Source organism: Gilvimarinus sp. F26214L (assembly GCF_054401055.1).
Window position 1 is genome coordinate 115,343 of sequence record NZ_JBTIYG010000001.1, and the last position, 115,343, is coordinate 230,685.

Annotated in this window: 99 protein-coding genes and 1 pseudogene; 48 read left to right on the plus strand and 52 right to left on the minus strand. The window is 59.5% G+C overall.

The features are described from left to right. Nucleotides 1-492: 492 nt before the first annotated feature. The 15 genes from ACURWW_RS00450 to tagH all read right to left on the minus strand — a co-directional run bounded on the left by ACURWW_RS00450 (nt 493) and on the right by tagH (nt 20,179). Nucleotides 493-2,025, minus strand: a complete 1,533-nt coding sequence (locus ACURWW_RS00450) for a hypothetical protein (protein ID WP_445615037.1) — start codon at nt 2,023-2,025, stop codon at nt 493-495. Nucleotides 2,026-2,240: 215 nt separating this feature from the next. After that, nucleotides 2,241-3,803, minus strand: a complete 1,563-nt coding sequence (locus ACURWW_RS00455; RefSeq protein WP_445615038.1) for a hypothetical protein — start codon at nt 3,801-3,803, stop codon at nt 2,241-2,243. 185 nt (nt 3,804-3,988) lie between these two features. Further along, the gene (locus ACURWW_RS00460; protein WP_445615039.1) at nt 3,989-4,945 is read right to left on the minus strand and encodes a TonB family protein; all 957 of its coding nucleotides are present in this window, start codon (nt 4,943-4,945) and stop codon (nt 3,989-3,991) included. Between the two features lie 103 nt (nt 4,946-5,048). After that, a complete protein-coding gene (locus ACURWW_RS00465; protein WP_445615040.1) occupies nt 5,049-5,552 on the minus strand; it encodes an ExbD/TolR family protein in 504 nt (167 codons plus the stop codon). After that, entirely contained in the window at nt 5,549-6,076 is a 528-nt protein-coding gene (locus tag ACURWW_RS00470) for an ExbD/TolR family protein (RefSeq protein WP_445615041.1), read from the minus strand. The genes ACURWW_RS00465 and ACURWW_RS00470 overlap by 4 nt, the downstream gene beginning before the upstream one ends. Further along, nucleotides 6,073-6,702, minus strand: coding sequence for a MotA/TolQ/ExbB proton channel family protein (locus ACURWW_RS00475; protein WP_445615042.1), 630 nt, complete (start codon nt 6,700-6,702; stop codon nt 6,073-6,075). The genes ACURWW_RS00470 and ACURWW_RS00475 overlap by 4 nt, the downstream gene beginning before the upstream one ends. 210 nt (nt 6,703-6,912) lie before the next feature. Further along, on the minus strand, nt 6,913-7,134 hold the full coding sequence (locus ACURWW_RS00480) for a hypothetical protein (protein ID WP_445615043.1): 222 nt from the start codon (nt 7,132-7,134) through the stop codon (nt 6,913-6,915). Nucleotides 7,135-7,154: 20 nt separating this feature from the next. Further along, nucleotides 7,155-9,764, minus strand: a complete 2,610-nt coding sequence (locus ACURWW_RS00485; RefSeq protein ID WP_445615044.1) for a protein kinase domain-containing protein — start codon at nt 9,762-9,764, stop codon at nt 7,155-7,157. A 15-nt stretch (nt 9,765-9,779) separates the two neighbouring features. Next, entirely contained in the window at nt 9,780-10,556 is a 777-nt protein-coding gene (locus tag ACURWW_RS00490; RefSeq protein WP_445615045.1) for a PP2C family protein-serine/threonine phosphatase, read from the minus strand. Further along, nucleotides 10,549-11,307 (minus strand): type VI secretion system-associated protein TagF, encoded by a 759-nt coding sequence (gene tagF, locus ACURWW_RS00495; protein ID WP_445615046.1) that lies wholly within the window; start codon nt 11,305-11,307, stop codon nt 10,549-10,551. The genes ACURWW_RS00490 and tagF overlap by 8 nt, the downstream gene beginning before the upstream one ends. Next, the gene (tssM, locus tag ACURWW_RS00500) at nt 11,308-14,895 is read right to left on the minus strand and encodes a type VI secretion system membrane subunit TssM (RefSeq protein WP_445615047.1); all 3,588 of its coding nucleotides are present in this window, start codon (nt 14,893-14,895) and stop codon (nt 11,308-11,310) included. It lies immediately after the preceding gene. A gap of 75 nt (nt 14,896-14,970) precedes the next feature. Further along, nucleotides 14,971-15,861, minus strand: coding sequence for a type IVB secretion system protein IcmH/DotU (gene icmH, locus ACURWW_RS00505; protein WP_445615049.1), 891 nt, complete (start codon nt 15,859-15,861; stop codon nt 14,971-14,973). A 720-nt stretch (nt 15,862-16,581) separates the two neighbouring features. Next, nucleotides 16,582-17,916, minus strand: a complete 1,335-nt coding sequence (gene tssK / locus ACURWW_RS00510) for a type VI secretion system baseplate subunit TssK (RefSeq protein ID WP_445615050.1) — start codon at nt 17,914-17,916, stop codon at nt 16,582-16,584. Between the two features lie 98 nt (nt 17,917-18,014). Continuing rightward, nucleotides 18,015-18,518 carry a type VI secretion system lipoprotein TssJ gene (gene tssJ / locus ACURWW_RS00515; RefSeq protein WP_445615051.1) on the minus strand — a complete coding sequence of 168 codons (504 nt, stop codon included), beginning with the start codon at nt 18,516-18,518 and terminating at the stop codon, nt 18,015-18,017. A gap of 2 nt (nt 18,519-18,520) precedes the next feature. Then, nucleotides 18,521-20,179 carry a type VI secretion system-associated FHA domain protein TagH gene (gene tagH / locus ACURWW_RS00520; protein WP_445615052.1) on the minus strand — a complete coding sequence of 553 codons (1,659 nt, stop codon included), beginning with the start codon at nt 20,177-20,179 and terminating at the stop codon, nt 18,521-18,523. Between the two features lie 495 nt (nt 20,180-20,674). Here tagH and tssA point away from each other — a divergent pair, with 495 nt between their 5' ends. The 12 genes from tssA (at nt 20,675) to ACURWW_RS00580 (ending at nt 36,907) form a co-directional block, all read left to right on the plus strand. Next, entirely contained in the window at nt 20,675-21,790 is a 1,116-nt protein-coding gene (gene tssA / locus ACURWW_RS00525) for a type VI secretion system protein TssA (RefSeq protein ID WP_445615053.1), read from the plus strand. 29 nt (nt 21,791-21,819) lie between these two features. Beyond that, nucleotides 21,820-22,347, plus strand: coding sequence for a type VI secretion system contractile sheath small subunit (tssB, locus tag ACURWW_RS00530; RefSeq protein ID WP_445615054.1), 528 nt, complete (start codon nt 21,820-21,822; stop codon nt 22,345-22,347). Further along, on the plus strand, nt 22,337-23,833 hold the full coding sequence (tssC, locus tag ACURWW_RS00535; protein WP_445615055.1) for a type VI secretion system contractile sheath large subunit: 1,497 nt from the start codon (nt 22,337-22,339) through the stop codon (nt 23,831-23,833). Before tssB ends, tssC (ACURWW_RS00535) begins: the two co-directional genes overlap by 11 nt. 214 nt (nt 23,834-24,047) lie before the next feature. Then, nucleotides 24,048-25,562 (plus strand): type VI secretion system contractile sheath large subunit, encoded by a 1,515-nt coding sequence (gene tssC, locus ACURWW_RS00540; protein WP_445615056.1) that lies wholly within the window; start codon nt 24,048-24,050, stop codon nt 25,560-25,562. Nucleotides 25,563-25,594: 32 nt separating this feature from the next. After that, a complete protein-coding gene (gene tssE / locus ACURWW_RS00545; protein ID WP_445615057.1) occupies nt 25,595-26,092 on the plus strand; it encodes a type VI secretion system baseplate subunit TssE in 498 nt (165 codons plus the stop codon). Then, nucleotides 26,085-27,920 (plus strand): type VI secretion system baseplate subunit TssF, encoded by a 1,836-nt coding sequence (gene tssF / locus ACURWW_RS00550; RefSeq protein ID WP_445615058.1) that lies wholly within the window; start codon nt 26,085-26,087, stop codon nt 27,918-27,920. Before tssE ends, tssF begins: the two co-directional genes overlap by 8 nt. After that, the gene (gene tssG / locus ACURWW_RS00555; protein ID WP_445615059.1) at nt 27,884-29,005 is read left to right on the plus strand and encodes a type VI secretion system baseplate subunit TssG; all 1,122 of its coding nucleotides are present in this window, start codon (nt 27,884-27,886) and stop codon (nt 29,003-29,005) included. Before tssF ends, tssG begins: the two co-directional genes overlap by 37 nt. A 61-nt stretch (nt 29,006-29,066) precedes the next feature. Continuing rightward, entirely contained in the window at nt 29,067-31,739 is a 2,673-nt protein-coding gene (gene tssH, locus ACURWW_RS00560; RefSeq protein ID WP_458618424.1) for a type VI secretion system ATPase TssH, read from the plus strand. Between the two features lie 73 nt (nt 31,740-31,812). Then, nucleotides 31,813-33,198 (plus strand): tetratricopeptide repeat protein, encoded by a 1,386-nt coding sequence (locus tag ACURWW_RS00565; RefSeq protein ID WP_445615061.1) that lies wholly within the window; start codon nt 31,813-31,815, stop codon nt 33,196-33,198. Nucleotides 33,199-33,203: 5 nt separating this feature from the next. After that, on the plus strand, nt 33,204-35,984 hold the full coding sequence (locus tag ACURWW_RS00570; RefSeq protein WP_445615062.1) for a tetratricopeptide repeat protein: 2,781 nt from the start codon (nt 33,204-33,206) through the stop codon (nt 35,982-35,984). A 166-nt stretch (nt 35,985-36,150) separates the two neighbouring features. Beyond that, nucleotides 36,151-36,642 carry a tetratricopeptide repeat protein gene (locus tag ACURWW_RS00575; RefSeq protein ID WP_445615063.1) on the plus strand — a complete coding sequence of 164 codons (492 nt, stop codon included), beginning with the start codon at nt 36,151-36,153 and terminating at the stop codon, nt 36,640-36,642. A gap of 1 nt (nt 36,643) precedes the next feature. Continuing rightward, the gene (locus tag ACURWW_RS00580; protein WP_445615064.1) at nt 36,644-36,907 is read left to right on the plus strand and encodes a hypothetical protein; all 264 of its coding nucleotides are present in this window, start codon (nt 36,644-36,646) and stop codon (nt 36,905-36,907) included. A 74-nt stretch (nt 36,908-36,981) separates the two neighbouring features. On the opposite strand, the gene ACURWW_RS00585 is transcribed toward ACURWW_RS00580, so the two are convergent. Next, nucleotides 36,982-37,419: a CBS domain-containing protein gene (locus tag ACURWW_RS00585; protein WP_445615065.1), complete on the minus strand. Its 438-nt coding sequence runs from the start codon at nt 37,417-37,419 to the stop codon at nt 36,982-36,984. A gap of 149 nt (nt 37,420-37,568) precedes the next feature. Here ACURWW_RS00585 and ACURWW_RS00590 point away from each other — a divergent pair, with 149 nt between their 5' ends. Together ACURWW_RS00590 and ACURWW_RS00595 are read left to right on the plus strand one after the other, a co-directional pair. After that, complete coding sequence (locus ACURWW_RS00590; protein ID WP_445615066.1) at nt 37,569-37,805, plus strand: hypothetical protein; 237 nt, start codon at nt 37,569-37,571, stop codon at nt 37,803-37,805. A 96-nt stretch (nt 37,806-37,901) separates the two neighbouring features. Then, a complete protein-coding gene (locus ACURWW_RS00595) occupies nt 37,902-38,801 on the plus strand; it encodes an NAD(P)/FAD-dependent oxidoreductase (RefSeq protein ID WP_445615067.1) in 900 nt (299 codons plus the stop codon). Nucleotides 38,802-38,871: 70 nt separating this feature from the next. Here ACURWW_RS00595 and ACURWW_RS00600 read toward each other — a convergent pair whose 3' ends face one another. Then, entirely contained in the window at nt 38,872-39,654 is a 783-nt protein-coding gene (locus ACURWW_RS00600) for a DUF305 domain-containing protein (protein WP_445615068.1), read from the minus strand. A gap of 325 nt (nt 39,655-39,979) precedes the next feature. Then, complete coding sequence (locus ACURWW_RS00605; protein WP_445615069.1) at nt 39,980-41,266, minus strand: sigma-54 interaction domain-containing protein; 1,287 nt, start codon at nt 41,264-41,266, stop codon at nt 39,980-39,982. A 325-nt stretch (nt 41,267-41,591) separates the two neighbouring features. On the opposite strand from ACURWW_RS00605, the gene ACURWW_RS00610 reads away from it, so the two are divergent. The 3 genes from ACURWW_RS00610 to ACURWW_RS00620 all read left to right on the plus strand — a co-directional run bounded on the left by ACURWW_RS00610 (nt 41,592) and on the right by ACURWW_RS00620 (nt 46,002). Further along, nucleotides 41,592-42,473: an MBL fold metallo-hydrolase gene (locus ACURWW_RS00610; RefSeq protein ID WP_445615070.1), complete on the plus strand. Its 882-nt coding sequence runs from the start codon at nt 41,592-41,594 to the stop codon at nt 42,471-42,473. 22 nt (nt 42,474-42,495) lie between these two features. Next, a complete protein-coding gene (locus ACURWW_RS00615; protein ID WP_445615071.1) occupies nt 42,496-44,073 on the plus strand; it encodes a beta-lactamase hydrolase domain-containing protein in 1,578 nt (525 codons plus the stop codon). Nucleotides 44,074-44,277: 204 nt separating this feature from the next. Then, on the plus strand, nt 44,278-46,002 hold the full coding sequence (locus ACURWW_RS00620; RefSeq protein ID WP_445615072.1) for a SulP family inorganic anion transporter: 1,725 nt from the start codon (nt 44,278-44,280) through the stop codon (nt 46,000-46,002). Between the two features lie 42 nt (nt 46,003-46,044). Here ACURWW_RS00620 and ACURWW_RS00625 read toward each other — a convergent pair whose 3' ends face one another. From ACURWW_RS00625 to ACURWW_RS00685, 13 genes are all read right to left on the minus strand, one after another. Further along, on the minus strand, nt 46,045-46,470 hold the full coding sequence (locus ACURWW_RS00625) for a DUF6691 family protein (protein WP_445615073.1): 426 nt from the start codon (nt 46,468-46,470) through the stop codon (nt 46,045-46,047). Nucleotide 46,471: 1 nt separating this feature from the next. After that, nucleotides 46,472-46,906 (minus strand): YeeE/YedE family protein, encoded by a 435-nt coding sequence (locus ACURWW_RS00630; protein ID WP_445615074.1) that lies wholly within the window; start codon nt 46,904-46,906, stop codon nt 46,472-46,474. Continuing rightward, nucleotides 46,903-47,226, minus strand: a complete 324-nt coding sequence (locus ACURWW_RS00635) for an ArsR/SmtB family transcription factor (RefSeq protein WP_445615075.1) — start codon at nt 47,224-47,226, stop codon at nt 46,903-46,905. Before ACURWW_RS00635 ends, ACURWW_RS00630 begins: the two co-directional genes overlap by 4 nt. Nucleotides 47,227-47,535: 309 nt before the next feature. Next, nucleotides 47,536-50,913, minus strand: a complete 3,378-nt coding sequence (locus tag ACURWW_RS00640; RefSeq protein WP_445615076.1) for a TonB-dependent receptor domain-containing protein — start codon at nt 50,911-50,913, stop codon at nt 47,536-47,538. A gap of 803 nt (nt 50,914-51,716) precedes the next feature. Further along, entirely contained in the window at nt 51,717-53,411 is a 1,695-nt protein-coding gene (locus tag ACURWW_RS00645) for a Na(+)/H(+) antiporter subunit D (protein ID WP_445615077.1), read from the minus strand. Then, entirely contained in the window at nt 53,398-53,664 is a 267-nt protein-coding gene (locus tag ACURWW_RS00650; RefSeq protein WP_445615078.1) for a hypothetical protein, read from the minus strand. The genes ACURWW_RS00645 and ACURWW_RS00650 overlap by 14 nt, the downstream gene beginning before the upstream one ends. Further along, nucleotides 53,664-55,127 carry a monovalent cation/H+ antiporter subunit D family protein gene (locus ACURWW_RS00655; protein WP_445615079.1) on the minus strand — a complete coding sequence of 488 codons (1,464 nt, stop codon included), beginning with the start codon at nt 55,125-55,127 and terminating at the stop codon, nt 53,664-53,666. The genes ACURWW_RS00650 and ACURWW_RS00655 overlap by 1 nt, the downstream gene beginning before the upstream one ends. Beyond that, nucleotides 55,124-56,602, minus strand: a complete 1,479-nt coding sequence (locus tag ACURWW_RS00660; RefSeq protein WP_445615080.1) for a monovalent cation/H+ antiporter subunit D family protein — start codon at nt 56,600-56,602, stop codon at nt 55,124-55,126. The genes ACURWW_RS00655 and ACURWW_RS00660 overlap by 4 nt, the downstream gene beginning before the upstream one ends. After that, nucleotides 56,599-56,949 (minus strand): cation:proton antiporter subunit C, encoded by a 351-nt coding sequence (locus tag ACURWW_RS00665; protein WP_445615081.1) that lies wholly within the window; start codon nt 56,947-56,949, stop codon nt 56,599-56,601. The genes ACURWW_RS00660 and ACURWW_RS00665 overlap by 4 nt, the downstream gene beginning before the upstream one ends. Further along, nucleotides 56,949-57,920, minus strand: coding sequence for a Na(+)/H(+) antiporter subunit B (locus tag ACURWW_RS00670; RefSeq protein WP_445615082.1), 972 nt, complete (start codon nt 57,918-57,920; stop codon nt 56,949-56,951). The genes ACURWW_RS00665 and ACURWW_RS00670 overlap by 1 nt, the downstream gene beginning before the upstream one ends. 127 nt (nt 57,921-58,047) lie before the next feature. Next, a complete protein-coding gene (mnhG, locus tag ACURWW_RS00675; protein ID WP_445615083.1) occupies nt 58,048-58,368 on the minus strand; it encodes a monovalent cation/H(+) antiporter subunit G in 321 nt (106 codons plus the stop codon). Next, nucleotides 58,368-58,640: a monovalent cation/H+ antiporter complex subunit F gene (locus ACURWW_RS00680; protein ID WP_445615084.1), complete on the minus strand. Its 273-nt coding sequence runs from the start codon at nt 58,638-58,640 to the stop codon at nt 58,368-58,370. The genes mnhG and ACURWW_RS00680 overlap by 1 nt, the downstream gene beginning before the upstream one ends. Beyond that, nucleotides 58,641-59,111, minus strand: a complete 471-nt coding sequence (locus ACURWW_RS00685; RefSeq protein ID WP_445615085.1) for a Na+/H+ antiporter subunit E — start codon at nt 59,109-59,111, stop codon at nt 58,641-58,643. It abuts the gene before it with no gap. A gap of 246 nt (nt 59,112-59,357) precedes the next feature. On the opposite strand from ACURWW_RS00685, the gene ACURWW_RS00690 reads away from it, so the two are divergent. Beyond that, complete coding sequence (locus tag ACURWW_RS00690; protein WP_445615086.1) at nt 59,358-59,630, plus strand: hypothetical protein; 273 nt, start codon at nt 59,358-59,360, stop codon at nt 59,628-59,630. A gap of 79 nt (nt 59,631-59,709) precedes the next feature. On the opposite strand, the gene ACURWW_RS00695 is transcribed toward ACURWW_RS00690, so the two are convergent. Together ACURWW_RS00695 and ACURWW_RS00700 are read right to left on the minus strand one after the other, a co-directional pair. After that, a complete protein-coding gene (locus ACURWW_RS00695; RefSeq protein ID WP_445615087.1) occupies nt 59,710-60,675 on the minus strand; it encodes an NADP-dependent phosphogluconate dehydrogenase in 966 nt (321 codons plus the stop codon). A gap of 186 nt (nt 60,676-60,861) precedes the next feature. Further along, nucleotides 60,862-62,151: a c-type cytochrome gene (locus ACURWW_RS00700; RefSeq protein WP_445615088.1), complete on the minus strand. Its 1,290-nt coding sequence runs from the start codon at nt 62,149-62,151 to the stop codon at nt 60,862-60,864. Nucleotides 62,152-62,400: 249 nt separating this feature from the next. Here ACURWW_RS00700 and ACURWW_RS00705 point away from each other — a divergent pair, with 249 nt between their 5' ends. Continuing rightward, nucleotides 62,401-63,717 (plus strand): DUF2254 domain-containing protein, encoded by a 1,317-nt coding sequence (locus ACURWW_RS00705; protein ID WP_445615089.1) that lies wholly within the window; start codon nt 62,401-62,403, stop codon nt 63,715-63,717. A gap of 24 nt (nt 63,718-63,741) precedes the next feature. Here ACURWW_RS00705 and ACURWW_RS00710 read toward each other — a convergent pair whose 3' ends face one another. Further along, the gene (locus ACURWW_RS00710; protein ID WP_445615090.1) at nt 63,742-64,386 is read right to left on the minus strand and encodes an SOS response-associated peptidase; all 645 of its coding nucleotides are present in this window, start codon (nt 64,384-64,386) and stop codon (nt 63,742-63,744) included. A 153-nt stretch (nt 64,387-64,539) separates the two neighbouring features. Here ACURWW_RS00710 and ACURWW_RS00715 point away from each other — a divergent pair, with 153 nt between their 5' ends. After that, entirely contained in the window at nt 64,540-65,016 is a 477-nt protein-coding gene (locus ACURWW_RS00715) for a DUF2243 domain-containing protein (RefSeq protein ID WP_445615091.1), read from the plus strand. Further along, nucleotides 65,013-65,792, plus strand: coding sequence for a cytochrome c oxidase assembly protein (locus ACURWW_RS00720; RefSeq protein WP_445615092.1), 780 nt, complete (start codon nt 65,013-65,015; stop codon nt 65,790-65,792). Before ACURWW_RS00715 ends, ACURWW_RS00720 begins: the two co-directional genes overlap by 4 nt. A gap of 32 nt (nt 65,793-65,824) precedes the next feature. Here ACURWW_RS00720 and ACURWW_RS00725 read toward each other — a convergent pair whose 3' ends face one another. The 6 genes from ACURWW_RS00725 to ACURWW_RS00750 all read right to left on the minus strand — a co-directional run bounded on the left by ACURWW_RS00725 (nt 65,825) and on the right by ACURWW_RS00750 (nt 72,647). Continuing rightward, a complete protein-coding gene (locus ACURWW_RS00725; RefSeq protein WP_445615093.1) occupies nt 65,825-67,186 on the minus strand; it encodes an aspartate kinase in 1,362 nt (453 codons plus the stop codon). A 29-nt stretch (nt 67,187-67,215) separates the two neighbouring features. Then, nucleotides 67,216-68,499, minus strand: coding sequence for a diaminobutyrate--2-oxoglutarate transaminase (gene ectB / locus ACURWW_RS00730; RefSeq protein WP_445615094.1), 1,284 nt, complete (start codon nt 68,497-68,499; stop codon nt 67,216-67,218). Between the two features lie 246 nt (nt 68,500-68,745). Continuing rightward, entirely contained in the window at nt 68,746-69,531 is a 786-nt protein-coding gene (locus tag ACURWW_RS00735; protein WP_445615095.1) for a BPSS1780 family membrane protein, read from the minus strand. 100 nt (nt 69,532-69,631) lie between these two features. Further along, nucleotides 69,632-71,095, minus strand: coding sequence for an amidase (locus ACURWW_RS00740; protein WP_445615096.1), 1,464 nt, complete (start codon nt 71,093-71,095; stop codon nt 69,632-69,634). Between the two features lie 137 nt (nt 71,096-71,232). Beyond that, a complete protein-coding gene (locus ACURWW_RS00745; RefSeq protein ID WP_445615097.1) occupies nt 71,233-71,679 on the minus strand; it encodes a hypothetical protein in 447 nt (148 codons plus the stop codon). 35 nt (nt 71,680-71,714) lie between these two features. Next, a complete protein-coding gene (locus ACURWW_RS00750) occupies nt 71,715-72,647 on the minus strand; it encodes a lipid kinase (RefSeq protein WP_445615098.1) in 933 nt (310 codons plus the stop codon). Between the two features lie 390 nt (nt 72,648-73,037). Between ACURWW_RS00750 and ACURWW_RS00755 the strand changes: the two genes are divergently transcribed. Both ACURWW_RS00755 and ACURWW_RS00760 read left to right on the plus strand, forming a co-directional pair. After that, a complete protein-coding gene (locus tag ACURWW_RS00755) occupies nt 73,038-73,958 on the plus strand; it encodes a PRC-barrel domain-containing protein (protein ID WP_445615099.1) in 921 nt (306 codons plus the stop codon). Between the two features lie 124 nt (nt 73,959-74,082). Next, nucleotides 74,083-75,189, plus strand: coding sequence for a hypothetical protein (locus tag ACURWW_RS00760; RefSeq protein ID WP_458618425.1), 1,107 nt, complete (start codon nt 74,083-74,085; stop codon nt 75,187-75,189). Between the two features lie 6 nt (nt 75,190-75,195). Here ACURWW_RS00760 and ACURWW_RS00765 read toward each other — a convergent pair whose 3' ends face one another. From ACURWW_RS00765 to ACURWW_RS00775, 3 genes are all read right to left on the minus strand, one after another. Continuing rightward, nucleotides 75,196-75,492, minus strand: a complete 297-nt coding sequence (locus ACURWW_RS00765; protein WP_445615101.1) for an SET domain-containing protein — start codon at nt 75,490-75,492, stop codon at nt 75,196-75,198. A 177-nt stretch (nt 75,493-75,669) separates the two neighbouring features. Further along, complete coding sequence (locus ACURWW_RS00770) at nt 75,670-76,239, minus strand: hypothetical protein (RefSeq protein WP_445615102.1); 570 nt, start codon at nt 76,237-76,239, stop codon at nt 75,670-75,672. 185 nt (nt 76,240-76,424) lie between these two features. After that, nucleotides 76,425-77,108 (minus strand): SDR family oxidoreductase, encoded by a 684-nt coding sequence (locus tag ACURWW_RS00775; protein ID WP_445615103.1) that lies wholly within the window; start codon nt 77,106-77,108, stop codon nt 76,425-76,427. Between the two features lie 300 nt (nt 77,109-77,408). On the opposite strand from ACURWW_RS00775, the gene ACURWW_RS00780 reads away from it, so the two are divergent. The 3 genes from ACURWW_RS00780 to ACURWW_RS00790 are packed head-to-tail and all read left to right on the plus strand — an operon-like array spanning nt 77,409 to nt 81,961. Next, nucleotides 77,409-78,761, plus strand: coding sequence for a porin (locus tag ACURWW_RS00780; RefSeq protein WP_445615104.1), 1,353 nt, complete (start codon nt 77,409-77,411; stop codon nt 78,759-78,761). 4 nt (nt 78,762-78,765) lie between these two features. After that, nucleotides 78,766-79,884 carry an ABC transporter substrate-binding protein gene (locus ACURWW_RS00785; protein ID WP_445615105.1) on the plus strand — a complete coding sequence of 373 codons (1,119 nt, stop codon included), beginning with the start codon at nt 78,766-78,768 and terminating at the stop codon, nt 79,882-79,884. Between the two features lie 25 nt (nt 79,885-79,909). Then, a complete protein-coding gene (locus tag ACURWW_RS00790) occupies nt 79,910-81,961 on the plus strand; it encodes a BCCT family transporter (protein WP_445615106.1) in 2,052 nt (683 codons plus the stop codon). A gap of 9 nt (nt 81,962-81,970) precedes the next feature. On the opposite strand, the gene corA is transcribed toward ACURWW_RS00790, so the two are convergent. From corA to ACURWW_RS00805, 3 genes are all read right to left on the minus strand, one after another. Then, entirely contained in the window at nt 81,971-82,924 is a 954-nt protein-coding gene (gene corA, locus ACURWW_RS00795; protein WP_445615107.1) for a magnesium/cobalt transporter CorA, read from the minus strand. Nucleotides 82,925-82,958: 34 nt separating this feature from the next. Continuing rightward, nucleotides 82,959-84,155: a serine hydrolase domain-containing protein gene (locus ACURWW_RS00800; RefSeq protein WP_445615108.1), complete on the minus strand. Its 1,197-nt coding sequence runs from the start codon at nt 84,153-84,155 to the stop codon at nt 82,959-82,961. Nucleotides 84,156-84,299: 144 nt separating this feature from the next. After that, entirely contained in the window at nt 84,300-85,070 is a 771-nt protein-coding gene (locus ACURWW_RS00805; RefSeq protein ID WP_445615109.1) for an SURF1 family protein, read from the minus strand. 165 nt (nt 85,071-85,235) lie between these two features. Here ACURWW_RS00805 and ACURWW_RS00810 point away from each other — a divergent pair, with 165 nt between their 5' ends. From ACURWW_RS00810 to ACURWW_RS00860, 11 genes are all read left to right on the plus strand, one after another. After that, nucleotides 85,236-85,451, plus strand: coding sequence for a hypothetical protein (locus tag ACURWW_RS00810; RefSeq protein ID WP_445615110.1), 216 nt, complete (start codon nt 85,236-85,238; stop codon nt 85,449-85,451). A gap of 376 nt (nt 85,452-85,827) precedes the next feature. Next, nucleotides 85,828-86,379 carry a hypothetical protein gene (locus ACURWW_RS00815; RefSeq protein WP_445615111.1) on the plus strand — a complete coding sequence of 184 codons (552 nt, stop codon included), beginning with the start codon at nt 85,828-85,830 and terminating at the stop codon, nt 86,377-86,379. 348 nt (nt 86,380-86,727) lie between these two features. After that, the gene (locus ACURWW_RS00820; protein ID WP_445615112.1) at nt 86,728-88,128 is read left to right on the plus strand and encodes a c-type cytochrome; all 1,401 of its coding nucleotides are present in this window, start codon (nt 86,728-86,730) and stop codon (nt 88,126-88,128) included. After that, nucleotides 88,125-89,888, plus strand: coding sequence for a cytochrome c oxidase subunit I (locus ACURWW_RS00825; protein WP_445615113.1), 1,764 nt, complete (start codon nt 88,125-88,127; stop codon nt 89,886-89,888). Before ACURWW_RS00820 ends, ACURWW_RS00825 begins: the two co-directional genes overlap by 4 nt. Beyond that, on the plus strand, nt 89,885-90,505 hold the full coding sequence (locus tag ACURWW_RS00830; RefSeq protein WP_445615114.1) for a cytochrome c oxidase subunit 3: 621 nt from the start codon (nt 89,885-89,887) through the stop codon (nt 90,503-90,505). The genes ACURWW_RS00825 and ACURWW_RS00830 overlap by 4 nt, the downstream gene beginning before the upstream one ends. A gap of 9 nt (nt 90,506-90,514) precedes the next feature. Beyond that, entirely contained in the window at nt 90,515-91,180 is a 666-nt protein-coding gene (locus tag ACURWW_RS00835) for a heme-copper oxidase subunit III family protein (RefSeq protein ID WP_445615115.1), read from the plus strand. An 8-nt stretch (nt 91,181-91,188) separates the two neighbouring features. Next, nucleotides 91,189-91,599 (plus strand): cytochrome C oxidase subunit IV family protein, encoded by a 411-nt coding sequence (locus tag ACURWW_RS00840; RefSeq protein WP_445615116.1) that lies wholly within the window; start codon nt 91,189-91,191, stop codon nt 91,597-91,599. 18 nt (nt 91,600-91,617) lie between these two features. Next, complete coding sequence (locus tag ACURWW_RS00845) at nt 91,618-92,205, plus strand: hypothetical protein (protein WP_445615117.1); 588 nt, start codon at nt 91,618-91,620, stop codon at nt 92,203-92,205. Nucleotides 92,206-92,308: 103 nt separating this feature from the next. Beyond that, the gene (locus tag ACURWW_RS00850; protein WP_445615118.1) at nt 92,309-92,602 is read left to right on the plus strand and encodes a FixH family protein; all 294 of its coding nucleotides are present in this window, start codon (nt 92,309-92,311) and stop codon (nt 92,600-92,602) included. Beyond that, nucleotides 92,599-93,954 (plus strand): cytochrome-c peroxidase, encoded by a 1,356-nt coding sequence (locus ACURWW_RS00855; RefSeq protein WP_445615119.1) that lies wholly within the window; start codon nt 92,599-92,601, stop codon nt 93,952-93,954. The genes ACURWW_RS00850 and ACURWW_RS00855 overlap by 4 nt, the downstream gene beginning before the upstream one ends. Before the next feature lie 226 nt (nt 93,955-94,180). Continuing rightward, nucleotides 94,181-95,095 carry a hypothetical protein gene (locus ACURWW_RS00860; RefSeq protein WP_445615120.1) on the plus strand — a complete coding sequence of 305 codons (915 nt, stop codon included), beginning with the start codon at nt 94,181-94,183 and terminating at the stop codon, nt 95,093-95,095. A 64-nt stretch (nt 95,096-95,159) separates the two neighbouring features. Here the strand turns inward: ACURWW_RS00860 and ACURWW_RS00865 are convergent, their stop codons facing one another. The 3 genes from ACURWW_RS00865 to ACURWW_RS00875 all read right to left on the minus strand — a co-directional run bounded on the left by ACURWW_RS00865 (nt 95,160) and on the right by ACURWW_RS00875 (nt 98,691). Beyond that, nucleotides 95,160-95,669 carry a gluconokinase gene (locus tag ACURWW_RS00865; RefSeq protein WP_445615121.1) on the minus strand — a complete coding sequence of 170 codons (510 nt, stop codon included), beginning with the start codon at nt 95,667-95,669 and terminating at the stop codon, nt 95,160-95,162. A 141-nt stretch (nt 95,670-95,810) separates the two neighbouring features. Next, entirely contained in the window at nt 95,811-97,874 is a 2,064-nt protein-coding gene (locus ACURWW_RS00870; protein WP_445615122.1) for an ATP-dependent helicase, read from the minus strand. Nucleotides 97,875-97,971: 97 nt separating this feature from the next. Continuing rightward, nucleotides 97,972-98,691, minus strand: coding sequence for a DUF3618 domain-containing protein (locus ACURWW_RS00875; RefSeq protein ID WP_445615123.1), 720 nt, complete (start codon nt 98,689-98,691; stop codon nt 97,972-97,974). A gap of 279 nt (nt 98,692-98,970) precedes the next feature. Between ACURWW_RS00875 and ACURWW_RS00880 the strand changes: the two genes are divergently transcribed. The 3 genes from ACURWW_RS00880 (at nt 98,971) to ACURWW_RS00890 (ending at nt 100,268) form a co-directional block, all read left to right on the plus strand. Continuing rightward, complete coding sequence (locus tag ACURWW_RS00880; RefSeq protein WP_445615124.1) at nt 98,971-99,204, plus strand: hypothetical protein; 234 nt, start codon at nt 98,971-98,973, stop codon at nt 99,202-99,204. After that, nucleotides 99,191-99,379: a hypothetical protein gene (locus ACURWW_RS00885; RefSeq protein WP_445615125.1), complete on the plus strand. Its 189-nt coding sequence runs from the start codon at nt 99,191-99,193 to the stop codon at nt 99,377-99,379. The genes ACURWW_RS00880 and ACURWW_RS00885 overlap by 14 nt, the downstream gene beginning before the upstream one ends. Before the next feature lie 82 nt (nt 99,380-99,461). Continuing rightward, nucleotides 99,462-100,268 (plus strand): glucose 1-dehydrogenase, encoded by an 807-nt coding sequence (locus tag ACURWW_RS00890; RefSeq protein ID WP_445615126.1) that lies wholly within the window; start codon nt 99,462-99,464, stop codon nt 100,266-100,268. 41 nt (nt 100,269-100,309) lie between these two features. On the opposite strand, the gene ACURWW_RS00895 is transcribed toward ACURWW_RS00890, so the two are convergent. Together ACURWW_RS00895 and ACURWW_RS00900 are read right to left on the minus strand one after the other, a co-directional pair. Continuing rightward, complete coding sequence (locus ACURWW_RS00895) at nt 100,310-103,351, minus strand: hybrid sensor histidine kinase/response regulator (RefSeq protein WP_445615127.1); 3,042 nt, start codon at nt 103,349-103,351, stop codon at nt 100,310-100,312. 229 nt (nt 103,352-103,580) lie between these two features. Continuing rightward, nucleotides 103,581-104,141: a TMEM165/GDT1 family protein gene (locus ACURWW_RS00900; protein WP_445615128.1), complete on the minus strand. Its 561-nt coding sequence runs from the start codon at nt 104,139-104,141 to the stop codon at nt 103,581-103,583. 302 nt (nt 104,142-104,443) lie between these two features. On the opposite strand from ACURWW_RS00900, the gene coxB reads away from it, so the two are divergent. The 8 genes and pseudogenes from coxB to ACURWW_RS00940 all read left to right on the plus strand — a co-directional run bounded on the left by coxB (nt 104,444) and on the right by ACURWW_RS00940 (nt 113,224). Continuing rightward, nucleotides 104,444-105,478, plus strand: coding sequence for a cytochrome c oxidase subunit II (coxB, locus tag ACURWW_RS00905; RefSeq protein WP_445615129.1), 1,035 nt, complete (start codon nt 104,444-104,446; stop codon nt 105,476-105,478). Continuing rightward, nucleotides 105,475-107,991, plus strand: coding sequence for a cytochrome c oxidase subunit I (gene ctaD / locus ACURWW_RS00910; RefSeq protein ID WP_445615130.1), 2,517 nt, complete (start codon nt 105,475-105,477; stop codon nt 107,989-107,991). The genes coxB and ctaD overlap by 4 nt, the downstream gene beginning before the upstream one ends. Beyond that, on the plus strand, nt 107,988-108,395 hold the full coding sequence (locus tag ACURWW_RS00915; protein WP_445615131.1) for a hypothetical protein: 408 nt from the start codon (nt 107,988-107,990) through the stop codon (nt 108,393-108,395). The genes ctaD and ACURWW_RS00915 overlap by 4 nt, the downstream gene beginning before the upstream one ends. A 10-nt stretch (nt 108,396-108,405) precedes the next feature. Beyond that, nucleotides 108,406-109,029: a cytochrome c oxidase assembly protein gene (locus tag ACURWW_RS00920; RefSeq protein ID WP_445615132.1), complete on the plus strand. Its 624-nt coding sequence runs from the start codon at nt 108,406-108,408 to the stop codon at nt 109,027-109,029. Beyond that, the gene (locus tag ACURWW_RS00925; protein ID WP_445615133.1) at nt 109,010-110,194 is read left to right on the plus strand and encodes a c-type cytochrome; all 1,185 of its coding nucleotides are present in this window, start codon (nt 109,010-109,012) and stop codon (nt 110,192-110,194) included. The genes ACURWW_RS00920 and ACURWW_RS00925 overlap by 20 nt, the downstream gene beginning before the upstream one ends. A 118-nt stretch (nt 110,195-110,312) precedes the next feature. Beyond that, the gene (locus tag ACURWW_RS00930; RefSeq protein ID WP_445615134.1) at nt 110,313-111,572 is read left to right on the plus strand and encodes an NAD(P)/FAD-dependent oxidoreductase; all 1,260 of its coding nucleotides are present in this window, start codon (nt 110,313-110,315) and stop codon (nt 111,570-111,572) included. 333 nt (nt 111,573-111,905) lie between these two features. Next, nucleotides 111,906-112,073 (plus strand): annotated as a pseudogene (locus tag ACURWW_RS00935) (cation:proton antiporter); the annotation flags it as partial. Nucleotides 112,074-112,213: 140 nt separating this feature from the next. After that, nucleotides 112,214-113,224 (plus strand): NAD-binding protein, encoded by a 1,011-nt coding sequence (locus tag ACURWW_RS00940; RefSeq protein ID WP_445615135.1) that lies wholly within the window; start codon nt 112,214-112,216, stop codon nt 113,222-113,224. 265 nt (nt 113,225-113,489) lie between these two features. Here the strand turns inward: ACURWW_RS00940 and ACURWW_RS00945 are convergent, their stop codons facing one another. Next, nucleotides 113,490-115,220 carry a potassium/proton antiporter gene (locus ACURWW_RS00945; RefSeq protein WP_445615136.1) on the minus strand — a complete coding sequence of 577 codons (1,731 nt, stop codon included), beginning with the start codon at nt 115,218-115,220 and terminating at the stop codon, nt 113,490-113,492. Nucleotides 115,221-115,343 lie beyond the last annotated feature (123 nt).

The window sequence follows — 115,343 nt, forward strand, 5'->3', positions numbered from 1 at the left end:
TGTGCGGGTTAATCCCGGGTCGTTATTCTCTCTCTTCTTTGCACGTGCGCTGTGCGAGCACCGGCATCCAACTGTCTGCCCGTTGCGGCGCTACAAATGTGAGTAAGGTCACACATTCGCATCCTCCCACACACTACCGAACTGCCGCCCGGATCAGCCGTACCTTAGCCAACCGACAGGTCGCCATCTGTAGGAAATCGACGTGTTCCGAGGTGAGAGAATGCTTCATTTGGCGTGAGGTTGCCTTTGACCGGAACTGATTATGGTGCCAACCGACATGAGATTCATCAGAACAAAGTCTGAGATTCTTCAGAGATCATGAGAAGGTAAATCAGGTGCTGTTATCAATTCCCATCTTCACTGCAATCCGAGAGAACCGTAGGCCATGTGGGCCAGATGTCCACCGCACAGATGGAAGATCGAAGACTCGTGGGAACGAACCTTCGATCATAGTTCGCGCTAACGTGATTTGAAGGTTAGAGCGAAATGCAACTAGCGTGACTCGAAAACGAGTGCTCGATAATTGCGTGAGTCCATTACCACGAGTTTGTCCCTGTGTGCCGTAATGCCCATAGGTTCATAAAGCGTTCGTGCTGATGGTGACTCATCTGCATTTCCCTCCTGGTCGTCGTCGTTGGGTGCCCTTGCAACAAAATCGGACTGCCCTAAGACAATCTCCGCGGGCTGAAAATTCTCCGTCGGAAACTCATTCCAAATCATTATCCTATTATTGCCGTTATCGCTGACAACCAACTGAACGCCGTTGGACCACACTCCCTCAGGCCACATGAAATTCCGCGAACTAGCATCGGGTTCTATTGGATAGTTGGTAAAATCCGATTGCCCCAGCACCAGATCGGCAGGTTGAAAATCGGTGGTCGGGAAAGGTGTCCAAATCAGAACACGGTTGTTCGAGTCAGACACCACGAGTCGCCGCCCATCCGACCAAACACTCGTGGGATAATCAAGTGTTCGAGCGCTAGGACGCCGATCCTGCTTTCCATCCTGATCATCGTCGTTTTTTCCACAACTTACCAACGTACTCTGACCCAGTACGATACCGGGTCCTTCATACGGACTTCTGGTCACGTCCGACCAAATAAGAACGCGGTTATTACTACGATCCGCAACAATCAGCTTACCTTCGGCGATAATCATGCTCCGTGGGTTGTACATTCCGTTCGTGGAACACGAGCTTCCATCACTTTCGAGATCAGGCTGACCGACAACATTGGATGCAATCGCAGGTGGCGAATCGGGGACTGTGTCGAAAACCGAAATTCTGTTATTGTCCTTCTCAAGCACATAATACATCCCTTCGTGCTCGAGGCCTACCATCGGCCTATCAATCTCGAATGCACTGGTTCCAGGTCGATCGCTCTCAAAGTCGTTCTGCCCGATCACCCAAGTAGCACTAGTATCGTTTGTCTCGGGAAAACCGTCGTAACCGAGCAATCTATTCCTATCATCGTCTGGAATCCACAAGCGTCCCTCATTGAAACTGGGAGTGCCGATTGCCTCACCAAAGCGATTCGCGTTTACCGTCCCGGTCTCGACCGTCTCAAAATCAGCCTGCCCGATCACCACTGACGCCGGTTGAAAGGTTTCAAACACCAGCCGAACTTTGAAATCCAGATCCAGATCGGTGGTGTTGCCGGCCTTATCTTCCACGCGGCCGGTCAGGGTCTGGATGCCGCTTTCCCAGGCGCCTTCGAAGGGGCTGAGGGTGAGTTTGGTTGCATCGTCGTTCCACGCGGGCTTGTCGGCCAGATCGGCAAGGAAGCCTTCCAGTTTCAGAGTTTCCGGGGCCATGGCTTCGTCAAAGCTGATCACGATGTCTTCCCGAACGGAAATTTCCGTTTCCGCACTGGCGGTAGCTGCCGTGGAGTCCGAGGGGGTTTGATCGCCGGACGGTGGAACCGCAGCCCCGCTACTACTGCCGCCGCCACCGCCACAGCCCGCCAAAGTGATTGCAACCAGCGCTGCCGCCAGGCGGACCTGGAATGTGAGTGGAGAATTAGACATTGATGTCCTCCTTGATGTGAATTCTATTATCTGCGCGGTTCAGTTAAGGTCCCTCATCGCGCTTAAAGTCCAACCAGCTCTGGCATAGAAAAGGTGTCCTTGGATACAGCAGCATAAATTTTTGGATAACACTGGGTAAGCCCGCTTGCGCGGGCTGCCGGTTGGCGCGTGTCTTTTTGTTCCTAAGTATCGAACTGCACATTGGGGAGGTGCGGCTAGCGTGATTCGAAGACGAGCGCGCGGTAATTAAGGGAATCCAGTACCACCAATTTGTCTCGGTGCACTGTAAGTCCGGAGGGGGAATATAGCGTCCGTGCAGATGGGGGCCACTCATTGCTGTTGTCCTGATCGTCATCGTTGCCTGCCGAATTATAGAAATTCGACTGTCCGATCACGATGTCAGCGGCTTGAAAGTTTTCCGTTGGAAACTCGTTCCAGAGCAAAATCCTGTTGTTCCGCTCGTCGCCAATCAACAACTGTAGACCATTAGACCATATGCCTGATTCGGGCCGAAGGGTCCGTGAACTTGGATTGTCGAGAATCCCGTCCTGATCATCGTCATTTATTTCTGTCATATCGAAGCCAGACTGTCCCAGCACCAGGTCTGCGGGCTGGAAGCTTGTAGTCGGAAAGGTGTTCCAGATCAGTACACGGTTGTTATTCGTGTCAGACACTAGGAGGCGCTCCCCATCGGACCATACTCCAGTGGGCTGATTCATTGTTCGGGCGCTTGCCGTATCGCGATCGCCGACACCATTTTGGTCCTTGTCATTGTATCCACAGTTTTCCATGTTGCTTTGGCCCAGAACGATATCCGGAGTGTCACCTGACGTTTCTGGCGTCTGGGACCATATGAGCACACGATGATTCCCGCTGTCAGCGACAATCATCTTGCCATCGACGAACTGCAAGCTATTTGGGTTATCAAAACCACTTTCGGAACAGTTTCGACTTCGGCTTCGGAAGTCTGGCTGGCCCAAGACGTACGAGGCGACTGCAGGGGGAGAGGAGGGAATGCTATCGAAGACCGCTATTCTGTTATTACGTCGGTCAAGCACATAAAAACGTCCTTGGTGCTCTATTCCCACCCACGGCTCATAGAGTTCAGAAGCGCTGGTCCCTCTCCAGTCACTCTCAAAATCGTTCTGCCCAATCACCCAAGTGGCACTGGCATCATTCGCTTCAGGGATTCCGTCGTAGCCGAGCACTCTATTTCGATCATAATCGGGTAACCATAAGCGTCCCTCATTGAAACTGGGAGTGCCGACTGCCTCACCTAAGCGATTCGCGTTTACGGTTCTGGTCTCCACCGTCTCAAAATCAGCCTGCCCGATCACCACTGACGCCGGTTGGAAGGTTTCAAACACCAACCGAATCTCGAATTCCAGATCCAGATCGGTGGTGTTGCCGGCCTTATCTTCCACGCGGCCGGTCAGGGTCTGGATGCCGCTTTCCCAGGCGCCTTCGAAGGGGCTGAGGGTGAGTTTGGTTGCATCGTCGTTCCACGCGGGCTTGTCGGCCAGATCGGCAAGGAAGCCTTCCAGTTTCAGAGTTTCCGGGGCCATGGCTTCGTCAAAGCTGATCACGATGTCTTCCCGAACGGAAATTTCGGTTTCCGCACTGGCAGTGGCTGCCGTGGAGTCCGAGGGGGTTTGATCGCCGGACGGTGGAACCGCAGCCCCGCTACTGCTGCCGCCGCCACCGCCACAGCCCGCCAAAGTGATTGCAACCAGCACTGCCGCAAGGCGGGCCGGGAGTTTGAATGATAAATTAGACATTGATGTCCTCCTTGATAGATTTTATGTCGGCGCGGATTAGCAGTGAGTCCGTCGCTGCGTTTAACCGCCGGGTTGAATTCGGGGCGCCGCGATTATGGCGACACGGGAGCGCCGTAGCATCAGCATTTGGCATGAGTTTCCCTGTTGTGCGAACCGGGTAGCACTGACCAACAGAGTCCTCGTGACTACGAGGGCAGGAACTCGATTGGATAGGTTACCGTGAGCTCCTCCACCTCCATGGGTTCGAACTTGAACATTTTTATTCGGGCCACGATGCCGGACTCCAGGGAGGGGTTGTTCAACTCGCTGGACAGCACCTCCACATGGCTCACGCGACCGCTCGGGTCGATGGTGATCTCGAGTACGATTTTGCCTTGCAATCCTGGGCTGCGGCGCCGCTCCCGGGCGTAGAGTGAATAGAGGGTGCCCTTGTTGCGATCGAATACGATGGTGACGTCCTCGCGCGAGCGAAGGCCATCCCCCTCGCCGCCTCCGCTGGCAGTACCGCGTTCGGCTGAATCATCCGACTCCGCGAACAGTTCGCTGCGCACCGCCGCCACTTCCCGGGCGCTTAAGGTGGTGGAACTCACCTGCGAGCCGTACTGGCCCGAGTCCACACCGGCACCGCCCCGGGCGGTTCCCTCGGTAATCGCAGCCGGTTCATGGCCTGCGGCGGCCTCGGTTCCCCCCGAGGTGGATGTGAGTCCGCTCGCAACCATGCCGTCGATTTCGGAGGTGTCCATCAGGTCCGACAGTTCATTGTGCAGAGCCAGCAGGCCGCTGCTCTGGGCTTTTTCCCTTGCGGTCTTCTGCGCTTCCGTCAGCGGCTTGCGCTCCGCTTCGCTGGGCCGTTCACGTTTCACGGTCGGTTTGGGTTCGGCCTTGGGGGGCGGCAGCGGCTTGGGTTCCGGTTTTTCCACGGGTTCGGGGGGCTTGGGCGCTTCGGCAATAAACCGGGCCACACGGGGCGGTACGCTGGCCCGTTGCCGGCGTTCCTCGACAGGGAGTTCAATGCTGGACAAGACGGCCGCAATGAGCAGTATCAGGGCCAGGATGCCCACGCTCAGGAATTGGAAAAACCTGTTTCGCTCCCCGGCCGGATGCCAGGCCAGGGCCAGTTGGTTGTAGGTTAACGCTGACATGGTGTTGCTGTGTCCATGAAGACTCTCTCGGTGCATGTATGGGCTGCGGCGAATATCGCGGGCAACCCGTTCCCTGCTCGTTCAGAATGCGGTTGCAATCAGCTCAGCCCTCCGGCTTGAGGATCTGATTGGCCGCGAAGGCAATCTGCGTGTAGCCGGCGTGTCGACAGGTTTGCAGGATTTTCTTGATCACCTGATACGGAATGTCCTCGTGCCCCATGACTGTGACGCTCCGCCCGTCCGCGGGGGCGGCGGAATTGGGGATCGCGTCTCCACCGGCCAGAAAGAGTAATTCCTCCTTCAGCGGTTCAATCACATCCTCCGTCTGTTGGAGCGCCTCAGCGAGGCTGGCAACAAGAACACCCTGCACCAGAATCTGCTCGCGGGTAATGGCGATGGTGAGGGATTCTTCCGGCACGACTTCGGAAATGGACTCCGGAAGCCGTAGCTCCTTATTGTTCGGCAACTGCTGGCTGTTGGACGAGTTCACCAGAAGGAAGAACACCAGAATGGTGAAGATGTCCATCAGGGATACCAGATTCAGCCCCGGCGACCGCGCCATCTGGTGGTGCCGATCCATCCGCCGGGCACGACGTGACATTTTCATTGGCTTGCTCCTGCCTGGGTGGCGGCCCCGGACTGTGGCGGCGCATCGCCGATGGAAATATTCGGAAACAGCTCTACCGACTCCAGGCTTGCCACCTCCACCACCTGCGTGGACCGCACGTGGTCCATGACCGCGATCATGGTCTTATAACTGGTGCCCGGCTCCAGCAGCAGAGTGATGCTCTGTTCCTCGGGAAAGCGCCGTTTGATCTCCAACAGAACCTCGCCGAACAACTGCCAGTTGTCCTCGCCACCGGTGCGCTCGATGCTCCGGATCAGGCCCAGGCTGGCGTCGGCGAGGTCGAAACTATCCTCGCGCACAATCAACTGGAGGGACAGGTCCACAGGTTCCTGGCTCTCCTGATTGTCTGCATCGAGACCGGGAAGATTCAGTTCCAACACGGTCATCCGTGAGAACACGGCAGTGATCAGCAGGAAGGGAACCAGGATCACCATCAGGTTCAAAAAAGCCGTGATGTTGAGCTCAACGGTCTCCTGCAAGTAGCGTCGACGGGCGAATCTCATTGGGCGCTCTGCTCACGATCCATCAGGTTCGCACACTTGACCGCCGCCATCTCGATGGTGTCGATGAGCTTGCTGGTTTTGGTGGCCAGGAAGGAATGAAACAGCAGCAAGGGAATGGCAACCACAAGGCCGAAGGCGGTGGTGTTCATGGCCACCGAAATACTGGCTGACAGCATGTTGGCCTTCTCCGCCGGGTCCGCCTGTGCAACGGCGGTAAATGCCTGGATCAAACCAATAATGGTACCCAGCAGCCCAAGCAGAGTCGCGACGTTGGCAAGGGTTGCCAGATAGTGAGTGCGCTGGGAGAGCTGAGGCATGACCTCCATGACCCCCTCTTCCATGGCCGATTCCAGTTGCTCCCGCTTCACGCTGGGTTTCAAGCGGGCAAAGCCATAAGCCAATACCCGGGCCATTGGGTTATCCCCTTTGGCCACCGCTTGCCTGGCGCGGTCGAAGTCGTTGGCGCGCAGCATGGGGTTAACCTTCTGCCAGGTTTTTTTGGCTGCATTGTCTGCGCGCAGCAGATAGATGAAGCGGTCCACCACGATGGCGAGTCCCAGGGCCATGACCACGAGAATGGGATACATGAAGGTGCCACCGGATTGAAAAAGCTTGACGAGTTCCATACCTGTTCCTGCTTGTGCGTTGGGCGGATCGATGTTGATGAAACCGGCAGGTTCAGGGTGATTGCCTGATACCTGCCGGGGCCGAACCTGCTTGCCCGGCCTGCAAGTCAAACCGGTCACGGTTCGACTTGCGTTGGAGGTTTGCGGCTCCTGCCGCAAACCCGTGTGCTCAGTTTTTATGGGGCTCAGTTGCTATCAGGTTCCATGAGCTCAGTTTCCATGGCGTGCCCAGGTTCCACCCGGGCGCGGCTGGGTGCGCTCGGAGTCGGTGCGGTCCGCGCGGGAAAAGCCGTTGTACCGCCTGTCCATGCGATCAATAAGGGCCCTGCGCCGGGCGCGGTACTCGATGGTGGAAATGCGCCCTTCCAGGTGATCGCGGCACAGGCTTGTGATCGCTTCCGAGTCGTCGCTGGTCAAAGTTCTGTACTCCATCGTTGCATCTGCACGCATTCTCACCCGTCCACTTCCCGCAACACCCTGAACCCGGTCACGGGATCGGGCTCTCCGCTGTGGGGCGTGCTGTGCTGTACGGTGCATTCGTCCATGGCCGTTTCAAAAGAACCGCCCATGGCAAGGTAGCGCCCTCCCCGATCGGAAACCCATTCCCGCGCGTTGCCCAGATGGTTCACCAGGCCCCAGCGATTCTTCTGGCCGATGGAGGCCTTGACCAGGGCGTTGCCCTTGCTGATGCCACGGGAATTGAGGTGGCAGTTGCGATTCGAATCCACTCGGCTGCCCTGCGCGCCCGCCGCATGCTGCCATTCCGCTTTGGTGGGCAAGCGGTAGCGGCGACCCGATTGCTCGCTGAGCCAGTTGAGGTAGCCCCTGGCCGCGGCGAGAGAGATGTTATGCGCAGGCAGGCTCCTGTCCGCCGCTTCGTTGGCCGCGCACTTGCCGGTGGCCGAACAGAATTCATTGAACTCCCTGACCGTCACTTCAAACTGGCCAATGGCAAACGTTTTGATGGCACCAGTGCCCGGGATCACCACCATGGTGGGCGGGTTGCGAACATCGCGCGCCTTGTCGCTGCAGGTGGCGCCGCGCCCGCGCGCTCCGGCTCCCGCCAGGGACGGACCACAGGGGTCGCGGGGCACGATGTTAATGCCAGCAATAGTGGCGTTGCGCGGAAACAGCCGCATGGCGGCGCGCTTGGCATCCTCCGCCCGTTCCGGAAAGGCAGCGCCGATCTTTTCCAGACACAGTGCAAGGCTGCGGGTTATTCTGGGTTCCTCCACCGAGTAGCGTTGACTGCTGATGGTCCGCAGCTGGCCGACTGCAATCCCGAAATCCTTGATGTCGATGGTGGTGTGGCATTGCAACTGGCGATCGACGTTGGCGAGGGCGGAGTCGAACTCATCATTCTTTCTGGCCTGCTCCTTCGCCTGTTCCGCCGCACGGCGCCGCTCTTCGGCGAGGGCTTGCTGTCTCTCGCTCTCCTGAGCTTTTGCTTTTTGCTGGGCGAGCCGGGCCGCCTCGATTTTTGCTTGGAAGGCCTCAAGTGCCACCGGGTCGGAGGTATAGCGAGCGGCGTTGTCCACCAATCTCCCGGCCCGCTGCAAATCCACGGCCTGCAGTTTTTGGTCGATCTCCTGAAGGTACAGCTCGTAGAACGCCGACTCTTTCGCCAGCAGCCACTCATCCTCCCCGAGCAGCGCGCGGAGCTCCTGCACATCGTTCCACAGATCCGCTTCCCAGGCTGCGGAAAACTCCGCGGTCTCGTAGAGGGTTTCCAGAGCTTCCTTTTTTAATTCGATGCGAAGGTTCCGCTCGATTTCGCTGCGGAACTGATCTTCGGAAAACGGGTTCTGCTCCTGGGGCCAGTATTGAAAGGCCGCTCCGCCCGCGACCCCGAGCAGTAGCAGAAACCCCGCGGCGATCTTGCCCGTGTGGCTGGCCTTGCGGGTCAGCTCTCGCCAGAAGGCGTCCACGGATTCGGTGCGGTTGGCGCGCTCGAAGGCCAGTGCCCGCTCGATGGCGCGCCACTGGGATTTTTTGAGACCGGCGATGCGCTTGGGCCGGATACCCTGCCGTTGCGCTTCGTCCGCGTGCATCCGGTTATAGGGGTGCTCGCCGGTGAACAGCTCGTAGGCGATGCAGCCCAGCGCGTAGATATCGTCGCGCACGTCGGGGGTTTTGCCCTCGAGCATTTCCAGGCTCGCGTAGGCGGGGGTCAGCGCGCCCAGCGTGCCCGCGTCGAAAACCGTGCGATCATCCTTGCTCTCCTCCCGGTTCTCGGCCTTTGCCACAGCGCGGGCAATACCGAAATCAAAAACCTTGGCGGTGCCGCTGCTGGTGACAAAAATGTTGCCCGGCTTGAAGTCCGAGTGGATGACGCTCTGTTCGTGGGCGTGAGTCAGTGCCGCGCTGATGCCTTCGAGAATCTGCCAGATGGTTTCCGTGGGCAGCCCAACCCCGCGATACTGGCTGATCAGTTTGTCCAGTGGAGTCCCGTCCATGTACTCCATGGTCATGAAGACCGTGTCCCCGTCCCGGTCGAAGTCGTAGACGCTTACGATGTTCGGGTGGGCCATGCGCTGGGTCTTGCGGGATTCGCGCTGCAGTGCGATGAAGGCTTCCGGGTGTGCCCGGAACTCATCACTCAGGACCTTGATGGCCACGTAGGGGTCCCGGTCCTGAGCTTCGACCTTCAAGAGGTCTTTGGCTTTGTACACGATCCCCATGCCGCCCGCGCCGAGCACTTCCTCGAACACAAAGCGGTTTTTGAGCAGGTCGTAGCCGCTGGCTTTTGCCTGGGCTCGGGCATCGTCGCCGGCCACGGCTCCCGCGTGGCGACTGTCAGCGCCCTCCTCGCCGGCCGTTGCATCCCCCAAGGGCTTCAGGGGCTGGACGCGGGTTCGGTCGTCGGGCGGCGGGGCCGGCCGTTTGAATCGGGTGGTATCCGCCGGCGCCGGTCGCGCCTCGGATTTTATGCGTGTTTTTTCGGGAGCGGTTGCCCTGGGTTTGAAGCGGGTACGGTCAGGCCCGGCGCCGTTGCCTGTATCCGCGTCCGCGCTTTCGGCGGTCGACCGGCCCGGGACTTTTATGACGGTTTTGTCGTCCATCTCGCTCATCGCACCTTAGGCCTGTTCCGACTGCGAGGGGGCAACGCGACCCGGGTTGCCCTGAACCACGATCACCGACACGTTGTCGGGTGCTCCGTTGGCGAGGGTTTTTTCAACCAGATCCGCCGTACTTTTTTCCACGTCCCGCTGCTCCAGTGTGGCGATAATGTCATCCCGGCTCACCGCTCCGTAGAGCCCATCGCTGCACAGCAGAAAGGTGTCGCCCACCTGAGTGGTGAATACATGTACGTCCACAAACAGGGGGCTCTCCACCCCGATCGCGCGCGTAATGATGTTGCGGTCCGGGTGGTTCTCCGCTTCCTCACGGGAGATCAGTCCCAGTTCGATCATCTCCTCGAGCTGGCTGTGATCCCGTGAAAGCTGCACCAGCTCCTGGTTGCGGAAGCGATACAAGCGTGAATCCCCCACCCAGAGACAGGCGCCCACCCGGTCCTTGATGACCAGCGCCACCAGAGTGCTGCCCATGGTGCCGGTTTCGAGTTTTTGCGCCGCCTCTTCAAGCAGTTGCTGATTGACCCCGAGCAGGCTGTCTTCCACCGCGTCCACGTAATCGCTGAGGGATTCGCGCGGTTCTATGGCATCCAGGGCGGTCACGATGGCATTGCTGGCCAGATCACCAAAATGGTGACCGCCCATGCCGTCGGCCACGGCCCACACACCCGCGTCCGGCCGGGCAATCACCGAATCCTCGTTAACCTCCCGTACCAGCCCCACGTCCGTACGGGCGCTGCTTGTCCAGGCGATCGGCCGCCGGAACGTTGAATCATTCATTCGTTACTTCCGTATATTCCCGGGCTTGTCCGGAAAACTTCATTCGGTTGGGTTCCGGCCATCCCCAGTGGGACCAGCGTCCGTCCATCATGGCCGCAAGCCCCTGCAAGCGGGGCAGCGCCCGGCAGTAAAAGAAGCAGGGCTCCACCAGTTCGGAACCGCGGGTCGCCCACACGCTGTAGCTGCTCGCGCTTTCCCGAATGGCAGCGTCCAGCAGGAAGGAGCAGGCGGAACCCAATTGCTGGGCCTCTTCGTCCAGTTCGATCACCGCTCCCCGGGGACCCAGCGCGACCGCCGGGCCCATGTAGGCGTTGCTTCCGTCCAGTGTGGGCAGGTTGATCTCTTCCACCAGTTGATCCACCACCAGCCGTCCGTCCAGGGCATTCAGGGCGGCGGTTTCCACCGCTTCAAACCAGGCCGTTTGGCCAATCAGCTCCAGCGGGTTTGCGGTTTTATCCAGGGGCCTTGCAATGGAAAACGGGAAATACCGCCCGACCCGGTCAACGCTGGGCAACATGATTCCGGCCCAGGCGTTCTGATCGATTACGCCTTCGGACAGGGCGAACCGCCAGATGGGACTGGTGAGATAGGTGTCCAGCCAGTTCGCCCCGATCTGTTCCTGAGTGCTGCCCACAAAACCCTGCAACCAGCCGTCCCATGCGTTGATGAAATTGCTCGCCAGATTGCGGTAGATGAAATCTCCGTGTGCGGGCAGCTTTCCGTACAGCCCAGCCATTGCGCTATTGGCCATTTATATGGACTCCGGGCATCTGAACAGGCCGATCAGGTCGTTCTTGAACGGGTTGTGAATACTGGTGGCCTTGCCTTCGAACACGATCTCGCGAGCGTCATCGCGGGTGCTGAAGGTAATCCAGTACACATTGGACTGGGAGGCCGCCTTGATACTGGCGTCGTCCATGAGCCGGAACCAGGCCCAGGGGCCGGTGTAGGTGGCCTCGGACACTGCGCTGTCCAGATCTTCAAAGACCAGTCGAACCCGCCGCGCATCGCTGTTTCCGGACCAGGTTACGGTTGTCCAGAATTTGGGGCCATGGCTGTAGGTCAGCCGCTGCTCGCCCAGGTCCAGGGTAAAGCGCGCGTCGTTGCGGTCCATGTTGTAGGGGCGCAGTTCCAGTTTGATGCTGGGGGACTCGCGGCTTTCACGGAAGAAGATGTTGCGAATCTCCGCGGCCCGCCGCAGTTGGGCGAGGCTGGACGGGGAAAACCCGATCGAATAGTTGTCAATGGATTTGTTCTCCCACCGGCCGCGGGTTTCAATGAACGGCTCTATGTATTCGCTGAAGAATGTGTGCAAAGTACCCTGAGGTTTGAAGAACGCGCTGAAGTCCGCCGGCGCCAACTCGTCACGGGCTGAACGGTGCAGGGGATATCGGCCGGCCAGAGCACGGCTGTAGCTGCCATATACCCGTGCCTGCCATTCGGCGTTGACGTGTTGATGGGCGCTTTCCAGCACAACCCGCCAACTTTCATCGGCCAGTGAAGTGAGCCAGCGGCGAACTGGATCCGGCGTGGAACGGGCATAGGCTCGCAGGCTGGTGATGGGATTGGATGCCCCACTCTGATAACGCGCCTTGGCAACCTCGAAGGATTTTTGGGCCGGGTCCGGCGCGAGGGTGATTTCCTCCACAAAGCGCTGCAACTCTTCGACCCGGCGCATGGTGGCTTCGATGGGCGCGGGTCCGCGGGGACTCTCCCGCAGCAGGAGGTTGAGGGAACGGAAACGCTTGTCCACGGCGGTTCCCTCCACCTTGTCCGCGAGCAAACCGCCCGCACCCGCCGCAAGCCTGCCACCGCGACTGGCAAGGTAACCGGCTCGCCCGGGAACGTCGCCGGCCTGATCCGCAGCACCGTCCAGTTTATCGCCGAGCACATCCAGCGCCGGGGTGAGTTCCGTGTTGTCTTTGCCCACGCGCAGAATGGACAGTATCGGCGAGTAGACCGGGTCCACAACAACCGTCAATGCTTCGTTCAACTCCCGCAGGCCACCAAACTGGGCGATGTCGAGGGAACGATACACCTCCGACCAGGCTCTGCCGTAGTCCGCCAGATAATGCTCCTTTACCTGCTCGCTGATTTCGTCCAGGTCCTGCTTGAGAAAGTCCACGCCCGCATCTTCTTCGTCACCGAGAATCCAGCGTTCGTTGACCACGTCCGCCACCGCCGGCGATTCCGGGGAAAAGTCGATCTGCTTGTAGGCATCGATGGTGTAGAGAGCCGGTACAGCCAATGCCTCACGGGTACGCTCATCGATTCTGAACGAACTTTTCACCGACTCCCCGTAGTAGTTCAGCATGTCGACGGGCCGGTTGTATTCGGCGTTGGATTTGAGCCGGCTGTACACCCGCTGGGAGACAGGCACCGCCAACAGAGCGGCGCGGGACTGTGCCACCACCCGTTCGTCGAGCGGCTGGGGCTCCAGAGGAAGCTGAAGCAAGGCCTCCAGGTGAGTTTGCAGCTCCTTCCGGTGGGTGCCCGCTCCGCGCAGGTGCTGGCTCCAGTGGGCCGCAAACCAGTCCGCTACCCGCGGCGCTTCCATATGCTCCACCTTGCTGAACATCACATAGGTGCGGAAGGTGTTGTAAAGGTCTCCTTGCTGCGCTCCGGACCGCAATGACAGCTCAAGGGTCTCGAGCAGCCTGGGCAGCAACAGTGATTTCAGTTTGGCCTCGTAGGCGCGATTGGCTTGCCTGTCGACGCGACCGTCGTAGAGTCCGATTCCGGACAGCCAGGGGTGGCTCTCCTGATCGTAGACGGTCCTGGCCTGCGCCAGTGCATTCAGGGCGGGCAGTACAGTGCGGATGTCGCTGTTCCAGCGACTGAGGCGCGCCTCTTCCTTGCGGAACTCCTCGACGTGCCCCGCCACTTCGTTCATGTACATCTTGTTGCGGGTGAGGCTCCCGGTCCAGGTCAGAACCACCAGCACGGTTGTGACCGCAAGCCCAACGTAGGCGGCGCGCTGAGACCAGCGTAGAAGCTTTTCATAGCGTGCATTGGAGCCCACCAGCTCTGACTCCGGGAAGATCACTTCGCGGAACAACCGGGAGATGAAAAAGCTTTTACCCTGCTGTGACGCAGACTGGGACGCCTCGCGGGAAAACCCGAAGTTGGCGGACACGGAGGTCATGAGACGGTCGATGGAGGTTCCGTCCTGGGTGCCGCTGGAGAAGTAAACGCCACGCAGGTAGGGCTGGTAATGGAAGCGGTTCTTGCAGAAGGTCTGGTTCACAAAGCCATCGATGATGGTGCTGAGGTTCTCCATCTGCTGGGGGAACCCCTGAATGGCCGCGCACCGTTTGACGTCGCGTTCCTGATGCATGCGAAACAGCACACGATCGTAAAGCCGGTGGATCAGGGTCGTCAGTTCAGTTTTGAGGAACTGAAAATCCGGTGCTTCCGAGGCCTTGGGTGCATTGGGCAGAGATACGCCCCAAACCTGCTCGCGCTCTTCACGGCCGAGGTCTTCAAAGAACTCGGCGAACCCGGAAACCATGTCGGTTTTAGTGAACAGCAGGTAGACGGGAAAGCGGATTTCCAGCTTCTCCATCAACTCGTCCAGCCGCAGGCGAATGGTCCGCGCCTGCTGGGCACGCTCCTCTTCGGTCTGGGTCAAGAGGTCGTGGAGGCTGATCGCAACAATCGCACCGTTGATGGGGCGGCGCCGGCGATTACGCTTGAGCAGCGACAGGAAACCTTCCCAGGCGGAACTGTCCACGACGCGGTGACTGTCCTGGGTGGTGTAGCGGCCGGCGGTGTCGATCAGCACCGCCTCGTTGGTAAACCACCAGTCACAGTTGCGGGTGCCGCCGACGCCTTGTACCGCCCCCTTGCCGAACTGGTCGGCGAGGGGAAAATCCAGCCCTGAATTCACCAGGGCGGTGGTTTTCCCGGAACCTGGAGGGCCCACGATGATGTACCAGGGCAACTCGTAGACCGCCTTCTTGCGCCCCCGGCCCTGAAACTTGAGCTTGCCGAGGGTTGCCAGGGCCTGGGCAAAGCGCTCGTTCATCTGGTGGATTTCTTCCGAGGCCTGGCTGGAGGCTAGGTCCGGCTGCTCCGCCTCGTTGTTCTCACCGATATCGTCGAGCAGCTCCTGGTTGCTCTTGTTGTTCCGAAGTTGAATTCGCAGGTTGTTCAAACCCCAGATCAACACGATCACCATGATGGTGAGCAATCGCGCGACCACACTGGACAGTGGCGCGCTATTGTCTTCGCCAAACTTTATGAGCGGACCCGCGAACCAGATCAGCAGGCTCAGCAGCACAAGGCCGAACACCGACATGACGATGGGATGGGTCAGGAAACGTCCTATTTTTTTCATATCCGTTCGATCTCGATAATCGCGTGCGCTCGTATGGCACGCGGTACTCGGTGCCTCATCCAGGGCTTCAATTGATTACGGGTCCTGCTGTTCGGGACTCGCATCGGCAATTTCGCCAAGCTGCTGCGCAACCGGGGTGGCGGAGTTGTACAACCAGTAGCGGAACCCGCCGTAGCCGAAAAACAGTACGGTGGCCACCAGGCTCGCCACCACCCACATGGGTATGAACTCCGCCAGAGACTTGCCTGTGTTTCCCAGACCCTGCCAGCGGGTTGAAAGGGAACGCTCGTAATCCCCGCGATAACGCCGGATGGTGGCAAACAGTTCATCGCGAATGTGGTGAAGTTCATCCCGGCCGCGAGCGGACACGCGGTACTTTCCTTCAAAGCCGAGGCCCAGGCAGATATAGAAAAGCTCAAGGATGTCCAGGTTCTCCGCAGGGCTTTGGCGCATGCGGTCCAGGATCAGGAAGCATTTTTCGCCACCGGAGGTTTCGCTGTGAAATACGGTCAGCAGTGAACGCTGGGACCAGGCGCTTTCACTTCCCCAGGGGGTGTTCATGACCGCCTCATCGAGAATGGTACAGAGCAGGTAGCGAGCCGAGAGGATGATTTCCTGGCGTATGCCCTGCTCCCGGGCCTGGGCCTCGAAGTTGCGCACCTCCTGAACCAGGCGTTGGTGCAGGCCGCCTACATCCGGATGACTCATGGATTGGCGGGTACGCTCAAAGACGGCGATCAGTGTGGACGCTGCGTTAACCAGGGGATTGAGTCCTTCACCGGCATCGAAGGCGAGGGGCGTATCGATCGGTGGTGGCGCGTGTGCTGCTCCCGCTGGCCGACCGGGCTCCGGAGCGGAATACCCCTCCGGTGAGCCACGGCCGCTTCTGCCCGGCCGCGGCCGCATGACGGTGCGGTCCCCACCAGGCATCGGTTGTTTGAAGACGGTTTGGTCGGAATCATCCATAAAAACGGTGTTCTCCAGGGCAGCTCTTTTTGTTCGGGTTTTGTGTTGGGTTACGCTGCGCTAACCCAACCTACGGGTTTTGCCTGTAGGTGCCGCGTGCGATTCGGCGCGCGTAGGTTGGGTTAGGCCGAAGGCCGTAACCCAACAACACCAATTTGGCATAACGGATCCAATCTTTGTTGGGTTACGCTGCGCTAACCCAACCTACGGGTTTTGCCTGTAGGTGCCGCGTGCGATTCTCGTGCGTAGGTTGGGTTAGGCCGAAGGCCGTAACCCAACAACACCAATTTGGCATCAACGGGTCCAATCTTTGTTGGGTTACGCTGCGCTAACCCAACCTACGGGTTTGGTGCTTGTAGGTGCCCCGCGCGCTTCGGCGCGCGTAGGTTGGGTTAGGCCGGAGGCCGTAACCCAACAACACCAATTTGGCAGCAACGGGTCCAATTTTTGTTGGGTTACGCTGCGCTAACCCAACCTACGGGTTTGGTGCCTGTAGGTGCCGCGTGCGATTCGGCGCGCGTAGGTTGGGTTAGGCCGGAGGCCGTAACCCAACAACACCAATTTGGCATCAACGGGTCCAATCTTTGTTGGGTTACGCTGCGCTAACCCAACCTGCGGGTTTGGTGCCTGTAGGTGCCGCGTGCGATTCGTCGCGCGTAGGTTGGGTTAGGCCGAAGGCCGTAACCCAACAACCCGATCAGGCATCAACGGGGCCGGCATTCAATGCCGCACCGCCCAGAACTCCATCTCGATGCCGGGGAAATCTCCGCCGAGATGCAGGGCGAAACCGCCGGAGGTCTGGAGCTCTTTCCAGAACTCGCTGTGTCGGTCCAGCTCGAAATAGGTGTAGCCGGAGCGGAACGGAATCTGGCGTGGGGCTACCGGCAATGGCTTGATAGCGATACCCGGCATGGCTGCGTTCACCAGCTGCCGGATGCGTTCCACCGGGCCGATCTTGATCTGGGCCGGGAGGCGGGTTCGAATAACATCGTCTTTCACGTCGGCCCGCACCGCGAGCACGTAGGTGGCGCTGGTGAGCAGCGAGCGATCGGCGATTTCGGAAACCCGGATTCCGTATTTTTTCTCCACCAGATTGAGTGCAATGGCCGTCTGCTCGTAGACCATGGACAGATATTCCCGCAGCACGCCCATTACCGGCGCAAATGTCTGTTGCAGGTCGTCGTGAAGGTAATCGGGAAGCGCGGGCGGCCGCTTGGATTTGCTGACAAAGGTGGACAGCTCACCGGCCATCTGAAGAAGCTCGGAATAAAGCGCCTGGGGATGCAGGCCCTTGATCTTGCTCAGATGCAAGACGAAGGGTTCCAATCGATTGATCAGTTGCAAGAGCATGTAGTCGGCAATTTCCGCGGTGCCGCCACGCCGTGCGTCGGCGAGGCGGCCGGCAATGGACTCCCCCCGGTGGTGAAGCAGGCCCACCAACTCGCCGATGAAACCGGAAAGCTTGGGAGCGGCCCCGCAGTCCAGGCAGGTGGGCAGGTATTGCGGGTCCAGCAAAACGTCTTTATCGTCGCGCGCCTCCGCCACCCGGAGCACTCCGATGCAGGTGTATCCGCTCAGGTCATCCGTATCGAGCAGCAGGCGCAGGCGCAGTTTGCCCACATCGACGGTCTGGCTATCGCCGCCTTCCACCGTTACGTCCCGAACCTGCATTTCCGAGGAATAATATCGGGCCAGGCTTTGGGTATTCTCTTCGGGAAGTACATCCACCGCACCGGGACGGCGGACCGGGATTGCAAGGTATACCACTGAATTGTGAATGCCGGGCGTGACTTCCATTACCGGGGGTGGCTCATCGGTCTCCGGAAAGCTGAACGGCGTTCCGTCGGGGAATACTCCGCTGCCGCGCAGCAGGGAGATCTTTCCCAGCTTCAAAAGCTGGGCGTCAACTTCAACGTCCTGAAGGCCCCAGGCATATGCACCGAGAGCTGAGCATTTGTTGTGAATGTAGCGTTCGAAGAAGCGGTCCTGCTGCTGAAAGTGCTGAGGGTTCAGGAACATCCCTTCGGACCATACAACTCTGCTCTCTAGCGACATATCGTTCTCACTATCCTGTTTTGTTCGGGACCGGAAGTCCGGCCAAAACTCAATCCTTGTGTGCCTCGGGACCTTTCCCCGGTGCGCGAGTCGGCTGGTTAGTCCACCATCGAAAGACGGTTTTCAACAATCCTGATCTTTGCGGAGTTGCGGAATACGTTGTTCTGGGTCACCGGAAACACCACCTTGTAGTCAGCGCCCTGATACTGGGAAAACTCCGCATACAGCGCCACGTGGGTTGTGCCCGGGCTCAGGACCAGAACTTCGTCCCGCTGCTCACCGGGGACAATGGGATTGAAGACCCGTTTACCCAGGAGGGTCCGGCCGAGAACCTTCTCGTCCCGTTCGTAGATATCAATAAAGTCGGCCTTGGCGAATCCCGAATCGGTGCTGAGTTCGTAGAGCCGGACGATCACCGGAGACGAACGTGTGTTGTGGTCAGGGTTGATGTTCGCATCGGCAAGGAAGGACAGCTTCAGGTCCGTATCCAGATTGAAAGCCCCGCCAACCCGGCTTTTCGACGAGCTGCATCCAACGAGCGACAGCAACAATGCCGCGAAGCCCGCGATAATCAGTTTTCCTGTAGATTTTGCAAGGATCATGGCTACTCCTGCCTGCTATTTTTTCGGGATGCGCTCAACTTGCGCAGCTGATCTTCATAGGCCTGCACGAAGTCGCTGCCGAACAGATTCTGAAAAGAGGATTCGAGATTGTCCGAGAAGCCCTCAAAGTATTCGCAGTAACGGCTCCAGTAGCGGCCCTTCTGAACCATGGGAAGCGCGCCGCTTTTGCCCTGCCGATTGAACAGCTCCTGCAGGATGTTCGGGTCAAACCGGGCCATCATTTTCTCGAAGCCCACACGGATGCCAGCAATCATTGCCAGTTGATGCTCTCCGATTTCCTGAAAGCTTTCACGGAAGGCTTCCACCGGCTCCTTGTAGGCCTTGCTCTTCTTCAGGAACATGTTCTCCAGAGCCTCGTCCACACCCACGGAGAACTTGAGCGGGTTGTTCTCAAAGGGCTCGATGGTGGTCACGTTCATACGAAACTCGTTCTTGATGCTGGTGCGGGATCGCAGCACCTGCATCATTCCCTCGACGATCTCCCGGACCAAACGCCCGGCCGTTTCGTTGATCTCATTGATCTGCTCATTGGTAAGACCAGTGGCATCCAGACCGAGAGCGGCAACAAAACCCTGATCAGCCGGGCCGGCCGAAGACCGCGCACTGGTATTTCCGGAAGGCACCGATTCCTGCGGGGTTGGATCTCCTTCGGGCACGCCGGGCCTGCCCCGGCCCGGAGCGGGCGCGACGACCGGCTGCTCGTACGTGCGTTCCGCTGATTGAACAGGCTCCGGTGCCGGTGCGGGCGGCACCGGCGAAATCTGGGGGTTTGGCGGTGCCACGCCTTGCGGCGCACCTCCCGGGTGAAGATCTCCCGACACCTCCCGCTGCGAAGGTGCCACTGCCACAGGTTCCGGCGGTGACACGGGGGGCTGCTGTTCGAACTCCGGAATCGGGGTAGCAGCAGGAGCAGCATCCGTGGATGGCCCCAGAAGGTCGTCTTCCCAATCGTCCGGGATCAGGGCCTGCCGGTTGGAGTCCGGCCAGCTGACAGCCTGATCCAGGCCTGGTGACGGGTCCACCTGCCCCATTCCGGCGTAAGGGTCCGGCCCGGCAAAGGGGTCCGATACTGTGGCGGCCCCACCGCCTCCAAAAATATCCTGATCTTTCCCATCCGGGAGGTCGGCCCGGCCCGCAATGTCCAGCGCGCGAAGCGGATCGGTGTTCTCCACGTCCGGAGAAAGGGAAAGGTCGTCAGTGGTCGGGGTGAACGGATCCGCAAAAGGACTGTTGCCGGAGCCTTGTGGGAAGTCCGCGAACCCCGGTCCTCCGATATCGTCGCCAGGGCCGAACGGTGAAGCCGTCGCGGCTCCCGCGAGACTCACGGAAAACTGGTAATCGCCGATCTCGAAAGTATCCCCGTCCGTGAGAGGCGCCTTTACGCCCTTGCCCAGTGGTTCCGGCGATCCATTCACGAAGGTTCCGTTGGTGCTCAGGTCGACAATGTAGAACTGATCGCCGTCCGCGACGATTTCACAATGACAGGAGGACAGGAATCGATCCGGATCCGGCAGAGACCAAGTGTTACTGCTGCTCCGCCCCAGGGTTCCGCCCTGTTGGTCAAAGGTATGAACGGTGGGTGTTGTCCCGGATTCGGATAGATTCTCCGGTGTTCTTATGAGCGTTACCTGCAAAGCCATCTGATCGATCTTCCTGAATACTATCGTAACACCACGCGCGTACCATCGCGCTCAAGCTTTCCGAACCTTTGTTAAATCGTTTGGGCGCGGACAGTTTAAAATCCCTGGCGAGCATGCGCACTATAATATCTTGCGACGAAAAGTCCAGACTCCACGAAAGTCTGTTGCGCATTCCGAACAGCGTTGACATTTTCTCAGGTGGTAGTTAATTTCCGCGATTGATTGTGCTAGTTTAGCGCGCCACAGCGTGACCGGGTTGTTCGATCGGATTGCATTTGATTGACTGTTTTTCGCGGAACGGATTAACAAAAAAGTCCGTTCACACCATACGAAGATTCCGCGAGAACAACACAAATAATACTTTCGTATGATTTCGATTAGCACCAAAGTATTAGACGATCTAATCCTAATTCATTAGATCCGTTTCAAATCAAAACAGAACCGATAGCGGACACATACGGAAACTGACGGAAACAAAAAAGGAACGGGAATTCCATGGCTTCGCCGAACATTATTGACTTAGACCGCCTGCTGGCCCCCGTGTCCGAGGATGCTCCCGCCGGAGCCGACATTCGCGAGAACTCCTCCCCCTCCTCCGATTATCAGCAACTAAAATCCGCGCGCACTGCCGCCCGCTCAGCGGAACGAAACAGCATTCATGACGGCAGCACCTCCGAAGCGGACGAGCATTGGCGCACGGTCATGAACCTCGCGCCGAACATCCTTGCAGAGCAAAGTAAAGACCTGGAGATCGCCACCTGGTATACGGAAGCACTGTTGCGCCGTCACGGGTTCGAAGGCTTGCGGGATGCGTTCGAGCTGATCCGCGGGCTGATCCAGAACTTCTGGGACGATCTTCACCCCATGCCGGATGAAGACGGAATGGAGACCCGCACCTCCTGTCTCGCGGGTCTGAATGGCGAGGGTGCCGAAGGCGTTCTGATTGCACCGATCCGAAAGGTGTCCATCACTCAGGGAGACGAGCCGGGACCATTCAGCCTCTGGCAGTACCAGCAAGCGCTGGAGGTTCAGCGCACCCCCGATGAGGAGACCCGCCTCGATCGGGAGCAAAAGCTCGGGTTCACCATTGCCGACATCGAACGGGCAGTCAACGCGTCGGAATCGGATTTTTTTGTATCGCTGCTCGACGGCCTTGGTGGTGCCATCGACGCGTACAAGCAGGTCACCCAGCTCCTGGACGAGCATTGCGGAGCGGCCGAAGCGCCGCCCACCCGAACAATTATCGAAGTACTCGAGGAATGCCGGGGCGCGGTCAATCATATTGCTCAGCACCGTCTGCCCTCCTCCGCTGAGGCCATGGCCGATGAAGGCGCAGCCACGCCGGAAGGATCTTCGGAAAGCGCGCCCGCTTCAGGCGCTGCCCAGAAGAGCGGCCCGGTCGCATCGCGCGAAGAAGCCTTTCGGCAGCTTTCTGAAATTGCCCGCTTCTTCCTGAAGACGGAACCCCACTCTCCCATTTCCTACGTCCTCGACAAGGCCGTGCGATGGGGAAAAATGTCGCTGGAAGAGCTCATGGTCGAACTTATTCCGGATCACTCATCGCGGCAGCATTTCAGTGAGCTCACCGGCGTCAAGACTGACGAAGATTAAAACCAACCGAGGAAAGAGGATTAGGGATCATGTCCGATAGCATCCACGATAAGCTGAAGCGGGTCAGGAAACCGCGGGTTCACATCACCTACGATGTGGAGACCGATGGCGGCGCCGTTGAAAAGGAACTGCCCTTTGTCATGGGCGTTATGGGGGATTACTCCGGCGATAACACCGACAACAAGAAGCCGCTGAAGGAACGAAAGTTCACCCAGATTGACCGGGATAACTTCAACGAAATTCTGGCGAAGATCAATCCGCAGCTCAACTTCAAGGTGGACAATCTCCTGGAAGACGACGGCAGTGAGATGTCGGTCAACCTGGACTTCAAGAACATGGAGGACTTCGAGCCCCATCGCCTGGTGGAACAGGTGGAACCGCTGAAGCGGCTGATGGATACCCGCAACAAGCTTCGCGACCTGCTCACCAAGGCAGACCGTTCCGAAGAGCTTGAAACCATTCTCGAAGACGTACTGAGCAATACTGACGCACTGGCCTCGCTGTCCGGCGAGCTCGGCGTTGATGGTGAAGAGAAGGATGACAACAATGGCGAATGAAACCGAAGAGGTATTGGCACCGGAAGCCGCTGAAGGCGAGGCCCAGGAAGTCAGCTTTCTAGAGCAGGCGATCGGAGCCACCAAGCAAACGCCCCGCGACGAGACAGAAGAGCTGTTGCGAACCCTGACCCAGGAAGCCATGAAAGGCACTGTGAAATGGGACAAGAACCTCTCCGTCACGGTCAACGCGGCAATTGCTGCAATCGACAAGGCCATGTCCAAACAGCTTTCGGCCATCATGCACCACGAAAAGGTGCAGAAGCTCGAAGGTTCATGGCGCGGCCTTAACCACCTGGTGATGAATTCCGAAACCAGCTCCCAACTCAAAATCCGCCTGCTCAACCTGAGTAAACGGGAACTGGGCCGGGATTTGGAAAAAGCCGTGGAATTCGACCAGAGCCAGATCTTCAAAAAGATCTACGAAAGCGAGTTCGGCACCGCCGGCGGACAGCCTTACGCGGCTCTGGTGGGTGATTACGAGTTCTCGTCCCACCCGGACGATGTCTCGCTTCTGACGAAAATGTCCAATGTTTCCGCTGCGGGCTTCTGTCCCTTTATTTCGGCATCAGCTCCGGAGATGTTCGGTTTCGACACCTTTACCGAACTGTCGAAGCCCCGGGATCTCGAAAAAATCTTCGACTCCGCAGAATACATCCAGTGGCGCAGCTTCCGGGACAGCGAAGACTCCCGGTTCGTCACACTGGCCATGCCGCGGGTATTGGCCCGCCTGCCCTACGGATCCTCCACCAAACCCGTGGAAGCCTTTAACTATGAAGAAGTGGCGACCGACGCGGACGGCCGCCAGCTGGCAACGGATCACAACGAATACTGCTGGATGAATGCGGCCTATGCGTTGGGAACCACGCTGACCAAGGCCTTTGCCGAGTATGGGTGGTGTACCAGCATCCGCGGCGCGGAAGGTGGCGGTAAAGTGGAAGGTTTGCCCAGCCATGCCTTCGTGAGCGACGACGGCGATGTGGACCAGAAGTGTCCCACCGAGATCGGCATCACGGACCGGCGCGAAGCAGAGCTCAGCAAGTTGGGCTTCCTGCCCCTGTGCCACTACAAGAACACAGACTACGCCGTGTTCTTCGGTGCCCAAACCACCCAGCGCCCCAAGAAGTTCGACAATCCCGATGCCACTGCGAACGCGGCTATTTCGGCGCGTCTGCCTTACATCATGGCGACCTCCCGTATTGCCCATTTCCTCAAGGTGATGGCCCGGGACAAGATCGGTTCCTTCATGGAAGCCGGGGAAGCCGAAGTTTGGCTGAACGACTGGATCAGCCGTTATGTCAACGGTAGTCCGGGCGCGAGCGCCGAAATGAAAGCGCGCTATCCCTTGGCGGAAGCCCATGTTGAGGTCAAGGAAGTGCCCGGTCAGCCTGGTGTATTCAATGCGGTTGCCTGGATGCGCCCCTGGCTGCAAATGGAAGAGCTGACCGCCTCCCTGCGGCTGGTGGCCAATATACCCAAGGCGGGCTGATAGTCCGCACGCAAGGCCGGCGGGATTCTGGTGCAAGAGGATGTTGCAGCAGATCCGCGTCGATGGGGCTCCCAGCGGGCGACCTCCAAGGATGGAGCCCGCCCGGTGCACAAGACCTCGCCGGCCTTTCCCTGGACCGCAATAACTGGAGTCTGATGGCTTATCCGGCCTTTCGGACTCCTTCGCCATTTCTGTCACTGTAACGGATTATTCTGTGTCAGCGTTGAACGAACAAAAAGCAGCGGAGGAATCGGGGGAAGCCACGTCCCTGTATGCTCTCACTTCCCGCCGCCCCTATGTGACCAGCTTGCGGGAGTTCCTCGCCGAGTCATCGCCGGCTGAGGCCCTGCGTTACTGGATCTCCGAGTTCGAGGACTTGCGTCGCGGATCATCCGCAGGGGATATTGCTGTTGCGATTCAGGCCTCCATCGCCCGCATCGATCACCAGATCAACGATCAACTGAACCGGATAATTCACCACAGCGTCTTCCAGACCCTTGAAGCTTCGTGGCGCGGCCTTTGGTACCTGGTGAGCCAGGCGGACGGTCAGCGGAATATCAAGGTCCGCTTTCTGGATATCAATTGGGGAGAACTGGCCAAGGATATCGATCGCGCACTGGAGTTCGACCAGAGCCACGTCTTTCAGAAGATCTACAGTGAGGAATACGGTACGCCGGGTGGTGAACCCTATGGGGTGATCATCGGTGACTACCAGGTAAGCCATCGCCCCTCCAGGCGCCACCCACAGGACGACGTGGCTACGCTTGCGGGCATGGCGGAGATTGCCGCCGCATCTTTCGCTCCTTTTGTGGCCGCTGCGTCGAGCGAACTGTTCGGGCTGGACGACTTCTCGACCCTGGGCATGCGCCTCGACCTGCATGCCATCTTTGGACAAACCGAATACGTCAAATGGCATTCCCTGCGGCAAAAGCCCGACAGTCGCTTTGTCGGCCTCACCCTGCCACGGGTACTCATGCGCAAACCCTACCGCACCCAACCGGGGAGCTATAAAGGCGTGTTCTTTTACGAACAGGTGGATGACAGCACCGGCGGTGGCTACCTGTGGGGCAACGCCTGTTACAGCTTCGGGGGCATTCTGATTCGCGAATTCGCCAGCGTGGGCTGGTTCGGACATATCCGCGGCGTCCCTCGCAATCAGATCGGTGGCGGCCTGCTCACAGACGCCCCGGTGTCCGCCTTCGAGACGGATTCGGGCGAGATCGCGACAAAACCGATCACCGAGGTTGTCATTACCGATGGTCTGGAACGGGAGCTGAGCGAGCTTGGCCTGATTCCCCTCTGCAAATGTTACGACCTTCCTTACGGGGCGTTCTACAGCAACCAGTCGCTGCAACTGCCCGCACGTCAGAGCACCCGAACCGGTGACGTCAACGCGAAGCTTTCGGGGATGCTGCAACACATTTTGTGCGCTTCGCGGATCGCCCACTACATCAAGGTGATCATCCGGGACAAGGTGGGCTCCTTCATTACCGCCGAGGAATGCGAAGAGTATCTGACCAAATGGCTGTTCCGGTATACCACCGGCCGGGAGGATCTCGAATGGGAAGAACAGGCCCGCTATCCCTTGCGCGAGGCTTCAGTCCGGGTGAGCGAACACCCGGAGAAACCCGGCCAATATGTTTGCGTGATCCATCTTGTTCCCCACTATCAGCTTGATCAGATGGTTTCGGAGCTGGAACTGGTCACTGAACTGGCCCAATCCGCTTAGCGCCGTCGGCAATATACGTCAGAGCATTCCCTATGGCACGACTGGACAAAAAGAAGCAACTCCGCCCCTCCATCCTGGATCGCCTGCTGGATGACGAGCCCCATGTGCAGGTGGAAACCGCCAAAAGTGCCCGCAATCAACCCGGCCACCTTCGGGAAAGCGTGAAGCGCGACCTGGAGAATCTGCTCAACACCCGCTATCGGGTGGTTGGCCCGCCGGAGGAATGCCGGGAGCTGGAACTTTCCCTGATGAATTATGGCCTGCCCGATCTGGCAACGGTCAATATTGTCAGCCTGGAGAAAAGCAAGGAGTTTACCCGCCGCCTTGAAACCATCCTCAAGGAGTATGAGCCCAGGTTCAAATCAATCAGGGTTCAGAACGTGGAGGCCAAGGACCGAAGCGACCGAACCCTAAGGTTCCGCATCGACGCCACACTCTATGCAGACCCGGCGCCGGAGGTGGTGGTGTTCGACTCGACCCTGGACCCGGTATCGCGAACGGTCAACGTGGAAGAATCACAATATGGCTGATGAACTACTCGCCTATTACGAGAAAGAGCTGGCCTACATCCGGCAGTTGGGTGCGGCGTTCTCCGCGGAGCACCCGAAAATCGCCGGACGACTCGGGATTAGCACGGATACCATCGAGGATCCGCATGTTTCCCGTCTGATCGAGAGCTTTGCCTATCTGAACGCCCGCGTTCAGCACAAACTCGACGACGATTTCCCGGAGCTGAGCGATGCTTTGCTGGGTGTTCTGTATCCCCACTACCAGCGTCCGATCCCCTCCATGTCCATCGTGCAGTTCGTGGCGGATCGGGAGCAACTGGACGCGCCTTACACCGTCGAGAAGGGAACCCTGCTGGAAACGGAGCACTTTCAGGGCGAGAACTGCCGCTTTTCCACTGTGTATCCCACGGAACTGCTGCCCATCTCGGTGACCGACGCGAGCCTCATGGGACGGCCGTTCAGTACCCCCGGGGCATCGTCGGTACGCGGAGCGGGCGGCGTGCTCCGGCTGAAGATTGAAACCTACAACGACGACATCACGTTCACAGACCTCAAGCCGAACCGGCTGCGTTTGTATCTGAAAGGGCAACCGCAGCACATTCATCCCCTTTACGAGATGCTGCTGCGCGGCTGCCACAATGTGGTCGCGACCACTTCGGAAGCGGACACCGCGCCCGTTTACCTGGGGCGCGACGCGATCCAGCCGGTGGGCTTTGGTGGTGATGAGGGCATGCTCCCCTACCCGCCCTCCTCGTTTATTGGATACCGTCTGCTGACCGACTTCTTCGCCTTTCCGGAGAAGTTCATGTTCCTGGACATTGTGGGGCTCGCCGAGCGCATGCCGGCGGACGCCGGTTCTGAGCTCAACCTCTACATCTATGTGGACGAGTCCGATGTGGAGTTGGAGCATAACGTAGACGCGGGCACCTTCGTCCAGGGCTGTGTGCCAGTAGTGAACCTGTTCAAGCACACCGCGGACCCTATCAAGATCGACCATACCCGGCTCGAGTATCAACTGGTCCCGGACTCGCGGCGGCCGGTTGGCTACGAGGTCTACTCGGTGGACGACGTGGTCGCGTCCACCTCCGCCGGCGAAAAACGCACCTATCTGCCCTTCTACGGACTGAAGCATCAACATCAGGACGACAGCGAGCACGCATTCTGGCTGGCATCGCGCCGCCACGCCAAGCTGGGTGATGGGGAGCGGGATGAAGGCACCGACCTGTTTCTCAGCCTCGTGGATCTGCAGCTCAACCCCAATGTGCCGGACGACCGGGTGCTGGTGGTCGACACCACCTGCAGCAATCGCGATCTCCCGGCCAAGCTGCCCTTCAATCGGGATCAGCCCAAACTGCAGTGTGTAAACGGAGCGCCACCCTGTGCGCGAATCCGCTGTCTCACGCAACCCACGCGGACCGTGCGCCCGCCGCTGCGCGATGCGGCGCGATGGCGGCTCATCTCCCATCTGAGCCTGAATCACCTGTCCATTACCGGAGGCGAAAATGCCACCGAATCCCTGCGGGAGATTCTGCGGTTGTACGACTTCAATGACTCGTCGGCGACCCGGGCGCTCATTGAATCGGTCCGCTCCGTAAGCGCCCGCCCGGTTAGCGCCCCCTTGAATATCGATGGTCGCGCGACCATGTGCCGGGGCGTGGAAGTGGAGGTGGTCATTGACGACTCACAACTGACAGGGAGCAGCGGCTATCTTTTTGCCAGCGTGCTGGAACACTTCTTCGGGCTGTACAGCTCGATCAACTCCTTTACGCGCGTGTTAGTGAAGCGCGACAAGAAAGAAGGCTATCTTAAAAAATGTCCTCCGCGAGCCGGCGAAAAGATTCTTCTGTAGTCGGGAAGCTCCTTGCTTCACCGCAGGCCTATTCGTTCTTCCAGGCGGTGCGAATCCTGGAGCGCGCCGGGCGTCTGGATGGACGTTCCGCGGGGCTGGGCCGCAGCCTGGGGGCCGGCAACGGAATTGGCGGTTTTGCTCCGCCGGCCCAGGAGCTGATCAGGCTGCAAACGAGCCCGTCTTTCCGATTTCCCGGGGCGGAGGTTCACTCCCTGGAGCGGGAGTCGGAACAGAACGGCGCCCCACGCTGGAACATGCGCGTGACCTTCATGGGGCTGACAGGCGCGATGGGTGTGCTGCCCTTTCACTACACGGAGATGGTGCTTCAGCGGTTAAGAAAGAAAGACGAGACACTCGCCCATTTTCTCGACCTGTTCAACCACCGGACCTTATCGCTGTTCTACCGGGCCGCCACCAAATACCGGCTGCCTCTGGAGTACGAAAAAAAGCCCACGCTCGCGAACGGGCCCGCCAGCGATGCACACACCCGAACCCTGCTTTCTCTGCTCGGCCTGGGTACCGGACGTTTGCATAACCGACTCGGAGTGCGGGACGAATCCCTGGTGTATTACGGCGGCCTGCTCACTCAGCACGTGCGAACGGCCACCGGCCTTCAGCAGATGCTTTCGGATTACTTCGACGTGCCCGTTCGCATTCGGGAGTTTGTGGGTCAGTGGGAGGAGCTGATTTCCGATGCGCGATCCCGACTGGGGTCGCGCACCAACCCAAAGGGGCAGAACGTTCAATTGGGCAGGTCTCTGATTTTCGGGCGCAAAGGCTGGTTTGCACAAAGCAAGATCCGAATCTGCCTCGGACCTTTGAACCAGGAGCAATTCCACCGGTTCGCGCCCGGGACCCGGGCGCTTAAAGCGCTCAATGATCTGGTGCGGCTCTATGTAGGCATCGACAAGGATTACGACTTTGTAATCGAGGTCAAGCGCAGGGATGTGCCCCAAAAAATTTCCCTGAGCAAGGGGGCCAACCCGCTCATGGGCTGGAACACCTGGCTGTCCAGCACAGGTGAACCGAAGCAGTACTCTCGTGAAACGCTCAGGATCACTGTATCGGCCAATCGGTTGAAGTAAGACTCCGTTGTCCGCCAACCCGGGCCGGACAGAAGGACCCAACACAAGCAAGGATAGAATGATGATCAGTATCGATTTGAAATCGCTGGTGGGGAAGCTCAACGAACCATCCCGCAACGCACTGGAAGGCGCGGCCGGATTGTGCCTTTCGCGAACCCACTACAATGTGGAAGTCGAACACTGGCTGCTGAAACTGCTGGAGATTCCGGACAGTGATCTGCTGGCAGTGCTCGAGAAATTCGAAGTCAACATGGGAACCTTGACCCGGGACCTGAACCGGGAACTGGACCGGATCAAGGCCGGCAACTCCCGCGCGCCCGCCCTGTCGCCCACCGTGGTCGACCTGGCAAAGAACGCCTGGATGCTCGCCTCCGTGGAATACGGGCATCCGCAAGCCACCTCGGCACACCTGCTCGCTGCGCTGATGCTCGACGAGAACCTGCGCCGCTCCACCGAGGCCACCTCGGGCGAACTGAAAAAGATACCCCCCGAATCCCTGCGGGACGTAACTCGGGCCATTGTCGGGACCACCACCGAATCCGCCAGCGCTCGGGCCGAAGGCGCCGGTGGCGACACCGCCCCGCTGGACAAGGTCAGCAAATCCCCCGCCCTGGACAAGTACACGGTCAACCTGACCGAGGCTGCAAAAAACGGCGAGATCGATCCGGTTCTGGGGCGTGATCAGGAAGTTCGCCAGATCACCGACATCCTGATCCGGCGGCGCCAGAACAACCCGATTCTGACCGGCGAAGCGGGAGTCGGGAAAACCGCCGTGGTGGAAGGTTTCGCGCTGCGAATCGCCTCCGGGGACGTTCCCGACCAACTCAAGGACGTCGCCATCCGCAGCCTCGACCTGGGGCTTCTGCAAGCGGGCGCCAGTGTCAAAGGGGAGTTCGAAAACCGGCTGAAATCCGTGATCGCCGAGGTCAAGGCCTCGCCGGAACCCATCATCATGTTCATCGACGAGGCCCACACCCTGATCGGCGCCGGTGGCAAGGAAGGACAGGGAGACGCGGCAAATCTGCTCAAGCCGGCCCTGGCCCGCGGCGAGTTGCGAACCATCGCCGCCACCACCTGGGCGGAGTACAAAAAGTACTTCGAACGGGACCCTGCCCTCACCCGCCGCTTTCAGGTGGTGAAAGTGGAGGAACCCGACGAGGACAAGGCCATTGAAATGATGCGGGCCGTGTCCTCCATGCTGGAAAACCACCACGGCGTCCGTATTCTGGAATCCGCCGTGGTGGACTCAGTGCGCCTTTCCAGCCGCTACATCCCGGCGCGCCAGTTGCCCGACAAATCCGTAAGCCTACTGGATACGGCCTGCGCACGGGTCGCTTTGAGCCAAAGCGCCACCCCGGCCGCGGTGGAAGACACCCGCCGCCGCATCGCCAGTTGTGAGGCAACCAAGCTCGCCCTGGGCCGGGAGAACGCCGCCCACGGAACCCACGAGGTGCAGATTGGAGCACTGGTCGAAGAGGAAGCGGCCTTGCACGCCGAGCTGGAACGACAGGAAGCTCAATGGCAGGAAGAGCTGAATAAGGTTCGTGAGATCAAAGCCTTACAAAAACAACTTGAAGACGATTATCAGGGCAGCCTGGCGAAGGACAAACCAGAGGCTGCCCCCGTTCTCAATGACAAGGAGCGGGAGAAGATCAAGAAGTCCATCAGCGCGCTGCGCGATGAACTGACCGAGCTCCAGGGGGAGAACCCGCTGATTCAGGTCAATGTGGACGGCCAGGCCATTGCGGAAGTGGTCGCCAATTGGACGGGCATTCCCGTCGGCAAAATGGTGTCCGATGAGATCCGTTCCGTGCTGGATTTGCCGAACGTACTGGCGAACCGGGTCATCGGCCAGCGTCATGCCCTGGACGCCATCGCCCAGAGCATTCGCACAAGCCGCGCGGGCCTGACGGACCCTCGCAAGCCCATCGGGGTATTCTTCATGGTGGGCCCGAGCGGGGTCGGCAAGACTGAAACGGCCCTCGCACTGGCGGACGTGCTGTACGGTGGTGAGCAGAATATCACCACCATCAACATGTCGGAGTTCAAGGAAGAGCACAAGGTGTCCATGCTGCTCGGCTCTCCCCCCGGTTACGTGGGCTACGGCGAGGGCGGCGTACTGACCGAGGCGGTTCGGCGCAAGCCTTACAGCGTGGTTTTGCTGGATGAAATGGAGAAGGCTCACCCCGGCGTCCAGGATATCTTCTACAACCTTTTCGACAAGGGAACCATTCGGGACGGAGAAGGACGGGACATCGACTTCCGCAACACGGTCATCATCATGACCTCCAACGCCGGCGAGGAACACATTCGCGCTATCTGTTCCGCTCAGGAAGAGGCGCCGGAACCCGAAGTGTTGCTGGATAATTTCCGGCCGCAACTGCTGAAATTTTTCAAGCCCGCCTTTCTGGGACGAACCACCATCATCCCCTACTATCCATTGGCGGACGACGATCTGATGAAGATCGGCGAGATCAATATGAACCGCATCAGCAAACGCGTCAAAGAACATTACAACGCGGAGTTCAGCTACGACGAGGAGGTCCTGCTGCACATTGTGGCTCGCAGTCAGGAAGTGGACACGGGAGCCCGGAACATCGAGAACATACTGACCCGGACCCTGCTCCCGGAGATGGCCTCCGAATGCCTGGCCCGGATGGCGGACGGAAACCCCATTGCAGCCATCCACGTGGCAGTCCATGACGATGGCCATTTCACCTACACGGTCAGCTAACCGGGGTCGCGGGAGCTTCGCCGCTCCCGCGAATCCATCATCTCATGAACATTGACAGGTTGTAGTACGCACCATGCCCGTTAAATGGACTTTACCGAGGGTTTGCAGCGCCGACGGAATTCGGATCGCGGCCGGCACTACCGCCCTGCTGCTGTCGATTCTGTTAGCCAGCGTCAGCCAGGCCAGCGATTCATCGGATCTGGACGCCCGCTACCAACAGGCCACCACGGCTGCCTTTTACCAGCTCGGCCGCGGCAATTCGGATTTCGCGCTGGAGGATCCAGGCATGGATCGGCTCGTGGTGCGGGTGCGGGCCGCCCTCGACAGTCACCAGCCGGCCCAGGGCTTGGCCCTCGCCGCCGCCCATGCAGACACCGTGGTGGACAACCTGAATCACCCGGAGCTGCCTTGGCTTCTGGACAGCCTTTTTGACAGCCAGGCCATCGCTATCGCCGAGGGCCTCCGGGAGCAGGCCTACAGCCGCGGCTCCAATTACGGCCTGGCCAGAGTCCGCCTTGCGTTCGCCCGTCACTACGGAAAGCAGGGCAAATGGCAGCGCGCCATCGACGAGTTGGACCGCATCGACATCGCCAATGTGCTGGCGCCACGTGAGGGTGACGAAGCCTATGTGCTCTACGGTGTAGCGCTGCAGGGACTCAAGCAGCACCGGGAAGCGGTCAAGTACTACAGTCGCGTGGAGCCGGGCTCGGATCATTATCGAACCGCGCAGCTCAATACGGCTCTCGCGTTTATACGACAGGACTGGTGGACGGATGCCCAACTGGCGATTGAGAACGCGCTCGCCCAATCCCCCCGTGCCGATGGAATGCGGGACCGGCTGCTTGCGACTCTCGGCTACTCGCAGATTCAGTACGGTTTTTACCGGGACGCGCGGGAGAGTTTCCGCAGAGTGCGCACCGATGGCCCCTACTCCAGCCGCGCCCTACTGGGGCTGGGCGTGGCCGCCCTCCACCAGGAGGACATGATCGGTGCGCTCAACGCCTTCGACTACCTGAAAGACAGGGACGCAAATGACATCTCCGCGCTGGAATCCTACCTTCTGAGTGCCTACAGCCTGGATAAGCTGGGACAGACGCGCAGCGCGTCCGCCGCCTACAGCGAAGCCATTGCCTTTTATCAACGATATCTGGGCCGCTGCCAGCAGGTACTGGAGCAAACGTCCCAGGCGCCCGACGCTGCGCTCGGGACCGTACTGTCCATGGTGTCACCGGACCATCGCCGTGCGCTGCGCAACCTCTCCGCTCGGGTTGCAATTCTTGAGGCGCTGGGGGCGGCGCACATTCCGGAACTGGAGCAAAACCTTCACCCGCTCCGTGAACAGTACACCCAACTGTTGACCGAAAGGGCGGCATCCGCCGTCAATGAGAGGCAGCGGGTTGTGGAAAGCTATTTGAGCCAGTCCCGTTTCGGACTCGCCCAACTTTATGATGCGCGTTAAACGTTATGGATAGACGAACCGGCATTCTAGTTTTGTTGTTGACTGCCCTGACCGCAGGGCTGGGAGCGTGCAGCACGACTCCCGAGGTCAGTACACTCGGAAGCCTGGACATTCGACAGGCGGATTCGCCCGGGAATGAGGTCTTTGTAAAACCCAAGTCCGAGGCGGAGGTCAAGCAGGCGTACTACGAGTACATCAGCAAGTCCTCGTCCGGCGAAAGCTCCCGACTGCTGGCCATGAGCCGCCTTGCAGAGATGGAGATCCAGCGCCTCAATTCCATGCTGAAGGAGGACGACGGCACCATTGAGGACGCGGTCTATCGCGAATCCCTGTCCCGGACCCTGGAGCTGCTGGACGCGTCGTTGAGGGAATTCCCCGATGCCGCCAACAATCACGAGACCCTGTACCAATTGGCCCACACCCATGAACAACTGGGCAACCACGACAGCTCGCTGGCCGCTCTCGAGGAGCTGACGCAGCGATATCCGGATTCCAGGCACTACGCCGAAGCTCAGTTTCGCCTCGGCGAAGCGGCGTTCGCAGAAGGTGACTATATTGGCGCTGAGGACGCTTATTCCGAAGCCCTCTTCTCCGACGAAACGCGCACCTTCTACGAACGGTCCCTGTTCAAGCGTGGCTGGTCCCGCTACAAACAGGGGCTCTATATCGAAGCCGCCGACGACTACCTCGCGGCGCTGAAGAACCGCCCCTTCAGCGAATACCACGAGCTGTCCGGGAGTGAAAAGGACGAGCTGGACGAGTACTTCCGCGCGATCGGACTGGCGTTTGCCAGCCTCCAGAACCCGGACATTCTGCAGAACTTCTTCGTGGCCGGCACGGACCGCAAGTACCTGTATCACGTCTACCGGGTGATCAGCGAAACCTACCGGGAACAGGAACGCTTTTCCGACGGCGCCATTGCACTGGCCCAGTTCGTGGAGCTGAACCCGGACGACCCCAACGTACCCCTGGCCAGGCTGGGCATCGTGGACACCTGGCGTGACGGGGGGTTCCGGCAGTTGTTCAACGAGTCACTGGAAGATCTGTATACATCCTTCCACCCCGGCGCTGAATACTGGCAATCCCGGACCGGGCCGGTACACGACGCAGTGGCGGAGGCGCTGCGCCGCTACAGCTTGCAACTCGCATCCTTCCGTCACGAGCGCTTTGCCCGAACCCGGCAGGACGATGCCTTCGCCGCGGCCAGTACCTGGTATACCCGTTATCTTGAGCACTATTCGGCCTATGCCCAGCAGGACAAGGTCTTTCGAAACTACGCTGAGTTGCTGGCCGATCAGGAGCGCAACGAAGAAGCCCTCCACTATTTCGAACTGGCGGCCTACGACGGAGAAATCGTGCTCGACAAGGACGCCGCCTACGCGACCATCGTTCTCGCCCGCGACCTCCACAAGAACAGCAACAGCTCCAAATGGCTGGACAAACAGCTTCACTATGCTCTGACCTCCGTGCGGTTGTACCCCAATGAAAGCCGCTACCATGCAGCGGCCCTGAACGCGGCTGAGTCCGCTTTCGAGAGTCAGCGCTTCGACAAGGCCATCGAGTTGGCCACGGTTATCCCCGACAACGCCGCACCCAATCACCTGTACCAGGCCAGCGTACTCGTGGGCCTCGCTTACCGGGAGTCCGGTCGGCCCGGGGACGCGGAAGCGGTCTTCCAGGATCTGTTGACTCAAAACCTGGACCGCGGCCAGCGCAGGGAACAGCAGGACAACCTTGCGCTCGCCATTTACCAGCAGGCCGAGCAGGCGCGGGACAACAATCAACCGGACCTCGCCATGGAGCATTTTGCCCGCGTTGCAGCAGCCAGCCCGGAGTCGGACATTGCCCCAGCCGCCCTGTACGACGCCCTGCTGCTTTCCGTGGAGAGCGAGCTGTGGCAGCGGGCTATTACCTACGCGGAGCATTTTCAGGAGCGCTATCGGAAGCACGACCTGAGCAAGGACGTGACCCGGCATCTGTCGGCGGCCTACCTGAATGCGGGTGATGACGCCAAGGCGGCGCGGGCCTTTGAGGATCTGGCGAGCCGCGACAACAGTCGGGAGGTCAAGATGGCCGCATTGTGGCAGGCCGCTGAGCTTTACGAATCCCGAAACGAGCTGGACTCGGCGATCCGCTCCTATCGCAGCTATGCGAACACCTACACCCGACCCTTTCCGCAATACATGGAAGCCATGTACAAACTGATCCAGCTTTACGAGCAGGTCGATGAACCGGCGAAGCGTCGCTTCTGGCGAAACAAAATATCGGAAGCTGATCAGAAGGCCAGCAAGAGCCAGAAAACGGAGCGCACCAACCGTCTCGCGGCCACCGTTCTGCTGAATCTCGCCCGGGAACGCGAGAGCGACTTTCAGCGGCAAAAGCTGCACGCTCCCCTGGCGGACAACCTCCGAAAAAAGAAGCAGCTTTTACAGGAAAGCACCGCCCTTTACGGTCGCGCCTCGGGCTACAGCTTCCCCGACATCACCACAGAGGCGACTCACTCGATCGGGCGCATCTACCAGGAGTTCGCACGAGCCCTGCTTGATTCGGAGCGGCCTGCGGAACTCGCGGGCGAAGAGTTGATGCAGTACAACATTCTGCTGGAAGATCAAGCCTTTCCCTTCGAGGAAAAGGCCATTGAGTTCTACGAGGTCAACCTGGCGCGCACCCGGGATGGGGCAAGCACTCGCTGGATCAGAGAGAGCCATGCACGGCTTGTCTCTCTTTTCCCGGCGCGCTACAACCGCAAAGGCAAGTTGGGCATCTATCGTGGCGATATACCTTAGCAAACAACGACAGCGAAACCCGAAAGGCTACCTTTTTCCGAATGGTTGCGACCTGCTGAAACCAATCCGGCAATGGGCGAGCCTGATCTGCGTGCTGTTGTTGCTCGCCGGTTGTGCTTCCAAAATCGGGCAACAGTACGGAAAAGGAAACGGTCCGGTCGAACCAATGGCGATGATGTCGCCCCAGGCATTGCGGCAATATCAGGAGGCCCTGGGTCTCCTCGAAACCGGGGATCACGCCGGTGCCGCATCGCGCCTGACAAAGCTCGCCGATAAACATCCGTCCCATCCGGGCACCTGGATAAACCTGGCAACGGCGCTTTATCACCTGGGCGAAGTGGATGACGCTCTGGAGTCAGTCAACCGGGCCGAGCAGTTGCAGCCGGACGTCCCCGCGGTCCATAACCTGCTCGGACTGCTCGCGCAGGAAAACGGCGAATACGCGAATGCGGAGCACCACTTTCTCAAGGCGCTGAAGCTGGATCCCGAAAGCGCTTACGCCCACTACAACCTTGCCTTACTGTACGACCTGTTTTATCAGGATGTAGCGGCCGCCCTGCCCCACTACGAACACTATCTGTCGTTCAGCGAGGCAGACGACCCTGCCACGACCAACTGGGTCCATCAGCTCAGAGCGTCTCTGAGCAACGGAGGCTGAGATGAAATTTGAAAAATCCGCTGCGTTTGGCCTGCTGCTTGCGACACTCGCCACACCAACAGTTTTCGCCGAGGAGGAAGCGATCGAGCTGGAAACCACTCGCATCAAGGCCAACCGGGAGCTGCCGCAGATTTTGTACATCGTTCCCTGGAAGGACTTTGAGGCGCCTGCCGGGAATGACCGGAAACTCAAATTGCACGATTTTTTTGGCGACCTGTACGACCCACTTCTCGGCTCTGAGGCCGAACAACTCAATGGCGAATGAACCGGGCGCCGCTGGAGGTTAGGGGCCGACTTCGCGCCGGATCCGGCTGAGAACGAAAGCCAGCCCCTGGACGATCAATGGGGCCGTGCGCCCTGCCCCGGCTTGGAAATATCCCGTAGCATGTCCCCGATCTCGTTCCCGCGCACGGTTCGCGCAATATCCGCCTGCGCCACTATGCCCCGGCACGTCCCCGAGTCATCGACGACGGGAATACGCCGAATCTGATTGTCATCCATGAGCTGGCAGCACAGGTCTACGCTGTCCTCCGGGTGGACCGTAACCACGGGAGAACTCATGACTTCCTGTACCCTTGTCTGAGTTCCTTCAAGGCCCTGGGCTACGGCCCTGCAGCAAATATCCCGATCCGTGATGACGCCGATTGGACGGTTCTGATCGTCCAGGACCGGAATTTCCCCACAATCGCAGTCGACCATCAGTTTGGCGGCTTCCTGCAACGTACTTTCCGGCGAACAGCAGGCCGGATCTTCGGTCATGATTTCACGTACTTGCATCGGTTCTCTCCTGCTTGAATTGAGTGAGCGTTCTCGGGTATTCACGGGCAAGCCCGCGTGTTGGCAACACACTTGCCAGCGGAAGGAAGGAGATGCAAGGTCCAAACCCTCAGCGGCCACTCCCCGAACGTTCATGGAGGAATGTACCTATGGAAGCGAGCATACGAACGGAAGCCCTGCACCCCGGCGATACTGTTGTCCTCGAGAACACGGCTGACGCAGCGCTGTCCATCGACCTGGTCAGCGACGACGGATGTAATGTAAAGCTGGACCTGGCGGCGGGGCAACAGCTCGAGTTCAGCGCGGGCGGTAGTCATGCACGGGTCATCCTGAGGAATGGCGATCCGGCGGCATTGTTGGTGATCAAGCCCGAACTACCCTCGTAGCGGATCAGATCTGGCGGAGTTTGTGCAGAGCTCCACCAGGGAATGCACGACGGCACAATTCAGACCCGCCCGTAATCCATCAACCGGAGATCTGCCATGCTCGATTGTCTGATTGTCGGAGCCGGCCCTGCCGGGTTGGTCTCCGGCATTTACCTGACCCGCTATTTCCGCAAGATCACCATCGTTGATGCGGGCGCAAGCCGAGCAGAACTGATCCCGAATTCGCACAATTGCCCCGGATTCCCCGATGGTATCTCCGGCCCCGAGCTATTGAAACGATTGCGCAGTCAACTCGAGAACTGCGGCGGCCGGGTCGAGGAAGGAACGGTTAAACGTCTGCGCAAGCTGGGAGGAAACGAGTTCATTGCCGAAGTGGATGATCATACAATCTCTGCGAGCACGGTTCTGCTTGCGACCGGGATTGAAGACGTGGAGCCGGACCTTCGTGGCTTTCAGGACCTCAAAGAACGTCAACTGGTTCGCTATTGCCCCATCTGCGACGGTTTTGAGTTCCGGGACCAGCGTATCGGCATTATCGGCACCGGTGAGCACGGAGTCCGCGAGGCTCGTTTCATCTGCAACTACAGTAACGACATTACGCTCATTGAGCCGTCGGCAACTTCAACCCTGGACCAGGGCCTTCAGGACTGGCTCGCGACCCGGAGCATCCGTCACGTTCAGGGAGAGGCCAATGGTTTGAGTATTTCCAATGGAGGGCTCCCCGTTCTCGAACTGACGGACGGAGAAAGCTTCGAGTTCGATGTGCTCTACTGCGCGCTGGGAGCACGGGTCCGTTCCAACCTTGCCATCGAACTGGACGCCGACCACGATGAACATAACGGGCTTGTGGTGGACGATCATCTGCAAACCAGCATCCCGGGGCTCTTTGCGGCCGGTGATGTGGTGAGTAGCCTGGACCAGATCGCCGTGGCCATGGGGCAGGCCGCAATTGCCGCTACTGCGATTCACAACAGTCTCGGTTTTGAAGCGCGCTAACCGGGGCGGCACTCCGCGAGCCCGCCCCGGTTAGCGTCAGGCGACTCGGATCGCGGTCAGCGATTCGAGCTTATGCACCGGCGTCGTCGTCATTCTGATCGTCGGTCTGATCGTCGCCGTTATCATCGGCATCGTTACCGTTATCATCCTCGTCCAGGTCACCGTTCTCGCGGGTGCCCGGCTGGCCGTCATCTCCTGCGGGGGGAAAAGGCTGAAAATCCTGCACCGCAAAGCGCTCGGCCAGGTGCTCGCGCATGTCCTGGATGGCCTTGGTCGCACTGTCGAGCATGCCGTGGCAGAAGCGAATCAATTCGGTGTGCTCCACATCGCTGCCGACCACACAATCCAGGCTGGGGGTCAACGCCTGGTACTGATGACGGCTGAAGTTCTCCAGAAAGACCTGGTCGAAATCGTCGCCCGGCTGAGCCTCCTGCAGAGCGTTAATCGCCTCCCTGGCCTCATCGCTTACTTGAGGATTATATTCAACACCGTACCAATCTCTCAGATAGCGCTGAGCTGTCAGGATGTGTTCGCGTTTCGCACGGTTGTTCTGGCGAGCAAGAGACCGCACTGCCTCATCCAAAGCCTTGGATTCAACCGCTTCGGTGTCAGGGGAAGGGCTGGTGCCCTCGTCCGACGTCACAGCTGCATCCCGTTGAGGATCTGTGCCCGCTGCAATTTCCGTCATGCGCAGTGCGGAATAGTGATGATCGATGATGTATTCGAGAAACCCCCTTTCAAATTCCGCGGTTGCACCTCGACCGGGCTGGGCAAATACGGCGGGTGAGAGTAGAGCCACCACGGGGGTGAAAAACAAAACTATACGGGCAAATTGACTGAAGATGGCTGGCATATTTTTACCTCCGGAACTGGAAGAGTACTGCCCATTCCTGGCAGTACCGGGACCGCATCCATCGCAGGCGCGACGGAACGTTCAGGCGCCCGCCGACCAAGCGTCGCGGGGCGGGAACGGTGGGACGCTTAGCATAGTTCGGGCCCGCCGAGAGGAATTTGCGAGGGAAAAGATCGTTCAGAACGCGCAGGCCGCCGCAGCATTGACGCACCGCCCAAGCCGGGCAAAAATGTTGCGATGCTTCACCAGGACGCGCTGCCCAGCTTTCGTTGTAATTCGGAAAGCCAGCCGTTCCCTGGCTGGGAAATCAGGTGGACAAATCGGTTCAGTCGCCCTCTCCTTCCAGCTTTCGATACAGGGATCGCACGCTAATGCCTGCAATCTTTGCCACCTCGGCCTTGTCGCCCCCATGTGCCGCCATCAAATCCTTGAGGTATTGCCGCTCCGCTGTTTTCAGATCCATCCAATTGTTCTTATTCGTTGCCGGAGAGGCATCTTCAGGAACTCCATCCGCGGCCATTGCGATACAATCGCGAACCAGTTCAGCCGAAATCAGGTTGGTGTTGCTGAGTACAACCGCTCTCGTCAGCAGGTTGCGGAGCTCGCGAATGTTGCCGGGAAAATCGTAACCAAAAAGGAGTTTCATCGCCGATTCCGTCAGGTGGTAGGCCTTGTCCGGGCTGATGCGTTTGATCAATGAGTCCACCAGCAGCGGCAAGTCTTGCTTGCGCTCGGCCAGCGAGGGAATGCGAATCGGGAACACGTTGATCCGGTAGTACAAGTCTTCGCGAAACTCGCCCCGCGCGACCATCCCCTTGATGTCCTTGTGGGTGGCGCAAATCAACCTGAAATTGGTGGATTTGGCCTGGGCGGAGCCCACGGGTCGATAGCTCCCACTCTCAAGCAGCCGTAACAGTTTGACCTGCATGGACAAGGGCACATCACCGATTTCGTCCAGAAACAGCGTTCCACCATCTGCCAGCTCCACAAGCCCCACTTTATTGGAATGGGCACCGGTGAACGCCCCCTTAACGTGGCCGAACAACTCACTTTCGAACAGCGAATCACTGAGGCCCGCGCACTCGAGGGTTACCAGCGGCTTGCCGCTGCGTTCGCTGGCTCGGTGGATGGCACTCGCGGCCAACTCCTTCCCCACTCCGGATTCGCCCAACAGCAGAACCGATGCGTCACTTCTGCTCACGCGAGTCATTTGCTCCAGCAGCTTGTTAAAGGCCTTGCTGGTACCCACCATCATGGCCGAGGCATTCTCCGCACCGGCCGTTGGAACGGAGCGCAACAACTCGACGAAGCAAAGTAACCCCCCCTTATCGTCCAGGATCGGCATCATTTCCACGTCCACGTGCTCCTTACCACGGGGCGTCAGGTGCACGTGCAGCACTCTTTCCTTGTGCCCGGAATTCATGGCCGCTGCCAACGGGCAGTCTTCTCCCGCCTGGTCACAGGGCACCGGGTATCCGTGCGATATCTCGAAGCACCGATGAGGCCCCTCCACCTGAAGGGGGCCGAACTGGGTTTCGTAAAGCCGATTGGTTGCGAGAACCTTGTAGTCGGGGGAGACAAGAATGGCTGGGCAATCAAAAGCCTCGAGCATTCTAGCCATTTCCGGAGCAAGGGGACGGGGAGTCGGGATGAGATTCATCGGAAGCCTGTCAAAAGTGTCAAAACAATTGCCATAAATGACACATTCGCCGGTGAACGTCAATGGCACCCCTCGATCCGACGTTTATTTATGTTTAAATTCAATAGTTTATAGAGTCTTGACAGCTTGGCACGCTCCGTGCTGAGAATGACGGTAAAGGAGAATATCAACAACTCAGAGCAACGCTCATCGTTCACCCTCCCGGCCGCAGTTACGCGAAGCAGATCGAAAGAGTGCCCCAATTTTTGAGTGGGTGCCACTACAACGAGGTAATGTCATGACATACACCAATGAATCCAAACCGGATGTTGTTCCATTTTTTGATGAGGACACCAACACCTTCTCATATGTAGTTAAGGATCCTGCATCCAGCAGCTGCGCGGTCGTGGACTCGGTCCTGAACCTGGACTATCCCTCCGGCACCATCAGCTACACAGGCGCGGACGCCATTATTGATTACGTGAGGGAGCACAATCTCACCGTGGAATGGCTGATCGAAACCCACGTTCATGCGGATCACCTGTCCGCAGCGCCCTATATCCAGGAGAAACTGGGGGGGAAGCTGGGGATCGGCGAGCACATTGCCGCTGTGCAGGAAACCTTCGGTAAGGTCTTCAATGAAGGTACCGAGTTTCAACGGGACGGTTCCCAGTTCGACCACCTGTTCAAAGACGGAGAGATGTACCATGTCGGGCAGTTGGAGTGCACCGCCATTCACACTCCGGGCCATACTCCCGCCTGCATGACGCACCTACTGGGTGACGCGGCCTTCGTGGGCGACACACTCTTTATGCCCGATGCCGGCACTGCGCGGGCGGACTTCCCTGGCGGCGACGCCGGTACACTGTTCGATTCGATTCAAAAGATTCTGTCTTTGCCCGAGGAAACCCGCATCTTCATGTGCCACGACTACTGCCCGAACGGCCGGAAACTGGAATACGAGACTACCGTCGGCGAGGAAAAGGCGCGCAATATTCATGTCAAGACCGGGACCAGCAAAAGCGAGTTTGTGGAAATGCGCGAAGCGCGGGACAGTACCCTTGGTATGCCGCGACTGATTCTGCCTTCGCTGCAGGTCAACATGCGTGCCGGACACTTGCCCGAGCCGAAAGATAACGGCCGCGTTTACCTGAAAGTGCCGATCAACGCCTTCAAATGAATTTTAATGAGAGTCTACGAAAATGAAAATTCAAAAGCTGGACAACCAGTTTTCAGTGTCCGAGCAGATCTCGGCTGATGATGTCAGCACGCTCGCTGCGGACGGAGTTCAGGTTCTGGTTTGCAACCGCCCCGATGGCGAGGCCGTGGATCAGCCGAACTTTTCCACTATCAGGGCGGCGGCGGAAACCCAGGGTCTGGAAGCCGTCAACATAGCGTTTACAGCGGGCCAGATGAGCGAGAGCCACGTAAACCAGCTCGCTCGGGTGATCGAGAGCGGCAAGCGCATCCATGCCTATTGCCGCAGCGGCACTCGATCCGAGAACCTCTGGCAGGCGGCCAGCGAACGAGGCGCCGGCGCGACCGCAAAAGCCCCGGGCGACCGATACGACGTGGTTGTTGTTGGCGCAGGGGCCGGCGGAATCGCGGTTGCCGCCAGTCTGCTGAAGCGCACACCAAAGACCCGAATCGCCCTGATCGATCCGGCAGAGTATCACTACTATCAGCCGGGCTGGACCATGGTGGGCGGCGGAGTGTTTGACGTCCAGACCACCCGTCGCAGGATGGCCTCGCTGATACCGGAGAAGACCGATTGGATCAAGGAAGCCGTGCAGACGTTTGTTCCCGAGCAGAACGCTGTGCAACTGGGCGACGGTCGCCTGATTTATTACAACCATCTCGTTGTTGCGGCCGGCATCAAGTTGAACTGGGAAGCGGTCGAAGGCCTGACGGAAACCCTCGGGAAGAATGGCGTGACTTCCAACTACAGCTACGATCTCGCGCCTTACACCTGGGAACTGGTGACCAACTTCAAGGGCGGCCGCGCCCTGTTCACCCAGCCGCCCATGCCGATCAAGTGTGCAGGTGCACCCCAGAAGGCTCTCTATCTTTCCGCCGACCATTGGCGGCGCACTGGAGTGCTTGACGATGTCGACCTGAATTTCTATAACGCCGGGGGCGTACTTTTCGGGGTCCCCGAATACGTTCCCGCACTCAAAAGCTATATGGAACGATATGGCGCTTGCCTCCATTTCAACCACAACCTGAAGCGTATCGACGGACAAGCCAGGAAGGCCTGGTTTTCCCGAAAATCCGCTGATGGCATCGAGGAGATGGTTGAAACAGATTTCGACATGATCCACGTCTGTCCGCCCCAGTGTGCTCCGGATTTTATCCGGCAATCCCCGCTCGTCGATGAAGCCGGCTGGGTTGACGTGGACCCGGCCACCCTTCGGCACAAGCGCCTGCCGAACGTCTGGGGTCTCGGCGACGTGACCAACACCAGCAACGCCAAAACCATGGCTGCGGTACGCAAGCAGGCACCGGTGGTAGCGCAGAATCTCAGCGCAGTAATGGACGGCAAGGAACCGGTTGCCGAGTATGATGGTTATGGTTCCTGCCCACTTACAGTGGAACGCGGCAAGATCGTTCTCGCGGAATTTACTTATGGCGGCAAGTTGGCGCCAACGTTTCCGAAATGGCTCAACGATGGCACCAGGCCGACGCGGCTGGCCTGGGAGCTGAAGGCCAGAGTTCTGCCACCCCTGTATTGGCACGCCATGCTGAAAGGACATGAGTGGCTCACTTCACCCGCGCACTGAATCCGCTCGGTCAGGAACAGGGAAGTTCCCTCCGCGGCACACACTGGCGGAGGGCGGGGACCGCCAAATTCCCGCACGCGTGCATGGACTGAGAGCCGAGCAGTCCCGTTCAACCCGGACCGGCTGGCCGTCAGGCGCATTGATCTATCGCCTGTTGGAACTGGGCAATCCGAACCAAAAAGCAATCAAATTCAAAGAGGGCGTGTGAGTCGACTAACTCAATACCTGCCGGTAACAGGCTGGGCGCGAGGCTACCAGCGCCAGCATTTCATCCAGGATCTGACCGCGGCTGTTATCGTGACCGTGTTGCTGATCCCGCAATCCCTTGCCTACGCCCTTCTGGCTGGCGTGCCGCCGGAAGTGGGACTTTACGCGAGTATTCTGCCCCTCGTGGGCTACGCCCTGTTCGGGACCAGCCGCACCCTGTCCGTGGGACCGGTCGCCGTGATTTCGCTGATGACGGCAACCACCCTGGGCAGCGTAACCAGCCAGGGAACAGAGAGTTACCTTACTGCGGCAGCCGCCCTCGCCCTGCTATCGGGCCTGTTTCTGGTGACGATGGGTTTGCTGAAGCTCGGGTTCGTCACTAACTTTTTATCCCATTCGGTGATCTCCGGATTCATCACCGCATCGGGGATTATCATTGCGTTCAGCCAGCTCAAACATATTCTTGGCATTCGGGGCGAAGGTGATACGCTAACGGAAATTCTGCCGTCACTTCTGGCCAGCCTGCCCAACTTGCACCTGCCAACACTTGCCATCGGCGCTTTTGTAGTGCTCTTCCTCATTCTTGCCAGAAGCCATGCGGCCAAGGTCCTGGGCGCTGTGGGTCTCAGTCCGCACAATGCCTCCCTGCTCGCGAAAACCGCTCCCATCTTCGGCGTTCTGTTCAGCATCGGCATCGCTTACGGGCTTGGCCTGGAAGATCGCGGTGTGCAACTGACTGGGGACATCCCTGCGGGCCTTCCCGCACTGAGCCTGACCTGGCCTTCCTGGTCGCTGATACAGAACCTCGCACTGCCGGCATTGTTAATTTCAATCATCGGCTATGTGGAGTCCATTTCCGTCGGGAAAACGCTCGGCAGCAAGCGCCGGCAGAAGGTGGACGCGGATCAGGAGTTGCTCGCACTGGGAGCGGCCAACATCGCCTCTTCGGTTTCGGGAGGGTTTCCTGTTACGGGTGGTTTTTCCCGCTCAGTGGTCAACTTTGATGCCGGTGCGGTCACCCAGGCTGCCAGCGTTATGACCGCAGTGGGCATTGCGCTGGCCTCCCTGCTGCTGACCCCCGTCCTCTACTATCTTCCCAAGGCGACCCTGGCGGCCACGATTGTGGTGGCCGTCATCTCGCTGGTGGACTTTTCGATCCTCAAGCGCACCTGGCGCTTTTCCAGGAGCGATTTCTATGCGGTGGCTGCCACCATTGCGCTGACGCTGATCTTCGGTGTCGAGGTGGGGGTGGCCTGCGGGGTTGCAGTGTCCATCGGGCTGCACCTCTACCGAACCTCGCGGCCTCATGTGGCCGAAGTCGGTTTGATCGAGGGCACAGAACACTTTCGCAATGTGAAGCGGTTTGACGTACGTACCGTTCCGGAGGTGCTGACCCTGCGTCCCGACGAAAGCCTGTTTTTCGCCAACTCAAGCTATCTCGAAGATACAATCCGCGAAGCCGTTTCGGAACGAAAGCGAATTGCCCATGTGGTTTTGCTTTGCAGTGCGGTCAACGAGATCGACTTCAGCGCTCTGGAAATGCTCGAGACACTCAACGAAGAACTCGCTGAACAGGACATCCGACTACACCTGTCGGAAGTGAAAGGACCGGTGATGGACAAGCTGAAATGCACCGGGTTTCTGGACCACCTCAGCGGTCGCGTGTTTGTCTCCCAGTATGAAGCGTTCACCACCTTGAGTCGTGAAGCCCAGCGGTCGTAAACGGTAGTCCCGACGGGCGCCGTTTACCACCGCTGGAGTCGATCAGGCAGCCTTGCGGGCCTGCCGCAGTTGGTACAGCCCCATCCCCGCCAGCATGGCAGCTACGAACACCAGGGCTTTGGGCGTGAAAGTGCCGGCGGCCACCACGGCCGGACCGGGACAGAACCCGGCCAGCCCCCAGCCCACTCCGAATCCCAGACTCCCCAGAATCAGCGGGCGATCCAGCTCGCGCTTTTCGGGCATGCGCATGGGTTCGCCCAACAAGCTGCGCGTGCGGCCACGTGCGAGGGTAAAAGCCACCAGGCCAACAATTACTGCCCCACCCATCACCAACGCAAGGCTTGGATCCCAATCGCCGGCCAGATCCAGAAACGCAAGGACTTTGACCGGATTGGCCATGCCGGACAACAGCAGGCCGAACCCGAAGATCAGCCCGGTCAGCAGTGCGGATACATGGTGTTTTTGCATATCAGACTCCCAACACGTGGCGGACGAGGAAAACGGTTGCGAACCCGGAGGCCATGAAAGCCAGGGTAGCTGCAAAAGAACGGGGCGATAGCCGCGAGATTCCGCACACCCCGTGACCACTGGTGCATCCGCTTCCGAAACGGGTGCTCAGGCCGACCAGCAAGCCCGCAACCACGAGCAGCGGATAGCTTGCATCAATCTCGATAGCCGGCAATGGAGCAGCCAGGGACCACAGCAACGGCGCGCCAGCCAGCCCTGCAACAAAAGCCACACGCCAGCCGATGTCGCCGGTAACGGGTCGCAGCAGACCTCCAACAATCCCGCTGATCCCGGCTATGCGCCCATTAAGCAGCATGAACATGGCCGCTGCGACACCGATCAGCAGGCCACCGGCCAGTGCGCTCCAGGGGGTAAAAGCTTGCCAGTCAATCGTCATTCTTTGCCTCCTCTCAGGCAGAAACGTTGGTACAGCACCTCCAGGACGGCCAGTGCGTCTTCATCGGCGGTGCGGTAGTAGATGTGTTTTCCATCACGGCGGGTCTCTACCAGCCCTTCCCTGCGCAGCACCCCAAGGTGCTGAGACAGCGAGGGCTGATAAATGCCGCAGGCCAGTTCCAGGTCGCTGACGCAGGCCTCGCCCTGGCTCAGCTGACAAAGCAACAACAGGCGATCCTCATGACTGAGCGCCCTGAGCAGTGCGGAAGCGCTGCCTGCCGCGGCACGCATCAGCTTCGGATTCAAATCTTTGCTGGACATTAATACCTCGTCTACCAGGAATATTCATTCTACCTGAATACATTATGTTTTAAAATATATCGTATGGCATAAATCGACCAGAAACACCCCGTTCCGCCATCATTTCGCTACAGAATGGCAATGCTTCAGAAGGGATTTTGCGGAATTCGTCAGAAAGGCCAGATGAGGAAGAGCAGGTAAAAAGCGGCGGCGAGAATCACCGCCGCAGGGTCCAGCAAACAACAATATGGATTCTAGGAACCGGCCAACCGTGGAACCTGACGAGGCTGTCAGGCTCTCCGGGAGACCGGCTCCAATGCCCTCGGGTCTTTAGAACTGCAGCAGCATCCTAAGGTAAGCTCGACGCCCCCTTCCATCGAAAACGGTCGCGTCATAGTTCAGCGAACCGGTTTCACGGTAGGGAATGTCCGCATTGAACGCGTCCAGCAGACCGACGGTAAATGTGGCCGTGCCGTAGTCCTGGTTCGACCACGCATGTCGATAGCTGTACTGCATATCCCAGGTGTTGTAGCTATCGATTTTACGATCGAGCAAAGCTCGTACTTCATCGTTACTGCGTTCGTACAGGCTGTCGTAAGCCAGGTCTTCGTAGGATCCGATATAGCGGTTAGTCAGACTGACCCCATGGTTGTCGTACATCCAATTGAAGGACACGTGGCCTTTGTTGTCCGGCAGCGAGCGAACCAGCAATCCGTCCCCTGTGGTGCCTGCCGCATCAAAAACGCCAGTTTCCATCAGTCCCAGTTCCAGGCCGGGTACATCGTTCAGTTCATACTTACGGACGTGAGTAAAATTCAGGCCCACATTGAATAGACCCCAATCGTTGTCCCAAGTATATCCCATCTTGAAGTCAACACCGTCTGACTGGATAGTGCCCGCATTGATAGACGATAGATAGATGGTGGTCAGGGCCGCACGATCGCTCCCCGCCGCCCGCACTACGCCTTCTGCCTGATAAGCCCTTGGGTCGACAACACAGTTCAGCCGCTCGTCGGACTCCTGGCCGTATGTGGCCGCCAGCGCGTTGGGATCGCAGGATTGGTAGATAAGATCCGGGAGTTGATCGTTCAGGACATAATTGTTCGGGTCCTGTTTAGCCACATTGAATGCGGCGATCTCATCCTGAATAGCCGAGATGGGCGGCTGTGGCAGCACCCGGTCCTCTACGTCGAAGCGCCAGAGATCCGCTTGCAGACTGAACCCGTCGAGCGCACCCGCCGGAGTCCAGATGAATCCAACGTTGTAGGTATCGGCCGTTTCGTTGCCCACGTCGGGGGCAGGCGCGCCCACGGTATAGGTAAAGTTGGCCATGGCGTTCTCATTGGTCGGATCCGCCAGACCGGCGCGTACCGCCTGGTTCCGCAGAGGATCGCGAAAAGTGGTGCTACCTGCTTCCAAGCCCTCATACACGATGGCAACGTTGGGCGCACGGAAAGATTGCGAGTAGGACGAACGCAGCAACAATGAATCTGCTGGTCGCCAGCTAATCGCAAACTTGGACGTCACATCGCTGCCTATGTTGCCGCCGTAATCTTCCCACCGGAGTGCAAGTTGGCTTTCCACGCTGTCCGCGAACGGCAGGGAGAACTCAAGGAAGGTGGACTTCACATTGCGGTCATGATCGTAGTCGAATGAGCACATGGAGCATTCAAAATTATTGCTCACATAATGATATTCGTTGGGGTTGCCGCTGGCGTCGTAGCCCAAAATGGCATTGGGCAATCCGGGTTGGTTGAGCCGGTTGGCGATGGACGCGTTGGTCTGCTGGCGATACTGGGCCCCCAATGCAAATTGCGCCGTTCCTCCAGCCATCTCGAACATCTCGCCGGACACCACTGCATCAAAAACACCCAACTTGTTGCGCTTGTCCGTACGACGAATGACGGGATTCATCCACTCCATCAGCTCGGGACTGTTAGCGAGCTCCGCATTCTTCACAGCGGTCAGATATGGATTGTAGAACATACACCCATCCTGACCGTGGTTCGTGCTGGTCAAAGCCAAGGAGATCGATTCACGAGTGGAGAACACGAAGCCAGGGAAGAATGTTTGGGTAAACTGCGGACCTGCAATCGCCCAAAGCGGACCACCCTGAGCGGTGAAATCGTAGTCCGTCACTCCGTTGGGAGTACAGTCCGGCCCGCCCAGGCCATTGGCGGCCAACTCGGCGCGATCACGCTGGAACGTTCGATAATCCTGCTCAAGACTCGATCCACTCCAGGAATACCCCACGTCGAAATCGTACACCTTTCCCGCGAGATCAAAATCACCGCGCAGCCCAAGCTGAACGCCCGCGGTCGAGGTTCGGGTAACGTTGTCATCACCGCCCGTTCTCGGTGTACCGGAGCGGACCGGGGCCCAGAACATTGCGTTGAGACCACCGTTGGCGAGGGTGTGAGGGTTGTTGGTTTGATCAGCGGCAGTCGGTGGCGTGCCACCTGCCATCGCCGCATGCCCGCCGAGCTCGGGACTCCAATTGCTCAAACCCATTCCGCTGAACGGCGTAGATCCCGCCGGCGCCAGGAACAATGTCGGCCCACGAGCTTCATTGGAACCCGAATCAGCACGCTCAGTCTCCGACTCGGAATACTGGAAGAAGGAGTAGAATTCCGCGCGGGGACTGAATGCATGGCTGAACGACCCTGCAAAGCTGCTCCGCTCCATACCGTACGCGATATACTGCCACTCGGAAGTGTCTTCCCGGCAAGCGCCGGTGCGCAGACCACGATCGTCCGAACGTGTACCCACGAACAACGAAGAGCCGTCGGCTGAAGTTACATCGTCACACAACGGGTCCGTGAACACGAGATTCGCAGAACCGTTTAACACCCCATCATCTTCCAGATCATTTTGCCGCATCACGTCCTGGTTGATGTACGCCTGGTTGAAATTTTGAGGCCCAAGCCCTTCATATACAGGGACCAGGCCCGTCAGCGTGCCAATCTCGGTCGGCGCGCCCCCAACCTGTCCGGTGAACTCGGCCTTGTCGAAGAAGCTGGCATCGCGAACGCTTACAGGGTCCCGTTCGAATCGCTCCGCAGATAAAACGAGATGGGTATCACCGCTGTCGCTTCCCCAGCCCCATATCACGCTCGCAGTTTTATCATATGCGTCGTCAGCTTCAGTGATACCTTGAATATCACCATACACCTCGACACCTTCGAAGTCGGTGCGCATGATGATATTCACAACGCCGGCGACCGCGTCGGAGCCGTAGAGTGCGGACCCGCCATCGGTGAGAACTTCCACTCTGTCCGTCATAACCAGTGGAATCGCATTGATGTCGACAAACTCACCTCCGGTGACAGTGTTGGCCGCAGCCGACACTTGACGCCGTCCATTCACAAGAGTCAGGGTTGAGTTCTCCCCCAGATTTCGGAGGTTAATGCTTGCAGTGCCCGCCGTTTGCGCGGCATCCCCGGAGCCGGGGTTTGTGATTGACCCGGAGTTTACCTCGAGGTTCTTTATCACGTCCCAAACCACAGCGGCGCCCTGAGACTCGATACTCGTGCGGTCGATGGACGTAACCGGCGAAGGAGCATCCGTTGGGCTGCCCTTGATGTAAGAACCTGTTACCAAAATCTCTTCAATTACGCCATTTTCCTGTGCCGCCGCGGACAACCCGTAGGCCGCCAGCATGACCGCAAAGGCAATCGGCTTGCGCTTGACCGGAACACTTTTAAGCATTGCTCACTCCCGTACATCATTATCATTATGAAGGTGCTGTTCCCTGGACCAATGCCTGTTACACCTACCGGTTTCATGGAGAGCCAGGCGCCCGCGTTATTGTGTTTTATGCATGGCGTCTGGTTTGAGTGACCTTTCCCGGGTCGTCTCCAATAGTTTGAGGCGGCTGTTGCTAACGCAGGAGCGCGCTCACGCAACAACCTCTTGAACAGTCATTCGTTACGGTGCTGAAAAAATGTGACTTGCTGGACAGCGAGCTTGGCGAGCTGCTGGCTTTGGAAAGGTTCTGTGTAAAACAGAAAGGGCAAACGGCTTTCATTTTATAGTTCTTCGCAATCGTTCTTTTAATTATAAGCGCGCGCTGGTTTTGCGCTTGTTTCGACCGAGTATAGAGACGGTGGTTTATCTGAGCAATTGGGTGACACAAACCAAATAGTTATAACGGCGCGCGCGCTACAAACAAAACGCGCAGACTCTTCGGTCGTTAACATTTCCCAACGGAAGTAGTAAGAAATGGGCCTTTATTTTCACGTTTGATCGTGAATTATCGAAACCGCATAGCGGAACCAACTCAAGATAGGATGACAAGGGGAAGAACGATGGCACGGACAGGAGAGGAACGAAAACAATACTGACTCACAGGTTTCATCCGCCTGCCCTTCCCTGGCAATCGGCTGAAAACGTCCCTCTCAGTCGGCCACCGTTGGCTCGAATGGATGCAGTCAGGACCCTGACGAGTTAGAAACAAGCGCCCCTTACATTGCGAGGGACCGGCCCGCTACGAACTCCAGCGCCGACGGCATTCAGAACAGGTAAGCGCCGCTGAGAACCGCGATCAGCATCACCGCAACCCAGAGCACTACACTGCCCGTTGGCCAGGTGCGGGCCAGAGGTCCCTCCGGTCCGTGGTGACGAAGCCAGAACAGCGCGATCCGGCGGCCCGGCCCGTTCACGAAGTCCCGGGACATGTCCCCCACTCCCTGCTGGATAATCTGCAGTTTGTCACCGATCCAGGGCAGGCCCCGCCGCCAGATGAAATCCGCATCCAGGCTGATGGTGAGAGTCCGCTTCATCATCGGAAGGGTCACAAAGAAGGCCAGACCCGCAAACAGCAGCAGCTGCAACTGGCTGACCAGGTGGTCCGCCGTATAAGGCACATAATCGACCGGGTACGGCAGGTATTGGTAAAGAAGCTCGGGGAAGACGCCCAGGATAATACAGACCGCAGCGAAGACGATCATCGCCGCCTGCATGTTCCATTCGGGATCCCGGGGGCGCAGACCTGAATCTTTCTGGAAGAAAACAAACCAGGGGAACTTGATCCCCGCGTGCAGGAAAACACCCGCCGAAGCGGCCACGAGGCAGAACCAGACAAAGCCCAGCTCACCATAGGCGGCGCTCTGGCTGATCATGGATTTCGAAATGAAACCGGAAGTATAGGGAAACGACGAGATTGCCAACGCTCCGATAATGCCGCACACCGTTGTCACCGGCATGGTGCGGTACAGGCCGCCGAGGTCGGTACATTTGCGCTTGCCGGTCTGATGGAGAACGGCGCCGGCGCTCATCAGCAGCAAGGCTTTGTAGATAATGTGTGAGAAGGCGTGAGCCGCAACCCCGTTCAGCGCCAGCTCGGTACCAATCCCCACGCCACAGACCATGAACCCCACCTGGTTGACGATGGAATAGGCCAGAATGCGGCGCATGTCGTTTTCCATGAGGGCGTAGATGATCCCATAGAAAATCATGAAAAGGCCGATCCAGATCAGCAGACTCTCACCGGGGAACAGCAGCACCAGAGCGAGTACCGCCGTCTTGGTGGTGTAGGCGGACAAAAACACGGCTCCCGTTGCACTGGATTCAGGATAGGCGTCCGCAAGCCACGCGGAAACAGGCGGAGCCGCCGCGTTGATCAGCACCCCGATAAAGACCATCCAGGTCGCGAAGTTGCCCAGGTCCAGTGCCTGGACATCAATGGAACCGGACTGCACCGCGATCCCCTCGATGCCCACTTTGAGGATGATCCCGCCCACCAGATGCATGATGCCGTAGCGAATACCGGCCCGCCGCGCCGCCTCCGTGCCTCCGCTCCATACCACCAGGGTGGAGAACAGGGCCATGAACTCCCAGAACAGAAACAGGGTAATCAAGTCTCCCGCGAAGGACACACCGACGGCGCCGGCGGCGTAGGCCATGGCTGCGGATAACTCGACCGTGCGTGCCTGCCGATAGGCGAAAAGCCCGCCCACGAGAGTCATGAGCGCGAAGATGGTCGCAAACAGCCGCCGGAGCTTGCTGCCTTCCACCGGTTCAATCTCGTAACTCATGAACTCCAGGGTCAGCAGCACGCCGTCGCCGAGGCTCCAGATCATCCACAAGGTCAGCGCGGGGATACCCAGCAAGATGGGCAGACGCATCCGGCGACCGAGGAGCGGAAGCAATACCGCGCCCAGGATGAGGATCAGCGCGGGTGGGAAAATCAGATCAGTGCTCGTCATAGAATGTATCCGGACGTTTCAGGAGCAAACCAAGCAACTTCGCCAGCACCACCATGCCCACGCAGCTGAAAAAACCAAAGACGGCATAGAACCCGAATACCCCATCCACCACGAAATAGTCGTGGAGAGGGACAAAGAACTGTGCGATCACCGTCAAGGCAAGCACGATGGCACCGCCGATCCACAGTGCGCGGATGGTTTTCGGCCGCACCAGCCAATGCTGCTCCTGTTCCGCTCGATTCTGGTCACTCATCAGTTATCTCCAATCAACGTGGATTCCAACTCCAGTACCGGCCCGTTGAATGCGAAAAACAACAGCGTGAGGGCTGCGGTGAAGCACAGGGCTCCCACCATCGTTTTGGGCGCCTCTCTGTGGTCCTTCGCGGGAGGCTGATCCTCTTTCTTGAAGAAGGCATTAAAAATAATCGGAAGGAAGTAAGCCGCATTCAATGCAGTAACCACCATCATTACCACGAGTACGAAATAATTCTCGAGCTGGAAAGCGCCGGCAATAATGAACCACTTGGACACGAAGCCGGCTGTAGGAGGCACCCCAATCATGGACAGCGCTCCGATGGCGAAGGCACCCATGGTAAACGGCATTCTCAGACCGATTCCGTTCAACTGCCCTACTTCCGTCTTCTTGGAAGCCACATAGATCGCGCCCGCCGCAAAGAACAGGGTGATCTTGCCGAAGGCGTGGGCCGCAATATGCATGGCCGCGCCGATCTCCGAATAGGGCGCAAGAGCCATGGTGGCCATGACGATGTAGCTCAACTGGCTGATGGTGGAGTAAGCCAGCAGGCGTTTGATGTTGGTTTGCTGCAGGGCCGTTGCCGAGGCCGCCACGATGGTAAAACCAGCCAGGTAGATCGCAAGATTTTCGAGGGGTACCGCAACCAGGAAATCCGTCCCGAAGGTATAGATCACAACCTTGGTCAAGGTAAACACACCGGCTTTTACCACCGCGACCGCGTGCAGCAGCGCGGACACCGGCGTGGGAGCGACCATTGCCGCAGGCAGCCAGCGGTGAACAGGCATCACCGCCGCTTTGGCCACCCCGAACAGGAATAGCCCCAGCAATACGGTTGAAGCCGCGGGACCAACCGTGCCTTCCAGAATGCCGCCCGCTCGAAAATCCAGTGTTCCCGTCAGCGCGTAGATCCAGATGATCGCCGGGAGCAGGAACATGATGGAGGTGGTCATCAGAACGCCGAGGTAGGTTCGGCCGCCGGCTTTGGCTGCGTCATCCCCTTTGTGAGTCACCAGGGGGAAAGTCGACAGGGTAAGAACCTCGTAGAAGATGAACAGGGTCAGGAGGTTCGCCGAAAACGCCACGCCCATCGCGCCGAACAGGGCCAGGGCGAAGCAGGTGTAGAAGCGGGTCTGATTTTTCTCGCCGGCGCCGCGCATGTAGCCGATGGCGTAAACGGAGGTGACGATCCACAATCCGCTGGCGATGGCCGCAAACAGAATCGACAGAGGCTCCGTGTGGAAACTGATCGAGAGCCCTTCATAAAGTTCGATCAGTTGAACGTGGACTTCCTCACCGGAAGTAAACCCCACCAGCACTCGCAGCACGCAGGCGAACAGGGCAACCGCCGTAACCAGGGTTACCGTTTCGCGCAGGTTGGGCCAGCGGCCCAGACCGGCGATCACGGGAGCGCCGAGCAGCGGTACCAGCAAAGTCAGTATTAAAGCCAGGTTGGCACTCACAGCGGACCTCCCCCGTTGATCAGATAGCTGGCGGCGCTTTCCGCCACGCCCACGGTCAATCGGGTGTCAATGCCGAAGTAGATATTGGCCGCAACCAGTATCCACAGCGGCACCAGGAGGCTTAAAGGCGCTTCCCGCTTTCGCGGGTCTTTCGGTTCTCCGAACCAGCCCGCTTCCACGACCCGGCCGATGTAAACCACGGCAAGCATGGAACCGAGCAAAACCACCACAACGATCGCCCACCAACCGAGTTCGATAGCGGCAAGAATTAGGTACCACTTGCTCACGAAGCCCGCCGTGAGCGGAATACCGATCAGGCTCAACCCTCCCAGCACGAAGCCCCAGAACGTCAGTGGCATGGTCCGGGCGAGGCCCCGCATGTTCTCCAGGTCGGATCCACCCATGCGATAGGTTACTGCCGCGAGACACATGAACAGTGCCCCTTTCATGAGCGCGTGGTTGAACACATGCAGCAGGGCCGCGGTAAGCCCCAAGGCGCTGCCCATGGCGATACCCAGCACGATGTAACCGATCTGAGCCACGCTGGAGTACGCCAGCATCCGCTTGACCATGCTCTGTCCAATACTCACCGTCGAAGCACTGAGCAGCCCGATCACCGCAAGGGGTACCAGAATCTCAGTCAGAGGATAACGCCCGAAACTCAGGGCTTCGCCGAAGATGGTAAACAGGAAGCGAATCAGCACATACACGGCAACCTTGGTGGCCGTTGCGGCGATGAAGGTGGTCACCATCGACGGTGCAAAGGTATACGCGTTAGGCAGCCACAAGTGCAGCGGAAACAGCGCAAGCTTCAAGCAGGTGCCCACAACGATGAAGGCGAATGCCGCCATGACGGTCGTGGTGTCGTCCACCGCCGGTATTCGGCTGGCGAGATCCGCCATGTTCAAAGTGCCGGTCATCATGTACAGGAAGCCGATCCCGATCAGGATAAAGGTGGCCCCGATTGTGCCCATGACCAGGTATTGGTAAGCGGCCCACAGCGCGCGACGATCCCGCCCAAGAGCGATCAGCGCATAGGTGGAGAGCGAGGAAACTTCCAGGAACACGAACACGTTGAAGGCGTCGCCGGTGGCAGCGATCCCGAGCAAGCCCGAAACACAGAGCAGGTAAAGGGAGTAAAACCAACCCTGCTTGTGTTGTTCAATTTCCTGCTCGACGCTGGCGCGGGCTGCCAGCAAAACGATGCTTGCCATGGCCGATACGATCAGCAGGACGTAGGCGTTCAGCAGGTCAATGCGATACTCGATGCCCCACGGGGGCGACCAGCCGCCCAGCTCATAACTGATTACACCGTTGTCATGAACCTGCTGAAGCAGCAAGGCGCTGACCACGAGCGTGGCGATGCTGACGAGCAACGCAAAGAGCCATGCCAGTCTGGGCTTGCGTAAAATCAGACAGGACGGAGCCGCCAGAAACGGCAGAATAACCTGTAGTATCGGTAGATGGCTTATCACTGCTGATCTCTTATTTGTAGTTCCTGTTCTTCCACAGTGCCGTAGGCCTGCTTGATCCGAATGACCAGGGACAGGGCAACCGCTGTGGTGGCGATACCCACCACAATGGCGGTGAGAATAAGGACGTGGGGCAATGGGTTGGAGTAGACGGATATACCGTCCGCCAGAATCGGAGCCGATCCGCCCTCGACCTTCCCGACGCTGATGTAGAAGATGAAAACCGAGGTCTGGAAGATGTTCAGGCCTACGATCTTCTTGATCAGGTTGCCCTGGGCAACCACCACGTAGAAGCCGATCATCATCAGGACGATGACGACCCAGTAGTTATAGTGAGACAGGATTTCCATCAATTGCGCTCCCCGTCGCTCATCTGCCCCGCGAAGGCAAAAAAGACCAGAATCATCACCGAGGCAACCGTTATCCCGACACCCAGTTCGATCAGGATGATGCCGATGTGCTGACCGGCGATCGGGTCCGTGGCGAGCCCGCTATAGTCGAGGAAGTTCTTGCCGTTGAGCATGCTTACAATGCCCACACAACCGTACAGCAGCACGCCCACCGCGGCCAGTATCTGCACCAGCGATTCGTTGATCACCCGGCGCGCGACGTCGAGACCGAAGAGCATGGAATAGAGAATGATTGCAGCAGCGAAGATCACGCCCGCCTGAAAGCCGCCGCCGGGGCCGTAGTCCCCATGAAATTGCACATAGAGCGCGAAAATGAGAATCGGGGGAATCAGAATCTTGCTGACGATGCGCAGAACCTTGTGTTCAACCATCGAAGGCCGGCGGGAGCCTTCGGCCGTCCGGGTAGCGCCCGCCAGGAGGCTGAGCACTGCAAGCCCCGCTGTGAAGATCACGGCGGTTTCCCCCAGCGTATCGAAACCACGGTAGCTCGCCAGTACCGAGGTCACGATGTTCGGAACACCGACCTCTTCTCCGGACTGCTCGATGTAGCGTGGAGCTACGTGCTGTTGAGCCGGGGCCTCCGGATCCCCGAAGCCCGGCATGTCCGAGGTGCCGATCATCAGCAGGCTGCCCACCGCGACGACCAGGACCAGTGCCAGCAGGTAGAAACGTCCGGGGTTTTTGGCCTGGAACCGGCCCGAAAGCGCCAGCGTCGCCAGCATCAGGAGAGGCGAAATTCCCGCACCCACAGCGGCTTCCGTAAACGCAACATCCACTGCGTCCATAGCCACGAAGAAGCTGGCCGACAACAGCCCGTAAATACCCGCAAGCATAACCGCGGCGAACAGATCTTTGCTGAACGCGATGGCGAGCGCGGTCACCATCAGCAGTGTCAGCAGCGTGACATCCACTATGAGTGCGATGTGAACCTCCTAAGTGCCCGTCCCTGCTCCGGTGGATGCGGGACTGGTGCTTCTATTGCCAAAATCCCTCCCCGCGTCGAAAAGCCGCTGGCGTTTCGCGCATAGGAAGGGGTGATCAGCTTGATTGTTTTTCGGAATCGACCAGCTTGGGTGTCAGCTTGCCGTGTCGGGCGGACTTCGCCAGGGCGTGGCTCGCCGTAGGGCTGGTCAACAATACAAACAGCAAAATCATCGTCAGCTTGGCCAGTTCCAGACTCCAGCCTGCAAGCAGCATCAAGCCAACCAGGATCAAACCCGTGGCAAGTGTTTCAGTAATACCCGCGGCATGCATTCGCGTGTAGAAATCCGGGAACCGCAGCACCCCGACGCCGCCGGTGAGAATCAGAAAGCTCCCCAGCGCGAGGCAGATGCCGCTGATGATTGTAAACAGATCCATCACGACTCGTCCTGCGCGAGCTTGCGCTCGTTGTATTCAAAATACCGGAGCACTCCGATCACGCTGATGAAATTGATCAAGGCGTATACCAGCGCAATATCGAGAAAGTCCGGGCGTCCGAACAAGTAGCCCATCACTGCGATCAACAGCACTGTTTTGGTGCCGAAAAGGTTGGCGGCCAGGATGCGATCGTAGATCGTTGGCCCGAGCAGCGCGCGGATCAGCGCCAGCGCCATCACGAACAGTATGGTCAGTGCGGTAACAGCTAACATCTATTTTTCCAACTGGCTGACACGGCGATCCATTTCCCCTTTGCGCAGATCAGCAATGTTGTCGCTGGTCAGCGAGTGAACGATGACCGTATCGCCCTGCAGGTCCATGGCCACGGTGCCCGGAGTGAGAGTAATGGAATTTGCGTAGATCACCTTGCCCATGTCGGTGCGCTGGCTCATCGGCAGCGATGCCATGCAGGGGCTGATTGCCGCGGGGCCGCGCCAGACCCGCACGGCCACATCGATGTTGCTGGCAACCAGCTGCCTGAGGAGCCACCAATAGTAGCCGGGCAGCTTGATAGTGAGGTGAAAAGGTTGGGATTCGTGGTCGACCACGTCCATCAGGTGCGCGATCCACACCACTACAATAACGGAGAGCAGCCCCAGCGCCAGCAGCAGGGCGGTGTAATGTCCGGAGTTCAGCAGCCAGATCAGGCTCAGGACGGTGAAAATACTGACTGTGTGCCGCATAGTGCTTCCGTTAAAATTACAACGTAACGTGAAATAGCGAGCAGAATATTCTAACGAAGGCGCCAGGCCCTGTATATCCACAGCCGGCACTTAATACTTTTTAACTTTGCTGATCAATAAATGAACGCATGGCCGCGAGAGCACCAATGGCATGGGTATTGAAAGCCACGAAAGCCCGGGAGAGTCTTTTGCTGCCGCGGCGGCCAGATCCATCGTCGGAGCCGCTGGCATAACGTGGAGGTTGATATGGGACATGCAGCGGACAAAACCCGCGACCACAAACTGATTCAACGCTGGGCCGAAGAGCGTGGCGGCCACCCCGCGGTGGTCGAGGGCACGGAAGACAAACAGGACGGTGCCGGCCTGCTGCGCATCAAGTTCGACGACAGCGAAGAGAACCTCAAGGACATCGAATGGGATGAATTCTTTGAAACTTTCGATGACCGGAGGCTGACCTTTCTCTACCAGAATGAGATGGAGGGTAAGCCAAGCCGGTTTTTCAAACTCATCCGCGAGTAACGCTGCCCCGCCAGGTTGCACCTTCCAGAGCTCCGAACCGGGCTAAGAGGCGCAGCCCCCCGGGGCAGTACGTTCAGTCTCAGTCCGCGTCAAGCCACGGCCCCACTCGCGCGCCACGGCGATACTGGGCCAGCACGGGGCTGGCGCCGTAGTCGAACTCGCCAAAACCGCGCCGCATCATTGCCACTACCCGCGCCCAGGTTGCGGATTGGTCGCGCGAGCTGAACAATTGCATCACCGATTGGGAGATCACTGGAACGGGGACTTCCATTCGCATCGCGTCTTCCACCAGCCAGTTCACTTCTCCCGTATCTTCCACGTAGTCCGACACCCCGCCGCTGCCCTCCTGACGCCGGTACTCCGCCGCCAGCAATTCCAGCAGCCAGGAGCGAATTACCGAGCCGTGGGTCCAGCCGTCCAGGATGTCCTGTACCGGCAAATCTTCGCGAAACGCCTCGAGCATGTGGACGCCCTCCCCGATGGCCTGGAGCATGCCGAACTCGATGCCATTGTGCACCAGCTTGACGTAATGACCGCTGCCGGGACTTCCACAATGCACAACGCCGCCAGGCACGGCGAGTTTCTGCAATAGGGGCGCCACCAGCTCGAATTGCTCGGCGGTGCCGCCCACCGTGAAATTTGCACCCGTGCGGGCGCCATGAACACCGCCGCTGGTGCCGACATCGATAAAGTGAATTCCGTGTTCGTCCCGGCACCGGCGATAGCGGCGGACAGAGTCGCCCCAGTATGAATTTCCTCCATCGATCACTACATCCCCGCGATCCAGGGAGGGTGTCAACTGGGCGAGCAGCTGATCGATGGCCGAACCCGCCGGCACGGAGACGAAAATGATGCGCGGAGGTTCCAGCCGTTGCCGCAGGCGTGACACGCGGTCAACGAGATCAACCCCCGCAGAGGCGAGTTCGTCGTCTGCCCCGGCGGGATCGTACCCCGCCACGTACAGCCCCTTGCCGAGCGCCTGTTGAGCCAGTGCACCGCCGAGGCGCCCCAGGCCCACCATGCCAAGCTGTGTTACTGCGTCCATGCTCTGCTCCGTGTCTGCGTGCGCGCTGCTTGAGGAAGGATGTCTATCAGAGACACTGGCTGCGCAGTGCTGTTTCCCCGGCACAGGCGAAAGGCCTTGGACCGGCGAGGGGGCGGGAATAGCTGAGTGAGAAAGTGATAAAAGGGAAAGACCGGGAGGGGCCAAGGCCTCTCCCGGCGGTCGCGACTATTTCATCTTCAGCACAACGATATCGTGGCTGCGCGGGTCCGTGGCGGCCCGAATCTCCGCCACATCTTCCGCTGTGACTTCGGAGGCCTGGTGACCCCAGGCACTGCGCATGAAGCTGACCACATCGGCAATCTGTCCGTCGTCGAGCAGGCCGCGGAAATACGGCATGTCATAGGTCTCGGCCTCTCCGCCAACTACCACCCGCAGGGAGCCGTTCAATGTCAGGTTGATGAGGGACGAAGGATCAGGGTCCATAACAACCGGGTTTCCAGCCAGGGGCGGCATGAATTCGCCGTGGCCACTGCCGTCATACAGGTGGCAGGAAACGCAGAACTCGTAGTAAACCTGGGAGCCCCGCTCTTCGAAATCAAACCGGGCGAGTTTGTCCGCCGAGGTGGAGTCATAGCTCCATTGCTCACCCTCGTCGTGGACTGCCGGCAGAGATTTCAGGTACACCGCCATTGCCCGGAGATCTCCGTCGGTCATGTACTGGGTGCTGTTGTTGACCACTTCCACCATGGTGCCGAACGCACTGCCCCAGCGGTTCTTGCCGGTTTTCAGAAACTGCACCACGTCATCTTCAGTCCAGCGGCCCAGGCCCACGTTGTGATCGCCAGTCAGCGGTGAAGCGGACCAATGATCCAGAGGCGCCCCGGCAAGAAAGGCGGAGTCGCTTTCGTCCAGACCCTGCTCCTGGAACAACAGGCCTCGTGGCGTATGACAGGCACCGCAATGGCCAAGCCCCTGGGTGAGATAAGCACCGCGATTCCACTCGTCGCTCTGGCTCTCGTCGGCCTCGTAACGATCTTCGTCAAGGGTGAGCATGTTCCAGATTGCCAGGGGCCAGCGCATGCTCAACCAGCCCGGGATTTCATTATCCTGGTTTGCCTGTCGGACCGGCTCCACCTCGTTCATGAAGAAGTCGTAGAGGGCCTGCATGTCGTCTTCGGTGATCTTGGCGTAGGAAGGATAAGGCATCGCGGGATAGAGCCGATGCCCATCCTTGGCAATGCCAAGGCGCATGGAGCGATCAAAATCCTCGAAGCTGTACTCTCCAATCCCGGTTTCCCTGTCGGGAGTGATGTTGGTTGTGTAAATCGCCCCCAGCATGGGCACCGCCATCTTCAGTCCGCCGGCAAAAGGTTCTCCATCTTCAATGGTGTGGCAGGCGGCGCAGTTGCCCACCCGCGCCAGGTACTCGCCCCGTGACATTTCGGGCTGGTCTTCAGCGCCCACATGGGCGGAGGCACAAAGGGCAAGTATCAGAAAGGCTCTCGATCGTTTCATTGTTATCCTTCCCATTCGGCTTATTATCCGGGTGGCATGTTATCTGATGGCATGTAGCGTCAACAGTGTAATTTAGAAATGGAAGAGGTGTCACGCCCCACGGACCTGGATTGGGCATGATGTTTCGGTCCGGGCCGGGGAATTCCGCGGTTTCACCGATTGAGGTTGCCCTGCTTACATTTTTTTACAGCTTTTGACCGACGGTACGGCCCTTGCCTGACCTTCCGGGAATCAACCGCGGAGTCAGGGATGACGCGACGCAGCATACTCCTGTCGGTCCGGGCAAGCCTCTGGTTCGTGCCGGTGCTGCTGTTCGCACTGAGTATCGCCGCCGCACTGGTCCTCGTTCAACTCGACCTGTGGCTGGATGCCAACGGCATCATCGGCTTGCCCGACACCCTCGCGGCGGACGCGGAAGGCGCGCGGCAGATTCTCTCGGTTATTGCCAGCTCAACCATCACCGTGGCCGGGGTGATATTCTCCATAACTATCGTCACCCTTTCCCTCGCCGCGGCCCAATACAGTCCCAGGGTTCTGCGCAGTTTCATGCGCGATCGAACCAACCAGACCGTCCTGGGCGTACTGGTGGGCGTCTTCACTTATGCCTTGCTGGTGATGCGTGCAATCCGGTCCGGGGACGCTCCCTTCGTGCCACAACTGGCACTGTGGTTTGGCATTCTGCTCATGCTGGTTGGACTGGCGTCCATCATCCTGTTCATTCATAACACCGCCGTCTCCATCCAGGCACCGGAAATTGTCGCGCGCATTTCCAGCGAAACAATCGAAGCACTGGACGAGGTGCGCAACCTTGCCCACGAAGATCGGGACGCGGAGGCGCTCCGGGAACTGCCGGACAATGCCGAGATTCGCGATCTGAAATGGGAAGGCGTGCCGGCAACACAATCGGGTTATGTACAGGATGTCGCCCTCAAGGCGCTCTTTGATCTGGCCTGCGAGCACGACCTGGTGCTCCGCGTGGACCGGGTGGTGGGCGATTTCGCCGTGGAGGGACGCCCCCTGATTTCGGTGACGGCACCTGAGCAGGTTCCGCGCGATGTGCGGAAAGAACTGGTGGAGCAATTCGGCATCAGCAGCTATCGCGCCGTGGACCAGGACCCTTCCTTCGGCATTCGACAACTGGTGGACATAGCCCTGAAAGCCCTGTCCCCGTCAATGAACGACACAACCACTGCCATCCACTGCATCGATCACCTGGGGGTCGTTCTGCACCACGCCGTGCGCGGGCCGGATCTTCCGCAAACTCATCGTTATGGGGGGCGCCTGCGCTTGATACTCAAGCGTCCAGGCAATGCTCGTTTCTTCGATCTCGCTTTCAACGAGATCCGTCAGTCCGCGGGCGGTAACGTCGCAGTGCTGCTGCGCCTGTTTCGGGTTCTGCGGGAGCTGCGCGAGACAATAACTGATCTCGAACTCCAGCGGGAACTCCGCAGGCACATCGAACTGATCAGCGCAAACATCGAACGGCATGTGCCCTGCGAAAGCGATCGCCGGGCACTGCTCACCTCCAAACGACGCTCCCTCGCCGCCACACCGATCGATGTCTGATTACGCTGCCTGATTACCAAGCTCCTATGCAGACGCCACGGGAGCGACGCATTGAGGCCCTTCGTTGCCAGGCTTCTTGGCGTAGTCGCTCACCGGGCGGTAGACCAGTCCGGGATATTCACCCGGCTCCAGCATTACTTCGATCGCCCCATCGTCCTGGTCCTCGTCGAGCCAGCCCTGCCAATCCGTCGGGTCCAGGATCAGCGGCATTCGGTCGTGAACCGGACGCACCCGGTCATTCGCTTCACAGGTAATGATGCTGAAACCCGAACCTGTCCAGATCCCCGCAAACGCAAAACCGCGACCGTCGTCATATTCAAACAGGTACCAGGGGCGCTTGCGGGCCCCTGCAGGGCCCTTGGGCTCGTAAAAACCATCGGCCATGACCAGACAGCGGCGATAGCGGGCAGAGTCGCGAAACATGCGACTTTGCAAAACACTCTCCGCGCGAGCGTTGATAACCGGCTGGTACTTGGACCAGGACGGTTTAAACCCCCAGAACAGGGGCTCACAGGCGGTCCGCCCTTCCCGCCTGAGAACCACCGGGCTGCGCTCACCGGGGCAGATGTTGAAGCGTGGAATAAACGCGCTGATGTCCCGCCAATAGGCATCCCAGGGAGGCTGGCAGGCGGCGTGAGGAGGTGTACGCAACAGGTAACGGCCACACATGTTCGAATGGTTCGGCTTGGGTGCAGGATTACGCCGGAGGGCCGGCTATTGGTTGGGAACAAATATCGCACGTAAAGTTGCCTGGCGAAACATGGGCGCGGCAACCCGGCGGCCCGGAGTGCCAATGGTTTGGTGAAATGTGATGGAGGCGGCGTGAGCAGAAATGGCACGCGAACACCGGAACAGACTCAATCCCTTTGGGCCGGCCTGCTGGTCGGCGTCGGATTGATGGCCGGTGTGGACGAAATCATTTTCCATCAGATACTGGCCTGGCATCATTTCTATGACCGTTCCACCGGCGCCATTGCCCTGATGTCCGACGGCTTGCTTCACGCGGCTGAGCTTGTGGTGATTGTTGCAGGATTTGTCCTTCTGTTGAACATTCGCAAGCGCGGGATGCTGGTGGGTCAATGGGCCTGGCCGGCACTGTTGATCGGCGCCGGCATTTTCCAGGTGTTCGATGGGATCGTCGATCACAAAATCCTGCGCACCCACCAGATTCGGTATGGGGTGGACAACCTGATTGTTTACGACCTGGTGTGGAATGCCTTTGGCGTGGTGCTGCTGGCCACCGGCCTGTGGATGCTCAGGCGTAACCGACAGCGCGTGAAAGCCGTTTCGGCCCCGTGAGTCCAGTGCCTGGCGTTGGCTGGTCATTGCTCTGTCTGCTCGCGCTGACCGCCCTGGGCCTGTATTGTGCCGCGCTTCGCCGGCAGCCGGACCACAAATATCGCTGGCCACGGGTTCGAGGTTGGTTGCTGGCCCTGGGCCTCGGTTTGGTTGCGCTTGCCACAGCACCACCGGTCAGCGAATTTGCCCACCAGGACTTGCGCGGCCACATGGCGCAGCATCTGTTGCTCGGGATGTTCGCGCCACTTGCCCTGGTGTTTGCGGCGCCGGTCAGCCTGCTGCTGCGCTCGCTACCGCGCCCCGCGGCCCGCCGTACACTGGCCGTTCTGCGCAGTCCCCCGCTTCGGGTCCTCAGTCATCCGGCCACGGCATCACTGCTGAACCTGGGAGGCATGTACCTTCTCTACCTGACCCCGCTGTTCCGGGAGAGCCTGCACAGCCCGGCGCTGCACGGCTTCATCAATCTGCACTTCCTGATAGCGGGCTGCCTTTTCACCTGGGCAATTGCCGGGCCCGACCCCGGCCCCAAGCGGCCTTCGCCCGGCTTTCGGCTGGTGGTGCTCGTTGTATCCATTGCCGCCCACGGGATTCTTGCCAAAGCAATGTACGCTTATGGATGGCCGGAGGGCACGGGATTCTCCGATGCGGAAATCCAGGCCGCCGCACAATGGATGTACTACGGCGGCGACCTGGCGGAACTGATCTTGTTGACCGCCCTGCTCCGATCCTGGGCGAAGCGGTGGTACGCGTCGAACCGCACGGGCGAGTTCTGTTAGGAGCTTGTTAAAAAAAAGTTCTCAACAGGCTGCTACGCGATCAGTGTCTTGTACAGAATTTCCAGAGCCGCGTCTCCGACGGCATTTTGTACCCCGATGTCGAAGCACACCTGGGAGGGGCTCAGGTCCAGCATCTCGATCGGAATATGCGCATCGGCCAGGGCGCTGAGGGCCGCAACCACCGGATAGGAGTTTCCTTTCAGACCCAGCCCCACCGGAGTAAGGATGGAGAGGTTGTAGACCACGTCCATAAAGTCCGGATTGAGTTTTTCTTCAATGCGGCGCCGCAGGTCATTGATGGTGCCGGTGAGGTCCTGCTGATTGACCACAACGGAGATATCGTCTTTGTCCGTCGGGTAGTGATAGGTCTGAATGCCGAAGTCCTGAAAAATTCGCAGCAACTCCGCAGTGAAACCGATTTCCTCCCCCAGCTGGTCCTTCTCGAGATAGATATAACCCATGTTGTCCAGGCGCGCGATTCCGACCACACCTTCTTCTTCCGGCACCCGCTCCGAAAGAATGACGGTGCCGCGGTCCTCGGGCCGGTTGGTGTTGCGAATGTGAATGGGGATTTTCCGCTCCCGGCACGGCAGCATGGCATTGAGGTGGAACACGTTGAAACCTTTTGACGAGAGCAGGCGAATCTCTTTGAAGGTCAGGCGGGGAATGGTGCGCGCTTCCGGAATCAGGCGCGGGTCCGCTTCAAAGACGCCACTCACGTCGGTCCAGTTTTCGTAACGGGTCGCGCTTACCGCATGGGCAATTTCGCTTCCGGTCAGATCCGACCCGCCCCGGGAGAACACCGCGACATCACCTTTACGGGTCACACCATAAAAACCTGGCACCACCACGATGTGCTCGTCGCTGGGGAGTTCAGCCAGTTGCTCGTACGCGCTCGGTTCCAGTGTCGCGTTCAGGTATTCCTCGCTGACCTGAAAGCCGATTTCCTCCGGCAAGCGGACCTCGGCCGTGGTCCCGCGCTGGGAGAAGTAAACCGCAATCACCCGCGCATTGTAGTGCTCGCCCCGGGATGCCAGGAACGCGACCCGGGCATCACCGGTCAGTTTCGATTCCAGGTCGCGGCGCAGTTCGGCCATCAACTCGGCCCCGTCGATCTCAAGATCATCGACGATCTGCTGAAAACGCCCGACCACTGCCTCGCGACTCGCGGTCGGATTAACGGGGATGCGTTGATCCCGAAAATGGGCTCCGTCCGTCGCGATGTTGATCAGATGATCCGTGAGCTTCTGTTCTTCCGGCTGGTTCCGTCCGGGGGCGGACACCACCACCACTCGCCGTCGGGGATCATCGGCAACGATGCGCCGCACTTTCTCGATTTGCACCGCGTTGGCCACCGAACTGCCACCGAACTTACACACCACCAAATCTTTCACAGGCTGAGCCTCACCTCCGTAAATCGTGTTCAGTGGACGTCGTCCCCACCCGAGAGTAGTTGCTGACGCTTGTGCAGCAGCGCCCCCAGCGATTCATCGATTATGGCAAGGCCCTCTCGGAGCAGTTCCTCGTCAATCAGCAGGGAGGGCAGGAATTTCAGAACCTGATCGTCTGCTCCGGCGGTCTCGATGATAAGCCCCCGCTCAAATGCCTCCCTGGAGGCCGCCGAAGCCACCCCGGTCTGCGGCAGCACCAGCCCCTGGACCATACCCAGCCCACGCACCCCGGCATTCAGGTCCGGGTGACGGCCGGCGATGGCTTCCAGTTCTGAGCGAAGAATCTCCCCCTTGTGTTTTACTGCCTTGGCCAGATCCTCGGTGTCCCAGTAGTTGAGCGCCTCGATTGCGGCGACGAACGCGAGGTTGTTGCCGCGGAAGGTTCCCGTGTGCTCGCCGGGCTGCCATTGGTCAAGCTCCGGGCGGATCAGCAGCAGGGCCATGGGGAGTCCGCCGCCGATGGATTTGGACAGTGTCACCATGTCGGGATGAATGCCCGCCCGCTCGAAGCTGAAGAAGGTCCCGGTACGGCCATTGCCCACTTGAATGTCGTCCACAATCAAGAGGATATCGAAGTCGCGACAGAGTTTTTCCAGTTCCTGCAGCCACTCTACACCGGCCACATTGATGCCGCCTTCCCCCTGCACGGTTTCCAGAATGATGGCCGCCGGAAGGTCAACGCCACTGCTGCCGTCTTCCAGGAAGCGGCGCAGATAATCAATGGTGTTCACGCCCTCGCCGAGGAAACCGTCGTAGGGCATGAAAGCCACGTTACTGCGCGAGCCGTAGGATTCATCCTTGTAACGATAGTTGCCCGTGACACCTAGCGCACCCAGGGTCAGGCCGTGATAACCGTTGGTAAATGAGATGATGTTTGAGCGGCGCTTGACCATTCGCGCCAACTTGAGGGCGGTTTCCACCGCATTGGTCCCTGTGGGACCGGTGAACTGAATCTTGTACTGCAGGTTGCGCGGCTGCAGAATCGTGTCCTTGAACTTGGTCAAAAAGGCACGTTTAGCCACGGTAGCCTTGTCCAGCCCGTGAACGATCCCGCCGCGCTCCAGGTAATCCACCATGGCCTGGGTCATCTGCGGATTGTTGTGTCCGTAATTGAGCGTGCCCGCCCCGGCAAAAAAGTCTATGTAGCGCGTGCCATGCTCGTCCCAGACTTCCGACCCCCGCGCCACGTCAAAAACCGCGGGGAATGACCGGACATAGCCCCGGACTTCCGATTCCATCTCCTCGAAAATTCTCATAACCGCCCTTCCTTTTCGGCCCGAATACGCTCCAGCGAACTCATGGGCTTGCATGCCTCGCGCCAGAATGCAGCAGGTAATCAGACCGAATGGGGATGGCTTTGTTTTGTCCGGGCGAATGCGAGAGGCGTCAGGCACCTGCGAACGCACGGGCAGGAGCGGCGTGGAATGAGGACAGGCTAGAGTGAAAAGACACCGGAGGAAGCGACAAACCCGTCGCTGCCTCCGGCGTAATGCTGAACTAACTCAGGATTCGATGTAAATGTCCTTATAGGCCCGATACATGGAACCAAAGGCGGTCGGCATAAGAACCAGCAGACCAAGCAGCAAGGGAATCGCCGCCAGGATGTAAAGAATGAAGAAGACGATCCCGTAGATCAGGAAGGGCACGATGTTCTTCAGACAGCCCTTGAAGCTCAGGCTCATCGCGCGGCCCACGGGTACATCGTTAAGAACGATGAGCATGGGAGCGAAGTAGATGGCCATCAGTAAGGGAATAAAGAAAAGCATCGCAATGAGAACGGGCAGCAGAACATTGCTCATGGAAAAGTTATCGATGAATTCCTGATTGGCCTCTGGGTTGGCGCTCATGGCAGCGCTGAACATCTGGCTGAACATGGGACCGAGGGCCACCAGCGCAAGCACGACACCGGCTATCGTAACAATCAAACCCAACAGCAGGAGCGATCCGAACTTCTGCTGAAAACCTGCAAAGAGATAGGACAGAGTCATGGGTTTACCTTCATCCTGAGCCCGGCAGCCGAGCATCAGGCCCCCGATCCAGACGTAGGTGAGCAATGTACTGATGGTGTTGATGAGCGGAACGATGCTCAGCACAATCATCAGTACAAAGCCGACGATGCACACCAGAATCCACTGCCCGGGGTCCTGCTTGAAGTGGGCGAAGCCCTCTGAGATCCACGCGACGCCGCGGCCGGCGCTTACCCCGCGCGGCTCACGGAGCTGGAAAGCCTCCGGACTGCTCGCGGGCTCCATGCTGGCTGCAGGTGCTGCATAGGGGTTATCTGTCATTGGTTTCTCCTTTTACTGACTTTTTGTCGTTGTGAATCGCTTTTTATTGTAGCTGAGCCCTTGGTAATTCTCTTCGCTTATTTGGCGGGAAATTCCGCGATCAGCTGCCGTATCCGGGCGGCGCGCGAAATCCGCCCGAGAGGCTCTCCAGGTGCCGGGCGAATTCAAGGCAGGTTCGATCCTCCAGGTAGGGGCCAACAATCTGAACTCCCACGGGCAGGCCGCTTGTGCTGAACCCCACGGGCACGACGGTCACCGGCAGATAAACCACACCGGTGAGGCCAACCCAGGCCAGGATGTCCGTGTAGGGAGTGGGTTGGCCATTAATGCTCAGGGTACGGGCATGGACGGGATTGGAATGATCGTGGGGAAACGGCAGGCTGTTAGTTACCGGGCACAGCAGGATGTCGAAGCGGGTGAAGAACTGCGCCCAGGCATGGCGCAACTGCATTCGCCGCTCATTGGCCTGCAGCCATTGGTTATGACTTTGAGTGGCGCCGCGGGCGAAGCGCACCCGGTAACTGCGATCCTCTGGACCGGCCGCGGCGGCAATTTCCGCCTGTTTCCGGAACGACCGCTCTGACATCCTGGCACCCAGAGCACCGGTCAGGAGCTGGTAGTACAGGTCGTAAGACTCACCGAACTGGACCCCTTCCGGGCGCGCCTGCTGATCAATCTTCGCACCCGCGTCTTGCAAGGTCCGGATCATGTCCGACAGGACACCGGCGATCTCCCGGTCCACAGGGCAGGCGTCATCATCCAGCCAGGCAGCAATACGAAACGAGCCCAGGTCCCGGTGCCGGGGTTCGGGAAGGTCCAGACGCCAGGCGACCCCCTCCTCCGGGTCCGGGCCGGCGGTCAGATCCAGGGCCAGCTCCAAATCGTCCACCGTGCGAGCCAGGGGACCCATCACCCCGATGTCGGCTTTCGACCGGCTGCCCGGCGGCCCCGGCACATGGCCCCGCGGCGGCACGATCCCGTAGCTCGGCTTGTGGCCGCAAACGCCACAAAAACTTGCTGGCGTACGGATGGAACCGCCGATGTCGCTGCCATACTCCAGCGCAGTGAGACCTGCGGCCAGGGCGGCGGCCGCGCCTCCCGAGGAACCGCCGGGAGTCCGGTCCAGATCCCAGGGGTTATTGGTGGTACCGTAAATTTCATTGTAGCTCTGCAGGTCCCCGGCCCACAGGGGAACATTGGATTTGCCCACGATGATGGCGCCCGCATCCAGTAAACGCTGGGCGGCAACGGCGTTGGATCGGGAGCGATAATCCTTGAGTTCCGTCGCGCCGGCTGTGGTCGGCATTCCGGCGATTTCGTAAGTCTCCTTGATGGTCATGGGCAGGCCGTGCAAAGGGCCCCAAAGCTCTCCGCGCGCATGGGCCGCATCCGCCTCCAGCGCCCGCTGCCGAGCCGATTCCGCGTCCAGGTACACAATGGCATTGAGGTCGGGGTTGTAACGGTTGATCCGCTCCAGCATGGCTTCCAGGGCGGCCACACTGGTGGTTTCGCCTTCGCGGATCCTGCGGGCCAGTTCCCCGGCGGACGGGTAGCCTGGTGACATGGTTGCTCCTGTTGTATTTTTTATAATCACGTAGGAAGGGTCGTCGCGGATTCTGCCCGCGAAAGCAGGCGGTACAGATCCGCTCAAAGAAAGTGTACTCGATTCGAATCGGGCTTGCCGAGCGGGCTTGTCGAGCTTCAGGCGGACGGGCGGGCCAGGAGATCCTGCAGACGCTCACGAACCGAGCGGAGATGGGCGTCGAAGCGCCCCATCAGGGTGCTGTTCTCCCACCCGGAGCGACGCAGAACACTCAAGCGCTCGAGCAGCTCACCCTCGCCCTCCATCCGCTGCCGTACGAGATCCTGGATTTCATCTTCGGAGAGACTCGCATGCACCCTGTGCAGAAGTTTCTCGACACTTTCCCGATCTTCGTCCGGCGCCGACGGCAGGTCCCCGGTCGCGCGTACGGCATCCTGAAGGTCCTCCACCAGGGTCTGCCGCTCCCCCGCGATAGCCCGGAGAATCCCGCTTGGCTTGTGACCCCTCAGGTATTCGGCGGCGTCCTGGTAGTGGTCGACGGACTTTTCGCTGGACACCAACAAGTCGTTGAGGGCCGCTTCCTGCTCACTGCGAATAATGCTCATGGGGGCAACAACCTCCCGGGTCGTCTCTTGATCATTCAATCCTCGAGAGGGACAAGCACAGTCAGAGCCCCGGGGATGACCTCCAGCACGGCTGGGGTGTGACTCACCCGCTCACCGTCAGCATGCACTTCGAGCTGTCTGGACGCGCGGATCTCAATCCGCCGGCCGGTGCGGGTAAAGGTCCGGTCCGCCAGGCCCTGCTTGCCCAACCGCAAAAGCGGCGCCAGTACCATGAGCTTCCACAAGGGCTGCGGTTTCAGGCTGTACAGATACAGGACACCGCTGTCGATGGTCGCTGCCTCATCCACCACGTTACCGCCGCCGTAAAATCGACCGTTACCGATAGTGAGATGTATGGAGCGTTGGCGATACCGGCGACCATCCACAACGATTTCCGCGCGAAACGCGTTCTTCCGTGCGAGCGCTTCCCACAGGGCCTTCAGATAACTCAAAACTCCCCAGGTTTTCTTCACCTCTTCCGTGAGCCGGTGAGTGATCTCCGTCCCCAGGCCGATGTTCACCGCATTGATAAAATACTCACCATTGACGCGCCCCAGATCCACTTTCTTCTGCCGTCCGTCCAGAATCACCTGCCCCGCCGCTTGCAGGTCCTCCGGAATTCCGAGGGACCGCGCCATGTCATTGGCTGTGCCGAGTGGCAGAATCGCCATGGGCTTCTGGTGGCGGACAACGGCCGGGACCGCAGAGTGCAGCGTACCGTCCCCTCCGGCAACCAGCACCAGGTCGACTTCGGAGCATTGTGCGGCCAGAATACGTTCGATCTCCTCCGCTGAGTCCGGGCTTTCCCGGCGCACTTCGATGCCCGCGCTCTCAAGCATCGCCAGAACCGCGCCGAGGTCCGTGTCCCCTCGCCGGCTGTGGGGATTTACCATCACCAGCACGCGTCGCACTGAGTTGGGCGAGTTGGCGAAAGAGCGACCTTCGGATTTGGCGTTGTGGGGCTGCATTCCCGGTCCGGAGTTCAGTTCTGGTAAGACCCGCATTACTGCGCTTGAATCTTGGTGCAATCCTCGAGCGTGCAATCCTCGCGCCAGAGCTTTGATCTGACCCACTCCTCCGGGCGCACTCCAGGTCACACTCATCGGTTGTAAGCCCTGGAAAACGGGCGGCGATTCTGTCATCCCAGGCTCCACCAAAGCCGGGGGCCGCGCCGGGCTGCAATCTTCGCTTTGGACTCACGCGACCGGTGCCCGCGGTGACTTCTCACAGACGTTTGGGAACGTTTCTCCGACGGAAGACGCGCGCGATTGCATCCCGCCCTTCCTGTAATCGCCTCTTCGGTGGTGCGGATGTTGCTGCTTCCGCCGCAAGCGCGCCCCAAACAGGAGGATTCCAACATGAATGACAGAATGAACCCGAGGCCGTTCCATGCTGGCCTGGCTCTGGTTGTCGCCACGGGCGCTCTGCTCCCGGCGCTCGCCGGTGCACAGCAGGACCGCCAGCCAGCTCGTCAGGACGACGGCACGGAGGTACGTGTGGAACAGGCTCAGCCCCGCGTCCAGGTGGAAGAAGGTGAAACGCGCGTGCGCGCCGAACAACAGGAAACCGACGTTCAGGTGCAGAGCGGTGAACCGGAAGTTTCGGTGGAGCAACCCGAGCCCGAGGTCAGCGTCGAGCAGCCTGAACCCCGGGTGACCATCGAGGAAGCGGAGCCGCGCGTGGTTGTGGAAACTGCCGAACCGGAGGTCGAGGTTATCGAGGCGGAGCCGGAAGTCATGGTGAACCGCCAGGAGCCGCAGATTCGCGTGGTAACCCAGGACGCGAGCGGCGAGCAGAAGAATGTGCAGGAGCTCCAGGCCGCGAACCAGGGCAACCAGACTCAGGGGCAACAGGCCCAACCTCAATCTTCCGGGCAAACGTCTCAGGCCGCTTCGAGCAGTTCCGATCAGCAGCGCTCCGCTCCCCAGACCTCCCGTCAGGTTGCCGATCTCCCGCTGGATGAGCTCGGCAATAAATCGGTCGTGAACGCCCAGGGAGAAAATCTGGGCTCGGTGGAGGACATCGTCGTGAGCGAAAGCGGGCAAGCGGGGTTCGTTGTCTCCGTCGGCGGCGTTCTCGGACTTGGCGCCGAGCAGGCGTTTATCCCAGTCGACGAGACCGCGCTGCAGGACGACAACATCGTGTGGGAAACACCGATGAACCTGCAGGAGATTTCCCAGAATGCGCGCTACAACGCCGACGCATATACCTCGGTTGCGGACGCTCAGGGCACGCTGGCCGAAGCCCGCAACGAAGCAACCCAGCGCGCCCGACGCTAGCAGGCTGTTGCCATCGGAACAGCCTGCTAGCCGAACCGAGAGGTTAGCCGGAGTAACCGGGACGTAATGCCAGCCGCTAACGCGCCAACTGGAAATTGAGGGATAACCGCTGAAGGAGATCAGGGTGAATACCATGAAGAGCAGAATGTCGAAACTGTGCAGCGTGGCGGCCGCCACTTTATTGCTGGCTGCTGCCGCCGACGCGCAACAGCAGCAACCCCAGCAACAGCCGCAGCAACAGCAACAAGGGTCCGAACAGCAGCCGGAACGGGGCCCGGCGCTCCAGGAGCAGCAGCCCGTGTCAGAGCAGGCTCCCGAGTTCGCTGAGTACGACAAGAACCAGGATGAGCGAATCGCCGACGAGGAGCTGGCCGAACTCAATCGCTCCCAGGGATTGAAACAGGAGGAGACCCTCAGCCGTTACGATGAGAATGACAATGAGGCTCTGGAGCAGACCGAGTTCCAGGCCATGACCGAAGACCTCGCTCAGGAACAGCGCACGGTTATTCGCGTCCAGCAGCAGCCTGTGAAAGTCACCGTCAACAAGCCCGCGGCACAGGTGACGGTGAATCAGGCGAGACCCGTCATTACGATCACCACGCGTGAACCCGACATCAGCGTCGAGCAGGAGGAACCCCAGGTATCGGTTCAGCAGCCACGTCCACAAGTCGATGTGGAGCAACCCGAGCCGCAAGTGAGCGTACAGCAGGCCCAACCCCAGGTGATGGTAGAGCCCAGTGAACCTCAGGTGGCGGTGGAGTCGAGCGAGCCCCAGGTGTCGGTGGAAACCGCACAGAGCCAGGACCAGCAATCAGCGCAAGCGGCCCGCGAGCAGCAACCCGCCCAGGAGCCCGCACCCGCTCAGCAGGAGCAGGACCGGCAACAGGTCGCACGGCAGGAACCCCCGCAGGCCCAGGGTGCGGTTTTCAGCAGTTCGGTCGCGGATCTGCGCGATGCATCGGTACTCGATGCCGCGGGGCGCGAGTTGGGTGAGGTGGCCGAAATCATCGTGAAGGAGGACGGAACCGAAGCGGGGATTCTTATCGATGCAGAGCAGGGATATGAATACGTTCCCCTCCATCAGGTGGCCATGCGTGGTTCACGGCTGATTCTGGATTCCCGCGCCCGGGCATCCGCCGTCAGCGAAAAAGAACTTCAGCAGGCGCGGTTCAACCGGATTCCCGCAACGGATCGCCCCCTCAGCGACTACATCCAGATGGCCCGCCGTTGAGCGGGCCTAGCGCCAGTCGTCGCCGTAGTGGTGAGTGAGTTCATCGCCCACCCGAATTCGTTTCAAGGCGACCACGGAAAGATCATCGTAATAGGCCACATTGGGCTTCGGGGAATGGTTGATGTAGCGCAGGCGGCAGGTAACGTCCACAGGCCCCCTGTCCAGCCACAAGGTATGGTCTCCCGGTATGCGGGTCCTGCGGGTTTTGCAGTAGCCGATCAGGGTACCTTTGGGAATATCGACGGTTGCAAACAGGCCCTTGCCATGGATGGTGCTCCGGGCGACTTTTAACGTTCGTTTCATCCGGCCCCCTGCTTCAGCTCAGGTTCAACATTGATTCACTGCGACCATGGAGCGTTGCATTGGTTGTGAAAAAAATCCTGGAGAAGAACGCTGGGATTGAAGCCTGGCTGGTGCAAACTGCGCGACAGCGGGTCGGGCACTCTGCCCGACCCGCGAAGAAGACGGGTGAGTCCGACCTCAGAACAGGATGGACAGCCGCAGACCTGCATCTTCCAGGTCGTAGTCATCACGGCGGTCATTATCGATGTCAGCGGTCAGGTACCGTGCCATCAGCTCCACACTGAGAGTCACCCCTTCGGGCAAGCGAAAATCCACACCGAAGGTCGGGCCCAGGCCGTAGAGCCGCATGGAGTCCCGGCTGCTTCGATCGCCGTCGACCTCAAACCCGCCCACGTAAGCACTGGCACCCATCCAGAATGCGAAATTACTGGTATTGACCGCCTTGAAACCAACGGTATTGGTCACGTTGATACCGTAGGCATCATCGTTCTGCCCGTTGTCATAATCGAGTTCCGCCGCGCTGTAACCCACGTTGAGGCGATAGTCGATAAATCGGCAATCGTTGCAGAAGCGCATGGTCAGATCCAGATTCTGTGCATCCACATCAAACTCGCCCGGTAAGCCGGAAATATCCGCCTGCCCGTGGCTTCCGCCAAAATTCAGCCCTACGTCCAGTGCGCTCGCCTGTGCTGCAACAAGAGCCCCCAAAACGAATACCAGTGACCTCACACCTTCGCCCAATTTCATTTCTCTTCCTTTGCGTTGTTCTGTTTTGTGAATTCTTGAACCGGCTTTGTATATTATTTATTGACGCGGTTCGCTCTGCCCGCGAACGCCGCGGCAAATGCCCGGCAAACACAGGCCCGGCAATTATAGCTGCTCGGGGGCGTGGGGAAAAATATTTGTGAGGCGGATCACAGACACTAGCCCAATCAGCGATTGACCCAGCCCCCACAGACGGGGAAAACCTGCCCTACAAAGCAGTTCGCATGGGCGCTGCACAGATAAGCCGCAAATTCGGCGTCCTCCCGGGCGCTCACCAGCCGCCCCAGGGGCACTTCGCGCTGTAACCGCTCCTGAAAGCGGGGGTTGGCCTGAATTTCCGGGGGGAAGTAGGTGGGATTGTCCACAAAGTTCTGGGCAATAGCGTTCACCTGGATATTATGGGGAGCCATCTCGACACCCAGTGCCTGGATGTAGGCAAGCTGAGCGCCCCGTGCCGCACTGTAGGTGGAAGCGCGTTTCATGCCGCGCAGGGCCGAGGCGCTGCCCATCAACAGTACCTTGCCCGAGCCCCGCTCCATCATCCGCGGCAGGGCCGCGCGGCACAGCCTTGGCAAGGGGTCCACCATCTCCGCAAAGGTGGTTCGCCACTCGTCTTCGTCCACCTCTACAGCCTTGGTTGTCGGAGCCGGAATCCCGAGATTGATCAGCAGCGCATCAATATCACCCGCGGCCGCAATCACTGCCGCGGCTGCTTCAGGTTGCTTGAGTGAATCCGAATTGGCAATTACCTCGGCGCCATGTTCGCGCAACACCTCGCAGAGCATCGGGCCCATGAAGGCCTCCGCCTGGGTTACCAGAATGCGTTTGTCAGTGAGCAGGTCGTTCGGCATGCTGCCTCCTTGTTCTGTTCCGGGATCTCGGGCGCTCCAGCCGCCCAGCTCGCTGCCCCTTCGTCGGATCACTTGAAGGGTCGGAGCCGGCGGCAGAAAAATTCTGCCTGCGACGCGGGCATTCCACAAGCAAACAGTTCGACCGGATCCGAGAACTTCGGCGAGTGCGAGCACGCGCCTGACCGGGCCGCCTCCTCGAGACGGCCTCGGGAGGGAAGCACGAGACCCGGCCACAGCGAACGAAGCCCCGCCCGCCGGGTCTCAGGTACGTGCTCACACGATCCCGAAAAGGTACATGGAATGACCATCCACACACCGGGACAACCTGCAGACTTCTTCAGGCTGGGATTGGCCCTCATGTGTTTATGGGGCAACGCGCAGGCGGCGGCCCAGGAGCAGGCACCCGCCGCTGCCGAGCCCGACGAGATGGAGGCTCTTCAGAACGAGGTCGAAAGGCTGCGCCAGCGGCTCGAGGAGGTGGAAATCCGTCAGCAACGGGAGTCCGCGCGGGTTCTTGAAGAGGCACTCGAGACCGCCCCCGCCGCAGGCGAGCCTGACGGCGGAACCCTGGACAATGCCTCACCCGGAACCGAACGGGCGCTGGCCACTCTGGCTGAGGCGGTGGAACCGGAGGTCACCATCGGCGGCGCCCTGCGCTTCAACTTCGTTCACCGGGACTTTGTGGATGCGTCCACCAGCAAACGGGGCGAAAGCGGGCTCGATATTTTTCGCCTCAACGTGGACGGTCAGGTAAACAACATTCTCATAGCCGCCGAATACCGCTTCTATTCCTACATGCACACCATTCGCTACGGCTGGCTCGGTTACGAATTCAGCGATGAAAGTCAGCTCCAGTTCGGCATTCATCAGGTGCCCTTCGGCCTGCTTCCCTACGCCTCACACAACGCCTGGTTCGGCGTTCCCTATTATGCGGGCCTGGCCGACGACTATGACATGGGCGTGAAGTACCTGCGCCAGGATGGCCCGTGGTCGACACACATAGCCTTCTACAAGAACGAGGAGCTGAATGACCCCACGGACCTGGGGCGCTACGGCTTCGATCTGGTACAGGTGGGAGAAGACCAACAGGAAGAGATCAACCGCCTGAACGCACGCGTCGCCTACACTTTCGGCGCCGGCAGTGACTGCGAGAACGAAGTGGGCGCCTCCGCCCAGACGGCCCAGATCTACGACGCTTCCATCGACCGGAAGGGCGATCACTGGGCGGCTGCCGCGCACCTGGACAGCCGTTGTGGCCGCTGGAACTTCCAGTTCGAGGCGGCCAGCTACCGATACGACCCGCCGGGCACCCAGTCGGGGGCCGTTCGCGTGGGTGCCTTCGAAAGCAGCTATCTGCTTGCGGAAGAGGCGGACATTGCAGTCGCCAATATTGCCTACAACCTGAACTCCCCATGGGAGCAAGTAGAGCAAATTATCTGCTACAACGACTACTCTCAACTTTTCAAGAACAACGGCGGTACCGATTCCCGAATCAACACCATCGGGTGCGGGATCGGCAGCGGCGCCCTCTTTACCTATGTGGACTACATCCTGGCCAACAATATGCCCTATTTTGGCGGCGGCTCAATGGCCACGGGAGGCGAGGACGAATGGCACGGACGGCTCAACATTAACATTGGATTCTACTGGTGACCTTATGCGAGTCCGCTCATTCGCAATCAAACCCCACACTCGTTTCTGCCGCCTGTTGGGGGTGGTGATTTCCGCTCTCGCCCTGGCGCTGCCCGCTGGCGCCGAGGAACTGAGCGTGGTGTCCTGGGATGGAAGCTACGTCAAGAGCCAGGTTCTCGGATTCATTCGCCCCTATGAGCGCAGCCGGAATGTGGATGTGGAAATCATCCAGTACAGCGGCGGGATCGAAGAAATTCGTCGCCAGGTCCGGGCCTGGAACGTTCGCTGGGATGTGGTGGACCTGGAACTGTTCGATGCCATCCGCGCCTGCAACGAAGGACTCCTGGTCAAAATAGATCCGGCGGACTTGCCGGCGGCTCCTGACGGCACGGCCGCTGTCGATGATTTTGTGGAGCCAGCGCTGATGGAATGCGGTGTGGGCAACGTAGTGGGGTCCACCGTAGTGGCCTACGACCGACAACGCCTGGAGCGGCCACCCCGGCACATTCGCGATTTCTTCAATGTGCGCGACTTCCCTGGGCGCAGGGGGCTGCGGCGCACCCCCCAGATCAACCTGGAATGGGCGTTGATTGCCGATGGCGTTGAGCGGCACCAAGTTTACGAAACATTGAGTACAGAAGAAGGCGTCAATCGCGCATTCAAAGTCCTCGACAGTCTCAAGCCCTACATCGACTGGTGGGAGAGTGGCGAAGACGCGATTCGATTGCTGGAGACGGGCCAGGTTGCCATGTCCTCCGTGTACAGCGGTCGCGTGTACGACGCGGTGAATCGCGGCGAACAACTGGATATTCTCTGGGACCACCAGATCTGGTTCTACGATGTCTGGGGCATTCCGCGCAACGGGGAGAATATCGAACAGGCTCTGGATTTCGTCCAGTTCGCCACTTCCACCGAAAGCCTGGCCCGACAGGCGAGCTACATCCCCTATGGCCCTGTGAGACATTCTTCACTGGAGTTGGTCGACGAGCGAATGCGGTCGATGTTGCCCACCGCCGAGGAGAATCTGGCCACCGCACTGGAGATCGACGCCCGGTGGTGGTCGGAGAACCTCGATCGCCTGAACCGCCGCTTTGAACGCTGGCTGGAACGGCCTGTCATGGTACCCCGCGACCTCCCGCGATAATGAAAATATTGTTCAAGGACCGAACATGAGCGACAACGTCAAATCCACTGTATTACTTCCAGTGTTCATTCCGGCAGTCATTGTGATGCTGCTGCTGGTGGTCGGCACCATCAGCAACCCGGAGCTGGCCAGCGCCTTGTTCGAGCAGACCCTGGCCGCCATCACCCAGAATTTCGGCTGGTTCTACATGCTCGCTGTGGCCACCTTCCTGCTCTTTATTGTTGCGGTGGCTGTATCCTCCTGGGGCCGCATCAAGCTCGGCCCCGATCACGCCGACCCCCAGTACAGCTTCCCCGCCTGGTTCGCCATGCTGTTCTCCGCCGGCTACGGCATCGCCCTGCTGTTCTTCGGCGTGGCCGAGCCGGTCCTGCACTATTCCGAACCGCCGGCCGGTGCCGCCCAGACCGTCGACTCGGCCAAGCAGGCCATGCAGATCGCGTTCTTCCATTGGGGGTTTCACATCTGGGCCATCTACGGCCTGGTGGGCCTGGTGCTGGCCTACTTTGCTTACCGTCACGGCCTGCCCCTGTCCATGCGCTCAGCGCTCTACCCATTGATCGGGGAGCGGATTCACGGCCCCATCGGGCACGCCACCGATGTTTTCGCCATCCTGGGGACTCTGTTCGGCATCGCCACCACTCTGGGCCTGTCAGTGACCCAAATCAACACGGGGCTCAATTACCTGTGGCCGGGTATTCCGATTAGTATCACAGTACAGATGGTAGCCATTGCCATCATCACCGGTCTGGCGATCATCTCCGTAGTGGCCGGCATGGATAAAGGAATAAAGCGACTGTCCATTCTCAACATGGCTCTGGCGCTCCTGCTGATGGTTTTTGTCTTTGTCGTTGGCCCCTCCATACACATCCTCGAAAGCTTCCTGCAGAACACGGGCAGTTACCTCAACAACATCGTGGAGCGCACCTTCAACCTGCAGGCTTACACCCGCAGCGACTGGATCGGCAACTGGACGTTGTTCATTTTCGGCTGGACCATTGCCTGGGCGCCGTTTGTGGGCTTGTTCATTGCCAAGATCAGCAAAGGGCGAACTATTCGCCAGTTCGTGCTCGGCGTGATGCTGGTTCCCTCCATCTTCACCTTCCTCTGGTTCTCCATCTTCGGCGACACGGCACTGCACCTGATCATGATGGAGGGCTATACCTCACTAATTGCGGAAGTACAAAACAATCACGCGGTTGCGCTGTTCAAACTTTATGAGGCGCTGCCACTTTCTGCAATCGCCTCGTTCATTACCGTAATCCTCATCGTTACCTTCTTCGTCACGTCTTCCGATTCGGGGTCCCTGGTCATCGATTCCCTGGCCTCGGGCGGTTCACTCTACACGCCGGTCTGGCAACGGGTGTTCTGGGCCAGCACAGAGGGAATTCTTGCCGCCACCTTGTTGCTGGCCGGCGGCCTCAACGCCCTGCAAACCATGACGATCGTGAGCGCCCTGCCCTTCTCCATCATCATGATCGTCTCCGCCGTCGGCATGTGGCGGGCGCTGGTTATTGAAGGGCACCACCAGGAAAGCCTTCGTGCCCACGTGCAGGCGACGCGCCTTTCGGGCACAACGGGTCGGGGCTTGTGGAAACGCCGCCTGGCGGGCCTGGTGACCTTCCCGAACCGGGAGGATGTTGAAACCTTCATATCCACCACAGTGATCAAGGCCATGCGTCGGGTGCAGCGCGCGCTCATGGAGCAAGATTGGCCCGCGGAATTTCATTACGAGGAAGAAGGAATGCGCGCCTACCTGGAAGTGTTGAAGGAAGATCAGGTGGACTTCATCTACGAGGTGCGCATGGTGGAACACGAAATGCCGGACTTCGCCTATCCGGAAATGAATCGCGAGGACGGCGACGATGTTCACTACTACCGCGCGGAGGTCTTCCTGCGCCGGGGTGGCCAGTCTTATGATGTGTACGGTTTTGACCAGCACGACATCATCAGCGACATCCTCGATCAGTTTGAGAAGTACCTGAACTTCCTGCACATCTCCCCCGCCAACCTGCCCTGGCGCATGGAGGAACATGACGAGATGCTGCAGAGCGATGATGGAGAAAAGCCGCAAACCTGAGGGTTCGGTTCAGAGCCAGCCCTTGCGTTTGAAGTACCAGTAGGGAGCAATGCCCGCGATTACCATCAGGCCCAGTGCCCACGGGTAGCCGAGCCGCCAGTTCAGCTCTGGCATGAGCTCGAAGTTCATACCGTAAATGCTGGCGACCAGAGTCGGGGGCAAAAACACAACGGCCGCGATGGAGAAGATCTTGATGATCTGATTCTGCTCGATGTTGATAAACCCCTGGGTGGAGTCCATCAGGAAGTTGATCTTGTCGAACAGGAAGGTAGTGTGGGACATGAGCGTCTCCACATCGCGCATGATTTCCCGCAACACCTCCGCGAGCTCCGGCTGATCGCGCAGATGCCGCAGCAGAAATGAAATATTGCGCTGGGTATCCATCAGACACAGCCGCACTTTTCCGTTGCTGTCCTCGAGACGGGCCAACTGGCTGATGGCCTCGTCCAGTTCCGCCTCTTCATCCTCCAGAACCAGGTAGCTGACCCGCTCCAGCTGACGATGCAGATCTTCGAGGGCGTCAGCGTGGTTCTCCACCTTCTGTTCCAACAAGGTCACCAGCAAGCCGGCCGGCGAGCGTACTTCCACCTGGCCCCGGCGCGCCCGCATTCGCAGCAGACGGAAGTCCGCAATGTCATCTTCACGGATCGTCAGCAAGCGATCTTTCTGCAGAATGCAGGCAACCGAGACCGTGTGGTGCCGACCTTCGCTGTGGGTGAGAAACAGGGAATGCACATGAATGCCCGCCTGGTCCACGAAGCAACGGGCGGAAGCTTCGATCTCCTCCACCTCTTCGAACTCCGGAACCTCCGTCGGCAGAAGCCTTTCCAGAAGGGCCCGCTCACCATCGTCGGGCTGCTGGGCATCGATCCATTCGGTTTCACCCAGGGGAAGCGCACTGGGGTCCGGTGCGCTGTCCAGTTCACGAATCAAGCCGTTCCTGATATTGAAAAGCCGCAGCATCCACTACCTCGTGCGTGGTCACCCCAATCGCCGCTTACTCGAACAGCGCATCCAGCCCTTCGAGAAACGCTGCACGACGGGCGCTGTACTGTTCTCCAACCGCCGTTTTCCAGGCCCCGAGATGAACGATCACCAGGTCCTTGGCGGGATTGATGTAGATGGTCTGGCCGTAGATCCCTACCGCCCGGTAGGAGCCGTCTCCGTCCAGCCACCAAAGAGAACCGTAGCCTTCGCTGCCTTTGGAGGGGCTTGTGGAGGCGTCCATCCAGGAGTCGGGCAGCACCCGTGTTCCATCGGGCAAGGTGCCCTCGCGGAGTGCAAACAGGCCGAGCCGACCATAATCCCGCAGGGTGGCACTGATGCAACAACCGCCCCGCTCACCGCTGCCTTCTCCATGGGTCAGCCAGTTGGCATCCGCCTCCATGCCGAAGGGCTTCCAGATTTTGTGACTGGCATAGGTCGCAAGATTGTTGCCAATAGCGGCCCGCAAAACGGCGCCGGCCAGATTGGTTTCCCCGGTGTTGTAGTTGAACTGTTCTCCCGGAGGCGCAACCCGCTCCTTTTTGCCCAGGAAACGGAACATTTCGATCACGTCCGTAGGGATGTTGGCCACGTCGGACTGGGGATCTGCGTAGGTTTCATCCCAGGCCACGCCGGAGGCCATCTGCAGCACGTTGCGGATGCTCACCTGATCGTAGGAGGAGCCCTTCAACTGGGGCAGGTAGTCGGTAACTTTGTCGTCCAGGCTGCGGATGTAACCGTCCTTGACGGCCGCGCCGGTCAGCATGGAGACCACGGACTTGGCCATGGAATAGGTCACCCAGAGGCTGTCGGGCGTATTGCCGAAGCCGTAATACTCGTGGCGAATCTTTCCATTGTGCAATATCAGCAGACCTGCCACTTCATTGTCCCGCAGGTAGTCGTCCAGCGAGTGGCTTTCGCCCTCCAGTTCGAATCGGAAATCGGCGAGGTTCATGGGCGCCGTGGGCAGTTCCAGAGGCGCGGGCCCCGCTTCAATGGTGCGGGTGGACAGGAGACTGGCAATATTCCGGTAGGCGATGATCTGATCATCGCCCGTCCAGGTAAGCAGCCCTCCCTCTTCCGGAAGGTTGTGAAGATCGTTCGCCGGATCCAGCCAGCGCCGCTCCTCCGCGTGCCCCGTCAGGGCCGGCAACATCGCCCAAAGGGCCAATACCAGACACGTTCCGCGTCGACGTTCAAGGAATCTCATAGCGACCTCACCCAACTTCAAAATGGCCGCACATCTTAGCACGCCATTCCGGTAAGTGGCGCTGTGGGGAGCCTCGCTACCGATCCGGGCTTTTGGGTCACCGGAAGGTAAATGGCGATATCGAAGGGGACAGGCGACGACCTGCTACGAGTGGCGCTGAGCGAGCAGGGTCATCCCATTGCTACTCAGCAACAGGGACACGACCGCCAGGGCTACGGCCATGGCAAACCATTGCAGCGCGTAGGAAAAATTGCGTCCCGCATCCACACGGACCGGAGCCCAATGCCGAACCAGTACCCCAGGCTGCCCCTCGTTCAGCCGAACCACGAAGGGAAGCAGGCGGTTGAAAAACAGAGGCTGTAGTTCGCTCAATTGGAGGTGGCGGGTCAGCAGCGGCCAACGGGGCTCGACCTGCTCGTTCGATGAGTGACGGGTAGTGCCCGCCGGGATGTGGATCTGAGCGTGCAGCTCCTGCTCTCCCCAAATGCGCGGCAAACTGCCACGGAGTTGTTCATACCCCTCGGCCGCGATCCAACCCCGGCTTACCAGCACAGTCCCCGTTCCGGATTTCAGCTCAAACGGAGTGACCACCTCAAACCCCAGTTGCTCTTCATGAACCTGATAGATCAGAAAAATGGATTGCCCGTTGAGATAGCGTCCCTGTAAGGACACCTGACGATTCTGCAGGGTCCGAAGCTCAGAGCTGGCAACCCGGGCGGCAAGCGCTTCGATGGGTTCCGGCGCACCCTCCTGCATCTCCAGGAAGCTCTCGTGCTGCGCCAGCTCTTCCCCGGCCCGATCAAGCTGCCAAAGCCCCAGTCGGACAAGGCCGGCCACCGCCGCCAACACCAGAGTTGCCACGATCCAGTTGAATCGAAGCGTCAATGGTCCGAAGGCAATGATTCTGGTCATCATGTGATTCCATCCTGTGCCACTGAGTCGCCCGGTATCGCAATATGATCCACCGACGGAAACGGTGCAAGCACAGACCACGGGTGCAGGGCGGTTTCCCGTGCTGGCGGCGGACGGTCCGCTGCGATATCCTGCTGCCACCGTGACACACCCTCGGGCTGCAAAAAGATGAAAAAATGGCTGGGCGTGCTGCTTCTTCTTATTTCGGCTTTGCTGCTGTTCATGGCCGGTGCCACTGTTGTCGCCATGGGCCGGGCCTTACGAATCGACAACACACTCGCAGCCATCGAATCGACTTTTGGCAGCCTGGTCATTGCGGTGTTGCTCGTGGTTCTCTCACGCCTGCTATTGAAACGGGCCCTGCTGTGTTTCGGAGTCCGCTGAAGCGGGCACCCCAAGGCAAGTCGCGTCCTGTCATTGGGCCCGCTAAGTACGTGGTGGACTTTTAGAGGTTTGGTTTAGCTCCGAATTGATCTATAAACATGCCCGGACGACCGCCAATTTCCCGGCAATGGCTCTTCGCATTTTTCAGAAATAATGGTAGCTTCTCCTACCAATCCAACGACGTCGGGAAAAAACGAAACATTTTCGCCGAACCAACCGAGTGAATGCGGGCCGGCATCGCGAAAAACCATGGAACATCGAAGTCATAAAAGCATAAAAATTGCTTCTGTGTTTTACCTTCTTCCGTTTATGCAATACGGGCTGACAGTCACGAAGGTACAGTAATCCAAGTCTTCTATTTTTTAGGAGAACGGCGATGAAGTGTTACTACTATCTGTCACCAAATCTGGCCAGTACGGAACGCATCTCTGAAGATCTCCATCAGTCAGGCGTAAGCGACTGGTTCATGCACATCATCTGCAAGGATGAGGCAGGTCTGTGCCGCAAGCAGCTCCATTCCAGCAACTATCTGGAGACCCTGGATCTGGTCCGTCACGGGTTGATCGGGGCGATCTGCGGGCTGGCGACCGGTATCGGAATGGCCGCACTCGCCACTGTTTTCAATCCCTTCGGCGCCGAGCTTTCCACCCTTGCCTATGCGGGCATCATTATTTTGATGACAGGATTCGGGACCTGGCAAGGCGGACTCGTGGGTATTTCCATGGAGAACAAGAAGCTCGAAAAATTCCACCACGAGGTGGAAGCCGGTAAATATCTGATTCTGGTCTACGCCCACAAAAGCAAGGAAGAGAACGTGGCGCGAATGATGACGAAGCTCCATCCGGAAGCGAAACTGGTGGGTGTGGATCGACAGTTCTTCAACCCGTTCAGCATGCCGGAACAGGAGCCGACCCGGAAGCCCGCTTAACGGTTATATTCCAAAAACAGGTTGATCACCAGGCCGCCACCGACGCCGGATTCCCTCCGGCGGCCGGTGGTTAGCGCAGCGCCGCACCGAGGTGTCCGGCGAGCAGCTTTCCTTATTTCATCCATGCAGTTGCAGTACAGTTGAGCAGGCGTAGTCGTTGTTCAGAAGCCCCAGTAACGCAGGTGGCCAGATGTTCAGACGAACGTCGCCGCCTGCCTGATCGATTCCAACGGGTTGAAGGAAACAGTGACAGCGTTCGCCGGGGCCGGTCTGTAAAGCCCCCGTTCGTCCCTCCCCGTCTCCGTCGCCCCGGGCGTTTTCACGGTTGCGTGAATAAGGACACAGTCTATGCCGTTCATTGTCGCGATTGTATTGCTGGTAGCGATTTCCCTGCTCTTGCACTTCCTCAGTCCGTGGTGGCTCACACCCATCGCCTCTAACTGGGGCGCCATTGACGACACCATTCACATTACCTTCTGGGTCACCGGTTTCGTTTTCGTCACGGTCAATCTGTTCATGGCCTACGCGGTATACCGATTCCGGTACAACAAGAACCGCCGCGCGCACTACGAACCGGAAAACAAGAAGCTGGAGTTGTGGCTGACGGGTTTCACCGCCTTCGGCATCATGGCCATGCTCGCTCCGGGCCTGTTTGTTTGGGCCGACTTTGTGAAGGTGCCAGAAAACGCCCATGAGGTGGAAGTGCTCGGTCAGCAATGGCAATGGAGCTTTCGCTATCCGGGGGAAGACGGCGTGCTGGGGAGCGCGGACGCCACCTACATCAACGCGGACAATCCCTTCGGGCTGAATCCGGACGACCCACACGGGCAGGACGACGTTCTCGTCTTCAGCCAGGAGATGCACCTTCCCATCGGCCGTCCGGTAAAGCTCCTGCTGCGTTCCAAGGACGTGTTGCACGATTATTCCGTCGCGCAGTTTCGCGTGAAAATGGACATGGTCCCGGGCTCCGTGAGCTTTCTCTGGCTGACCCCGACAGTAAGCGGGGGTTATGAGATCCTCTGCGAAGAGCTGTGCGGCATAGGCCACCACATCATGCGCGGCCGGGTGGTGGTGGAGAGCCAGGATGAATTTGACACCTGGCTCGAAGGCCAACAGCTTTTTGCCGACACCCGGAACGGCGCTCCCGCCAATCTGCAGGCCGGCCAGGCCCATTACGCAATCTGCGCAAGCTGCCACGGCGCCAACGGTGAAGGCAACGAGAGTTTGAATGCGCCGAAGCTGGCCGGTCAGCAAGGCTGGTACCTGAAGCGGCAGCTGGGCTATTACCGGAACGGGATTCGCGGCGTTCACGAAGATGACGTATACGGAAAACAGATGGCGCCTATGGCGGCCACGCTCACCAACCAGGAGGCCATCGACAACGTAGTGGCGTACATCGAAAGCCTTCCCGACCAGCCGGCCCCGCGGACAGTACAAGGAGATCCTGCGCGAGGACGCATGCTTTACGAACCCACCTGCGGCATCTGCCACGGCGCTGATGCCAAGGGCATCTGGGCCGTCAATGCTCCGGCACTGGCGGGAATGAGCGACTGGTATCTGGTTCGCCAACTGGAAAACTACAAATCCGGTGTGCGCGGCGTTCATGCCGGGGACGAGTTTGGATTCCAGATGCGGTCAATGGTGAGTGGACTGAAAAACAGCCAGGCGATCAATGACGTGGTGGCTTATATCAACACCTTGCAAGTCCAGGATCGGACCCAGGCGCATACTGCAGGAGACCACCAATGACCTACGTTGCAATTGCAGATCAGACCCCGGAGCTGCACGATCCTCACAGCTTCGTCACCCGCTATATCTGGAGCCAGGATCACAAGGTGATTGCCATTCAATATGCGGCAACCGCCATTTTTGTGGGCCTGGTGGCCCTGGTACTGTCGGGCCTGATGCGCCTGCAGCTTGGCTTCCCGGATACCTTCGCATTCATTGACCCCAGTGCCTATTACCAGTTTGTCACCATGCACGGCATGATCATGGTGATCTATCTGCTCACGGCTCTGTTCCTGGGCGGTTTCGGCAACTACCTGATCCCGCTCCAGATCGGCGCCCGGGACATGGTGTTCCCCTACCTGAACATGCTCAGCTTCTGGTTCTACCTGTTATCGGTGCTCATTCTCATGGCCAGCTTCTTTGTCTCCGGCGGGCCCACCGGAGCGGGCTGGACCCTCTACCCGCCCCAGGCCATTCTTCGCGGTACGCCCGGCGTCGATATGGGAATTGTGCTGATGCTCATTTCCCTGGCGGTGTTCATTGTCGCCTTCACCATGGGCGGCCTGAACTACGTAACCACCATTCTTCAGGCCCGTACCCGGGGCATGACCCTGATGCGCATGCCGCTCTCAGTCTGGGGGATTTTTGTCGCAACGGTGCTCGGGCTGTTTGCCTTTCCGGCGCTGTTTGTGAGCGCGATCATGATGTTGTTTGACCGGGTGGTGGGCACCAGCTTTTTCATGCCGGCTCTGGTCTCCCTCGGGCAGGCGACAGAACATTCCGGGGGCAGCCCGGTGCTTTTTCAGCACCTGTTCTGGTTCTTCGGCCACCCGGAGGTCTACATTGTCGCCCTCCCCGCTTTCGGACTCGTGTCGGATGTACTCAGTACCCATGCACGCAAGAACATCTTCGGCTATCGGATGATGGTCTGGGCGATCGTTGCCATTGGCGGACTGAGTTTCATCGTCTGGGCGCACCACATGTATGTGAGCGGCATGAATCCCTATTTCGGGTTCTTCTTCGCGTTTACCACGCTCATCATCGCCATTCCCACCGCCATCAAGGTGTACAACTGGGTCCTCACACTCTGGCAGGGCAACATTCACCTCACCGTGCCCATGCTGTTCGCCATGGGGTTTATTTTCACCTTCATCCACGGCGGGCTGACGGGTATTTTTCTGGGCAACGTGACCGTCGACCTGCCCCTGTCGGATACCTATTTCGTAGTGGCCCACTTCCACATGGTCATGGGCGTGTCGCCGGTCATGGTTCTCTTCGCCGCCATCTACCACTGGTTTCCAAAGATCACCGGCAAGATGTTCAACGTCACTCTGGGCAAGATCCATTTCTGGGCCACCTTCCTGGGCACTTACGCCATCTATCTTCCCATGCATTACCTGGGCTTCCTCGGCGTGCCCCGTCGCTACTACGCCATCGGCAACACGGATTTTATTCCGGAATCGGCCATGGCGTTGAATGCCAATATCACCGTCGCGGCCATCTTTGTCGGGGTGATGCAGCTCGTGTTTATCGTCAACGTTATCTGGAGTTTGATGCGCGGACAGCCGGCCGGCGGTAACCCCTGGAACGCCACGTCACTGGAATGGCAGACACCCCAAACCCCGCCCGGACACGGCAACTGGGGCGCGCGCCTGCCGACGGTGTACCGCTGGGCCTATGAGTACAGTGTGCCCGGCGCGCGGGACGACTTCATTCCCCAGAACATGCCACCGGACGAGGTGCCCATGGTGGAAGGCAGTTACAGGGAGCACAAAATATGAGTCTGCTTCGCGCTCTCGGCGAAAAACCCTGGTCGGAAAACGATGCCACGGGCGCGACAGCGGCCCACCCTGGCGGCGCTGTTTCCGCGGCACCGGAGCGGGTTGCGCTGCGATTCTTTCTGGGCGTTGTGGCTGTGCTGTTTGCATTATTCATGACCGCCTATGTGGTGCGGATGGAGTTGCAGGACTGGCGCCCACTGCCGGAGCCCTCCTTGTTGTGGGTCAACACTCTGCTGCTCTTTCTCAGTAGTGTTGCCCTGCAGTGGAGCCGGAACGCCTTGAACAGGGGCGATGGGCTGCAACTCCGGATTGCCTTGCTCGCAGGTGGCGTACTGACCCTGGCGTTCGTATTCGGTCAGGTGACCGTGTGGCGGGACATGACCCGGGCGGGATACCTGCTTTACAGCAACCCTGCCAATTCGTTCTTCTACCTGCTCACCGGGATTCACGCGCTGCATATGCTGGGCGGCCTCTGGGTCTGGGCACGCGCCACCTGGCGGCTCGGGACCGGCGCAGCTCCGGAAGCCCAGCGCATGAGCGTCGAGCTCTGCGCGGTTTACTGGCACTTCCTGTTCCTGGTCTGGTTAGTGCTGTTCGCCCTCTTATCCTATACCTAGGACCCGACTATGGCCGATCAAACACTGGATAGACCCTTTCAGAGCGTCGTCACGGACTGGTCCGACGACAAGCAGACCTTCCAGGTGCCCTGGGGCAAAGTGATGATGTGGGTGTTTCTGGTCAGCGACACCTTCATTTTCACCAGTTTCCTTGTGGGTTACATGAACGTGCGCATGAGCACCACGGCGCCCTGGCCCTACCCCAGCGAAGTGTTCGCGCTGACCTTGTTTGGCCAGAGCGTGCCGCTCATCCTCATTGCCATCATGACCTTCATTCTGATCACCAGCAGCGGCACCATGGCTCTTGCCGTGCGGTACGCACACTTCCGTGACAGGAAACAGGTCGCCACATTCATGTATGCGACGGCTCTCCTGGGCGCCACCTTTGTGGGGATGCAGGCCTTCGAGTGGAGCAAGCTGATTTCGGAGGGGGTCCGGCCATGGGCGAACCCCTTCGGCGCGGCGCAGTTTGGCTCCGTGTTCTTTCTGGTTACGGGCTTTCATGGCTTGCACGTGTCCATTGGCGTTCTCTACCTGACGATCGTTGCCACCAAGGTGCTCAAGGGACATTATGACAAGAAGAACAATTATGAGATTGTCGAAATCAGCGGGCTGTACTGGCACTTCGTAGACCTTGTCTGGGTCTTTATTTTTGCATTCTTCTATCTCTGGTAGGGGGACACATGGTTCTTACCCAAAGTCATCAGAGCGCAGTGGCGGGCGAAGCGGAGCACAAGGACTCGCAACAGCATCCGATTGGTGTCTACCTCAAGGTCTGGGTTCTGTTGTTTGTACTCAGCACCCTCTCCTACATGGTGGACTATTTCGACTTTCAGGGCATGGTACGCTGGAGTCTGATACTGATCTTCATGTTTCTCAAGGCCGGCTTCATCATGGCCATCTTCATGCACGTCATGTGGGAGCGCATGGCCCTGATCACAGCGATTCTGGCTCCGCCGACGGTATTGCTGGTGCTCATCGGGCTTATGGCCGTGGAGGCCGACTACACCTTTGGCACGCGGGTCGAGCACCTGGGGCAACCGGAGAATGCGGAACGCATTCACGTGAAGGATGTGCTGGGCGAAGGTCACTGACGGTCGACCTGAGGCAACATGAAACACGCCGCATTCATTTGCCTGACCGCCCTGGCCGCTCTCGGAGCTCAGGGCGTTCGGGCCCACGGCAGTGTCACCGCCGAGGACGACCTGTGTCTGATTCAGATCGGCTATTTCAGGGCCCACTTCAAGGTACACCTGCCCCGCAGTCACGGACATCAGGAATTCTGCGAAGACCTCCCAGCGGCAGGAGAAGCCCTGTTCGTGATGGACTATGTGCATGGGGACCTGGGTCAGGCGAGGATGGACTTCCGAATCGTTCACAACCGTACCGGTCTCGATCGCTTCGCAGGGGTGGAGGATCTGGACCAGTTGGGTGATCTTGAGAATACGACGGTCTACTACCAGCCGCCGCGCCGGGATGACCAGGTCTATACCGTTCTCCATCGCTTTGCTCAGCCCGGAGAATATCTCGGTATCATCACGGCCCGCGACCCTCGGACAAATGAGCTCTATTCGGCAGTCTTTCCCTTCGAGGTTGGTCGCACCGGGCCTGGACCTCTGCCGGTTTTCTTCTTTCTCCTTGTGTTGTGCCAGTTACTCTATTGGCGCCTTAGCCGCTGGAGGCGCGTGTCGCGTGCGTAGGCTGATCGCTTATTCAATATCCGTCGTCATAGCTCTTGGATTCGCTCCGGTTCGAGCCGCAGACGCGCCGCGCGTGTCAGAATCCGAGCGGCGTTTGTTTCAAATGCATATCGTCAGCGACCTGCGGCCAATCCCAATAAACCGCATGCACCATTGGACTCTCGAGCTTCGCGACAGCCAGGGAGAGGCGATTACGAATGCCAGCATTATAGTGAGCGGCGGCATGCCCGCCCACGATCACGGCCTGCCCACCAACCCCCAGGTGCGCCCCACTGGAGAAGCAGGCGTTTATCGCCTCGAGGGGCTGCGTTTTCACATGCCGGGCGCCTGGACCCTCAGCTTCCAGATTGCTGCCGGTGAGCGGGACGACGTGCTGCATATCGACCTGGAGCTATGAAAGCGCCTCGCCTGGTTGTTGCTCCGCTTATCGCTGCTGTGGTGACAATCACAGCCCTGCAGATTGCGGAACGCCTGGGCCTTTGCGCACCCCTTCTTTGTACGAATCCGACCTGGACCAGTGAGCAGGTTCGCCTCATTCATTCGCTCAGCCTGTCCGCACTTCCGCCACCGCCACGGGACGAGTCCAATGAAGTTGCGGATGACCCCCGGGCCGCACGCTTGGGACAGCAATTATTCTTTGATACCCGGCTCAGCGCGGACGGCAGCATTTCTTGCGCGACCTGCCATCAGCCGGACCGATATTTTACTGACGGACGGCCTCAGGGCCGCGCCCTGGGGCATTCCAAGCGCAACACGCCCACCATCGTGGGCAGTGCCTATAGCCCCTGGCTTTACTGGGACGGTCGGCGGGACAGCCTCTGGGCACAGGCTCTGACGCCACTGGAGGACCCGGTCGAGCACGGGAGCAATCGCGTGCGGATCGCAAAGCTCATCGCCAGAGATCGCCGGTACCGCGAGGCCTATGAAATTATTTTCGGCGCGCTCCCGGACCTGTCACCGGCTGGACGTTTTCCGGAAGATGCGAGTCCCGTTCACGATGGAGCCGGGGCACTGGCCTGGAGCAGTATGGCCGCGGAAGATCGCCACAGTATCAACCGCATTTTTGCAAATGTGGGCAAAGCTATCGCAGCTTACGAAACATCGCTGGTGCCGGGGGAGTCCCGCTTCGACCGCTATGCCGCCTGGCTGGTCGGCGAGTCCTTTGAGCCGTCGGACGAACCCGAACCCACTGGGCCCACAGGATCGCCCCCCAACGAGCCACACCTGAGTGAAGCGGAGCGACGCGGGCTCGGTTTGTTTATAGGGAAGGCCCGCTGTATCGAATGCCATAACGGCCCCCTTTTCAGCAATAATGAATTCCATAACACCGGAGTCATCAGTGCTGCCGGACAACTGCCGGATCGCGGGCGCAGTGCGGGCATCCCCCGACTCGAGAGCGACCCATTCAACTGCCTCGGAGCCTACAGCCACAGGGCGGCCGACGACTGCATTGAACTTCGGTTCATGCGCCGCGGCAGCGAACTGCTCGGCGCTTTCCGCACGCCATCTCTGCGTAACGTCGCAGAGACTGGCCCCTATATGCACAAAGGACAGCTGCAGACGATGAAGTCGGTTCTTGATCATTACAACGCGGCACCGGAGGCCCTCATAGGCCACAATGAAGCGGAGCCACTTGGACTGAACCGGCGGGAACTGAACGATCTCGAAGCCTTCCTGCATTCCCTGTCCGCGCCAGCCAGGAGCCTCCCTTCGCAGTTTCGCAGTATCACTCGCCGCGGACGACAATAGATGCGCTGCATGCAAGATTCTCCCCGCCGCGCTAGAAACTTTACAATTTCGTGACGGTCGCTTTGATTGTGCCCATCATTGGCAATAGCGATGCAAGGCAAACTCTCTGACGTTTCGTGTTCCATGCACCACGCAGCGTGAGTCACCAGAGGGCCTCATACGAAGGCCTCTCTGGAGCCCTCACTTCTCATTAATCCCCCACCAATAATAAATTCGGAGATCCGCCATGAGATTTCTGAAAGACCCTGTCAGACGCCTGTTTCTCACCGTCGGCCTGGAGGTGAAACGGATTGAAGATAAACCCGATCCGGCGCCCGTATACGAAGATTTCCTCGAAGTGTGCCGCAGACGCAATTACGGCGAACCCGTCGCCTTCCGCTGTCCCATCTCGAAGATTGTCACGGTCAACGGCTTCTCCTTTCATCGAAGTGGAAGCTGGCATCCGTTTACCGAAGCCATGCAGGAATATATGGATTCCGATTACCGCCAAAGCTATGGGGGATCGACGCTTGAGGACTTCTACCGGGTTTGGCAGCCCCAGAACTCCCTGGAGGCTCTGATAGGAGCCAATGGCCCGGCGGTGCTTGTTGACTATCCCGCCTATGCCATGCACAGCCCCTGGCTCGATATATCCCCCGATGAACGCCAGGTGTATATGAAGCAGATGATCCACCTGGAGAATTGCTGGTCCGGCGCTGAAGACGTGCACGCCAATGAGGGCTATGGCCTGCACGGCCCTGTCAGCCCCCGCAAGGGACAGATTGAATACAACCGCCTCGTCCGCACCCTCCGCTCGGTCGTTCTACGCGGCTATGATCGTCGCCTTTCCGGTGAGGACGTTACGGTTGTCGCTGTGGAGCGGGGTGGTGACTACCGGTGCTGCATCGCGCACGGGCAGCATCGAGTGGCGGTTCTGGCTGCGCTTGGCTATCAGTTCATCCCGGTGATCATTAATAAAGTGGCGCGGGTGAGTGAGGCAGCTCATTGGACACAGGTCTACCGGGGTACATGGACCGAGGAGCAGGCCCGCACCTACGTGAACCACCTGTTCACCTTTGACGGCTACCGCTGGGCCGCGGAGCGGGGGCTGGTACGCCAGCAGTCGACCGTCGAAGATCCGAGGCCGGCGGCGGTTTTGTAGGTCATCGCGCGGCTCCCGTCGGGCGCTCGCCAGGCGGGATTTCTGTTCGGCTATCAACAGCGTGTTAGCCCCGAACAATGCCGGCACGAGTCAACTGCGCGACCAACTGCTGAAATGCGGAATCGGGATCCTGGCTGGCGTCGACAGTAATGGCATCCCGGGGTTCTTCCAGAATTTCGAACTGGCTGGCCAGAAGGCCGGCCGGCATGTAGTGCCCCCTGCGCTGGACGATGCGCTCATGAAGCAAATCGAAGGGTGCCTTCAAATAAACAAAAGTGACCGTGTCCTCAATCCCCGCTGCGAGATAATCGCGGTAGGACTGCTTCAGAGCCGAGCAAGTCAACACCGCCGATCGACCGCGCGCAATCTTTTCTTCGATCAGCCCGCGCACCGCTGCAAGCCAGGGCTGCCGATCGTCATCGGTCAGCGGTACACCCCTGGACATCTTCTCCACGTTGGAGCGCGGGTGCATCCGATCGCCTTCATAAAACGGCCAACGGAAATAATCAGCTAATTTCTGGCCGAGGGTGGTCTTGCCGCTGCCTGAAACTCCCATGATCACAAGAATGGTCATTGGTCTTACCCTTCGAGCCTCATGTGATTCGCGACACTTTGCTCGGCTGATTTCTCCCGACTGACTTGCGCCGCCCCACATCCTCCGCGCCCGCGCGAATCTGTGTCTGCGATAAGGGTGCCAGCTGAGGTCGCTAACCGGCTAATCCCACATGCCGAGCACCTTGCTCTTGATGTCTGCCAATACCTCCTCGCCCGTGGCAATGTCCTGCTCCGTGAGACGGGTATCCGGATAGGGGATTTCGTCAAGCGTTTCCACCACTGCGGGCGTGAGAAAGCGGCTTTTGGCCCCATAAACATGGCGCCCGCCAAACCGTTGCTGTTCGGGAATCCAGAACTTCAAAGGCTGCAGCAGGTGCAACTCCCGTTGGGCCCGGGTGATGGCCACGTTGAACAGGCGGCGCTCCTCTTCCAAAGCATCCTGACTTTGGGTGGCGTACTCATTGGGGAAATTGCCATCCACCACGTTAAGCACGAACACCTTGTGCCACTCCTGCCCCTTGGCGCTATGCACCGTGCTGAGGATCAGGTAGTCGTCGTCCTTCAGGTTGTCCTTGCCGTGGTCGCCGGTCTTGTTGGGCGGATCGAGCGTCAGCTCGCTGAGAAAGCGCTCGCGGTTGGGATATTGCTGCGCGATCAGGCTGAGCTGGTCGATATCACCGGCGCGGACGAAATGGTTGTCGTACCGCTCTTCAAGGATGCCACGGTACCAGTCCGCAACTGCCTTCATCTGTTCGCGCCAGGGGATCTGGTGATGATGCACGCTACGGAGCAGCGTGACCAGTTCCAGCCATCCCGGCTCTTCGGTCACCTTCGATTTGAAGTTTCCCAAAGCTGCCGGGTCGAAATTGTGCAGTGCCATGAAGTCCAGCACCTTCTCGGCCATGGCCGGACCAATGCCGGGCAACAGTTTCAGGATGCGAAACCCGGAGAGCCGGTGCCGCGGGTTGTCGGCCCAGCGGAGTATGCTGATGGCGTCCTTCACATGGGCCGCATCGAGAAACTTCAGCCCGCCGTGTTTGACGTAGGGAATGTTGTGGCGCCGGAGACTCACTTCCAGGTGACTGGAATGATGACTGGACCGAAACAACACGGCCTGCTGCTTAAGGTCGATTCCTTCTTCACGGGCAGCCAATACCTTCTCGATAATGTATCGGGACTGAACATCCTGGTCCTCCATGGTAACAAGCCAGGGTTTTTCCCGTGCGGGCTTGTCGCTGAACAACTGATTCTTGTAGCCGGTGCTCGCGTCCCTGAGCAGTGCGTTCGACAGGTCCAGTATCGGCTGGGTGGATCGGTAGTTTTTGCTGAGGGGAATGACCGTCGCAGGTGGCGAAAAGAGCGCCGGAAAATTCAGAATGTTCTCCACGTTGGCGGAGCGGAACGAATAGATGGATTGGGCATCATCCCCCACCACCGTAAGCCCCCTGCCGTCCGGGAACAACCGGGTCAGTATCCCTGCCTGCAGGATATTGGTGTCCTGGTACTCATCCACCAACACGTGGTCGAACTGCTCGCGAATGCGCCGCGCCACCGAAGCCTCACCCGCCAGGTGGTACCAGTACAGGAGCAAGTCGTCGTAATCGAGGCAGACCTGCTGCTGCTTTTCCTCCACATAGGCGCGAAACAGTTTCTTCAGTTCATCTTCCCAATCCGCACACCAGGGAAAATCCCTTTCCAGTACGTCCTTCAGCTCCGCCTGGGCATTCACACAACGGGAGTAAATATCGACACAGGTGCCCTTGTGGGGAAAGCGCTTCGCGGTGCGACTGAAGCCCAGTTTGTGCCGCAACAAATCCAGCATGTCCGCCGCGTCCCCACGGTCCATGATGGTGAAGTCGGGATCCAGCCCGAGGGTTTTCGCCTGGGTTCGCAGCAGGCGGTTGGCGACGGAGTGAAAAGTGCCGATCCAGCTCAGGTCCTGTTCCGCCTCTCCGGACTCGCCACTTTCCTGCAGCGTTGCGGTAACGATACGGCGGGCACGATCCGCCAGCTCCTGGGCCGCTCGCCGGGAAAACGTCATGAGCAGAATTCGGCCGGGACTGACACCGCTGAGTATGAGGTGGGCGGCTCGATGGGCCAGGGTATTGGTTTTGCCGGTGCCGGCACCGGCGATGATCAGCAAGGGCCCCGAGACGAGCCCCTTGCCTGTTTCGGTGCGGCCGAACTCGACCGCCTGTTGCTGCTGTTTGTTGAGCGCCTGCATGTACGACCGGGAAAACTGTATAAAAGAACAGTCTGACCCAAAGCCGCCCCGGGCGCAACTGTTTGCTCAGTTCACATCAGGCGTCGCTCGGCGTTCATTAATGGCGCGTTTTGGGACGGTCCCCGGTCCGGGCGTCCCGAGACAGCTCGTCACCCATGCGACGCCCCACTTCGTCCGCCTTGGCGTAAGTCTGACGCGCCACCCCGGAGGCCTTGTTCATGAGCTGCTCCCGGTATTTGCCGAACAGTTCGTCTTCCTGCCGGGAGGCAGGGAACAGGGCGCCGGCCAGGGCGCCGAGCGCGATGCCTATTGCTCCCACGGCCAGAGGCTGCTCACGCAGCATGCGGTCGATACCCTGTTCCGCTTCGTGGCCGAACTGCTGGGCTTTCTGGCGGGCCGCCTCGGCCTGGTCGCGCCCCCGATGCCCGGCACCGTTCCCCTTGCCCAGCGCCACATGCCCTTCTCCGCTGTGAGGGTCGTAATCCGGATCGACCCCATAGCTGGCGTGAGAGGGGGAGTCCAGATCCGACCCATGCCCCGGCTGTCGCGCGCTTTGCCGGCTCTGCCCCATCAGCATCCAGGCGAGCCCGGTGGCCGTAAGCAACGCGGGCATCGGATTGGATCGCACCATGTTGACCATGCTGCGGGACAGGTCTCCCCCTCCTTCAGAGGAGAACACCTGGGACAGAATCTGTTGGGGGGAAAACCGCTCAATCAAGCGTGCCAGCGTGTCTTCCACCGCACTGCGGGTTTGCTCCACTTCCCGCTCCAGATCTCCCGGGTCCTTTTCTGCATCATTTTCGAATTTGCTGGTCATTGATCAGTTCCTCTCGCCTGCCGTATGCAACAGTTGAGGGGCGGACATGCAACAACTCTGCCCACCCTCTCCAGGGCGGAACCAGCGGCAACTGCGCTGTATACAAGGGATCGCCAGGTTCGGGCAATACTTCACCTGCACACCTTACCCTTCTGATTTCATTGGGTTTTTGCAGTATAAAAAATCTCCCTTACCGGTCGACCACTGTATATATAGACAAGCTTTTGGCGCGGTTTTATACTGTACACCCAGACAGTTATCCGTGTATCGAGGTATGCAATGCTCGCTCATGATTTTCAACTGAAGCCAGGTACCGCACTCAGCTCGCCCGCTGGGCGGCGACTGGAAGTAGGCGATGTTTTCGTGCCCCGCAACGAGGCCGGAAAAAGCCGGTCCCTGCCCTCCTCCTTCCGCCATCTGGGTCGCAAGGTCGTCGTCTTCCGGGACGGCAGCATCGCCGCTCTGGCGGAGGTCAGACGGAGCTTCCGGGTCATCAACCATGAGTCGCACTGAGGTGATCAGCAGGGAAGCGTGGCCCGCTCTTGCAATTGAGCACTATCGCAGAATCGACGATGGCCCCTGGGGCTACCTTGTGGTGTACGCCGATGGCCGGTTTGAGTTCGATGCCGGCAGCCGCCCGAGTCGGGAAGAGATTCTGGCCCGCTGGTCTTCCTACCTGGAGCGCTGAAGCCGCCTGCTCGGCGTAACGGCAGGTGCGCTTTGCATAAAACCTGCAGGACCCTGCTCGAACCTTCGCAGGAGTCCGAACCATGACCCATCCACTCAAGGACCAACGCGCGATTATTACGGGCGCCAGTTCCGGTATAGGCAAAGCGATTGCCTGCGCCTACGCCAGCGCCGGAGCCGCCGTACTGGTCAACTACCGTTCCAGCCGGGAAGAAGCAGCTGAGATCATCGCGGAGATCGAAGATCGTGGTGGCCGCGCGGTGGCCCAACAGGCGGACATCTCCACCGTGGAGGGTTGCGAAGAACTGTTCCGGCGAGCCGAAAATGAGTGGGGCGGCGTGGACATTCTGGTGGCCAACGCCGGCATCCAGCGGGACTCCGCTTTTGGCGATATGAGCCTCGGGGACTGGCAGCAGGTGCTCGACGTTAATCTGACCGGCCAATTCATCTGCGCCCAGGCGGCGGTGCGGTGTTTTCGCCGTCAGCCCTTCGACCCGGGTCGTGCCCGGTCCAGGGGAAAAATCATTTTCAACAGTTCGGTCCATCAACGCATACCCTGGCCCGGCCATGCCAATTACGCAGCTGCGAAGGGAGGATTGAAGCTGCTCATGGAAAGCCTTGCGCTGGAGGTTGCCACCGAGAAGATCCGTGTAAACGCAATCGCCCCGGGCGCCATCCGGACCGACATCAATGATGATGTCTGGCAGGACCAGGCGGGCCGCGAGAAAATGCTCGAGCTGATTCCCTACGGCCGTATCGGGGAAGTGGACGATGTGGCAAACGTTGCCGTATGGCTCGCCTCGGACGCTGCGGATTATCTGGTAGGGACGACCCTGTTCGTCGACGGGGGCATGTCCCTTTACCCGTCCTTTCGGGATGGCGGGGCCTAGGAAGCCTCCTTTGCGGAGCTGCTCGCCGGGGCTCGCCGCAGTCAGCTCTCCAGGTCTCCGCTGAGAAGCTTCTCCACGGTACTCAGATCCACCGGTTTCACAAGGTGGAAGTCAAATCCAGCTTCCCGGGAGCGACGCCGATCCTCGTCCTGGCCCCACCCGGTAAGGGCCACCAGGCACATGTGTTCGCCCCACCGGTGCTCACGGATGCGACGCGCCACATCATAGCCATTGAGCTTGGGCATACCGATGTCCAACAGCGCAACATCCGGTCGGAAGCTTGCGGCGATGCCCAGAGCTTCCAGTCCGTCCTGTGCCGTTTGCGTTTCGTTGCCGAGCAGTTCCAGCATGGTCGCCATACTCTGGGCGGAGTCCTCATTGTCATCGGCCACCAGGACGCGCCGTTTGGTCCGCGCATCGGGAGCCTTGGGAACCGGCGCGCCGGGATCACCCACTTCCGCCTCCACCACTGGCAGCCGCACCACGAATTCGCTGCCCAGTCCGATCCCGTCACTGTGGGCCTGGACGCTCCCGCCGTGCATTTCAACAAGTCCCCGCACCAGCGAAAGACCGATACCCAGGCCGCTGTGAGTGCGTTCCAGTGTCGGGTCGCCCTGAGTGAACATGTCAAAGACCTGCCCCAGCATTTCCGGCGCGATTCCTATACCGTTATCGCGCACGCAGAACTCGGCCTCATGGTCCCGCGCTTCCACGATCAGCCAGATTTTACCGCCCCGCTCGGTAAATTTGCCCGCATTGTTGAGCAGATTGGAGAACACCTGGGACATCCGCGTCGGGTCGGCGCTCACGTACAGCGGCTCGTTCGGTAGGCTCACTGTGAGAGTGTGGCCCATGGCTTCAATGGCGGGCCGACTGGTTTCCACCGCCTGCTCCACCACGCTGGCGAGCGGCACACGCTTCTTGTGCAGTACAATTTTCCCGCGGCTGATCCGACTGAGGTCGAGCAGATCATCGATGAGCCGAACCATGTGCTCGAGCTGCCGCTCCATCATGGCACGCGCCCGATCGACCGATTCCAGGTTCTCGCTGGCGAGCCGCATGATCTCCAGGCCGTTGCGCAGGGGCGCCAGCGGGTTGCGCAGTTCGTGGGCCAGGGTCGCGAGAAAATCGTTCTTGCGCTGATCCGCCTGCTTGAGCGTTTCCTCCACCACGCGTTGCTCGGTAATGTCGGTGTGCGTGCCCAGCCAGCGGGTTATTCGCCCCCGTAGATCGCGTATGGGTTGCGCCCGGGACAAAAACCAGCGGTACTGTTCGTCCCGTCTGCGCAGCAGGTAGATATCTTCCCATTCCTCTCCACTCTCCCAACACTGCTGCATCCGGCGAACCACCCGGTCCCGGTGCTGAGGATGGATCAGTTCGGTCCAGCCCCAGCCCTGGGCGTCTTCCGTACTCACCCCGGTGTATTCCTGCCAGCGCCGGTTGAACCAGAACACCCATCCGTGCGGATCCGCCATCCAGGACAACTGGGACATGTTGTCCGCAAGAGTCCTGAACAGCCCCTCGCTTTCCCGCAAACTGTCCTCCATGTGACGGCGCTCATCGACGTCGATAACGCAACCGATGAATCCGAGAAACTCGCCGTGCTGGCTGCCAAAGCGGGGCCGCCCCTTGTCGAGTACCCATCGGTACTCCCCGTCCGCGCGGCGCGCGCGGTAATCGAACTGAAAAGCTTCCCGGGTCTGGTAGGCGCCGAAAAACAGCTCCTTGCACCGCTCGAGGTCCGCGGGGTGAACGGCCGCCAACCATCCCATCCCCAGCGCGGATTCTTCGTTCTGGCCCGTATAGTCAAACCAGCCCCGTGACAGGAAAACCGTCGAGGCGTCGGAGTTTGTCAGCCACAAAATAACCGGGGCGTCGTCCGCCAGCATGCGCAGTTTGCTTTCGCTTCCGCGCAGGGCTTCCTCGGCCAGATGCTGTTCATGGACGTCCAATGCCGCTCCGTACCAGCCGGAGATCGCTCCCTCCGAGTCAAGGATGCGAACGGCCTTGAAATGGTGCCAGCGGTAGTGGCCATCGCGGCGCAGGTAGCGGACCTCACCGGTGTACTCCTGGCCCGTAAGAACGCAGTGTTCCCAGAATTTGCGGGTCGGCTCCACGTCATCGGGATGGATCAGGCTCAACCAGCCGAAGCCCCTTGCCTCCTCCGGGCTCTGGCCGGTGTACTCGACCCAGCGGGGATTCACATACACCACGTAGCCGTCTTCGCGGCTGGCCCACACAAGAGTCGGCACCGCCTCCGCCAGTTGTCGGAACCTGTGCTCGCTTTCCCGCAAGGCTTCCTCGCCCATTTTGCGTTCAGTGATGTCCATATTCACGCCATACAGGCGCAGGGCCTGGCCATCGTCGTTGCGCTCGATGCGCCCGGTGTCGAGAATCCAGCGCAGGCCCCGTCGGGGGTGGCGAATCCGGTATTCCTGCTGATACTCCGTATCAGCGGACGCAAGGCGCTGTTGCAGGGTTTCCTGCAGTCGCTCGCGGTCACCGGGGTGCACCCGCTCCAGCCAGGCTTCCACATTGGGAAGCACATTGCCCTCATAACCGTAAAGGTTGGCGAGCTCCGCACTGGCAGTGGCGCGGCCGCTTAAAAGGTCCACGCTCCAGGCGCCGGCCCGGGCCGCCTGCAAAGCGAGGTGAAGTCGCTCTTCGCTTTCGCGCAGAGCCAGTTCCATTTGTTTGCGGGCGGTAATGTCGACGCCGGAGGCCTGGAACTCCCGGGGAATCCCCCGCGAGTCGAAGCTCACCGCGCGGGCCGTCCAGAGTACCCACAAAGTCCCCCGAGGCGTAATTACCCGATTCTCGAAGGATGTTTCGGCAGCCGTGGGGCGCAGTGAAAGAAGCAACTCCCTGACGTGTTCGCAGTCCTCATCCGGAAGCAGATCGAAGCAGCTGGAACCGCGCAGCGCTTCGGCGGGTACACCGCGAGCCCGGGCGTAGGCGCCATTGACGAATACAATGGAACCGTCGGCTCGGAAGCGACACACCAGTTCAGTCTGATTCTCGACAATGGCGCGGTAGTGCGCGCTGCTCTTCGCCTGAGCTGCACCGGCCCGTTTACCTCCCACCCCAATCTCCCTGGAACGACGCCCGGTCCGGGTTGCCTGTGACAACCCCGCCAGCCGGGCGGATTTGAGACATGGATCACGGAAAACTCATGCAAGGAAATGCCCATCACTGGGGAGCTGACACGCTTTCATTGCACGATGCGGCGCGGACTGCGTCGAATCGACAGGTCGTTCATTTCGAGTGTGCCGGCGCCGGCGAGCAGGGTGAAAGAGACGAATATGGGCGAGACTAAATCCAGTTGGCGCAGACCGCGATGCCCAGAGCCGCAAAAATCGCGGCGGCAACCGTGTGAACTGCGCGAATGGAGATCCGGTCGGCAATCTGGTGCCCCACAAGCACGGCAGGAACATTGGCGATCATCATCCCCAGAGTAGTTCCCGCAACCACAGGCAGAAAAGCTGAATACTGGGCGGCCAGTGCCACCGTGGCAATCTGGGTTTTGTCGCCCATTTCCGCGAGGAAAAAGGCGACGATGGTAGTGACGAGCACACCATAGCGGGCCAGGCTGGCCTCATCCTCGTCCAGCTTGTCGGGAATCAGGACCCAAACGGCCATGGCAAGGAAGGAGATCCCCAGAATCCAGCGCAGCGTCTCCGGGCTCACCAGAGTGGTGATCCAGGCGCCGACGGCGCCTGCGAAGCCGTGGTTGACGACCGTCGCAAACAAGATACCGATGATGATCGGTAGAGGGCGACGAAATTTCGCCGCCAGCACAAATGCGAGCAATTGGGTTTTATCGCCAATCTCGGCCAGCGCGACGATGCCGGTCGAGAGAATGAAAGCTTCCATGGAGCCCTGCGGGGAAATTCAAACGGGCGCGGATGATAACGGATCAGGTAAGGATTTTCCAGGCGCCACTGACGAGGGGAGGCGCCCCGAAACGAGCCCCCTTCTACAGCCCAAGGGGAACAACATTCGGCCGCCGGAACTCACAACTGCGGACCTGCCGGGCCGCACATGGATGATCGCGAATCAAGCGCCTGGGTACTTGATTGGTCATGGAGGGTTGCGGACATGCACGGCATCGGAAAAGTCCAGGACGGGCTTGTTCAACGGGCCGCTCTCAAAAGGATGGCTCAGAGGAGTGATCCGTGAAGGGCAGCGCCGGTTCTTGCCTGTGCCCGCCTGGCCTCACCTGCCGCAGGGCCATTCCGTCTTTACTGCTGATCAGCACGCTTGCCGGCCTTCACGGGTGCGACGGACCGCAGTCCGCGCTGGCACCTGCCGGGGTCGAGGCCGGGCAAATCGCGAACCTGTTCTGGGTCATGACCATCGCAGGCGGCCTGATCTGGGTAGCCGTCATGGTTCTGGTGGTGTACGCCACCCGGCCCCGACAGCGCGCGCGATTCCATCCCCGCAGTACCCGCTGGTTGATCGTCGGGGCCGGCGCTGTTTTCCCGACTCTGGTTCTGGGGGCACTGCTTTCCTACGGTCTGAAACTGCTACCCGCCCTGCGCGACCCCGGGGACGTTGCCCTGCATATCACGGTGTCGGGGGAGCAATGGTGGTGGCGGGTACGTTACCAACTGGACAACGACGAGAGCGTCGAGCTTGCCAACGAGATCCGCCTGCCCGTGGGGAAGAAGGTGGAGTTCGAGTTGGAAAGCTCGGATGTCATCCATTCCTTCTGGGTTCCCTCACTGGGTGGCAAGGTGGACATGACCCCGGGCCGCCGCACCCGTCTCGTCCTGCAACCCACAAAGACCGGAACATTTCGTGGCGCGTGTGCGGAATACTGCGGCGCCTCCCATGCCTATATGATGTTCGACGTGGTGGTAACCACGGAACAGGAGTTTCGGACCTGGCTCGACCGACAACAGGAGCCCGCATCCGAGCCCTCCAGCGAAATCGCGCGTCGGGGACAAATCCTATTTGTAGCCAACGGCTGCGGCGCCTGTCATCAAGTTCGTGGTACCCGAGCCCGCGGGCGCATCGGGCCGGACCTGACCCACGTGGGCAGTCGGTTGCGCGTGGGCGCGGGCATGATGCCATCGACACCGGAATCCTTTGAACGCTGGATTTCTGAAACGGAACATATCAAACCCGGCGTGAAAATGCCGTCCTTCGGCATGCTGCCGGAGGATCAGATCACCGCAATCGCCCATTACCTCAGCGAGTTGCAATGACGGACTTCTCCACGGACGGATCAAAAGCAGCGCAGGATGCCCAGGCCCGACGTCTCGCCGCGCCGTGGGAAGCGCCGCGCGGCTGGCGCTACGGGTCCGCCGTCAACAATTCCCACGTGGGGCTCTGGTATACGGCGGTCGCATTTGTATTTTTTCTGTTTGCCGGTGTGCTCGCCCTGCTGATGCGAGTTCAGCTTGCGGTTCCAGAGAACGACTTTCTCTCCGCCGATACCTACAACCAGGTGTTCACCCTGCACGGCTCGGTGATGATGTTCCTGTTCGGCGTTCCAATGTTCGAAGCCTTTGCCATCCTGATTCTGCCCCAGATGCTGGGGGCCCGGGACCTGCCCTTCCCTCGCCTGTCCGCCTACGGTTTCTGGTGTTTCGTGATTGGCGGTGTTTTTGTCTGCGGCTCGATCTTCTTTGACGCGGCGCCCAAGGGCGGCTGGTTCATGTATCCACCGCTCACAACTCAGTACCAACAAGGCGTGGGCGCCGACATCTGGTTGCTGGGGCTTTCATTCATTGAAATTGCGTCCCTTGCGGCCGCCGTGGAGCTCATCGTCGGTGTTCTCAAAACACGACCTCCAGGCATGCGCATCAATCTGATGCCTCTTTACGCCTGGTACATCCTGGTGGTGGGCGCCATGATTCTTTTTGCCTTCCCGCCGCTGATTGCGGGGGACGTGCTCTTCGAGTTGGAGCGGGCCCTGGGCTGGCCCTTCTTCAACCCGGACAAGGGCGGCGACCCCCTGCTCTGGCAGCACCTGTTCTGGATCTTCGGGCACCCCGAGGTCTACATCATTTTCCTTCCGGCCATCGCGCTGATCGCCATGATGCTGCCCACGTTCGCCCGACGCCCCGTCGTGGGCTATAGCTGGATCGTCCTCGCCGCGGTGGGAACCGGATTCATCAGCTTCGGCCTGTGGGTTCACCACATGTACACCACGGGAATCCCCGCTATTTCCCTCGCGTTCTTTTCTGCCGCCTCGGAGGCGGTGGCCATCCCCACGGGCGTGCAGATATTCTGTTTTCTCGCCACCGCACTGGCCGGCCGCTTTGTGCGCAGTGTGATTACCTTGTTTATTATCGGCGCGTTGGCGATTTTCATTCTGGGCGGGCTGACCGGGGTCATGGTGGCCATCGCCCCCTTTGATTTTCAGGCCCATGACAGCTATTTCGTGGTGGCCCATCTCCACTATGTTCTGATCGGGGGAATGCTCTTTCCGGTGGTGGCCGGGCTGTTTTACTTTTTCCCGATTGTGAGCGGCAAACTGCTATCGGAGCGCTCCGGGCGTTTGGCTTTCTGGCCAATGTTCATCGGTTTCAACGTGGCCTTCCTGCCCATGCACTTCACCGGGCTCTCGGGGATGCCCCGTCGTGTATTCACCTACGGGGCGGACACGGGTTTCGGCACGCTCAACTTTGTATCCACCCTCGGCGCATTCCTGTTTGCGGCCGGAATCGCCGTGCTGGTTTACGAAGTACTTCGTCCTGGCAAGCAACGCAGCCCGCGCAACCCCTGGCAGGCAGGAACCCTGGAATGGCTGGCGGAGATGCCCGGCCGAACCTGGGGCGTCCGTTCCATTCCCCGGGTAACCAGTCGCTACCCCTTGTGGGACCAACCCGCTCTCATGGCGGATGTGGATGCGGGCCGCTACTACCTGCCGGACGCGGAAGAAGGGAAGCGGGAGACCCTGATCACCACCACCATCGACGCGAAACCCATTCAGTGTCTGCGCGTTCCGGGGCCGAGTTTCCAATGCATGATTGCGGCGGCATTCACCGGGGGCGCGTTCATCTTCGCCACCTACAAGTGGTACACAGCGGCCGGTGTCAGCGCACTTCTGGCGCTGTTCACTATCCTCTGCTGGCTCTGGACCGGCACCGGAAAGATTCCGGAAAAACCCCGCAAGCATGTGGGACTGGGTACAGAACTGCCCCTTTATGCCTCCGGGCCAGCGTCCGTGGGATGGTGGGCCACGTTCATAACCATGATCGGCGACATGAGCGCCTTCCTCAGCCTTGTGTTTGGCTACTTCTTCTTCTGGACAGTGCATGAGGAGTTTCCGCCGGCGAACAGTCCAGGGCCGGGTCTCTTTTGGCCTCTGCTGGCGGCAGGGTTCTTGCTCGGAGCGTGGTTGCTGACCCTGGCCGCCGCCCGCTGCAACAAACGGGACCGGTCGGCAGGCTTTTACGGGACGCTGCTGGCCGCGGTCATCCTGAACATCAGCGGAATGTACTCACTTTTTGCGGGTCCCTGGCACAACGCGCTGATCGCGTCCGAACACGCCTACCCGGCCACTGTTTGGGTGCTGGTCATCTGGACTCTGCTTCACCTGGGCATTGGTTTGATCATGCAACTGTACTGCATCGCCCGCCGTGCGGCCGGCGCCATGACGGGCCAGTGGGACACGGACATCCGGAATGTCAGCCTGTACTGGCACTTCATGGCACTTACGGTGGTGATCACGGTTTCGGTTATTGCCCTTTTCCCGCTGGTGCAAACATGACGCGGGAAGAAGGCGCGAGCACTCCCCAATCCTCCCTTTCGGAGCAGAAGGAGAGCCTCTGGCTGCTGGTAATCAGCCCGACCATCTGGGCGCTGCACTTCGTGCTCTCCTATGTAACTGCGGCCATCTGGTGTGCAAAGTCAGTCGAACATTCAGGTCCGTTGGGCACTGCACGAACCGCCGTCGCCATTTACACCCTGGTGGCTGCACTCGGCGTTACGGCGGTCGCATGGCGGGGTCTGCGCAAAATGCGACGGGGTGCGATTACCCCGCCCTTCGACGACGACTCTCCGCTGGAGCGCCACCAGTTCCTGGGCTGGGCAACGGTGTTGCTGTCCGGTCTGAGTCTGGTGGCAATCGTGTACGCGGGACTGGGGGCGCTGTTCATCGAAACGTGCTGGTGATGGAGGGGCCATGGAGCGGATGATATTTGGCATTGGTGCCGGATTGCTGGTTCTGACCTGGCTGGGGCCGCTGCCCCACCTGGCCCGCCACTCGTTCGCCTCCCACATGACAATGCACGTGCTGGTCCTCTGCGTCTGCGCCCCGATGCTGGCTCCGTTCGCGCGCCGCTTCCTTCCTCTGGGCGGGCGCTATGCCGCGCTGCTGGCTGCCGCCTTCGAGCTTGTGGTGGTGTGGGCGTGGCACCTGCCTCGTTTGCACGCTGCAGCCCGGCACGATTTGTCGGGCTTCGCACTGGAACAGGCCAGCTATCTGCTGGCCGGACTGGCGGTCTGGGGCTCGGCATTTGCAGACCGCTCACCCGCAGGGCGGGCCCGCGGCGTTGCAGGGTTGTTGCTGACCGTCATGCACATGACTCTGCTGGGTGTTCTGCTGGCCCTTGCAGGCCGGACTCTGTATCTACACCCGGTTGCAGCATCGCCGCTGGGACTGACGGCGATGCAAGACCAGCAACTGGGAGGCGTCATCATGTTGCTGGTGGGGGGCTGCAGCTATTTAGTGGGAGCACTTTATCTGCTGAGTCGGCTCTTGCAGGACCCCGCCACGGAGGAGCTTCATGTTCCGGGCGCTCGCTAGAGGCTTTCGATGGGTGGACCGCTGGCAGACTCGACTGAGCCTGTGGCAGCGTGGTCTCAGCTGGCTGCTGTTTTTCGGACTCATGTTCGCCACGGGAGGCTTTTTGTTCATCTGGCTCGGCTTTGCGCCTATCGCCGCCAGCTCGGGGCATTGGGATGTTACGAACTGGTTGCTCCATTTCGCCATGCGCAGGGGAGTCGAAGCGCGAACGGGCAATATCGATGTGCCGCCTCTCGAAGATTCCGGGCTGATCATCAAGGGAGCCGGCCACTATGCAACCGGTTGTGCTCCCTGTCATGGCGCGCCGGATCAATTGCCCTCATTCGTGACCCAACAAACCACTCCGCAGCCGCCCTACCTTGCGCCCAAGATTCAGCACTGGGAGCCACAACAGCTGTTCTGGATCGTGAAGCACGGGGTCAAGTTCACGGCCATGCCCGCATGGCCGGCTCTGGAGCGGGACGACGAGATCTGGGCCATGGTGGCCTTCCTAGGAGCCCTGCCCTCCCTTACGCCCGCTGTATATCAGGACCTGGCCTACGGCTCGCCGCGGGAGGCGGAGGCCCGCACGGATGCCAATCCCTCTCGCGTCCGGGCTCTGGTGGACCCGGCAGGGTCGGCGCTTGCGAACTGTCAGCGGTGCCATGGGGAACAGGGGGAAGGACGGGGAGACGGCGCCGTTCCCCAACTGGCCGGACAACATCAGGAGTACCTGCTGGCCAGCCTCAAGGCTTATGCCGAAGGCAAACGCCATAGCGGGATCATGGAGCCGGTGGCGGCGGGACTCAACGATTCCACCCTGGTGGAACTGGCGACCCACTTCGCAGGCCTGCCGCCAGGCACAGCAACAACACCGACCGATCCAGAGAGCGTCGCGCAGGGTGCCAGAATCGCGCTGCAGGGCATTCCCGAACAGGGCATTCCCGCCTGCGCCGGCTGTCACGGCCCGGGCCCCGGCCCACGCAATCCGTTTTACCCCAACCTGTCCGGCCAGGGCGCAAGTTACCTGAGCCTGCAGTTACAGTTGTTCAAAGCGGGCCTGCGCGGTGGCAGCCCCTATGCCCACATCATGGAAAGCATTGCACCCCGTCTGGAGGAGGCACAAATGGAGGATGTCGCGGCCTACTACTCGAGCATCGAGAGCAGCGGAGCCGGGAATCCATAACGGCCGCTTGCTTCGCCGTTACCCCATCGCGACGCGCCGACCTTCCGGCCACCGCTGAACCTCGGGCCCACAGAATCCTCCAAACGGTTAAACGTTGTCCCCACCAAACGGCTAACCCATGGCACATATCGTCATTCTCGGCGCGGGCCTCGGCGGTCTGTCGACCGCCTTCGAACTGCGCCACAAACTGGACCGGGGCCATCGGATCACAGTGGTCAGCACGGATGGCCGGTTTCAGTTTACTCCATCCAACACATGGGTCGCAGTGGGCTGGCGCGAGCCCGGCGAGACAACCCTCGGCGTGGAGCCCGTTCTGAGCAAACACCATATTGACTTCGTGCCCAGCGCCGCCATGACCATCAATGCAGCGGCGCGGCTGGTCACTCTCGCCAACGGCCAGCGGCTCGACTATGACTTTCTTGTAATCGCCACGGGCCCGAGACTGGCATTCGACGAGGTGCCGGGTGCAGGGCCGGAGGCCCACACTTTGTCCCTGAGTACCGTGGACCATGCAGCGCGGGCGTTCGCCGCGTACCGGAAATTTCTGGACGAACCCGGCCCCGTGGTGATCGGCGCCCTGCTAGGGGCCGGCTGCTTCGGACCGGCCTACGAGTACGCGTTTTTGCTGGACAGAGACCTGCGCAAGCGCAAGATGCGCAGCCGGGTACCCCTGACTTTTGTGACCTGCGAGCCCTTCCTTGGGCACCTGGGGCTTGGGGGCGTGGGCGATTCCAGGGAACTGCTGGAGGCGCAATTTCGCGACCGTGACATCCGCTGGATGACGAATACGCGCGTCCGCCGCGCGGACCACCAGATGCTTCATTGCGAAGAAATGAACCGCAAGGGCGGAGTGGAACACGCGCAAGACCTGCCCTTCAAACTCGCCATGATGATGCCTCCGTTGCGGGGAATCGATCCGGTGGCCCGCGTCGAAGGACTCTGCGATGCCGACGGTTTTGTGTTAGTCGACGACCACCAGCGCAGCCCCGCGCATCCCGCAATTTTTGCAGCCGGTGCCTGCGTTGCAGTTCCAACAGTGGAACAGACCCCCGTGCCCACGGGCGCGCCAAAAACCGGGTACATGATCGAAGCCATGGCCAGCGCTGTCGCCGACAACATCAGCCTCGTCATCAAGGGCGACTCCCCCTCAACTCAGCCGGACTTGAATGCCCTTTGTTTCATCGACTCGGATGATGCCGGCATCGCTGTCGTGGCAATACCTCAGATTCCGCCACGCACCAATAGCTGGGTGTACCGGGGCAAGTCGGTACATCAGGCAAAGATCGCTGCAGAAAGATATTTTCTCAGCCGGATTCGTCATGGGTCCGCCACGCCTGTTTACGAGCGCCACGTGCTGAAAACCCTGGAGCGACATTAGGGTTCACCCGACCTAAAGCAGCGGTTCGAGAGCATCACTGCGAAGCTGGACCGGCTCAGACCGTGGCGCGGGAAACCCGTCATCGGGTATCCTGCAGCCTCACCCTGAGCTGCAACCGGGAACTTCAAGTGATCGCCGATTTGCTCGACGCTTCCACGTCTACGAACTGACTGCCCTGCTCACTCTGGCTGCCTTTGTCGGATTTCTGGGCCTTATGCTGCGTCAACCGATGGTTGTCAGCTTCATCGCCGTGGGCGTGCTGGCCGGACCATCCGTTCTCGATCTGGTCCAGTCGCGGGAAATATCGACCTCCTGGCGGAGCTGGGCATCGCCGTGCTGCTTTTTCTGGTCGGGCTGAAGCTGGATCTGAAACTGATTCGCACCCTGGGCGCTGTCTCGCTCGCGACGGGTCTGGGTCAGGTTGCGTTCACATCCCTGATCGGTTTGCTGATCTGCCTCGCGCTGGAACTGGACATGGTGAGCGCATTGTATGTAGCCGTTGCCCTCACCTTTTCCTGGATCATCATTGTGGTCAAACTGCTGAGTGACAAGTGCCGACTCACTGCACGGTCGCATCGCCATCGGCTTTCTGATCGTCCAGGACCTTGTGGTGGTCCTCGTCATGATCGTGCTCTCCACCATTGGAATCGGCGGCGAGTCAGAAGGCAGCAGCGCCACAGCATCAACTGGGGCTCAGTAAGGAACTGGGTGGCCTGCTTGCGGGTATTTCCCTCGCCTCCACTCCCTTCCGGGAAGCCATCATCGCAAGACTGGCGCCGCTGCGGGACTTTCTGCTGCTCTTCTTCTTTATCGCTCTGGGAACTCAGCTTGATCTGGGCCTGCTCGGAGCCCAGGTGGGTCCAGCGCTCCTGCTGTCGGTTTTCGTGCTGATCGGCAATCCCCTGATCGTGATGATTATCATGGGCGCAATGGGATACCGGAAGCGGACCGGCTTCCTCGCCGGCCTCACGGTCGCTCAGATCAGTGAGTTCTCTCTCATATTCGTCAGCATGGGGCTGACCCTGGGCCATCTGCAAACCGAAGCGCTCGGACTGGTGACACTGGTGGGCCTGATCACCATTGCCTTGTCCGTCTACATGATCACCTACTCCCACCACCTTTACCAATGGCTGGAACCCGCCCTGGGACTGTTTGAGCGTCGCGTGGCCTATCGCGAAGAAGCGATCGACGACTTCGCGGCACCGGATTCACATCACGACCTGGTGCTGATCGGCCTCGGCCGTTATGGGACGGCCATCGCGAAGCACTTCTACGAGGAGAATCTGCGCATACTGGCGGTGGATTTTGATCCTGACAAGGTTCGACGGTGGCGCCAGCAAGGCTATGATGCGGTTTATGGAGATGCAAGCGATCCCGAATTTATCGAAAGTCTGAATCTCAGCAAGGTGCGCTGGGTCATTTCCGCATTGCCTCAGCACGACCTGGGGCTGACGCGTGAGGACTCTCGCGAGTCCTTGATCGACGGGCTGCGGATCCATGGTTACGGCGGGAAAATCGCCGTTTCGTCGCACAACCCGGACGATGTGCAACACCTTCTGGCCAAGGGCGCGGACCTGGTTCTGTCACCCTTCACAGACGCCGCCGAACTGGCGGTGGAGCGTATCCGCAGCAGCATGCGCAACGCCGCGTGAGTGATGCCCGGGCGACCGTAGGTTGGGTTAGCGGAGCGTAACCCAACAATACATCCGGCGGCGCACAGTCCAATGTTGGGTTTCGGCCTGCGGCCTAACTCAACCTACGGTCGAGGACGCGCATTGGGTGCTGGTCCGCTCGGTTTTGTAGGTTGGGTTAGCGAAGCGTAACCCAACAATCGGACCGCCGGGGAGCGGGTTTGGTGTTGGGTTACGGCCTGCGGCCTAACCCAACCTACGCCAGACCCAAGCGCGAGCGGCCCTGCTATGCAGCCGCCGGCAGAATTTTTAGCCCCACCTGGAAGATCTCGCCGCCGACAATCTGGCGTACAACGAACTCCACATTCCCCACCCTGACGCGATCACCCACCACCGGCTTGCCGTGATAGCGCCGGGCAATGAACTGAGCCAGCGTGTTGTCCCAGTTCTCCTTCGGGAGCGGCACCATGTAAAAGCCCGCAACATCCCTCAGGCGAGTGTCTCCACGCAACGAAAACTGCCCGAAAAATTCGCTGGCCCGCAGATAGTTGGCCGTGGGCAATTCCTGGAACAGCGGCGAAAGCTCCGCAAGGTCATGGGCCTGGGTCAGGAGTATCAGATAATCGTCGGGTTCCAGATCCGTATCGGCATCGGCGGCGAGCACATGCCCTCGCCGCACCACGCCCATCAATTTCGTACCTTCGGGCAGCGGCAGCTTCCTGACACGATAGGCGTCCGCGGCGCTTCCGGAATGAACGCGATAAGCCAGCAATTCCCAGCCGGGATGGTCGGGGATGCGCAGGCTGAGCTGCTGAAAGTCCTCCTGGTGGGGCGGCACTTCCAGGCGCAACCAGCGTGCGACCGGCGCGATGGTCCACCCCTGCAGACACAGTGAAAGCAGCACCACGAAGAAGGTGAGCTGGAAATAAGTGGCGCTGTTTTCGAGACCGGAAAGGAAGGGAAACAGCGCGAGAATAATCGGCACCGCCCCTTTCAGGCCAACCCAGCTGATAAACGCCTGCTCCTGCCAGGGGAATCGAAAAGGCAGCAGACACAGTGCGACAGCCACCGGACGGGCAATAAAAATAAGCACCAGAGCGACGATTATTCCAGGGTAGATGACTTCCAGAAGTGACGACGGTGTGACCAGCAGGCCAAGGATGAGGAACATTCCGATCTGGCTGATCCAGGCCATGCCATCGAGAAAACGCTGGATGTCGTGGCGATTATCCAGAGGGCGGTTGGCCAGCAGCAAACCGATCAGATAAACAGCAAGAAATCCGCTGCCGCCGGCAAGGCTGGTGAGGCTGAACACAGCAAGCCCTACGGACATGACCAACAGCGGGTAAAGGGATAAAGGCAGAGTCAAGCGGTTTACCAGCCAACCCAGCCCGACGCCGCCGGCGGCACCAAAGATTGCCCCCAGGCCCATCTGCTGCACGAAGTTCCCCACCAGCGCAAAGCCGGACAATTCGCCCTGCTCACTGAGCAGAGTCACCAGAGTAATGGTGAGAAAGATCGCCATCGGGTCGTTGGTGCCCGACTCGATCTCCAGAGTGGCCCCGCTGCGCTGCTTCAACTCCAGACCCGCCGCATGCAGCAAACCGAACACCGCGGCGGCATCTGTCGAGCCTACAATGGCGCCGACCAGAAAACCCTCGGTCCAGGGCCACCCCAGCGCCATGGCCGCCGCGGCACCGACAATCCCGGCTGTGATCGCCACGCCCACCGTTGCCAATGTCAGTGAAGGCGCCAGGCCCACCCGGAAGCTGCTCGCATGGGTGCGCGAGCCACCGTCCAGCAAAATGACGGCGAGCGCAAGGTTGCCGATCACGAAGGCCGTATTGAAATCGTCGAAGGAGATGCCACCGAAGCCTTCCTCACCGGCCAGCATGCCGAGAAGAAGAAACAGTAGGAGAGATGGAGCACCGACGCGTCGGGACACGATGCTTGTCATGATGCTCAGCGCCGTCAGTACGGCGCCAAACAAAATCACCTGGTACAAACCGTCCATCATAGGCGTTGGTCACATGCTCCGGGTTAGCAGGCTGTAGGGGGACTCTTTTCGACGGCCGGATCAGAAACATGGACGTTCGGATCGCGAATCAAACGCCTGAGTCCGTGATTCGGTTCAGTCCGT

Coding starts and splice junctions, on each gene's coding strand:
- ACURWW_RS00600 (WP_445615068.1), bottom strand. CDS start 39,654: ATGCCAGCCATCTTCAGTCAATTTGCCCGTATAGTTTTGTTTTTCACC.
- ACURWW_RS00570 (WP_445615062.1), top strand. CDS start 33,204: ATGGATAGACGAACCGGCATTCTAGTTTTGTTGTTGACTGCCCTGACC.
- corA (WP_445615107.1), bottom strand. CDS start 82,924: ATGCTGCGGCTTTTCAATATCAGGAACGGCTTGATTCGTGAACTGGAC.
- ACURWW_RS00845 (WP_445615117.1), top strand. CDS start 91,618: ATGAAACACGCCGCATTCATTTGCCTGACCGCCCTGGCCGCTCTCGGA.
- ACURWW_RS00880 (WP_445615124.1), top strand. CDS start 98,971: ATGCTCGCTCATGATTTTCAACTGAAGCCAGGTACCGCACTCAGCTCG.
- ACURWW_RS00815 (WP_445615111.1), top strand. CDS start 85,828: ATGAAGTGTTACTACTATCTGTCACCAAATCTGGCCAGTACGGAACGC.
- ACURWW_RS00665 (WP_445615081.1), bottom strand. CDS start 56,949: ATGGAAATCCTGTCTCACTATAACTACTGGGTCGTCATCGTCCTGATG.
- ACURWW_RS00860 (WP_445615120.1), top strand. CDS start 94,181: ATGAGATTTCTGAAAGACCCTGTCAGACGCCTGTTTCTCACCGTCGGC.
- ACURWW_RS00450 (WP_445615037.1), bottom strand. CDS start 2,025: ATGTCTAATTCTCCACTCACATTCCAGGTCCGCCTGGCGGCAGCGCTG.
- ACURWW_RS00680 (WP_445615084.1), bottom strand. CDS start 58,640: ATGTTAGCTGTTACCGCACTGACCATACTGTTCGTGATGGCGCTGGCG.
- ACURWW_RS00695 (WP_445615087.1), bottom strand. CDS start 60,675: ATGGACGCAGTAACACAGCTTGGCATGGTGGGCCTGGGGCGCCTCGGC.
- tagF (WP_445615046.1), bottom strand. CDS start 11,307: ATGGCCAATAGCGCAATGGCTGGGCTGTACGGAAAGCTGCCCGCACAC.
- tagH (WP_445615052.1), bottom strand. CDS start 20,179: ATGGCTTTGCAGGTAACGCTCATAAGAACACCGGAGAATCTATCCGAA.
- ACURWW_RS00850 (WP_445615118.1), top strand. CDS start 92,309: ATGCATATCGTCAGCGACCTGCGGCCAATCCCAATAAACCGCATGCAC.
- ACURWW_RS00700 (WP_445615088.1), bottom strand. CDS start 62,151: ATGAAACGATCGAGAGCCTTTCTGATACTTGCCCTTTGTGCCTCCGCC.
- ACURWW_RS00855 (WP_445615119.1), top strand. CDS start 92,599: ATGAAAGCGCCTCGCCTGGTTGTTGCTCCGCTTATCGCTGCTGTGGTG.
- ACURWW_RS00745 (WP_445615097.1), bottom strand. CDS start 71,679: ATGAGCATTATTCGCAGTGAGCAGGAAGCGGCCCTCAACGACTTGTTG.
- ACURWW_RS00835 (WP_445615115.1), top strand. CDS start 90,515: ATGGCCGATCAAACACTGGATAGACCCTTTCAGAGCGTCGTCACGGAC.
- ACURWW_RS00945 (WP_445615136.1), bottom strand. CDS start 115,220: ATGATGGACGGTTTGTACCAGGTGATTTTGTTTGGCGCCGTACTGACG.
- ACURWW_RS00780 (WP_445615104.1), top strand. CDS start 77,409: ATGACCATCCACACACCGGGACAACCTGCAGACTTCTTCAGGCTGGGA.
- ACURWW_RS00750 (WP_445615098.1), bottom strand. CDS start 72,647: ATGCAGCCCCACAACGCCAAATCCGAAGGTCGCTCTTTCGCCAACTCG.
- ACURWW_RS00810 (WP_445615110.1), top strand. CDS start 85,236: ATGAAAAAATGGCTGGGCGTGCTGCTTCTTCTTATTTCGGCTTTGCTG.
- ACURWW_RS00865 (WP_445615121.1), bottom strand. CDS start 95,669: ATGACCATTCTTGTGATCATGGGAGTTTCAGGCAGCGGCAAGACCACC.
- ACURWW_RS00480 (WP_445615043.1), bottom strand. CDS start 7,134: ATGGAGTACAGAACTTTGACCAGCGACGACTCGGAAGCGATCACAAGC.
- ACURWW_RS00605 (WP_445615069.1), bottom strand. CDS start 41,266: ATGCTCGAGGCTTTTGATTGCCCAGCCATTCTTGTCTCCCCCGACTAC.
- ectB (WP_445615094.1), bottom strand. CDS start 68,499: ATGAGAATTTTCGAGGAGATGGAATCGGAAGTCCGGGGCTATGTCCGG.
- ACURWW_RS00830 (WP_445615114.1), top strand. CDS start 89,885: ATGAGTCTGCTTCGCGCTCTCGGCGAAAAACCCTGGTCGGAAAACGAT.
- tssG (WP_445615059.1), top strand. CDS start 27,884: ATGTCCTCCGCGAGCCGGCGAAAAGATTCTTCTGTAGTCGGGAAGCTC.
- ACURWW_RS00900 (WP_445615128.1), bottom strand. CDS start 104,141: ATGGAAGCTTTCATTCTCTCGACCGGCATCGTCGCGCTGGCCGAGATT.
- ACURWW_RS00765 (WP_445615101.1), bottom strand. CDS start 75,492: ATGAAACGAACGTTAAAAGTCGCCCGGAGCACCATCCATGGCAAGGGC.
- tssF (WP_445615058.1), top strand. CDS start 26,085: ATGGCTGATGAACTACTCGCCTATTACGAGAAAGAGCTGGCCTACATC.
- ACURWW_RS00615 (WP_445615071.1), top strand. CDS start 42,496: ATGAAAATTCAAAAGCTGGACAACCAGTTTTCAGTGTCCGAGCAGATC.
- ACURWW_RS00460 (WP_445615039.1), bottom strand. CDS start 4,945: ATGTCAGCGTTAACCTACAACCAACTGGCCCTGGCCTGGCATCCGGCC.
- ACURWW_RS00475 (WP_445615042.1), bottom strand. CDS start 6,702: ATGGAACTCGTCAAGCTTTTTCAATCCGGTGGCACCTTCATGTATCCC.
- tssM (WP_445615047.1), bottom strand. CDS start 14,895: ATGAAAAAAATAGGACGTTTCCTGACCCATCCCATCGTCATGTCGGTG.
- tssC (WP_445615055.1), top strand. CDS start 22,337: ATGGCGAATGAAACCGAAGAGGTATTGGCACCGGAAGCCGCTGAAGGC.
- icmH (WP_445615049.1), bottom strand. CDS start 15,861: ATGGATGATTCCGACCAAACCGTCTTCAAACAACCGATGCCTGGTGGG.
- tssA (WP_445615053.1), top strand. CDS start 20,675: ATGGCTTCGCCGAACATTATTGACTTAGACCGCCTGCTGGCCCCCGTG.
- ACURWW_RS00590 (WP_445615066.1), top strand. CDS start 37,569: ATGGAAGCGAGCATACGAACGGAAGCCCTGCACCCCGGCGATACTGTT.
- ACURWW_RS00580 (WP_445615064.1), top strand. CDS start 36,644: ATGAAATTTGAAAAATCCGCTGCGTTTGGCCTGCTGCTTGCGACACTC.
- ACURWW_RS00650 (WP_445615078.1), bottom strand. CDS start 53,664: ATGAGTGACCAGAATCGAGCGGAACAGGAGCAGCATTGGCTGGTGCGG.
- tssJ (WP_445615051.1), bottom strand. CDS start 18,518: ATGATCCTTGCAAAATCTACAGGAAAACTGATTATCGCGGGCTTCGCG.
- ACURWW_RS00735 (WP_445615095.1), bottom strand. CDS start 69,531: ATGACAGATAACCCCTATGCAGCACCTGCAGCCAGCATGGAGCCCGCG.
- ACURWW_RS00885 (WP_445615125.1), top strand. CDS start 99,191: ATGAGTCGCACTGAGGTGATCAGCAGGGAAGCGTGGCCCGCTCTTGCA.
- ACURWW_RS00690 (WP_445615086.1), top strand. CDS start 59,358: ATGGGACATGCAGCGGACAAAACCCGCGACCACAAACTGATTCAACGC.
- ACURWW_RS00490 (WP_445615045.1), bottom strand. CDS start 10,556: ATGAATGATTCAACGTTCCGGCGGCCGATCGCCTGGACAAGCAGCGCC.
- ACURWW_RS00585 (WP_445615065.1), bottom strand. CDS start 37,419: ATGCAAGTACGTGAAATCATGACCGAAGATCCGGCCTGCTGTTCGCCG.
- ACURWW_RS00595 (WP_445615067.1), top strand. CDS start 37,902: ATGCTCGATTGTCTGATTGTCGGAGCCGGCCCTGCCGGGTTGGTCTCC.
- ACURWW_RS00575 (WP_445615063.1), top strand. CDS start 36,151: ATGGCGATGATGTCGCCCCAGGCATTGCGGCAATATCAGGAGGCCCTG.
- tssK (WP_445615050.1), bottom strand. CDS start 17,916: ATGTCGCTAGAGAGCAGAGTTGTATGGTCCGAAGGGATGTTCCTGAAC.
- ACURWW_RS00875 (WP_445615123.1), bottom strand. CDS start 98,691: ATGACCAGCAAATTCGAAAATGATGCAGAAAAGGACCCGGGAGATCTG.
- ACURWW_RS00790 (WP_445615106.1), top strand. CDS start 79,910: ATGAGCGACAACGTCAAATCCACTGTATTACTTCCAGTGTTCATTCCG.
- ACURWW_RS00840 (WP_445615116.1), top strand. CDS start 91,189: ATGGTTCTTACCCAAAGTCATCAGAGCGCAGTGGCGGGCGAAGCGGAG.
- ACURWW_RS00870 (WP_445615122.1), bottom strand. CDS start 97,874: ATGCAGGCGCTCAACAAACAGCAGCAACAGGCGGTCGAGTTCGGCCGC.
- tssB (WP_445615054.1), top strand. CDS start 21,820: ATGTCCGATAGCATCCACGATAAGCTGAAGCGGGTCAGGAAACCGCGG.
- tssE (WP_445615057.1), top strand. CDS start 25,595: ATGGCACGACTGGACAAAAAGAAGCAACTCCGCCCCTCCATCCTGGAT.
- ACURWW_RS00770 (WP_445615102.1), bottom strand. CDS start 76,239: ATGAAATTGGGCGAAGGTGTGAGGTCACTGGTATTCGTTTTGGGGGCT.
- ACURWW_RS00470 (WP_445615041.1), bottom strand. CDS start 6,076: ATGAGATTCGCCCGTCGACGCTACTTGCAGGAGACCGTTGAGCTCAAC.
- ACURWW_RS00785 (WP_445615105.1), top strand. CDS start 78,766: ATGCGAGTCCGCTCATTCGCAATCAAACCCCACACTCGTTTCTGCCGC.
- ACURWW_RS00800 (WP_445615108.1), bottom strand. CDS start 84,155: ATGAGATTCCTTGAACGTCGACGCGGAACGTGTCTGGTATTGGCCCTT.
- ACURWW_RS00705 (WP_445615089.1), top strand. CDS start 62,401: ATGACGCGACGCAGCATACTCCTGTCGGTCCGGGCAAGCCTCTGGTTC.
- ACURWW_RS00775 (WP_445615103.1), bottom strand. CDS start 77,108: ATGCCGAACGACCTGCTCACTGACAAACGCATTCTGGTAACCCAGGCG.
- ACURWW_RS00565 (WP_445615061.1), top strand. CDS start 31,813: ATGCCCGTTAAATGGACTTTACCGAGGGTTTGCAGCGCCGACGGAATT.
- ACURWW_RS00465 (WP_445615040.1), bottom strand. CDS start 5,552: ATGAAAATGTCACGTCGTGCCCGGCGGATGGATCGGCACCACCAGATG.
- ACURWW_RS00635 (WP_445615075.1), bottom strand. CDS start 47,226: ATGTCCAGCAAAGATTTGAATCCGAAGCTGATGCGTGCCGCGGCAGGC.
- ACURWW_RS00485 (WP_445615044.1), bottom strand. CDS start 9,764: ATGGACGACAAAACCGTCATAAAAGTCCCGGGCCGGTCGACCGCCGAA.
- ACURWW_RS00915 (WP_445615131.1), top strand. CDS start 107,988: ATGACGCGGGAAGAAGGCGCGAGCACTCCCCAATCCTCCCTTTCGGAG.
- ctaD (WP_445615130.1), top strand. CDS start 105,475: ATGACGGACTTCTCCACGGACGGATCAAAAGCAGCGCAGGATGCCCAG.
- ACURWW_RS00630 (WP_445615074.1), bottom strand. CDS start 46,906: ATGACGATTGACTGGCAAGCTTTTACCCCCTGGAGCGCACTGGCCGGT.
- ACURWW_RS00925 (WP_445615133.1), top strand. CDS start 109,010: ATGTTCCGGGCGCTCGCTAGAGGCTTTCGATGGGTGGACCGCTGGCAG.
- ACURWW_RS00455 (WP_445615038.1), bottom strand. CDS start 3,803: ATGTCTAATTTATCATTCAAACTCCCGGCCCGCCTTGCGGCAGTGCTG.
- ACURWW_RS00645 (WP_445615077.1), bottom strand. CDS start 53,411: ATGACGAGCACTGATCTGATTTTCCCACCCGCGCTGATCCTCATCCTG.
- ACURWW_RS00820 (WP_445615112.1), top strand. CDS start 86,728: ATGCCGTTCATTGTCGCGATTGTATTGCTGGTAGCGATTTCCCTGCTC.
- ACURWW_RS00920 (WP_445615132.1), top strand. CDS start 108,406: ATGGAGCGGATGATATTTGGCATTGGTGCCGGATTGCTGGTTCTGACC.
- ACURWW_RS00890 (WP_445615126.1), top strand. CDS start 99,462: ATGACCCATCCACTCAAGGACCAACGCGCGATTATTACGGGCGCCAGT.
- ACURWW_RS00685 (WP_445615085.1), bottom strand. CDS start 59,111: ATGCGGCACACAGTCAGTATTTTCACCGTCCTGAGCCTGATCTGGCTG.
- ACURWW_RS00755 (WP_445615099.1), top strand. CDS start 73,038: ATGAATGACAGAATGAACCCGAGGCCGTTCCATGCTGGCCTGGCTCTG.
- mnhG (WP_445615083.1), bottom strand. CDS start 58,368: ATGGATCTGTTTACAATCATCAGCGGCATCTGCCTCGCGCTGGGGAGC.
- ACURWW_RS00710 (WP_445615090.1), bottom strand. CDS start 64,386: ATGTGTGGCCGTTACCTGTTGCGTACACCTCCTCACGCCGCCTGCCAG.
- tssH (WP_458618424.1), top strand. CDS start 29,067: ATGATCAGTATCGATTTGAAATCGCTGGTGGGGAAGCTCAACGAACCA.
- ACURWW_RS00625 (WP_445615073.1), bottom strand. CDS start 46,470: ATGCAAAAACACCATGTATCCGCACTGCTGACCGGGCTGATCTTCGGG.
- ACURWW_RS00740 (WP_445615096.1), bottom strand. CDS start 71,095: ATGTCACCAGGCTACCCGTCCGCCGGGGAACTGGCCCGCAGGATCCGC.
- ACURWW_RS00640 (WP_445615076.1), bottom strand. CDS start 50,913: ATGCTTAAAAGTGTTCCGGTCAAGCGCAAGCCGATTGCCTTTGCGGTC.
- ACURWW_RS00805 (WP_445615109.1), bottom strand. CDS start 85,070: ATGATGACCAGAATCATTGCCTTCGGACCATTGACGCTTCGATTCAAC.
- ACURWW_RS00610 (WP_445615070.1), top strand. CDS start 41,592: ATGACATACACCAATGAATCCAAACCGGATGTTGTTCCATTTTTTGAT.
- ACURWW_RS00825 (WP_445615113.1), top strand. CDS start 88,125: ATGACCTACGTTGCAATTGCAGATCAGACCCCGGAGCTGCACGATCCT.
- ACURWW_RS00930 (WP_445615134.1), top strand. CDS start 110,313: ATGGCACATATCGTCATTCTCGGCGCGGGCCTCGGCGGTCTGTCGACC.